102 protein-coding genes (1 of these 102 running past the window's edge) are annotated in these 113,096 nt (G+C 70.5%); 47 read left to right on the forward strand and 55 right to left on the reverse strand.

The genetic code is table 11. The features are described 5' to 3' along the window. The 4 genes in view from KME78_RS22585 to KME78_RS22600 are tightly spaced (at most 57 nt apart) and all read left to right on the forward strand, a layout consistent with a single transcriptional unit that may run on beyond the window. Positions 1 to 1,421 carry the 3' portion of an Nramp family divalent metal transporter gene (locus KME78_RS22585; RefSeq protein ID WP_219531099.1) on the forward strand. The gene continues 10 nt to the left of window position 1, outside the view, so 1,421 of the gene's 1,431 nt are visible here — the last part of the coding sequence; its start codon lies off the left edge, out of view; it ends in the stop codon at positions 1,419 to 1,421. Positions 1,422 to 1,455: 34 nt separating this feature from the next. Next, positions 1,456 to 2,430, forward strand: coding sequence for a zinc-binding dehydrogenase (locus KME78_RS22590; RefSeq protein ID WP_246651576.1), 975 nt, complete (start codon positions 1,456 to 1,458; stop codon positions 2,428 to 2,430). 17 nt (positions 2,431 to 2,447) lie between these two features. Further along, positions 2,448 to 3,410 (forward strand): helix-turn-helix transcriptional regulator, encoded by a 963-nt coding sequence (locus tag KME78_RS22595; RefSeq protein ID WP_219531100.1) that lies wholly within the window; start codon positions 2,448 to 2,450, stop codon positions 3,408 to 3,410. A 57-nt stretch (positions 3,411 to 3,467) separates the two neighbouring features. Next, positions 3,468 to 4,601 (forward strand): C45 family autoproteolytic acyltransferase/hydrolase, encoded by a 1,134-nt coding sequence (locus KME78_RS22600; RefSeq protein WP_219531101.1) that lies wholly within the window; start codon positions 3,468 to 3,470, stop codon positions 4,599 to 4,601. Here the strand turns inward: KME78_RS22600 and KME78_RS22605 are convergent. Genes KME78_RS22605 through KME78_RS22615 form a run of 3 tightly spaced genes read right to left on the reverse strand, consistent with a single transcriptional unit; the run spans position 4,573 to position 8,269 of the window. Further along, on the reverse strand, positions 4,573 to 6,057 hold the full coding sequence (locus KME78_RS22605) for an AMP-binding protein (protein ID WP_219531102.1): 1,485 nt from the start codon (positions 6,055 to 6,057) through the stop codon (positions 4,573 to 4,575). The two genes, KME78_RS22600 and KME78_RS22605, sit on opposite strands and share 29 nt — an antisense overlap. Then, positions 6,057 to 7,106: an acyl-CoA dehydrogenase family protein gene (locus tag KME78_RS67245; protein ID WP_219531103.1), complete on the reverse strand. Its 1,050-nt coding sequence runs from the start codon at positions 7,104 to 7,106 to the stop codon at positions 6,057 to 6,059. Before KME78_RS67245 ends, KME78_RS22605 begins: the two co-directional genes overlap by 1 nt. Next, entirely contained in the window at positions 7,103 to 8,269 is a 1,167-nt protein-coding gene (locus tag KME78_RS22615) for an acyl-CoA dehydrogenase family protein (protein ID WP_219531104.1), read from the reverse strand. Before KME78_RS22615 ends, KME78_RS67245 begins: the two co-directional genes overlap by 4 nt. A 159-nt stretch (positions 8,270 to 8,428) precedes the next feature. Here KME78_RS22615 and KME78_RS22620 point away from each other — a divergent pair, with 159 nt between their 5' ends. From KME78_RS22620 to KME78_RS22635, 4 genes are all read left to right on the forward strand, one after another. Then, on the forward strand, positions 8,429 to 9,652 hold the full coding sequence (locus KME78_RS22620; RefSeq protein WP_308127086.1) for a sensor histidine kinase: 1,224 nt from the start codon (positions 8,429 to 8,431) through the stop codon (positions 9,650 to 9,652). A gap of 3 nt (positions 9,653 to 9,655) precedes the next feature. Beyond that, positions 9,656 to 11,008 carry a sensor histidine kinase gene (locus tag KME78_RS22625; protein ID WP_308127087.1) on the forward strand — a complete coding sequence of 451 codons (1,353 nt, stop codon included), beginning with the start codon at positions 9,656 to 9,658 and terminating at the stop codon, positions 11,006 to 11,008. An 11-nt stretch (positions 11,009 to 11,019) separates the two neighbouring features. Continuing rightward, a complete protein-coding gene (locus tag KME78_RS22630) occupies positions 11,020 to 11,619 on the forward strand; it encodes a TetR/AcrR family transcriptional regulator (protein WP_219531105.1) in 600 nt (199 codons plus the stop codon). A 66-nt stretch (positions 11,620 to 11,685) separates the two neighbouring features. Then, the gene (locus KME78_RS22635) at positions 11,686 to 12,651 is read left to right on the forward strand and encodes an AurF N-oxygenase family protein (protein WP_219531106.1); all 966 of its coding nucleotides are present in this window, start codon (positions 11,686 to 11,688) and stop codon (positions 12,649 to 12,651) included. Between the two features lie 15 nt (positions 12,652 to 12,666). Here KME78_RS22635 and KME78_RS22640 read toward each other — a convergent pair whose 3' ends face one another. Next, positions 12,667 to 13,425 (reverse strand): class I SAM-dependent methyltransferase, encoded by a 759-nt coding sequence (locus KME78_RS22640; protein ID WP_219531107.1) that lies wholly within the window; start codon positions 13,423 to 13,425, stop codon positions 12,667 to 12,669. Positions 13,426 to 13,544: 119 nt separating this feature from the next. Here KME78_RS22640 and KME78_RS22645 point away from each other — a divergent pair, with 119 nt between their 5' ends. Both KME78_RS22645 and KME78_RS67250 read left to right on the forward strand, forming a co-directional pair. After that, positions 13,545 to 14,195: a copper resistance CopC family protein gene (locus KME78_RS22645; protein WP_219531108.1), complete on the forward strand. Its 651-nt coding sequence runs from the start codon at positions 13,545 to 13,547 to the stop codon at positions 14,193 to 14,195. Further along, complete coding sequence (locus KME78_RS67250) at positions 14,192 to 15,217, forward strand: CopD family protein (protein ID WP_219531109.1); 1,026 nt, start codon at positions 14,192 to 14,194, stop codon at positions 15,215 to 15,217. Before KME78_RS22645 ends, KME78_RS67250 begins: the two co-directional genes overlap by 4 nt. Here the strand turns inward: KME78_RS67250 and KME78_RS22655 are convergent. From KME78_RS22655 to KME78_RS22665, 3 genes are all read right to left on the reverse strand, one after another. Next, positions 15,175 to 16,362 (reverse strand): hypothetical protein, encoded by a 1,188-nt coding sequence (locus KME78_RS22655; RefSeq protein WP_308127088.1) that lies wholly within the window; start codon positions 16,360 to 16,362, stop codon positions 15,175 to 15,177. The two genes, KME78_RS67250 and KME78_RS22655, sit on opposite strands and share 43 nt — an antisense overlap. A gap of 88 nt (positions 16,363 to 16,450) precedes the next feature. Continuing rightward, a complete protein-coding gene (locus tag KME78_RS22660) occupies positions 16,451 to 17,254 on the reverse strand; it encodes a class I SAM-dependent methyltransferase (RefSeq protein WP_219531110.1) in 804 nt (267 codons plus the stop codon). 10 nt (positions 17,255 to 17,264) lie between these two features. Further along, positions 17,265 to 18,527: a cytochrome P450 gene (locus tag KME78_RS22665; RefSeq protein WP_308127089.1), complete on the reverse strand. Its 1,263-nt coding sequence runs from the start codon at positions 18,525 to 18,527 to the stop codon at positions 17,265 to 17,267. Between the two features lie 103 nt (positions 18,528 to 18,630). Here KME78_RS22665 and KME78_RS67255 point away from each other — a divergent pair, with 103 nt between their 5' ends. The 3 genes from KME78_RS67255 to KME78_RS22680 all read left to right on the forward strand — a co-directional run bounded on the left by KME78_RS67255 (position 18,631) and on the right by KME78_RS22680 (position 22,835). Then, positions 18,631 to 19,038, forward strand: coding sequence for a PaaI family thioesterase (locus tag KME78_RS67255; protein ID WP_219531112.1), 408 nt, complete (start codon positions 18,631 to 18,633; stop codon positions 19,036 to 19,038). 46 nt (positions 19,039 to 19,084) lie between these two features. Further along, positions 19,085 to 21,793 carry a CocE/NonD family hydrolase gene (locus KME78_RS22675; RefSeq protein ID WP_246651577.1) on the forward strand — a complete coding sequence of 903 codons (2,709 nt, stop codon included), beginning with the start codon at positions 19,085 to 19,087 and terminating at the stop codon, positions 21,791 to 21,793. 193 nt (positions 21,794 to 21,986) lie between these two features. Then, positions 21,987 to 22,835, forward strand: coding sequence for an ABC transporter permease (locus KME78_RS22680; RefSeq protein ID WP_219531113.1), 849 nt, complete (start codon positions 21,987 to 21,989; stop codon positions 22,833 to 22,835). Positions 22,836 to 22,887: 52 nt separating this feature from the next. On the opposite strand, the gene KME78_RS22685 is transcribed toward KME78_RS22680, so the two are convergent. Both KME78_RS22685 and KME78_RS22690 read right to left on the reverse strand, forming a co-directional pair. Then, positions 22,888 to 23,793: an NmrA/HSCARG family protein gene (locus KME78_RS22685; RefSeq protein ID WP_219531114.1), complete on the reverse strand. Its 906-nt coding sequence runs from the start codon at positions 23,791 to 23,793 to the stop codon at positions 22,888 to 22,890. A gap of 23 nt (positions 23,794 to 23,816) precedes the next feature. Next, complete coding sequence (locus tag KME78_RS22690; protein ID WP_246651578.1) at positions 23,817 to 24,569, reverse strand: enoyl-CoA hydratase/isomerase family protein; 753 nt, start codon at positions 24,567 to 24,569, stop codon at positions 23,817 to 23,819. Between the two features lie 94 nt (positions 24,570 to 24,663). Between KME78_RS22690 and KME78_RS22695 the strand changes: the two genes are divergently transcribed. Next, positions 24,664 to 25,233, forward strand: a complete 570-nt coding sequence (locus KME78_RS22695; RefSeq protein ID WP_308127090.1) for a TetR/AcrR family transcriptional regulator — start codon at positions 24,664 to 24,666, stop codon at positions 25,231 to 25,233. Between the two features lie 42 nt (positions 25,234 to 25,275). Here KME78_RS22695 and KME78_RS66265 read toward each other — a convergent pair whose 3' ends face one another. Beyond that, the gene (locus tag KME78_RS66265; protein ID WP_281428821.1) at positions 25,276 to 25,401 is read right to left on the reverse strand and encodes a hypothetical protein; all 126 of its coding nucleotides are present in this window, start codon (positions 25,399 to 25,401) and stop codon (positions 25,276 to 25,278) included. 121 nt (positions 25,402 to 25,522) lie between these two features. On the opposite strand from KME78_RS66265, the gene KME78_RS22700 reads away from it, so the two are divergent. After that, positions 25,523 to 27,634: an ATP-binding protein gene (locus KME78_RS22700; protein WP_219531117.1), complete on the forward strand. Its 2,112-nt coding sequence runs from the start codon at positions 25,523 to 25,525 to the stop codon at positions 27,632 to 27,634. On the opposite strand, the gene KME78_RS22705 is transcribed toward KME78_RS22700, so the two are convergent. Further along, entirely contained in the window at positions 27,631 to 28,581 is a 951-nt protein-coding gene (locus tag KME78_RS22705) for a terpene synthase family protein (RefSeq protein WP_219531118.1), read from the reverse strand. The genes KME78_RS22700 and KME78_RS22705 overlap by 4 nt on opposite strands. A 124-nt stretch (positions 28,582 to 28,705) precedes the next feature. Continuing rightward, positions 28,706 to 29,098: an ankyrin repeat domain-containing protein gene (locus tag KME78_RS22710; protein ID WP_219531119.1), complete on the reverse strand. Its 393-nt coding sequence runs from the start codon at positions 29,096 to 29,098 to the stop codon at positions 28,706 to 28,708. A 94-nt stretch (positions 29,099 to 29,192) separates the two neighbouring features. Here KME78_RS22710 and KME78_RS22715 point away from each other — a divergent pair, with 94 nt between their 5' ends. Together KME78_RS22715 and KME78_RS22720 are read left to right on the forward strand one after the other, a co-directional pair. Next, a complete protein-coding gene (locus tag KME78_RS22715) occupies positions 29,193 to 30,092 on the forward strand; it encodes a proteasome assembly chaperone family protein (RefSeq protein ID WP_219531120.1) in 900 nt (299 codons plus the stop codon). A 120-nt stretch (positions 30,093 to 30,212) separates the two neighbouring features. After that, positions 30,213 to 31,262 (forward strand): Gfo/Idh/MocA family oxidoreductase, encoded by a 1,050-nt coding sequence (locus KME78_RS22720; RefSeq protein WP_219531121.1) that lies wholly within the window; start codon positions 30,213 to 30,215, stop codon positions 31,260 to 31,262. A gap of 25 nt (positions 31,263 to 31,287) precedes the next feature. On the opposite strand, the gene KME78_RS22725 is transcribed toward KME78_RS22720, so the two are convergent. Beyond that, a complete protein-coding gene (locus KME78_RS22725; RefSeq protein WP_219531122.1) occupies positions 31,288 to 32,079 on the reverse strand; it encodes a tyrosine-protein phosphatase in 792 nt (263 codons plus the stop codon). Between the two features lie 65 nt (positions 32,080 to 32,144). Between KME78_RS22725 and KME78_RS22730 the strand changes: the two genes are divergently transcribed. After that, on the forward strand, positions 32,145 to 33,017 hold the full coding sequence (locus KME78_RS22730; protein WP_219531123.1) for a hypothetical protein: 873 nt from the start codon (positions 32,145 to 32,147) through the stop codon (positions 33,015 to 33,017). Here KME78_RS22730 and KME78_RS22735 read toward each other — a convergent pair. Next, positions 32,998 to 35,475, reverse strand: coding sequence for an ATP-binding protein (locus KME78_RS22735; RefSeq protein WP_219531124.1), 2,478 nt, complete (start codon positions 35,473 to 35,475; stop codon positions 32,998 to 33,000). The two genes, KME78_RS22730 and KME78_RS22735, sit on opposite strands and share 20 nt — an antisense overlap. A 114-nt stretch (positions 35,476 to 35,589) precedes the next feature. Further along, positions 35,590 to 37,698, reverse strand: coding sequence for a M6 family metalloprotease domain-containing protein (locus KME78_RS22740; protein ID WP_308127091.1), 2,109 nt, complete (start codon positions 37,696 to 37,698; stop codon positions 35,590 to 35,592). Between the two features lie 100 nt (positions 37,699 to 37,798). On the opposite strand from KME78_RS22740, the gene KME78_RS22745 reads away from it, so the two are divergent. Both KME78_RS22745 and KME78_RS22750 read left to right on the forward strand, forming a co-directional pair. After that, entirely contained in the window at positions 37,799 to 38,956 is a 1,158-nt protein-coding gene (locus tag KME78_RS22745) for a PucR family transcriptional regulator (protein WP_219531125.1), read from the forward strand. Positions 38,957 to 39,037: 81 nt separating this feature from the next. Continuing rightward, on the forward strand, positions 39,038 to 40,126 hold the full coding sequence (locus tag KME78_RS22750) for an amidohydrolase family protein (protein ID WP_219531126.1): 1,089 nt from the start codon (positions 39,038 to 39,040) through the stop codon (positions 40,124 to 40,126). A 55-nt stretch (positions 40,127 to 40,181) separates the two neighbouring features. Here KME78_RS22750 and KME78_RS22755 read toward each other — a convergent pair whose 3' ends face one another. Next, positions 40,182 to 40,601: a MarR family winged helix-turn-helix transcriptional regulator gene (locus KME78_RS22755; RefSeq protein WP_219531127.1), complete on the reverse strand. Its 420-nt coding sequence runs from the start codon at positions 40,599 to 40,601 to the stop codon at positions 40,182 to 40,184. Positions 40,602 to 40,670: 69 nt separating this feature from the next. On the opposite strand from KME78_RS22755, the gene KME78_RS22760 reads away from it, so the two are divergent. Both KME78_RS22760 and KME78_RS22765 read left to right on the forward strand, forming a co-directional pair. Next, a complete protein-coding gene (locus KME78_RS22760) occupies positions 40,671 to 42,404 on the forward strand; it encodes an ABC transporter ATP-binding protein (protein WP_281428822.1) in 1,734 nt (577 codons plus the stop codon). Positions 42,405 to 42,450: 46 nt separating this feature from the next. After that, positions 42,451 to 42,774 carry a DUF5709 domain-containing protein gene (locus tag KME78_RS22765; protein WP_219531128.1) on the forward strand — a complete coding sequence of 108 codons (324 nt, stop codon included), beginning with the start codon at positions 42,451 to 42,453 and terminating at the stop codon, positions 42,772 to 42,774. On the opposite strand, the gene KME78_RS22770 is transcribed toward KME78_RS22765, so the two are convergent. Continuing rightward, positions 42,767 to 43,420: an HAD family hydrolase gene (locus KME78_RS22770; protein ID WP_219531129.1), complete on the reverse strand. Its 654-nt coding sequence runs from the start codon at positions 43,418 to 43,420 to the stop codon at positions 42,767 to 42,769. The genes KME78_RS22765 and KME78_RS22770 overlap by 8 nt on opposite strands. A 142-nt stretch (positions 43,421 to 43,562) precedes the next feature. Between KME78_RS22770 and KME78_RS22775 the strand changes: the two genes are divergently transcribed. Then, on the forward strand, positions 43,563 to 44,165 hold the full coding sequence (locus KME78_RS22775) for a Uma2 family endonuclease (RefSeq protein ID WP_219531130.1): 603 nt from the start codon (positions 43,563 to 43,565) through the stop codon (positions 44,163 to 44,165). 105 nt (positions 44,166 to 44,270) lie between these two features. Next, a complete protein-coding gene (locus KME78_RS22780) occupies positions 44,271 to 44,798 on the forward strand; it encodes a Uma2 family endonuclease (protein WP_246651579.1) in 528 nt (175 codons plus the stop codon). Here KME78_RS22780 and hrpA read toward each other — a convergent pair. Together hrpA and ppgK are read right to left on the reverse strand one after the other, a co-directional pair. Further along, positions 44,788 to 48,657: an ATP-dependent RNA helicase HrpA gene (hrpA, locus tag KME78_RS22785; RefSeq protein ID WP_219531132.1), complete on the reverse strand. Its 3,870-nt coding sequence runs from the start codon at positions 48,655 to 48,657 to the stop codon at positions 44,788 to 44,790. The genes KME78_RS22780 and hrpA overlap by 11 nt on opposite strands. A 248-nt stretch (positions 48,658 to 48,905) precedes the next feature. Next, entirely contained in the window at positions 48,906 to 49,619 is a 714-nt protein-coding gene (gene ppgK, locus KME78_RS22790) for a polyphosphate--glucose phosphotransferase (RefSeq protein ID WP_219531133.1), read from the reverse strand. Between the two features lie 220 nt (positions 49,620 to 49,839). Here ppgK and KME78_RS22795 point away from each other — a divergent pair, with 220 nt between their 5' ends. Further along, complete coding sequence (locus tag KME78_RS22795) at positions 49,840 to 50,871, forward strand: TIGR03118 family protein (protein ID WP_219531134.1); 1,032 nt, start codon at positions 49,840 to 49,842, stop codon at positions 50,869 to 50,871. Between the two features lie 211 nt (positions 50,872 to 51,082). Next, the gene (locus KME78_RS22800) at positions 51,083 to 51,898 is read left to right on the forward strand and encodes a MerR family transcriptional regulator (RefSeq protein WP_219531135.1); all 816 of its coding nucleotides are present in this window, start codon (positions 51,083 to 51,085) and stop codon (positions 51,896 to 51,898) included. On the opposite strand, the gene KME78_RS22805 is transcribed toward KME78_RS22800, so the two are convergent. Genes KME78_RS22805 through KME78_RS22815 form a run of 3 tightly spaced genes read right to left on the reverse strand, consistent with a single transcriptional unit; the run spans position 51,895 to position 54,612 of the window. Next, positions 51,895 to 52,473 carry an HAD family hydrolase gene (locus tag KME78_RS22805; protein WP_308127092.1) on the reverse strand — a complete coding sequence of 193 codons (579 nt, stop codon included), beginning with the start codon at positions 52,471 to 52,473 and terminating at the stop codon, positions 51,895 to 51,897. The genes KME78_RS22800 and KME78_RS22805 overlap by 4 nt on opposite strands. Beyond that, on the reverse strand, positions 52,470 to 53,075 hold the full coding sequence (locus KME78_RS22810; RefSeq protein WP_219531137.1) for a response regulator transcription factor: 606 nt from the start codon (positions 53,073 to 53,075) through the stop codon (positions 52,470 to 52,472). The genes KME78_RS22805 and KME78_RS22810 overlap by 4 nt, the downstream gene beginning before the upstream one ends. A 16-nt stretch (positions 53,076 to 53,091) precedes the next feature. Beyond that, a complete protein-coding gene (locus tag KME78_RS22815; RefSeq protein WP_219531138.1) occupies positions 53,092 to 54,612 on the reverse strand; it encodes a carboxylesterase/lipase family protein in 1,521 nt (506 codons plus the stop codon). A 131-nt stretch (positions 54,613 to 54,743) separates the two neighbouring features. Between KME78_RS22815 and KME78_RS22820 the strand changes: the two genes are divergently transcribed. Beyond that, positions 54,744 to 55,562 (forward strand): DUF4253 domain-containing protein, encoded by an 819-nt coding sequence (locus tag KME78_RS22820; protein WP_219531139.1) that lies wholly within the window; start codon positions 54,744 to 54,746, stop codon positions 55,560 to 55,562. An 82-nt stretch (positions 55,563 to 55,644) separates the two neighbouring features. Here KME78_RS22820 and KME78_RS22825 read toward each other — a convergent pair whose 3' ends face one another. Both KME78_RS22825 and KME78_RS22830 read right to left on the reverse strand, forming a co-directional pair. Beyond that, complete coding sequence (locus KME78_RS22825) at positions 55,645 to 56,478, reverse strand: SAM-dependent methyltransferase (RefSeq protein ID WP_219531140.1); 834 nt, start codon at positions 56,476 to 56,478, stop codon at positions 55,645 to 55,647. A 166-nt stretch (positions 56,479 to 56,644) separates the two neighbouring features. Beyond that, the gene (locus KME78_RS22830) at positions 56,645 to 57,895 is read right to left on the reverse strand and encodes a helix-turn-helix domain-containing protein (RefSeq protein WP_219531141.1); all 1,251 of its coding nucleotides are present in this window, start codon (positions 57,893 to 57,895) and stop codon (positions 56,645 to 56,647) included. A gap of 335 nt (positions 57,896 to 58,230) precedes the next feature. On the opposite strand from KME78_RS22830, the gene KME78_RS22835 reads away from it, so the two are divergent. The 10 genes from KME78_RS22835 (at position 58,231) to KME78_RS22880 (ending at position 68,197) form a co-directional block, all read left to right on the forward strand. Then, positions 58,231 to 58,890 carry a hypothetical protein gene (locus KME78_RS22835; protein WP_219531142.1) on the forward strand — a complete coding sequence of 220 codons (660 nt, stop codon included), beginning with the start codon at positions 58,231 to 58,233 and terminating at the stop codon, positions 58,888 to 58,890. Further along, complete coding sequence (locus KME78_RS22840) at positions 58,887 to 60,482, forward strand: MFS transporter (protein WP_219531143.1); 1,596 nt, start codon at positions 58,887 to 58,889, stop codon at positions 60,480 to 60,482. Before KME78_RS22835 ends, KME78_RS22840 begins: the two co-directional genes overlap by 4 nt. Before the next feature lie 11 nt (positions 60,483 to 60,493). Beyond that, positions 60,494 to 60,808, forward strand: a complete 315-nt coding sequence (locus KME78_RS22845) for a hypothetical protein (RefSeq protein WP_219531144.1) — start codon at positions 60,494 to 60,496, stop codon at positions 60,806 to 60,808. A 51-nt stretch (positions 60,809 to 60,859) separates the two neighbouring features. Then, positions 60,860 to 61,057: a tautomerase family protein gene (locus tag KME78_RS22850; RefSeq protein WP_214635801.1), complete on the forward strand. Its 198-nt coding sequence runs from the start codon at positions 60,860 to 60,862 to the stop codon at positions 61,055 to 61,057. A 98-nt stretch (positions 61,058 to 61,155) separates the two neighbouring features. After that, positions 61,156 to 61,452 (forward strand): glutamyl-tRNA reductase, encoded by a 297-nt coding sequence (locus tag KME78_RS22855; protein ID WP_219531145.1) that lies wholly within the window; start codon positions 61,156 to 61,158, stop codon positions 61,450 to 61,452. Further along, positions 61,452 to 62,177, forward strand: a complete 726-nt coding sequence (locus KME78_RS22860; protein ID WP_219531146.1) for a maleate cis-trans isomerase family protein — start codon at positions 61,452 to 61,454, stop codon at positions 62,175 to 62,177. Before KME78_RS22855 ends, KME78_RS22860 begins: the two co-directional genes overlap by 1 nt. Then, on the forward strand, positions 62,174 to 63,370 hold the full coding sequence (locus KME78_RS22865) for an FAD-dependent oxidoreductase (protein WP_219531147.1): 1,197 nt from the start codon (positions 62,174 to 62,176) through the stop codon (positions 63,368 to 63,370). Before KME78_RS22860 ends, KME78_RS22865 begins: the two co-directional genes overlap by 4 nt. Then, positions 63,363 to 64,172, forward strand: a complete 810-nt coding sequence (locus KME78_RS22870) for an aspartate/glutamate racemase family protein (RefSeq protein WP_219531148.1) — start codon at positions 63,363 to 63,365, stop codon at positions 64,170 to 64,172. The genes KME78_RS22865 and KME78_RS22870 overlap by 8 nt, the downstream gene beginning before the upstream one ends. Before the next feature lie 5 nt (positions 64,173 to 64,177). Continuing rightward, positions 64,178 to 65,155 carry a porphobilinogen synthase gene (hemB, locus tag KME78_RS22875; protein ID WP_219531149.1) on the forward strand — a complete coding sequence of 326 codons (978 nt, stop codon included), beginning with the start codon at positions 64,178 to 64,180 and terminating at the stop codon, positions 65,153 to 65,155. Between the two features lie 45 nt (positions 65,156 to 65,200). Further along, complete coding sequence (locus tag KME78_RS22880) at positions 65,201 to 68,197, forward strand: hypothetical protein (RefSeq protein WP_219531150.1); 2,997 nt, start codon at positions 65,201 to 65,203, stop codon at positions 68,195 to 68,197. Positions 68,198 to 68,249: 52 nt separating this feature from the next. On the opposite strand, the gene KME78_RS22885 is transcribed toward KME78_RS22880, so the two are convergent. From KME78_RS22885 to KME78_RS22895, 3 genes are all read right to left on the reverse strand, one after another. After that, complete coding sequence (locus KME78_RS22885; protein WP_219531151.1) at positions 68,250 to 70,166, reverse strand: Xaa-Pro dipeptidyl-peptidase; 1,917 nt, start codon at positions 70,164 to 70,166, stop codon at positions 68,250 to 68,252. A gap of 127 nt (positions 70,167 to 70,293) precedes the next feature. After that, the gene (locus KME78_RS22890) at positions 70,294 to 70,893 is read right to left on the reverse strand and encodes an alpha-ketoglutarate-dependent dioxygenase AlkB (RefSeq protein ID WP_219531152.1); all 600 of its coding nucleotides are present in this window, start codon (positions 70,891 to 70,893) and stop codon (positions 70,294 to 70,296) included. 44 nt (positions 70,894 to 70,937) lie between these two features. After that, positions 70,938 to 71,426 carry a hypothetical protein gene (locus tag KME78_RS22895; protein ID WP_219531153.1) on the reverse strand — a complete coding sequence of 163 codons (489 nt, stop codon included), beginning with the start codon at positions 71,424 to 71,426 and terminating at the stop codon, positions 70,938 to 70,940. A gap of 133 nt (positions 71,427 to 71,559) precedes the next feature. Between KME78_RS22895 and KME78_RS22900 the strand changes: the two genes are divergently transcribed. After that, positions 71,560 to 72,219, forward strand: coding sequence for a FadR/GntR family transcriptional regulator (locus KME78_RS22900; RefSeq protein WP_219531154.1), 660 nt, complete (start codon positions 71,560 to 71,562; stop codon positions 72,217 to 72,219). Between the two features lie 10 nt (positions 72,220 to 72,229). On the opposite strand, the gene KME78_RS22905 is transcribed toward KME78_RS22900, so the two are convergent. The 10 genes from KME78_RS22905 to KME78_RS22950 all read right to left on the reverse strand — a co-directional run bounded on the left by KME78_RS22905 (position 72,230) and on the right by KME78_RS22950 (position 82,732). Beyond that, on the reverse strand, positions 72,230 to 73,561 hold the full coding sequence (locus tag KME78_RS22905; RefSeq protein ID WP_219531155.1) for an NADH-quinone oxidoreductase subunit N: 1,332 nt from the start codon (positions 73,559 to 73,561) through the stop codon (positions 72,230 to 72,232). Continuing rightward, a complete protein-coding gene (locus KME78_RS22910) occupies positions 73,558 to 75,006 on the reverse strand; it encodes a complex I subunit 4 family protein (protein WP_308127093.1) in 1,449 nt (482 codons plus the stop codon). The genes KME78_RS22905 and KME78_RS22910 overlap by 4 nt, the downstream gene beginning before the upstream one ends. Next, positions 75,003 to 76,925: an NADH-quinone oxidoreductase subunit 5 family protein gene (locus KME78_RS22915; RefSeq protein ID WP_219531156.1), complete on the reverse strand. Its 1,923-nt coding sequence runs from the start codon at positions 76,923 to 76,925 to the stop codon at positions 75,003 to 75,005. The genes KME78_RS22910 and KME78_RS22915 overlap by 4 nt, the downstream gene beginning before the upstream one ends. Further along, positions 76,922 to 77,227: an NADH-quinone oxidoreductase subunit NuoK gene (gene nuoK / locus KME78_RS22920; protein WP_219531157.1), complete on the reverse strand. Its 306-nt coding sequence runs from the start codon at positions 77,225 to 77,227 to the stop codon at positions 76,922 to 76,924. Before nuoK ends, KME78_RS22915 begins: the two co-directional genes overlap by 4 nt. Further along, positions 77,224 to 77,721, reverse strand: a complete 498-nt coding sequence (locus tag KME78_RS22925; protein WP_219531158.1) for an NADH-quinone oxidoreductase subunit J — start codon at positions 77,719 to 77,721, stop codon at positions 77,224 to 77,226. Before KME78_RS22925 ends, nuoK begins: the two co-directional genes overlap by 4 nt. Continuing rightward, positions 77,718 to 78,638, reverse strand: a complete 921-nt coding sequence (locus KME78_RS22930; protein WP_219531159.1) for a complex I subunit 1 family protein — start codon at positions 78,636 to 78,638, stop codon at positions 77,718 to 77,720. The genes KME78_RS22925 and KME78_RS22930 overlap by 4 nt, the downstream gene beginning before the upstream one ends. Further along, a complete protein-coding gene (locus KME78_RS22935) occupies positions 78,631 to 79,869 on the reverse strand; it encodes a hypothetical protein (protein ID WP_246651702.1) in 1,239 nt (412 codons plus the stop codon). Before KME78_RS22935 ends, KME78_RS22930 begins: the two co-directional genes overlap by 8 nt. An 11-nt stretch (positions 79,870 to 79,880) precedes the next feature. Next, positions 79,881 to 80,216, reverse strand: a complete 336-nt coding sequence (locus KME78_RS22940) for an NADH-quinone oxidoreductase subunit A (protein ID WP_219531161.1) — start codon at positions 80,214 to 80,216, stop codon at positions 79,881 to 79,883. Positions 80,217 to 80,358: 142 nt separating this feature from the next. Further along, positions 80,359 to 80,997: a class I SAM-dependent methyltransferase gene (locus KME78_RS22945; protein WP_219531162.1), complete on the reverse strand. Its 639-nt coding sequence runs from the start codon at positions 80,995 to 80,997 to the stop codon at positions 80,359 to 80,361. A 421-nt stretch (positions 80,998 to 81,418) separates the two neighbouring features. Continuing rightward, positions 81,419 to 82,732: an RNA-guided endonuclease InsQ/TnpB family protein gene (locus KME78_RS22950; protein ID WP_308127094.1), complete on the reverse strand. Its 1,314-nt coding sequence runs from the start codon at positions 82,730 to 82,732 to the stop codon at positions 81,419 to 81,421. Between the two features lie 23 nt (positions 82,733 to 82,755). Between KME78_RS22950 and tnpA the strand changes: the two genes are divergently transcribed. Both tnpA and KME78_RS22960 read left to right on the forward strand, forming a co-directional pair. Beyond that, on the forward strand, positions 82,756 to 83,184 hold the full coding sequence (gene tnpA, locus KME78_RS22955; protein WP_219531163.1) for an IS200/IS605 family transposase: 429 nt from the start codon (positions 82,756 to 82,758) through the stop codon (positions 83,182 to 83,184). Further along, positions 83,181 to 83,609, forward strand: a complete 429-nt coding sequence (locus KME78_RS22960; RefSeq protein ID WP_219531164.1) for a hypothetical protein — start codon at positions 83,181 to 83,183, stop codon at positions 83,607 to 83,609. Before tnpA ends, KME78_RS22960 begins: the two co-directional genes overlap by 4 nt. A gap of 46 nt (positions 83,610 to 83,655) precedes the next feature. Here the strand turns inward: KME78_RS22960 and KME78_RS22965 are convergent, their stop codons facing one another. The 9 genes from KME78_RS22965 to KME78_RS23005 form a co-directional block, all read right to left on the reverse strand. Further along, a complete protein-coding gene (locus tag KME78_RS22965; protein WP_219531165.1) occupies positions 83,656 to 83,889 on the reverse strand; it encodes an ATP-binding protein in 234 nt (77 codons plus the stop codon). 151 nt (positions 83,890 to 84,040) lie between these two features. Then, complete coding sequence (locus KME78_RS22970; protein WP_219531166.1) at positions 84,041 to 84,469, reverse strand: YybH family protein; 429 nt, start codon at positions 84,467 to 84,469, stop codon at positions 84,041 to 84,043. 555 nt (positions 84,470 to 85,024) lie between these two features. After that, on the reverse strand, positions 85,025 to 85,348 hold the full coding sequence (nirD, locus tag KME78_RS22975; protein ID WP_219531167.1) for a nitrite reductase small subunit NirD: 324 nt from the start codon (positions 85,346 to 85,348) through the stop codon (positions 85,025 to 85,027). Then, positions 85,345 to 87,777 carry a nitrite reductase large subunit NirB gene (gene nirB, locus KME78_RS22980; protein ID WP_219531168.1) on the reverse strand — a complete coding sequence of 811 codons (2,433 nt, stop codon included), beginning with the start codon at positions 87,775 to 87,777 and terminating at the stop codon, positions 85,345 to 85,347. Before nirB ends, nirD begins: the two co-directional genes overlap by 4 nt. Then, positions 87,774 to 89,168 (reverse strand): FAD-dependent oxidoreductase, encoded by a 1,395-nt coding sequence (locus tag KME78_RS22985; protein ID WP_219531169.1) that lies wholly within the window; start codon positions 89,166 to 89,168, stop codon positions 87,774 to 87,776. Before KME78_RS22985 ends, nirB begins: the two co-directional genes overlap by 4 nt. Further along, complete coding sequence (locus KME78_RS22990; protein WP_219531170.1) at positions 89,165 to 91,186, reverse strand: molybdopterin oxidoreductase family protein; 2,022 nt, start codon at positions 91,184 to 91,186, stop codon at positions 89,165 to 89,167. The genes KME78_RS22985 and KME78_RS22990 overlap by 4 nt, the downstream gene beginning before the upstream one ends. A 10-nt stretch (positions 91,187 to 91,196) precedes the next feature. Continuing rightward, positions 91,197 to 92,507, reverse strand: coding sequence for an MFS transporter (locus KME78_RS22995; RefSeq protein WP_219531171.1), 1,311 nt, complete (start codon positions 92,505 to 92,507; stop codon positions 91,197 to 91,199). Positions 92,508 to 92,648: 141 nt separating this feature from the next. Beyond that, entirely contained in the window at positions 92,649 to 93,536 is an 888-nt protein-coding gene (locus tag KME78_RS23000; protein ID WP_219531172.1) for an intradiol ring-cleavage dioxygenase, read from the reverse strand. A gap of 35 nt (positions 93,537 to 93,571) precedes the next feature. Further along, a complete protein-coding gene (locus KME78_RS23005; protein ID WP_219531173.1) occupies positions 93,572 to 94,768 on the reverse strand; it encodes an FAD-dependent monooxygenase in 1,197 nt (398 codons plus the stop codon). Positions 94,769 to 94,867: 99 nt separating this feature from the next. On the opposite strand from KME78_RS23005, the gene ligA reads away from it, so the two are divergent. Next, positions 94,868 to 96,943, forward strand: coding sequence for an NAD-dependent DNA ligase LigA (gene ligA / locus KME78_RS23010; RefSeq protein WP_219531174.1), 2,076 nt, complete (start codon positions 94,868 to 94,870; stop codon positions 96,941 to 96,943). A gap of 41 nt (positions 96,944 to 96,984) precedes the next feature. Here ligA and KME78_RS23015 read toward each other — a convergent pair whose 3' ends face one another. Both KME78_RS23015 and KME78_RS23020 read right to left on the reverse strand, forming a co-directional pair. Then, a complete protein-coding gene (locus KME78_RS23015) occupies positions 96,985 to 98,268 on the reverse strand; it encodes an MFS transporter (protein ID WP_219531175.1) in 1,284 nt (427 codons plus the stop codon). Next, the gene (locus KME78_RS23020) at positions 98,265 to 98,825 is read right to left on the reverse strand and encodes a winged helix-turn-helix domain-containing protein (RefSeq protein WP_219531176.1); all 561 of its coding nucleotides are present in this window, start codon (positions 98,823 to 98,825) and stop codon (positions 98,265 to 98,267) included. Before KME78_RS23020 ends, KME78_RS23015 begins: the two co-directional genes overlap by 4 nt. Before the next feature lie 210 nt (positions 98,826 to 99,035). Here KME78_RS23020 and KME78_RS23025 point away from each other — a divergent pair, with 210 nt between their 5' ends. Both KME78_RS23025 and KME78_RS23030 read left to right on the forward strand, forming a co-directional pair. After that, positions 99,036 to 99,374 (forward strand): YciI family protein, encoded by a 339-nt coding sequence (locus KME78_RS23025; RefSeq protein WP_219531177.1) that lies wholly within the window; start codon positions 99,036 to 99,038, stop codon positions 99,372 to 99,374. Then, positions 99,371 to 100,657, forward strand: coding sequence for an RNA polymerase sigma factor (locus KME78_RS23030; protein ID WP_246651583.1), 1,287 nt, complete (start codon positions 99,371 to 99,373; stop codon positions 100,655 to 100,657). The genes KME78_RS23025 and KME78_RS23030 overlap by 4 nt, the downstream gene beginning before the upstream one ends. 343 nt (positions 100,658 to 101,000) lie before the next feature. Here KME78_RS23030 and KME78_RS23035 read toward each other — a convergent pair whose 3' ends face one another. Next, positions 101,001 to 101,210 (reverse strand): hypothetical protein, encoded by a 210-nt coding sequence (locus KME78_RS23035; RefSeq protein WP_219531178.1) that lies wholly within the window; start codon positions 101,208 to 101,210, stop codon positions 101,001 to 101,003. A gap of 137 nt (positions 101,211 to 101,347) precedes the next feature. Between KME78_RS23035 and KME78_RS23040 the strand changes: the two genes are divergently transcribed. After that, positions 101,348 to 101,644, forward strand: a complete 297-nt coding sequence (locus KME78_RS23040; RefSeq protein ID WP_246651584.1) for a hypothetical protein — start codon at positions 101,348 to 101,350, stop codon at positions 101,642 to 101,644. Between the two features lie 183 nt (positions 101,645 to 101,827). Here KME78_RS23040 and KME78_RS23045 read toward each other — a convergent pair whose 3' ends face one another. Further along, positions 101,828 to 102,313, reverse strand: a complete 486-nt coding sequence (locus KME78_RS23045) for a GNAT family N-acetyltransferase (protein ID WP_219531179.1) — start codon at positions 102,311 to 102,313, stop codon at positions 101,828 to 101,830. Between the two features lie 192 nt (positions 102,314 to 102,505). Here KME78_RS23045 and KME78_RS23050 point away from each other — a divergent pair, with 192 nt between their 5' ends. After that, positions 102,506 to 104,800 carry a glycosyl hydrolase family 28 protein gene (locus tag KME78_RS23050; RefSeq protein ID WP_219531180.1) on the forward strand — a complete coding sequence of 765 codons (2,295 nt, stop codon included), beginning with the start codon at positions 102,506 to 102,508 and terminating at the stop codon, positions 104,798 to 104,800. A gap of 225 nt (positions 104,801 to 105,025) precedes the next feature. Next, positions 105,026 to 108,832, forward strand: coding sequence for a S8 family serine peptidase (locus tag KME78_RS23055; protein WP_219531181.1), 3,807 nt, complete (start codon positions 105,026 to 105,028; stop codon positions 108,830 to 108,832). Positions 108,833 to 108,882: 50 nt separating this feature from the next. Here the strand turns inward: KME78_RS23055 and KME78_RS23060 are convergent, their stop codons facing one another. From KME78_RS23060 to KME78_RS23080, 5 genes are all read right to left on the reverse strand, one after another. Then, complete coding sequence (locus KME78_RS23060) at positions 108,883 to 109,971, reverse strand: WD40 repeat domain-containing protein (RefSeq protein ID WP_219531182.1); 1,089 nt, start codon at positions 109,969 to 109,971, stop codon at positions 108,883 to 108,885. After that, positions 109,968 to 110,453, reverse strand: coding sequence for a SigE family RNA polymerase sigma factor (locus tag KME78_RS23065; RefSeq protein ID WP_219531183.1), 486 nt, complete (start codon positions 110,451 to 110,453; stop codon positions 109,968 to 109,970). The genes KME78_RS23060 and KME78_RS23065 overlap by 4 nt, the downstream gene beginning before the upstream one ends. Positions 110,454 to 110,533: 80 nt before the next feature. Next, positions 110,534 to 110,947 carry a winged helix-turn-helix domain-containing protein gene (locus KME78_RS23070; protein ID WP_219531184.1) on the reverse strand — a complete coding sequence of 138 codons (414 nt, stop codon included), beginning with the start codon at positions 110,945 to 110,947 and terminating at the stop codon, positions 110,534 to 110,536. Further along, positions 110,944 to 111,813, reverse strand: coding sequence for a sugar nucleotide-binding protein (locus KME78_RS23075; protein WP_219531185.1), 870 nt, complete (start codon positions 111,811 to 111,813; stop codon positions 110,944 to 110,946). Before KME78_RS23075 ends, KME78_RS23070 begins: the two co-directional genes overlap by 4 nt. 40 nt (positions 111,814 to 111,853) lie before the next feature. After that, complete coding sequence (locus tag KME78_RS23080; protein WP_219531186.1) at positions 111,854 to 112,219, reverse strand: DUF5997 family protein; 366 nt, start codon at positions 112,217 to 112,219, stop codon at positions 111,854 to 111,856. A 54-nt stretch (positions 112,220 to 112,273) separates the two neighbouring features. Between KME78_RS23080 and KME78_RS23085 the strand changes: the two genes are divergently transcribed. Next, positions 112,274 to 113,017, forward strand: a complete 744-nt coding sequence (locus KME78_RS23085; protein ID WP_308127095.1) for a LysR family substrate-binding domain-containing protein — start codon at positions 112,274 to 112,276, stop codon at positions 113,015 to 113,017. The last annotated feature ends 79 nt before the right edge of the window (positions 113,018 to 113,096 follow it).

Below are 113,096 nucleotides of genomic sequence, written 5' to 3' on the forward strand. Positions count from 1 at the left end.
TCACACCGACCGTTCCCGCACGAGTCCTCCCGTCCGTCACCGTCCGCGATCTGCCGGACCCTCCCCGATCGACCTGGCGCATCATCGGCCCCGGCCTCGTCGGCGCGGGGGTCGGGCTGGCGTCCGGCGAGTTCATCCTCTGGCCGTACATCGCCTCCCAGGTTGGCCTGGTGTTCGTCTGGGGCGCCGCGATCGGCATCATCACCCAGTGGTTCCTCAACATGGAGATCGAGCGCTACACGCTGGCCACCGGCGAGACCGCGCTGACCGGTTTCAGCAGGATGTGGAAGCACTGGGGCCTCGTCTTCGTCCTGCTGACGCTCTGCTCGAACCTGTGGCCCGGCTGGGTGACCACGTCGGCCACGATGATGACCTACCTGACCGGCACGGGCGAGGACAGCGTGCGCTGGATCGCGATCGGCATGCTGCTGCTGATCGCGATCGGGCTGACGATGGCGCCCGTCATCTACATCCTGCTGGAACGGGTGATCTTCGTGAAGATCGCCCTGGTCACGACGCTCGCGGTGGTCGCGATCCTGTTCGCCATCAACGCCGACAGCTGGATCGCGCTGGGCAAGGGCCTGACCGTGGACGCGCGGTTCCCGGTGCCGCCGCTGGAGTTCGCGCTGCTGATGGGCGCGATCGCCTACGCGGGCGCGGGTGGCGGCCAGAACCTGTGCCAGAGCAACTGGATCCGCGACAAGGGCTTCGGCATGGGCCAGTACGTGCCGCGCCTGGTCAGCCCGGTCACCGGCCACGAGGAGGCGGCCGCGTCGACGGGCTTCCAGTTCGCGCCGACCAAGGAGAACCTGGCCCGCTGGCGGCAGTGGTGGCGCTTCGCGAACGTCGAGCAGGCGTCGACGTTCGCGCTGGTGTCGTTCCTGACGATCGCGCTGATGTCGATGCTCGCCTACTCCACGGTGTTCGGTAAGCCGGGGCTGGCCAACAGCATCGGGTTCCTGAAGGTCGAGGGGGAGGCGCTGAACGCGACGGTCGGACCGTGGTTCGGTGTGCTGTTCTGGGTGATCGGGGCGCTGTCGCTGTTCGCCTCGGCCATGGGCATCGTCGACTACACCTCCCGGCTCGCCTCCGACACGATCAAGACCGTCTACCTGCGCGACCGGGCCGTGTCCGTGAACCGCGTGTACTTCATCATGGTGTGGGCGATGGTCCTGATCGGCATCACGGTGCTGCTGCTCGGGTTCGACCAGCCGCTGATCCTGCTGGTGTTCTCGGCCAGTTTCGCGGCGGTGATGATGTTCGTCTACTCGATCCTGCTGATCGTGCTGAACCGCGGGTCGCTGCCGGCGGCCATCAAGATCAGGTCGTACCGGCTGGGCGCGCTCGTCTGGTCCATCGCCTTCTTCGGCACGCTCACCGTGCTGACGGTGATCCAGCAGGCGCAGAAGCTGTTCGGTTGACCTCAACCGAAGTTGAGGTAGCAGACTCGGCGCCATGAACGTTGTCGAGGTGACAGGTTTCGGCGGTCCCGAGGTGCTGGTGGTCAAGCGGGCCCCGGATCCGGTGGCGGGTCCGGGGCAGGTGGTGATCGGCGTCTCGGTCGTGGATGTGATGTCCATCGACGCGCAGTTGCGGGCGGGATGGGGCCAGGAGTGGTTCCCGCTTCAGCCGCCGTTCGTGCCCGGCACGGGGGTGGCCGGGCGGGTGCTGTCCGTCGGCGAGGGGGTCGATCCGGCGTGGACGGGGAGGCGGGTGGCCGCGCTCCTCCCGGCCGGCGGGTACGCCGAGCGGGCGGTGGCCGAGCTGGACACGCTGGTCGCGGTGCCCGACGGGGTGGGCTGGCGCGCGGCGGGCGCGCTGATCCAGGTGGGTCCGGCGGCGCTCAGCCTGATCGACGCCGCCGAGCTCAAGCCGGGGGCCCGCGTGCTGGTCACCGGCGCGGGCGGGGCGCTGGGCCTGCCTCTGGTGCGCCTCGCCGCCGCGGCGGGCGCCGAGGTCACGGCCGCGGCCCACGACCCGGCCAAGCGAGCGGCCGCGGTACGGTTCGGCGCGACCACGGCGATCGGTTATGACGAGCTCACCGGCGGCTTCGACGTCGTGTTCGACGGTGTCGGCGGCCAGGTCGGGAGCGCGGCCTTCCACCTGGTCGAGCGCGGCGGGACGTTCTTCGCGTACGGCGTGCCGAGCGGTTCCCCCGCCCAGGTGGACCCGGGCGAGGCCGAGGCGCGGGGCGTCCGCCTGGTCGGCATGGAGCAGGTCCAGTTCACGCCCGAGCGGTTCAGACGGCTGGCCGAGCGGACCATGACAGAGACGGCGGCGGGCCGGCTCGCCACGGTGATCGGCCTCGCCGTGCCGCTGGAGCGGGCGGCCGAGGCGCACGCCGCCCTCGCGTCCAGGGAGCTGGTCGGCAAGGCGGTGCTGCTGGTCACCGCCGAGGCGGTCAATGCGGAAGCGGACTTTCCGCGATAGCGGGCAGACTGGTCGGCATGCTGGACACCTCGGCCCGTCTGCTCAAACTGCTCTCCCTGCTCCAGGCGCACAAGGAGTGGTCAGGGCCCGAGCTGTCCGCGCGGCTCGGGGTCTCGACCAGGACGATCCGCAACGACGTCGAGCGGCTGCGCAGCCTCGGCTATCCGGTCAACGCCACGCCGGGCGTCGCGGGCGGCTACCGGCTCGGCGCCGGGGCCGCGCTGCCGCCGCTGCTGCTCGACGACGAGGAGGCCGTGGCGGTGGCCGTCGGGCTCGGCCGGGCGGCGGGCGGCGGCGTCCAGGGCATCGAGGAGACCTCCGTGCGCGCCCTGGCCAAGCTGGAGCAGGTGCTGCCGTCGCGGCTGCGCCGCCGGGTCAACGCCCTGAACACGTACACGGTCCAGATCCCCGGCGGCGGCCCGTCGGTGGCGCCCGAGGTGCTGACCACGATCGCCAACGCGGCCCGCGACCACGAACGGCTCCGCTTCGACTACACCGGCCACGACGGCTCCTCGACCCCGCGCGACGTCGAACCGCACCGGCTCGTGCACCGGCGCGGCCGCTGGTATCTGGTCGGCTACGACATCGAGCGGCGGGACTGGCGGACGTTCCGGGTGGACCGCGTCGTCCTGCGCGTACCGGCCACGGGGCCCCGGTTCACGCCCCGCGAGTTGCCGGGCGACGGGGACGTGGCCGCGTACGTGGAGAAGGGCGTGAACACCGCGATGTGGCGCTACAGCGCGACGGTGCTGCTGCACAGCCCGGCCGAGGCGGTGCGCCGGCTGCCGCTGGAGCTCGATGTCGAGCCGGTCGACGAGGCCACCTGCCTGGCCCGGCTGGGCGGCGACGACCTGCACGGAATGGCCGTGTGGATCGGGTTCATCGGCGTGGACTTCGAGGTGCTCGACCCGCCGGAGCTGGCCGAGCACGTCCTTCGGCTGTCGGAGCGCTACCGGCGCGCCGTACGCGACCCTCGCTGACGGAGACCGTCAGCGGACGGTAGGAGGACGGTCAGCGGCCGGCGGCAGCCTGGCGGCATGAAGAACATGAAGCAGATCGCCGGCGGCCGGGACGACTTCCAGCTCGTCCGGCACCTGACCCTCCACGGCAGCCAGGCCGAGATCGGCCGGGCGCTCACCGAGGAGGCCCGCCGGCTCGGCTGGGCGCCGAGGCCGCTCGACCCCGCCGTCAACCGGGCCCGCCGGACCTGGTTCGAGCGGCACTGGCCGCAGCACCACGCCCGCATGGACGGTGCCGCCGAGGCGCTCGGCCTCGACCCGGACCAGGACGACCTGGCCCTCGACGGGCTGAGCTACGCGCCCGCCGGCTCGGGCTGCTCGGCGCTGTGGTGCCCGCCGTCCGCGAGCACCGACGGCCACGGCAGGGTGGGCCGCAACTACGACTTCTTCACCGCGACGATCAGCGAGATCATGGGCCAGGCACCGCGGCCGGGCGAGCTGCCGATGGCGTCCAGGCCGTACGTGATCACCACGGTGCCCGACTCCGGCCTGGCCTCGACCGTCATCACGATGAACGAACTCGACGGCTGCATGGACGGCGTCAACGAGGCCGGCCTGGTCGTCATGCTGCTCATCGCCGACATCGTCACCGCCGCGCCACCGCAGGACCCCGCGCCGCAGGTCGGGCTGAACAGCGTGCAACTGCCCAGGTTCCTCGTCGACACCTGCGAGAACGTGGAGCAGGCCAAGCAGGCGCTGCTCGGCGCGAAGCAGTACGACCACGGCGCGCCGCTGCACTACCTCGTCGCCGACGCGCACGGCGGGGCGTTCGTGTGGGAGCGGGGCAGGGACGGCAAGGAGCACATCATCGAGTTCGGCGACGCGCCGCTCTGCGTCACCAACCACCTGCTGCACCTCAACCCCGACCCGATGAACCTGCCCCCGGACACCGAGGCCAGCCTCCGCACGTTCGGGCGGCTGCGTTCGCTGTACGAGCGGAGCAAGGGCGCCACCATGTCACCGGACGACCTGCGCAAGAGCCTGCTCGAGGTGGGGCCGGACATGGACATGCCGTTCCGCACGCTCTGGAGCACGGTGTTCGACACGGCCGACCGGACGCTGTCGACCCGCTTCTTCCTGGGCGACGGCCCGGACGGGGCGCGTTACACCGACGAGCTGGTCTTCAGCGCGCGTCCAGGAACTCCTGCCTGACCTTGGACCGGGACAGCTTCCCCGTCGGCGTGCGGGGCAGCGCGTCCCGGTACTCGATCACCTTCGGGTGCTTGAACCGGGCGATGCGCGGCTCGCAGTGCCGCAGCAGCGCGGCGGTGAGCTCGGCGTCGCCCGTGACGCCCGCGACGGGCTGGACGAGGGCGACGACGCTGTGCCCCCACTCCTCGTCGGGCACCCCGATGACGGCCACGTCCGCCACGGAGGGGTGCTCCAGCAGCGCGGCCTCGATCTCGGCCGGGTAGATGTTGACTCCGCCGGACACGATCAGGTCGGTGCGCCGGTCGCACAGGAACAGGAAGCCGTCCTTGTCCAGGAAGCCGATGTCGCCGGGGGCGTACCAGTCGCCGCGCATGCTGGCGGCCGTCTTCGCCGGGTCCTTGCGGTACTCGAACGTGCCCATGCTGGACTTGACGTAGATCATGCCCGGCTCGCCCGGCGGCAGCTCCGTCCCGGCCTCGTCGAGGATCCTGGCCTCGAACGTGGGCGCCGGCCGGCCCACCGTGCCGGGCCGGTCCAGCCAGTCCCGCGGCTTGACCGAGAAGGCGATCGTCGACTCGGTCGAGCCGTAGTACTCGTAGAGCACCGGCCCCCACCAGTCCATGATCCCCTGCTTGACCGCCACCGGACAGGCGGCGCCGGTGTGGACGACCTGGCGCAGGCTCGACATGTCGTAGCGCGCTCTGACCTCGGCGGGCAGCTGCAGCATCCGGTGGAACATGGTCGGCACCATCATCGCGTTGGTCACCCGGTGGCGCTCGACCAGCTCCAGGATGCTCTCCGGCTCGAAGCGCGGCGTGATCACCACGGTATGGCCGAGGTGCAGCGCGAACTGCGTGTGGGCGCACGGCGCCGAGTGGTACATCGGCGAGGTGACCAGGTGCACGGCCTCGCCGGGCACCAGGTCCACGATCTCGCCGAGGAACCAAATGTAGAGCGGGACGAGCGCCTCGGGCTCGGCCCCGGACAGCCGCCGCTGCACGCCCTTGGGGAAGCCGGTGGTGCCGGAGGTGTACCACATGACGGCCCCGGCCATCCGCCCGCCGGGCGCGTCCGCGGGCTGCCCCTGGGCCAGCCCGGCCGTGCCGGTCTCGCTCCCAGGTACGTGGCCGTCGGCGGTGACCACGATCTTGGCGTCGCAGTCGTCCAGGATGTAGCTCACCTCCGCCTCGGTGAGGTGCCAGTTGATCGGCACGTAGTAGAGGCCGATCTGCCCGGTCGCCATCAGCATGATCACCGCGTCAAGGCCGTTCGGCAGCACGCCGGCCACCACGTCGCCGTCGACGAGCCCGCGGGCGCGCAGGCCGTGTGACACCTGGTTGACCCGGGCGAGCAGCTCGCCGTACGTGGTCCGGGACCCGTCCACGTCGATGACCGCGAGCCGGTCGGGGTCGGCGGAGGCGATCGCGTAGAAGCCGGGCAGGCCGTTGACGTCCATCACAGCTCCAGCAGGTCGGCCAGGCGGGCCCGGTGGATTCGCGGCGGGCCGAGCAGCACTTCGTCGGCTTTGGCCCGTTTGTAGAACAGGTGCGCGTCGTGCTCCCAGGTGTAGCCGATGCCGCCGTACAGCAGCAGGTGGTCGCGGGCCACCTCGAAGCAGGCCCGCCCCACGTACGCCTGGGCCAGCGCGGCGGCGGCGGGCAGCTCGTCCGGCGACTCGTCGGCGGCCCAGGCGGCGAAGCGGACGATCGACTCGGCCTGCTCCAGCTTGCAGTGCATGTCGGCGAGCTTGTGCTTGACCCCCTGGTAGGAGCCGATGTACCGGCCGAAGGCGACCCTGATCTTGGCGTAGGCGACGATGGCGTCCAGCGCGGCCCGCAGCACGCCGAGCTGCTCGGCCGCCAGCGCCACGGCGAGCCGGTCGCCGACGCCCGGCGCCGCCGGGCCGATGACCCGGCCCGGCGCGCCGTCCAGGGTCACCTGGGCCTGGCCGCGGGTCAGGTCGAGCGTCTCCAGGGCGGTCCTGGTGACGCCGGGCGCGGTCAGGTCGACGGCCGTCATGACCACGCCGTCACCGGTCAGCGCGGGCACCACGAGGACGTCGGCCTCCATGCCGCCCAGCACCTGGGCCAGCGTGCCGCGCACGGTCACGCCTGACTCTCCCGAGTTGGCTGCGACGGTCACGTCGGAGTCGGCCGGCGGCTGGGCGAGGGTGGCCACGACGCGGCCTTCGGCGATGCCGGTCAGCAGCTCCTTGTCCGGCACCCGGGTCAGCGCGATCGTGGCGAACACCGTGGCCAGGAAGGGTCCGGGCAGCAGCGCGGCGCCCGTCTCCTCCAGCGCGACGGCCAGCTCCGCGAAGCCCGCGCCCGCGCCGCCGTACTCCTCCGGGACGATCAGCCCGGACAGGCCGAGCTCGCCGTTGAGCCGCGCGTACACCTCCCGGTCGTAGCCGTCGCGGACCTTGGGCAGCGGCGAGGCCGCGGCGAGGAACGAACGGACGGCGGCGCGCAGCTCCTGCTGCTCCTGGCTGAGTACGAGCTTCACCCCTGCGTCCCCACCTTCAGGTCCTTGAACGGCACGGTCTTGTCCACCCGGGGCTCGGGCGGCAGGTTGAGCACCCGGTCGCCGATGATGTTGCGCATGATCTCGTTGGTGCCGCCGCCCAGCGACATGCCCGGGGCCTGGGAGATCGCGTGGGCCAGCGGGTGGCCGCCGACGACCGACTCGGGCCCGACGAGCCGGGTCGCGAGATCGGCCTGGAACAGGTACAGCTCGGCCAGCAGCAGCTTGGCGGCGCTGCCGCGGGCACCGGGGAAGATGCCCGCCTTGGTCTCCTGGGAGAGGCGCTGGTTGAACAGCGCGAGCGCGCGCGTGCGGATGTGCAGCTCGACGAGCTCGTCCCTGACCAGCGGGTCGGTGGTGTCGACCACCTGGCGCAGCGCCGCCAGTGAGGTGGGGTCGTCCCTGCCCGCGCCCATGCCGACGCCCGCCGAGATCGACAGCCGCTCGTGCAGCAGGGTCGTGACCGCGACGCTCCAGCCGTCGTTGACCTCGCCGACGCGGTGCTCGTCGGGGATGGGGACGTCGTCGAAGAAGATCTCGTTGAAATTGGCCCGGCCGGTCATGTCCTTGAGCGGCCTGACCGTCACGCCCGGATGGCGCATGTCGACCACGAACATGGTCAGACCTTTGTGCTTGGGCACCTCGACGTCGGTGCGGGCCAGCAGCAGCCCCCAGTCGGCGTGGTGGGCGACCGAGGTCCAGACCTTCTGGCCGTTGACGATCCAGTTGTCGCCGTCGCGTACGGCCCTGGTCTGCAGGCTGGCCACGTCGCTGCCCGCGCCCGGCTCCGAGAAGAGCTGGCACCAGATCTCCTCGCCGCGCAGCAGCGGCCGGACGAAGCGTTCGCGCTGCTCGTCGGTGCCCCGGTCGACCAGGGTCGGGCCGGTCATGCCGAGGCCGATCGAGAAGACGTAGGTGGGCAACGTGAAGTCGCGGGCCGCGGCGGCGAACGCGCGCTCCTCCGCCTGCGTCAGCCCCTGGCCGCCCCAGCGCGCCGGCCAGGTGATGCCGGAGTATCCGGCGTCGTAGAGCCTGGCCATGAAGTCCTTGGCCCTGGCGACCGGGTCGCCCTCGGGGGGCTCGCCGGACGGGGCGTTGTCGAGGAGCCAGGCACTGGCGGTACGCCGATACTCATCAAGGTTCACATCGTCTCCTTGGCATCAGTGCTCACTTACTCTAACCAGCCGGATGCGGCACGCATAGAGCACCGTTCTGTTGGCGTTTTATGGTGATTTGTCGCCGAATCTCCGTTAATTAGGATGGTGATGACTTAGTGTGATCGGCTGATCGCCGGGGGGAAAGGTGTGGTCACACGGTTCGGGCGGTCCGTGCGCGCGCGGCTGACGCTGTTCGCGAGCCTCGCCATGGCGCTGCTGTGCGTCGTGGTGAGCGCGTTCGTGCTGTACGCGGTGCGTACCACGGCGGTCGGATACCGCACGAACGAGGCGCTCACCGCCGCCCTGCGCGTCGTGCACCTGGTCAAACGGGACGAGCTGCCCGCGCGGATCAGCAGCGAGGTGGACGGGATCCAGGTCGTCGACGCGGCCGGGCGCGTGGTGTCCACGACGGCGAACCTGACCGGCCGCCCACCCATGAGCCGGCTGACGCCCGCCCGCGACAACGCCGGCCGCACCCAGGTCGTGTGCGACCTGCCCGTCTTCCCCGGCCGGTGCGAGATCCTGGTCGTCCTGCGCGTCTACGAGCGGGACGGCGACTGGCTGGTCTACGCGGCCAGGGCCATGGTGCCGCGCTACGTCCACCCGGCCGTGCTGGGGTTCCTGGGCGGCGACTCGCTCGCGCTGGTGGCGTTGACCTGGTTCGGGGTGTCGCGGGCGATGGCCAGGACCCGCACGCCGATCACCCGGCTGGAGCAGGCGGTGGAGCGGCAGCGCAGGTTCGTCGCCGACGCCTCGCACGACCTGCGCAGCCCGATCACCGCCATGCGCGTCCAGATCGAGGAGGCCCTGCTGTACCCGGCCGACGCCGACTGGCGGCGGACCGGGGCGGCGCTGCTGAGCGGCCTGGACCGCCTCGAGGCCATCGTCGGCGACCTGCTGACGCTGGCCAGGCTCGACGCGGGCGCCCTCGCCGACCGCGAGCCCGTGGACCTGGCCGAGCTGGTCGGCGCCGAGACGGCCCGGCCACGGTCGAAGCCGGTGATCACCACGCTGCGGCCGGGTGTGACCGTCATGGGCGACCGGCTCCAGCTGGCCCGCCTGCTCACCAACCTGCTGGACAACGCCGAGCGCCATGCCGAGTCCCAGGTCGTGGTGGCCGTACGGCGCCACCTCGGGCTGGCCGTACTCGAAGTCCTCGACGACGGCGCGGGGATCGCGCCCGACCAGCGGGAGGTCGTGTTCCAGCGCTTCACGCGGCTGGCCGCCGCGCGCGACCGCGACGGCGGCGGTACCGGGCTCGGCCTGGCCATCGCCCGCGAGATCGCGCTGGCCCACGCGGGCACCCTGACCCTGGAGGACTCCGACCGCGGCGCCCGATTCGTGATGCGGCTCCCGATCACGGAGGGCTGAGGGGTGTTCGCCAAGTGGTCGGTGCGGCGCAGGCTGACGGCGGCCGCCCTGCTGGTCACGCTGGCCGGCTACCTCCTCATCGCGGCGCTCATCGTCACGCCACTCGCGCACGCGCTGGTCACCGGTCACGAGACCGAGCACGCGGCCAAGGCGGCGCACCGGGTCGCGCTCGCCATCCAGCGGACCGCGCCGGAGCAGGTCAGGCCGATAGTGATCACCGAGGATGTCGACCTCATCCAGGTGGTCGACGACCAGGGCATCGTGCGCCAGGCCAGTCCGAAGATGCTCGGCCAGCCACCGCTCACCACGGACACGTCCACGGGCAACGACAACCGGGTGGACGCCGTCGTCTGCACCAGCCGGGTGCCGGGCGGGGATTGCCTGATCACCGTGGGGTACCGGACGCCGGTCGGCGCGACGACCTGGATGGTCTACGCCTACACCCCCGTCGTCCCCTGGTACATCAGCCCGCTCTACGTGCTCGGCGTGCTGTTCGCCGTGCTGCTGCTCTCCGCGACCACCGCCTACGTGACCTGGCTGGCGGTGAGCAGGGCACTGCGGTCCGTCACGGCCATCAAGACCGAACTGGCCGAGATCACCGCCACGGACCTGGGCCGCCGGGTGCCGCCCCTGCCGCACCGGGACGAGCTCGACGACCTCGCGTGGACCGTGAACCAGACCCTGGACCGGCTGGAGCACGCGGTCGAGCAGGAGCGCAGGTTCGCCGCCGACGCCTCGCACGACCTGCGCAGCCCGATCACCGCCATGCGCACCCAGATCGAGGAGGCCCTGCTCCACCCGGACGAGGCCGACTGGCCGCGGACCGCCGTGGCCATGCTGTCGAGCCTGGATCGGCTGCAGGCCATCGTCACCGACCTGCTGACGCTGGCCAAGCTCGACGCGGGCGCGCCCGGCGTCGGCGCCGACGTGGACCTGGCGGAGCTGGTCGAGGAGGAGCTGGTACGCAGGGCGCCCGGCAAGCGGGTGGAGCGGCACCTGCGGCCGGGGGTGGTGGTGATCGGAGACCGGCTGCGCCTGACCCGGCTGCTCGCGAACCTGCTCGACAACGCCGAGCGGCACGCCGAGTCCACGATCACCGTGACCGTCGACGAGCGGGGCGGCGAGGCCGTACTGGAGGTCCAGGACGACGGCGCGGGGATCGCGCCGGACCAGCGCGACATCGTGTTCCGCCGGTTCACCCGGCTGGACACCTCGCGCAACCGCGAGGACGGGGGCACGGGGCTCGGGCTGTCCATCGCCCTCGAAATCGCCACGGCGCACGGTGGTACTCTCACCGTGGAAGATTCCGATACCGGTGCCCGGTTTGTCCTACAAATCCCCCGGGCTAGTAGTTAAAGTGGCCCGCTGTGACACGGGGTTTCAGCCGATTACGGCAAGAGGATTTACTGAAGACGGCCTGCGAGGTCATCGCCGAGCAGGGGTTCGGGCATACCAGGACGGTCGACATCGCCAGGGCCGCCGGCGTGAGCCAGGCACTGCTCTTCTACCACTTCGAGACCAAAGATCAGCTGTTCGCGCAGGCGTTCGCCTACGCCGCCCGCATCCATCTCGACCTCCTGGACGACATCGAGCGCTCGCCGAGCCCGCCGCGCGAGAAACTGCGCGCCCTGCTGCGCCGCTCCTCCCCCGCGGGCTCGGCGGAGGGCTGGCGGCTGTGGATCGACGCGTGGTCGGAGTCCATGCGCAACAAAGAACTCGAGCAGACCTCGCGGCGGCTCGACGCCCGGGGCAGGGTGGTGCTGCGCGGGATCATCGAGGCCGGGGTGGCGTCGGGCGACTTCGTCTGCCCCGATCCCGAGGAGTCCACCTGGCGGATCTTCGCGCTGCACGACGGGCTGGCCATCCAGATCCACGTACATCCCAGGGTTGTGACCCGCCGCTGGGCCACCCAGCTCGTCCGTAGAACGGCCGCCGCCGAGGTGGGCATAAGCCCGGACGATCTGTGATCCGCCTCACCCTTCCTCTCTTATTAGATGGTTCGTACAATTACCAGGCGAGGAGAGGAGCAGGCGATGACACGCGCACCGAGCTCTACCGCCGCCAGGGAGAACGACGAGCGGATCGCCGACCGGAGCAGCTACGAGGCGGTCATCGCCCGCCTGTCGAAGGCGTCGGTCGACAAGCACTGGGAGCCGTACAAGGACATCCCCTGGGACGATCCGGAGTTCCTCGTCGACCAGACCGATCCCCGCTGGGAGCTGCCCGGGGTCGACAGGCTCGGCGGCCATCCGTGGTACCAGGCCCGCTCCCCCGAGACGCGCGCCAGGATCGGGCTGTGGCGGGTGGCCACGGCGATGAAGATCGGGCTGCAGTTCGAGAACCTGCTCAAACGGGGCCTGCTCAACTACGCCTACCGGCTGCCGAACGGGTCCCCCGAATTCCGCTACGTCTACCACGAGACCATCGAAGAGGGACATCACGGGATGATGTTCCAGGAGTTCGTCAACCGCACGAAGCTTCCGGTGCGCGGCATGCCGGGGCCGCTCAGCCTGCTCGCGCAGGTCGCCCCCTGGATCCCGCCGATCTCGACCGAGCTGTTCTTCGTGTTCGTGCTCGGCGGCGAGGACCCGATCGACCACGTCCAGCGCAAGGTACTCAAGGACGACCGGGCACACCACCCGCTCGAGGAGACGATCATGCGCATCCACATCGCGGAGGAGGCCAGGCACATCTCGTTCGCCCGGCACTACCTGCGCGACCGGGTGCCGACGATGCCGCGTTACCGGCGTCTCATGCTGGGTGTCGCCTCGCCGATCATCCTGGGCATCATGGCCAGGATCATGCTGGCGCCGCCCGGGTCGATGATCAAGCGGTTCGCCATCCCGCGTGACGTGGTGGTCCAGGTGTACCTGCGCGACCCGGCGGCCAAGCGGGAGATCCGCGACTCGGTGGGCAGGACCCGCGAGCTGTGCTCCGAGATCGGCCTGGTGAACGCTCTCACCAGGCGGATCTGGCAGGTCATGGGCATCTGGGCCTGACCTCCCGCGCCCAGTTCAGGAGCGGCGGGCGATCAGCACCTCGGTGACCGTCCGCTCCTGCCACACGCCCGACGGGTTGTCGGCGAGGAGCACCTCCCTGACCGCGTCGACGAACTCCGCCACCCGGTCGCCGAGCCTGGTGGGAGTGGTGTAGGAGTACGACAGCTGCAACCCGAGCACGGCATCGAGGTCCCAGCTCAGCCGCTGTTCGAACAGGCTCGACTCCACCCGGTCGAAGGGCGAGTCCACGAGCACGTCGTGGTGGTGCTCCCCGCTGGACTGGAAGGAGCCGACCGCTTTCGGCTCGTCCGACGCGTACGCGGCGCGCACCAGCCGGACGACCGGCTCCCACGGATGCTCGCCCGGGTCGCGGGACGGCCCGACGAGGGCCACCGCGCCCTCCGGCGGGAGCAGCCGGTCCAGCTCGGCCAGTACGGCCCTGCGGTCCATCCAGTGGAACGACCTGCCCATGACGACGTCGTCGAAGGGCGGCAGTCCGGCCAGCGTCGTGGAGTCTCCGGACAGCCAGCGGATGTTCGGGCTACCGGCGGCGACGCGCCCGCCCTCGGCCAGCATGCCGGCGTCCGGGTCCACGGCGATCACCTCGTGCACGGCGGGCGCCAGCGGGATCGCCACCGTACCGGGGCCGCAGCCGAGGTCGAGCACCCGGCTGCCGGGGCCGAACGCCCGCGCCAGGCAGCCGATGGCGGCCTCTCCGTGTCCGGGCCGGTACTTGGCGTAGTAGGGGGCGGCGCCGTCGAAGGGGTTCGTCATGGTGAGACGATATGCGGGTTCTGGAACGATCGTTGGGTGCGTTCCGACGGCGACGAGTTGGGGGTCATGTTGTGGGGCACGGTTCACCGGCCCGCCCGGCGGCGAAACTGGAGGTGTTCGTGAGGCGGCTATTCGTGATCGTGCTGCTCGCGGTCGCCGGGGTGGGCGTCGCCCTCCCGGCGCAGGCGCACAACGTGCTGGTCGGCAGCGATCCCAAGGACGGGGCGACGCTGACCGCCGCGCCCGCGCGGATCACGCTCGTCTTCGACCAGGCGGTACGCCAGGGATACGCCCAGGTGGGCGTGACCGGGGCCGACGGGACGACGTGGGCCGACGGATCGGCCGAGGTCGCCGCCGAGAAGGTGTCGGTCAAGGTCAAGCCGCTGCGGGCGGGCGGGGCCTATGTGGTGGGCTACCGGATCCTGTCGGCCGACGGGCATCCGGTCACGGGCAAGATCAGCTTCAACCTCGCGGCGGACGCCACGGCCGTGACGCGGGCCCCGGCCCAGGCCGACACCGGAGCCGGCGCGTCCGGAGCCGATGCCGCCGAAGCCGCGGCGAACGGCGGGGCGGGGATGGCCGTCGTCTGGATCGTGGGAGCGCTGCTGGTGCTGGCCGCCGGCACGGCCGTGGCCCTGCGCCGCGCCCGCACCCCGGAGCCCGACAGCGAGACGCGCGATGGTGACACACGGGTCTGCGGGACCGCAAGCCGCGCCGCGACCGGCGACCGCGAGGGTGACACGCGCGGCGGCGAGAGGGCGGACGCGTGACGATCACCGCTCCCCCGAGGCCGCGGGTCGGCGGGCGCTGGGTGGTCGGGGCGTTCGCGGTGTGCGCGATCGTCGCGGCCGTGGCGGCCAGCACGTTCACCGCGCAGGAGGCGGTGCCGGGCATTCCCATGCCGGGGCCGATCGTGGCGTACGGGCTGCCGGTCGTGCGGGTGCTGCTCGACCTGGCCGCCGTGGCCGTCGTGGGGCTGAGCCTGGTGCCCAAGCTGCTCGGCTTCGACGCGCCTGAGCTGACCGAGCCGGTCCTGCGCAGGACCCGGCCGCTCACCGTCACCGCCGCGTGGGCGTGGGCGGTCTGCGCGCTGCTGACGATCGTGTTCCAGACGGCCGAGCTGAACCCGGGCGGCCTGCCCACGGTCGGCATGATCGCCGCCTACGTCGACGGCGTCGGCACCGGCCAGGGGCTGCTGTTCAGTGCCGCGTGCGCGCTGATGGCAGCGGGCATCGGGCTGATGGCGGTGCGGTTCGGCGAGAAGGTGCCCGCCGAGCTGCGGATCATCGTGGCGCTGTTCGGCCTGCTGCCCATTCCGGTGACCGGTCACGCGGTCAACTCCGTCTGGCACGACCCCATCATGATCGCGATGGAGACGCACGTGATGGGCGCGGCGGCGTGGGCGGGCGGGCTGGTGGCGACGGCGGTGTTCGTCGCGCCGCGCCCGTCGCTGCTGGCCGCCGCGCTGCCGCGCTTCTCCAGGATGGCGACCGTCTGCCTGCTGCTGGTCGGCCTGTCGGGGCTGATCACCGGGCTCGGCACGATGGCGCTGACGCCCGGCGTGGAGCTGCCGGGCGCCATCGTGACCAGCCACTACGGGGTGCTGGTGGTGGTCAAGCTGATGCTCACCGCGCTGGTGGTGCCGCTGGCCGCGCACGTACGGTTCCGGCTGATGCCGCTCATCCGCCGGGCCGAGCCCACCGCCGTGATCGGCTGGGTGGCGGCCGAGGTCGCCCTGATGGGGCTGGCCTACGGCGTGGCGGTGGCGATCACCCGGGCCTCGATCGGCTGACGCCGCGTCGCGAACCACTCGCAGGCCAGCCAGGCGGCCATCAGCCCCACCCCGGCCCAGACGGCCGACGACATGACCAGGGGCGGCGCGCCGAGCAGGCCGGTCTGCCCCTTCAGCGCGCCGTACACCTGACCCATGATCGAGCTCTGCGCGACCAGCGCACCGTAGACGGCGGCCGTCGCCACGGCCGCCCCGAGCACCGCGCGCACCGGCGCCAGACCACGTGAGGGAAGCCGTACGGCGAACGCGAGGTCCACGCAGAGGCCGCCGATCACCAGGAAGAACGGCACCGCGGACGGCGGGAAGCCGGTGAACGTCAGCAGCGGCCAGACCAGCGTCCTGAACCCCACGTAGGAGGCGGCCACCAGCGTCGCCGCGCCGAACCTGCCGATCATCATCCGGGCCACGACCAGCACGGTCACCCCGACGACCACCGCGTACACCGGATAAAGATAATCCGGCACAGGAAGGGAGAAGTTAGTCATCATCACCCGGTCGACCGGGCGGCCCATCTGGTCGGCGGCGAACCGCATCAGGATGGGCTCGGCGTAGACGGCGTGGTTGTCCCAGGCACCGATCGACAGGATGCCGTATTCCTGGTGCTGTTCGGGGAAGTGCACGTTCTCCAGGAAGAACGCGAAGAACGCGCCCAGCATGACCGTGCGCTCCCTGCCGGGCGGCGCGCCCATGAACCAGCCGCGGATCACTCCGGCGATCATGAAGAACGTGCCCGTGTAGAGCATGAGGTGGGACGGGCTCCACGAGGTGATGTCCAGGCCGTTGACCCGGTGGTTGATCAGGTCGAGCGGCACGGCGACGAGGAACACGCCGGTGCCCCACTGGATCAGCCGCAGCGCCGCCTTGTCCACGCCGTAGCCGGTGTAGCCGTGGATCACGGTCAGTGCGAGGGCCAGGGCCGTACCGGCGGAGTTGAGCAGGTGAGGGGGAGCCAGGTCGTCGCGCAGCCACTTGAAGTGCCACGAGACGTCCCAGGCCGAGCCGAGCAGCTTGAACGTGAACGCCATCAGCCAGCCGTAGTAGAGGACCCTGAACAGGTCGGGCGGCGTCTCGCGCCCCGCCTGCCCCCGGGTCCAGTACGGCAAGGCCCAGTCGGCGGCGGTCTTGATGATTGCGGGAGCCTTCACGGCGGAAATCTTACGATGCCTTGCCTCAGGAACAATGCGCCCAGGTCCTCCGTGATCTGCCTGGTATGAGCGGTTCTGGGGCAGGCCGTCACCGGATGCTGGCCGCGGCTCGCAGCGAGTACATGAGCGGGACCGCCGGACTGCCCTCGGGCAGCCGGAACCGCGGGCCGTCGGGCCGCAGCGTGCCGAAGCGGCGGAAGAGCGTGTGGTCGTGCTCGCGCAGGAACTCCACCCGCAGCCCGGCGGCGGCCACCGCGCTGACCACCTCGCCGATGCCGTGCTGGAACTGGACCGTCGTGTCGTTCTCCAGCACCTCGGACCCGGTGTAGGTGTGCGGGAACTTCCACACATGGGGGCCTTGGTCGAAGTAGTCGTAGGTCACCGTCGTCCCCGTCTCGTCGTCCAGCATGGCGGCGAAGGGGTGGAACTCGGCCAGATACAGGAACCCGCCCGGGCGCAGCAGCGACGCCACCGTGCGTGCCCACCGGGTGAGGTCGGGCAGCCAGACCAGGGCACCGATGCCGGTGTAGACGATGTCGTAGGTCTCCCCCAGCGCCTCGGCCGCGTCGTACACGTCGGCCGCGACGAACCTCGCCCCGATCCCCGCGCCTTCGGCCAGCTCTCTGGCCTTGGTCACGGCGGTCTCGGAGAAGTCGAGCCCGGTCACCCGGGCCCCTTTCCGCGCCCAGGACAGCGTGTCGAGGCCGAAGTGGCACTGCAGGTGGACGAGGTCGCGGCCGGTCACGTCGCCTACCTCGGCCAGCTCGAACTCCCTGATCGTGTCGGTTCCTCCCTGGAACGCGGCGACGTCGTAGAAGTCGCTGGCCACGTGGATGGGGACGCGTTCGTCCCAGCTGGCGCGGTTGACGGCCAGATAGTCGATCTCCTCCATGTGGCCGAGCCTATGAGCCGGGGTCAACCGGTTTTCCCAGCCGTACTGGGAGGTGTTTGAGGCCGTTCTGGAAGTTGGAGGTGAGGCGGACGGGCGCGCCCGCGAGCTCGACGTCCCAGGAGAGCAGCTCGGTGAAGACCGCGCGGAACTGGACCCGCGCCAGGTGGGCGCCGAGGCAGAAGTGCGGGCCGAAGCCGAAGCTGACGTGGTCGTTCGGGGTGCGGGCGACGTCGAACCGGTCGGGGTCGGGGAAGACGGCCGGGTCCCGGTTGGCGGAGGCGTGGTAGACGACCACCTTCTCGCCCGCCCGGATACGCCGGCCGCCGAGCGTGAGGTCGCGGGTGGCCGTACGGCGGAAGTCCATGACGGGCGGCCAGAACCGCAGCATCTCCTCCACCGCCGAGCCGAGCAGGGACGGGTCGGCGCGCAGGCGGGCCAGCTCGGCGGGGTGTTCGAGGAGGGTGAGCAGGCCGCCGGGGATGCCGTTGCGCAGCGTCTCGTTCCCGGCGACGGCGAACAGGAAGAACATGTTCTCGAACTCCGCCTCGGTCAGACCGCCGTCCATCATCGCCGACATGACCGACTCGCCGTGCGTGGCCTCCGCCAGGGCGTGCGCGTACGCGAACATGTCCGTCAACGCCGCCCTGGAGCGCGGGTTCATGCCCGGTTCGAGCCGGGGCCGGGCGGCGGTGGCGAGACGGCCGATCGGGCTGAGCGACGCGGCGTCGGCCGTGGACAGGCCCGCGTAGTCGGCGTCCTGGTAGCCGATCACCCGCGACGCCCAGTCGTACAACAGCCGCCTGTCCTCGTCCGGTACGCCCATGACGTGCGCGAGCGTCCAGACGGGCAGGTCGGCGGCGATCTCCACGAAGTCGCACGTGCCCGCGGCGAACAGCGACGCGGCCCGCTCGGCGATCGTCCGCTCCAGCGCCCGCACGGCGCGCGGCGTGAACGCGGCCGCCACGATCCTGCGCAGCCGGGAGTGGTCCGGCGGGTCCGTGTTCAGCATCATCGCCTGTACGAAGGCCAGGTCGGCGGGGGTGTCGGGGTCGCGGATCTGCGTGGCGCCCAGGTGGGAGGAGAAGTCGCCGGCCGCGCGCAGCACGTGCTTGACGTCGGCGTGCCGGAACACGCCCCAGTAGCCGGGCCCCTCGCGCCAGGGTCCCACCGCCGGTTCCGGAATCCGGCAGACGGGGGCTTCCCGCCGCAGCCGGTCATACAGCTCGTACGGTACGGCCTGCGCGTACGTGGACGGCAAGAAGACATCACCCACCGGCGTAGGAGGGTTGTCCACAGGCGGCGTCGGTGGCGGAAAGTTGTCCACAGGCTCTGGCCGCGTCTCCTCGCTCATGGTTCCCAGCGTGCATGATGGGCCGGTGACTCCAGAAGACGGTGAGGCCATTCTGCGCGACTACTTCGCGCCCTGGATCCAGCAGCTCGGGCTGCGCGTGCGGGAGTTGGGCGAGCGCCACGCGGTGGTGTGCCTGCCCTGGTCCGACGCGCTGGCCAGAGAGGGCGGCGGGCTGTGCGGCCAGGCCATGATGGCCGCCGCAGACACCGCCACGGTCATCGCGATCTCCTCGGCGCGGGGCGGGTTCGTGCCGATGACCACGGTGCAGCAGTCGACGACGTTCCAGCGGCCGGTCACGGGCCGGGATCTGCTCATCGACGTGCGCATCTCCAAGCTCGGCCGCACGCTGGCCTTCTCGGAGGTCACGCTGACGGCCGACGGAGCCGCCGAGCCGGCCGCGCGGGCGTCCACCGTTTACGCGATCTTGGGCTGACCCGTCGTCTCAGGGGTTTCTCAGGTGCGGAAAGTAGGCTCACCACATGAAACGTGTGGCCGCGCTGGTCGCGGTGCTCGCCCTCGCCGGGGTGGTGACGTGGCTGGTGTGGCCGTCCGCGCCCGAAGCGCGGGGCCTCGACCAGCGCATCTCCGTCGTGGACGGGCCGGCCGACGACCAGCGGGTCGAGCTCGACGCGACGTTCTTCCCGGCCGCGGGTGGCGGGAAGGCGCCTGCCGTGCTGCTCGCGCACGGGTTCGGCGGCAGCAAGCAGAGCGTCCGCCAGCAGGCGGTGCGGCTGGCGCAGGACGGCTACGCGGTGCTGACCTGGTCGGCGCGCGGCTTCGGCCGCTCGACCGGCGAGATCGCGCTCAACTCCGCCGACTACGAGGTCAAGGACGTCAAGCAGCTCATCGACTGGCTGGCCAAGCGGCCCGAGGTCCGGCTCGACGCGGCCGGCGACCCGCGCGTGGGCATCGCGGGCGGCTCCTACGGCGGCGCCATCACGCTGATGACGGCCGCCTACGACACCCGCGTGGACGCGATCGTGCCGCAGATCACCTGGGCCGACCTGGCCGACGCGCTGTTCCCCGACGGAGGCGGCCAAGGCCCGGCCAACGGCGTGTTCAAGCGCATGTGGGCGGGCTACTTCTTCGGCCGCGGCGCCCCGGTCCAGGGCGGCGGCGCCGCTCAGGGGCTCGGCGCGCTCACCCAGCAGAGCGTGCCGCTGACGGCCGAGCAGGCCAGGTGCGGCAGGTTCCTGCCCGCGGTCTGCGAGATGTACCAGCAGGTGGCCAAGACCGGCAGGGCCACGCCCGAGGCGATCGAGCTGCTGCGCAAGTCCAGCCCGGTCGCGGTGGCGAGCCGCATCAAGGCGCCCACGCTGCTCATCCAGGGGCAGCGCGACTCGCTGTTCCCGCTCGGCCAGGCCGACGCCAACGCCAAGGCGATCGCCTCGGCCGGCACGCCGGTGAGCCTGGCCTGGTTCGACGGAGGCCACGACGGCGGCAACGGCGAGGTCGACTGGCTCTACGATCAGACGGCCGGCTGGTTCGGCCACTACCTCAAGGGTGACGGCTCACCGCTCCCGCAGAAGTTCACCGTCACCCGTGACGGCGGCCGTGACCCGGGCACCCGCCAGCGCATCAGGCTCCACCCCGAGTCCGGCTCCTACCCCGGCCTCGGCGGCACCACCACCACCGCGATCACCCTCACCGGCCCCGAGCAGAACATCGCCAACCCGCCCGGCGGCTCCCCCGCCTCCATCTCCACGGTGCCCGGCGTCGCCGGCCTGCTCGGCGGGGGCGGCACCACCAACCTCAGCGTCGGGCTCGACATGCCCGGCCAGGTGGCCACCTTCGAGTCGGCGCCGCTCACCGCGCCGCTCCAGCTCACCGGCAGCCCCTCGGTCAAGCTGAAGGTCTACGGCAAGGGTCAGGTGACGCTGTTCGCCAAGCTCTATGACGTGGCCGACAACGCCCAGCCGCCCAACCTGCCCGCCGGGCTGGTCTCGCCGCTGCGCGTGACGATTCCGGACGGCGCCGAGAGCGTGGAGACCACGGTCACGCTGCCCGCCGTCGACTTCCGCTTCGCGGTGGGGCACCGGCTCCGGCTGGCGGTGACCACGACCGACATGGGCTACGCGACCCCCGCCGAACCCGCCTCCTACCGGATCGGCCTGGCCGCGCCCACCCTGGCCGTACCGACGGTGGCCGCGCTGGCCGCACCCGCGACCGGGGTGGCGTGGTGGGTGTGGGCGATGCCGCTCGCCGCCATCGCTCTGGCCGCCCTCATCCTGGCCACCGGCCGCACCCCGTCACGCCGCCGCCCCACCTTCCTTCGGAAGGCCACCGGCCAGGACACCAGCCGACTCGCCACCGTCGAACTGGACGACAGCCGCGCCGACACCCTCGTCTCGGACAACGGCCAGAGCGCCAGCGTCCAGAAGGACCGCAACAACTCCGGCACGTCCGTGACGGACGGCGATCCGCTCGCCGCTGACCCGTCGCCGGGCGAGGCGGTGCCGTTGGAGATCAGCGGGCTCACCAAGGCCTATCGCAACGGCGAGCTGGCCGTGGACGACCTGTCGTTCCGGGTCGAACGCGGCCAGGTGCTGGGCCTGCTGGGTCCCAACGGCGCGGGCAAGACGACCACGATGCGCATGATGATGGGGCTCATCCAGCCCGACGCCGGTGAGGTCCGCATCTTCGGCGACCGGGTGACGCCCGGCGCGCCCGTGCTGTCCAGACTCGGCTCGTTCGTCGAGGGACCCGGATTCCTGCCGCACCTGTCCGGCCGCGACAACATCGAGCTCTACTGGGCCGCCACCGGCCGCCCCGCCGCCGACGCCCGGTTCGACGACGCGCTGGAGATCGCGGATCTGGGCAAGGCGCTGGATCGGGCCGTACGCACCTACTCGCAGGGCATGCGGCAGCGGCTGGCGATCGCCCAGGCCATGCTCGGCCTCCCGGACCTGCTCGTGCTCGACGAGCCCACCAACGGCCTCGACCCACCCCAGATCAGGGAGATGCGCGAGGTGCTCAAGCGCTACGCCCGCGACGGCCGTACGGTGATCGTCTCCAGTCACCTGCTGGCCGAGGTCGAGCAGACGTGCAGCCACGCCGTGGTCATGCATCGGGGCCGCCTGGTCTCGGCGGGCCCGGTGTCGGTGCTGCTCAGCGCCGCCGTCTCCACCAACGGGCACGGACCCCGTCTCGAAGACGTGTTCCTCGACCTCATCGGACAGAAGTCGTGACCGGCCCCTTGGCCGGGGAGCGCGTCGCGACCGGTCCCCTGGCCGGAAAGAGCGTCGCGACCCGCCCCGCAGTCAGAGAGACGGTCGCGACCCGCCACCTGACCTCAGAGAGTGTCGGGATCCGCCACCTCGTCGGAGAGAGCATCGTGATCCGCCACCGAAGAGAAGCCGTGACCGTCGTCGAGGAGGGTTCATGACCGCCGCGACCGGCTACGCGCCCCGGCGCACGCTGCCGCTGAGGGTCGAGATCGTCAGGCAGTTCAAGCGGCGGCGCACGCTTGTCATGTTCGGGCTGCTGCTGGCGCTGCCGTGGATCCTGGTGATCGCCTTCCAGTTCGGCCCGCAGTCCAGCGGGCAGCAGCAGTCGGCGCTGCGCATCTCCGACCTGGCGACGGCCAGCGGCCTCAACTTCGCGGCGTTCGCCCTGTCGGTGTCGGCCAGCTTCCTGCTGGTCGTGGCCGTCGCCCTGTTCTGCGGCGACACCGTGGCCAGCGAGGCGAGCTGGTCGTCGCTGCGCTACCTGCTGGCGGCGCCGGTGCCGCGTGACCGGCTGCTGCGGCAGAAGATCATCGTGGCGCTCGGCTACTCGGCGGCGGCGGTGATCTGCCTGCCGCTGATGGCGTTGCTCGCCGGCACGCTGGCGTTCGGATGGCACGACATCCAGGTGCCCGGCACAGGAGAGACGATCGCGGCGCTCGACGTGCTGCCGCGTTTCGGCATCGTGATCGGCTACGCCCTGGTCAGCCAGCTGGTGGTGGCGGCGCTGGCGTTCCTCATCTCGACGATGACCGACTCGCCGCTCGGCGCGGTCGGCGGGGCCGTGGGCCTGTGGATCGTCAGCACGATCCTGCAGGCGGTCGAGGCGCTTGGGTCGCTGCGGGAGTTCCTGCCGACCTTCTGGAACACGGCCTGGCTCGATGCCCTGGCACCCGAGCTCGACTGGAGTGGCATGGCCAAGGGCGCCTCGGTGTCGGTGACCTACGCGGCCATCCTGATCGCCGTGGCCTTCCGCCGCTTCCGCCGCAAGGACGTGGTGAGCTAGGAGTTTCCGCCGCCCCCGCAGGGGCACAGTATCGCCACTGCCGCTGGAGTCGTCAGCCTGCGGTGTCCGGCAGCTGCCCTGCGGTGAACTTGGCAGTGCCCTCACGGGTCAGCCAGGTGGCGAAGTCCATCAAACCGGGGTGTGCCTTGCGCAGGGCGGGGATGTCGGCGTGCCAGCCGCCCCCGTGGTTGGCGAACTCGTAGCCCGCGAGCGCGTCCGGGTCCTTGTTCAGGAGCGCCTCGCGGGGGATCGCCTGGTAGGCGATGGGCTGCCCAATGGCCTGCTCCATGGCGGCGACGATCTCGGTCATCGTGAGCTGGTCACCGGCCAGTTCGAGCGCCGCACCCATGTACTCGTCCGGATGGCTGAACGCCAGTGCGGCGAAGGCGCCGATGTCGGTGGCGGCGATGAGCTGGACCGGCACATCCGGGTGGATGACATCGGTCAGGACTCCGTTCCGGACGCCGAGCCGCAGGTCGACCTGGTTCTCCATGAAGCGGACCGGCCGCAGGAAGGTGGTCGGCAGGCCGAGCCCTCTGGCGTGGCGTTCCAGTTCGAGCTTGCTCTCCCAGCGGCGAATGCCGTGATCGCGATCGGCGCTGCCGACCGACGTGTAGACGAAGTGCCGGACCCCGGCCGCGGCGGCCGCGTCGGCGACGTTCCTGCCCATCCGGATCTCGTCGCCGATGGTGAAGTCCGGCGGAGTGCCGGGATAGCCCAGGGTCGGCTGGACGCTGAAGACGCCGTACACGCCGTGGGCGGCCGCATCGAGGGAGGCGCGGTCGCCCATGTCGCCACGGACCGGCTCGGCTCCGGCGTCTGCCAGGGCACGGGCGCTGGCGACGGCCGGGTCGCGCACGAGGGCCCGGACCCGCCACCCGGCGGCCAGCAGCTCGCGCGCCGCAGCGCCGCCCTGGGTGCCGGTGGCGCCCGTGACCAGGATGATGTTCTCGTTCATGCTTTCTCCTCCGAATGGCTGGATCACGCGTCGAACAGCTGGTGTGTACGACCGAAGGCCAGGTCGTCGATCAGGCGCCGCCTCCAGGGCCGCTGGAGTACAGCGTGGGTGAGGCGGCGCGTCGTGCGAGGCGCGGACATGATCGTCTCGGCGAGCTCCCAGGCGCGTGGGAGCAGACGGTCGGCGTCTACGACCTCGTTGACCAGGCCCAGCTCCGCCGCCTGCCGGGCGTCGATGCCCGCGCCGGTGTAGAGCGAGAACGCGGCGCGTTTCAGGCCCATGAGTTCCTGGAAGACCAGATGCTGGCCGTCGCCGGGCACCGCGCCCGCGGGGAAGTGCGTGTCGTCGAAGACCGTGCCGGGCGTGCACAGGGTGAGGTCGCAGACCAACGCGAGCTCATGGTGGAACCCGGACCCGTTGATGGCGCCGATGGTCGGCACGTCCACCGAGAAGACCAGGTTCTCCAGCAGCTTGAGGCCGTCGTAGTAGGTCGCGTAGCGGGCCTCGGACGTCCATTCGCGGTACGGCCGTCGCTCGCGCAGCCCCGGCTCCAGCCCGGCGATCCAGGAGTCGCCGGTGCCGGTGATGATCAACAGCTCGGTGTCCGGATCGTTCCCCACCTCCTGGAACGCCTGGCCCCACGCGTTGTGCAGGGCCAGCGACATGACAGCCGGGCCGCCGCCCGTGTGCATCCGCAGGAGGAGCACACCGTCCCGCCGCTCCATCACGAAGTGCTTGCCGTACCTGCCCACGACCCCGCCGGACTCTCCCGACATCTTCGACCTCCGCACAGCTAAACGGGGAGTGTCCCCGATTAACTTCGAGGTACGATACGGGGACAGTCCCCACTTTCGCAACAACAGGAGAGAAGTGACACGACCGACCACCCGGCCGCTGCGGGCGGACGCGCTACGCAACTACGAGCGGCTCATCGCGGCGGCCAGGGCGGCCTTCACCGAGCTGGGAGCGAACGCGCCGCTCGACGACATCGCCCAGCGCGCCGGCGTCGGCAACGCGACGCTCTACCGGCACTTCCCGACCCGCCAAGCACTGCTCGAAGCGGTCTATCGCGACCACATCGAGGCGTTGTGCCACCTGGGAGAAGGATTGCTGACCGCCCCGTCGCCGGGTGAGGGACTGGTGGTGTGGCTCAGGGCGGTCGTCGCCCAAGGGAGCACCGACCGCGGGGTGGCCGCGTCGCTCATGGCGGCGATGGAAGCCACGCAGACCGATGTGTCGTGGTGCCGGGGCGCCGTGTTCGCCACGGCCACGGCGCTGCTGGAGCGGGCGCAGAGCGCCGGTGACATCCGGGCGGATGTGACCGTGCGGCAGTTGCTGAAGTTCGTGAACGCCATCGCGCTGGCCACCGAGGGCGAACCCGGGAAGTGCGAGCAGGCCGACCAGTTGCTCAGCCTGCTGCTCGACGGCCTCCGCGCCTAGAAAAGTCTGGAAAGTCTGGAAAGTCTGGAAAAGCGCGAACGATCATCCCCAATGGGGTGGCTTGTCGTCCAGGTAGAAGGCGTCCGGGTCGGTGTCCTGGGAGTCGCGCCAATCGCCCCAGCCGAGGTCCGTGTCGTCGCCCGTCTGCTCCGGGAGGAATTCACTCACGGCATACATGCTACTCAGAGGGACAAACCCATTCCCGGCCCGCACAACGAACCCCGGACCGCCAAGGGCCGCGAGGGTACGATGCGAGGGCAGGTGTCGTCTATCCCCCGTGAGGTCGCCCATGGCCACCCCGACCGGCTGGCGGCGAGAAGGCAATCTGCCGTCGGAGCTGACCAGCTTCGTGGGTCGGACTCGCCTGCTCGCCAATCTCAAGCGACATCTCGCCGAGTCCCGGCTGGTGACGGTCACCGGCATCGGGGGTGTGGGCAAGTCCCGCACGGTGCTCCGGCTGGCGCATCAGATCCGCTCCCAGTACGAGGATGGCGTCTGGTTCGCCGACCTGGCCCGGTTGCAGGACGCGGGGATGGTCAAGCACACCATCGCGTCGGCGCTGGGCATCGCCGACCAGTCGTCGCGGACCGAGTCGGAGTCGCTGTCGGAGTGGGTCGGCGACCGCGACATGCTGCTCATCATCGACACCTGCGAGCATCTCGTGCAGGGCTGCGCCGAGCTGGTCGAGGAGCTGCTGGAGCGCGCCCCCAATCTGAAGGTGCTGGCCACCAGCCGTCAGTCGCTGCACCTGCCGTACGAGCACGTGATACCCGTCCCGCCGCTGCAGGTGCCGGGCGACGATCCGACCGAGAGCCTGTTCACCAACGAGTCCGTGCAGCTGTTCGGCCTGCGGGCCGGCGCGGTGATGCCCGACTTCGTGCTCGACGAGCAGAACATCGGGGCGGTGGCCGAGCTGTGCCGCCGGCTCGACGGCATTCCGCTGGCGATCGAGCTGGCCGCCGTACGCCTGCGGGCGCTGTCGGTCGACCAGATCCTCGGGTTGCTGACCGACCGGTTCAGCCTGCTCGCGGGCGCGAGCCGTACCGCGCTGCCGCGCCATCAGACCCTGCGCGCGGCCATCGGATGGAGTCACGAGTTGTGTGAGCCGGCGGAGCGGCTGCTCTGGGCGCGGCTGTCGGTGTTCGCCGGCGACTTCGAGCTCGACGCGGCCAGATTCGTGTGCTCGGACGAGCGGCTGCCGTCCGAGGACATCACCGACCTGGTCACCGGGCTGGTGGAGAAGTCGATCCTGCTGATCAGGAGCAACCACGCCGGAGTCCGGTACAAGCTCATCGACACGCTGGCGGAGTACGGCGAGGAGTGGCTCGACAAACTCGGGCAGACCGATCAGATGCGCCGCAAGCATCTGGAGTACTACCTGAGCCTGGCGCAGCGCAGCGAGGACGCCTGGTCGGGGCCGAGGCAGATCTACTGGTTCATCCGCATGCGCCAGGAGCACGACAACGTGCGGGTGGCGCTCGAACACGCGCTGCGCACGCCCGGCGAGTCCGTGCTGGCGCTGACGCTGCTGTCGTCGCTGTGGTTCATGTGGATCTGCTGCGGGTTCGTCCGCGAAGGCAGGCTCTATCTGGAACGTGCCCTGCAGGCCAATCCGGGCGTGAGCAAGGAGCGGTGCAAGGCTCTCTGGGTCCTGTCGTACGTCCGCAGCGCCCAGGGCGACAGCGCCGGCGCCCTGGGGGCGGCCGAGCAGTGCAGCACCGAGGCGGTCAGGGTCGGCGACTCCAGGGCGGTCATCCTGGCCTCCAAGATGCAGGGGACGGCGGCCCTGCTCCAGGGCGACCTGCAGAAGGCCAGCGCGCTGCTGGGTGTGGCGATCGAGTTCAACACCGACAACAAGGAGCTCAACCCGGGCCTGCTGCCGGCCATCGTCGAGCTGTCGCTGGTGCTGTCGGCGCAAGGGGAGCTCTACGAGGCCGAGTCCCTGCTGCAGGACTGCTTGCAGGTGTGCAGAGAACGCGGCGAGCTGTGGCTGAGCTCCTACGCGCAGTGGGCACTGTGCCTGCCCAGGCTGGCGACAGGCAGGGCCGGCGACGCGTTGCAGAGCGCGCGCGAGGGGCTGCGGATCAAGCGTCACTTCCACGACACGCTCGGCACGCTGCTGGTGCTGGAGACGACGGCCCGGATCTTCGCCGCCATGGATCAGGCGCCGCTCGCGGCGCGGCTGCTCGGTGCGCTCCATCAGAACTGGAAGACGGCCGGCCTGCCGATGCTCGGCGCGCCGTTCATGACCAGCGACCACGAGCAGTGCGTCAAGGAGTGCCAGAAGGCGATGGGCGAGGACGTCTACCGCGACGCCTTCAACGAGGGCACGCGGCTCGATCTCGATGAGGCGTCCGCGCTCGCGCTCGGCGAGCTGGACGCCCCAGGAGATCTCGGCTAGACGGCCTGTGGCCAGCGAGTGTCGGTCGGCCAGGCGTGGACGTATCGGGCGCTGCCGAGCGAGAACTCGATGTGTCCCCGCACCCAGTGTTCGAGGCCGCGCACGTAGTTGCGCACCGGGCGCGAGGCCCAGTGGTCGAGCGCCGCGCGCCGGTCGAGGAAGGCCGCGATGGCGTCGTTGTGCATCTTCGCCACTTCTTGCAGCGCCTCTTGCAGTGTGAGCGTCTTGTGCGTGGCCAGCACCGTGACGAGGTTGTGCCGGGCCTTGTCGTTGCCGCGTTCTTTGGCGTACGAGAGCAGGTCGTTGTCCCAGCCGATGAGATCGCAGGCGAGGTCGGAGAGCACGCGCACGTCCGGATGATGCCATTCCTCCGCTTCCAGCCGGTAGCCGCCACCCACGTCGATGAGCGCGAGGCAGGTGTAGGTAGCCCCGGTGATGCGGCGCATGAGCACGTAGTCCTCGGGCGTGGGGATCAGGTCGACCTCGCGGTTGGCGGCCTCCCAGATCTGGGCGAAGAGATACTCCTTTACCGTGATGCGCCACCGGTCCACTTGAGCAGGCGTGGCTGTGTCCGAAATGCGGTGCAGCAGCTCGCTCAGCGCGAGCCCGAAGGGATCGGTGGAATCCGGTTCCTTACGGCCGTCGAGGATCTCAAGGAGCGGCGGAAGGGCGCGGGCCAATGCGGCGGCGCGGTGTCCCATCAGCTCGCCCTCGCAGAACGCGTCGTCGAACGCGAAGAGCCAGTTGTACCAATCGTTGATCAGCCTGAGACTGTCCCGCGGCACGGTGGGGTTGGTACGTGCGGCGAGCAGGCCGATCTTTGAGCGCCGGAAGTGCTCGATCGTGTCGGCTCCGGCGAGCATGTGCGAGGCGGCCAGCCATGCGTGGCTTTCCGAGTCGATCTCCGTGGCGTGCACGTTGATCTCGTTCGGGAACGGGCATGGCAAGGGAGGGATGCGAAGCGGCCGCCTACTGAAGGAGTGCGCAGATGTAACCACACTTACAGCATGGCGATGCACTGTTCGAAAGGCCACACTCGATAACTTCCCGGACATTTCGCCATATTTCGCACTATCGCCCTATTTGCCGGAACCATTCAAGGAACTGGTCGTTCGCGAACATTCGTGCCGTGTCCACCGCGGACGGGTTTCCGGCCGCCGGATCCGCACCCGCGTCGAGCAACGCTCTGACCACGGCAGACTCCTTCTTGAACACGGCACCCGCCAGAGGTGTCTGGCCACGGTCGTTCGCCCTCCCCGGATCAGCACCCTGCTCGGCGAGCATCTGGACGGTGGCGGCGTGACCGTGATAAGCCGCAAGCATCAGCAAAGTGTCACCTTTGCTATTGGTGAGATTTGCCGGAACACCCGCGTCCACATAGGCGCGCAGCGTCTCCGTGTCGCCCGCCCTGGCCAGGTCGAACATCCTGCCGGCGAACTCCTCGAGGTCCGGGTCCCGGTCCATGCCCCCATTCTGCCCTCGATAGGGTGCCCTGCACGGAATCGTTGCGGCTCGTCGTAGGTTCTGGAGAGAGTACCTAGGGAAAGGCTGTCCAACCGTGTTCGACCCGACGGATCTCTACAAGCTCGCAGACGATGCGCCTGAGCTGGCCGATCCCGTGCTCTTGTACCACTTCGACGGCTTCGTCGACGCGGGTGGTGCCGGGCGCCTCGCGCTGGGCCACCTGCTGGCGGAGCTGGAGCACCGGACAGTGGCGACGTTCGACGTGGATCGCCTCCTCGACTACCGCTCGCGGCGGCCCATCATGACCTTCGACACCGACCGATGGGTCGAGTGTGAGAGCCCTGAGCTGGCCGTTTACGCCGCGAAGGACGCCACCGGCACCCCGTTCCTGGTGATGAGCGGCCCCGAGCCGGACCGTGAGTGGGAGTTGTTCACCCGGGCGGTCGGTGCCCTCGCCGACCAGTTGAAGGTGAGCAAAATGGTGACGATGCACGGCATCCCGATGGCGGTTCCGCACACCCGCCCGCTCGGCATCACCATGCACGCCAGCCGTCCCGAGCTCATCAACGCCCAGACCAGCTCGTTCGGCCGGGTCCAGGTGCCGGGCAGCATCGCCGCCCTGATCGAGTTCCGCCTGGGCGCCAAGGGGTACGACGCGCTGGGCTACGCGGTGCACGTGCCGCATTACCTGTCGCAGGCCGAATATCCGCACGCCGCGGTCGCCGCCCTGGAGGCGGTCACGCGGGGCACCGGCCTGCTCTTCCCGATGGACGCGCTGCGCGAGGCGGCCCAGCGCACCACGACCGAGATCGAGGAGCAGATCCAGGCGTCGAGCGAGCTGTCCACGGCCATCACCGGCCTGGAGCAGCAGTACGACGCGTTCGCGGGCGGCGCCGATCGCGAGAACCTGATCGCCGAGGCCACCGCGATGCCCACCGGCGACGAACTCGCCGCCCAGTTCGAACGCTTCCTCGCCGAACGCGACGACGAGTAGCCCCGACGCCGCCGCCCGAAGACGGCGAACGACCCCGGCCGCACGCCGGACGGTGGCGGCCAACGACCCCGGCCGCACGCCGAACGGTGGCGGCGGGAGCCCCGGCGCTACGCTGGGCCGATGAGCGAGATCAAGGTCGGCCTGGTCGGGTATGGCACGGCGGGCGCGTTCTTCCACGCGCCCCTGATCCACGCCACACCCGGCCTGCGGCTGTCCGCCGTCGTCACCGGCAACCCCGTGCGGGCCGACGACGTGGCCGCCCGCTACGGGGCGGTCGCCGTGCCCGGCCTGGACGGGCTGTGGGACCGCTGCGACCTCGTGGTCGTCGCCTCACCGAACAAGACCCACGTGCCGGTGGCCACCGAAGCGCTCACCCGCGGCAAGCCGGTCGTGATCGACAAGCCCCTGGCCCGTACCGCCAAAGAGGCCCGCCAACTCGTACGCCTGGCCGCCGAGCGGAACCTGATGCTGACCGTGTTCCAGAACCGGCGCTGGGACGGCGACTTCCGCACCCTGAGCAGGCTCACCGCGGAAGGCCGCCTCGGCGATGTGCTGCGCCTGGAGTCCCGCTTCGATCGCTGGCGGCCGGTGCCCAAGGGCGGCTGGCGGGAGAGCGGTGGCGCCGAGGAGGTCGCCGGCCTGCTCTACGACCTGGGCAGCCACCTGGTCGACCAGGCGCTGCAGCTCCTCGGCCCGGTGAGCGACGTCTACGCGGAGAGCGACGTCCGGCGCGAGGGGGTGGGCGCCGACGACGACACGTTCATCGCGCTGATGCACGTCAGTGGTGCCCGGTCACACCTGTGGGCCGGCGCGATGGCCGCACAGCTCGGGCCGCGGTTCCGGGTGCTCGGCTCGCGGGCGGCGTACGTCAAGCACGGGATGGACGTGCAGGAGGAACGCCTGCGCGCCGGGACCTCGCCCGACTCGCCGGGGTTCGGCGCGGAAAACGAGGAGATGTGGGGACTTCTGGGGACGGACGACGCCAAAGCCGCGGTCCCCACCGAAGCCGGGGCATACCTCGACTTCTACCGCGGCGTCGAGTCCTGCCTGCGCGCGGGCGCCCCGCCGCCGGTGAGCCCCGAAAGTGTGGTCGACGCGCTCGCCGTCCTCGAGGCGGCCCGCCTGTCGGCGGCCGAGCGCGTCGTCGTCCAGCCAGGCAAGGACACCTGACAGAGCCAAAGGACGCCTGACAGAGCTATTCGCGCAGCCGGGCGCGCATGGCCTCCGTGTCCGCCGCCGTCCACCCGTGCGACTCCAGCCAGGCGATCGGCCCGCCGAACCGCTCCTCCAGCACCGACAGGAACTGCTCCATGTACCGCGCCCGGGGCATGTGGTCGTCGGCGGGCCGCGAGTCGAGGTCGTCGCGGTAGGTGGCGCTCCCCCGCAGCCGCCGCAGCACCAGCTCCAGCCGCTGCCCGGTGGCCTCGTAGTCGGCGATGATCCCCTCCCGGGTGACCCCCGCGACCTCCAGGGCGAGCGCCGACAGCACCCCGGTGCGGTCCTTGCCGGCCGCGCAGTGCACCACGGCCGCGCCGTCGTTCAGCGCCATGGTCCGCAGCGCGGCCACCACCGCGTCGGGCCGGTCGCGCAGGTAACCGTAGTAGAACCCGTTCATCCGCAGGTCCTCGTCGAGTTGACGCTCCTGCCAGGGCAGCACCCGGTCGCCGTCGATGGTGTCGGCCTCGACGTCGGTGTGCCTGCCTCCCTCGGCGAACAGCGACAAATGGTGATGCGTCACCTCGGGCATCCGGGTCAGCGGCCCGGGGCCCTCCAGCGCGACCTCGGCGTTGGAGCGGAGGTCCACGACGTGCCGCAACTTGAGCTCGCCCACCAGCCGGGACACGTCCTTGTCGGTGAGCCCTTGAAGATTGTCCGCTCGAAAAATCCGTCCGTAGCGGGTGACGCCGCCGTCATGGGTGGTGAGTCCACCCAGGTCACGCACGTTGACGGCGCCTTCCAGATCGATCCATCGCGTCATCTCGTTCATCGTTTAGACCCTATATGTCTCTCAAATATGAGCGGATTCGAGGTTCATAACGCAGCATGAACTGTATGGATCCGCGCGCCTTGCCCCCGCAGCTGGTGGTAGATCCAGCCCTGCCTCCGGACATCTCCTTCCAGCTGCGCACCAGCCCGCATTTCCTCCGCATGGCCAGAGCGGGCCGCCTGATGGACCCCCCGTACAATCTCGCCCTCCTTCTGGTCCTTCCCGGGCTGCTGCTGATGATCTTGGCGATCACCAATCGGGGCGTCGCGGTCGTGGCCGCGCTCGGGATGGGCATGATCGGGTTGATGCGGTGGCTGGCTGTGGAGCCGACGCGCCGGGCGACCAAACGACGGCTGCGGCTGGCCTACGAGTACGCCGCCCACTACGTCCTGCCCGAAGAGCTCGACTATCCCTGCCAGATGCTGCTGCGCCGCGCCCAGAACGCGGTGGACGTCATCCTGAACTCCCAGGTGAACCGGGCAGGGCTGATCGACACCATCGACAACCGGGTGACGCTGCCGGAGGAGGTGTGGCAGATCGCCCAGCGGCTGGCCAAGCTGTCGTCCATGCACGCCGAGCACCGCCGGCTCATCCCGCGCGACCTGCCCTCCGGCATGGAGGACGCGTTCAAGCCGTACACCACCGCGCTCGACGCGGCCTGGACCTCGCTGTCGCGGCGGGTGCGGCACCTGGAGAAGTACGCCAAGCAGGTGGTCAAGGCCGACAAGGTCTTCCACGCCCACCATCGGCTGGAGGCGCTGGCCGCGCGGACGCCGGACTACCAGCAGCTCCTCGCCGAGACGGTCCATGACGACCTGGCCCGTACGCACGTCAGGGAGCTGGCCGACCAGGCCGCGCACGTGCGCAAGCTGTTCGAGGAGAGCATCTACCAGGCCCGGCAGTCCGCCGGGGAACTGCTCAGGACTCCACTTTCCTGAGCAGCTCCAGCGTCCTGCGCATGCCGGCCTCGTTGCCGAGACTGCGGTAGATGTCCCTGGCCTGCTTCAGCGGCTCGACGGCCGCGTGCGGCCCGCCCGAGTCGAGATGCGCCTCGCCGAGGTAGCGCAGGCTGAGCGCCATCCACCACCGGTCGTCGAGATCCTCGAACGCGTGTACGGCCCGGCGCAGCTCGCGTTCCGACTCCTCGATCCGGCCCAGCCTGGCCAGGGCCCGGCCGGCCGACAGCGCGGTGCGCGCTATGCCCCACGAGTCGCCGAGGGCCGTCAGGATCTCCTCCGCCCGCCGGACGAAGTCGAGCTCACGCAGCCCGTTGGACGGGTCGCCGACCTCGCCGGCCGCGCGCAGGCAGCGGGCCTCCTCCCACAGCTCGCCGCGCTGCCGGAACATCTCGGCGGCGCGGTCGAGGCTGAAGCCCGCCTTGGTGAAACCTTCGAGCGCGGCCCGGTGCTCGCCTTCGCGGCGCCTGCCGCGGGCCTGCGCGGCGAGCACCTCGCCGTAGGCCCGCAGCGTCTGGGCCTCGGAGTAGCGGTTGCCCGCCTGCTTGAACACCTCCAGGGCGTCTTCGAGCAGGTCCCTGGCCTCCTCGGGCCGCCGCTCGGCGAGCCGCATCTCGGCGAGGTTGCGCTGGGTGCGGGCCATCCACCAGTAGTCCTCTTCGCCCTTGAACGCGGTGATGGCACCGATCAGGAAGTCCTGCGCGCGGTCGAGGTGACCGTCGTTGAACAGCCCCATGCCGATCGTCCGCATCGCCCTGGCCGCCCACCACGACTCGCCGAGCTCGGTGAAGATCTCCAGCGCCTGCTCGGCGCCCACCCGGCCCAGCTCGTGGCCGCCGAGACCGCCCTGCACGGCCGCCCGGTCGAGCAGCGCGATGGCCAGGGCGCGCCGGTCGCCGGTGTGCCGGGCGGCCTCGCAGCCGGCCTCGGCCGCGGCGTGCCAGTCGGCCCAGTAGGCGCGCAGGGAGTGACACAGCGAGCAGAACGCCCTGGCCAGCCCCGAGGTCAGCTCCCACAGCTCCAGCTGCCTGGCCAGGTTGATCATGGCGATCAGCGAGAGCCGCTCGGCGTTGAGCCAGTCGCCCGCGTGCATCTGCCCCTCGACGCCGGAGGTGCGCCCGCCGCGGCTCCAGTCCTGCGGCCAGCGGTCCTGGGCCGCCTCCTCGGCGCGGCGGCGGTAGCCGAACAGCACCCGCTCGATGGCGGCCCGGCGCCGGGCCTGGTCGTCCCCCTCGGCCAGCTCGACGGCGAACAGCCGGACGAGGTCGTGCAGGCGGTAGCGCATGGCGCCGGTCGGGTCGACGCCCGAGCTCTCGGCGAGCTGCGCGTCGATCAGCGCCTCCAGCTGGTCGGCGCCGTCGAGCCCGGAGATGTCGAGCAGCTCGCCCGCCACCCAGCCGGGCACGTCGGGCGAGGTGAGCGCGGACATCAGGCGCAGCAGGCGGCGCTGCATGCCGGTGCAGTCGTCGTAGCTGAGCTGCACGGAGGCACGCACGCTCTTGTCGACGGTCTGCGCGAGTTCGAGCTGGTCGAGGCGGCGGCGCTCGTCGGCGAGCCGGTCGGCCAGCTGCCGCAGCGTCCAGTGTTCGCGGGTGGCCAGCCGGCCGCCGCAGATGTTGATCGCCAGCGGCAGGTAGTCGCAGATCCGGACGATCTCCTTGGCCGCGTCGAGGTCGTCGACCACTCGGGCGCCGCCGGCCAGCCTGGCCAGCAGCTCCACCCCGTGGGCCTCGCTGAACACGCCGAGCTGGGTGTCGTGGGTGCCGTTCAGGAACAGCGGCTGGCGTGAGGTGACCAGCACGGCGCAGCCCGGCTCGGCCGGGATCAGCGGTTTGACCTGGTCGGCGCCGTGCGCATTGTCCAGCCCGATGAGGATCCTGCGGTCCTTGGTCCAGGTCAGCCAGAGCTTGCGCAGCTCGTCGAGGCCACCGGGGTCGGTGGTCAGCCGGACGCCGAGCGCGCGCAGGAACCCGATCAGCACCTCCTCCGGGCGCACCGGGGCGTCGACGCCGCCCCGCAGGTCCGCGTACAGGCGCCCGTCGGGGAACGCGCCGGCGATCTCCTGCCCGAACCTGGCCACCAGCGCCGACTTGCCGACGCCGCCCCTGCCGTACACGGAGACCACCAGCGGGGGCGAGACGCCGCCGGACTTGCGCCGCCCGCCGAAGACCGTCCGCAGCTCCGCGAGCGGCTCGACGCGCCCGGTGAAGTGCTCGGGGCCGGGCGGCCACTGGTCGGGCGCACGTGAGGACGGCTCGGCCGCCGCCTCGCGTTTGCCCCGCCCCTCGGTCGTGGCCCAGGTGGTGAGCCCGACGAGGAGCGCCGCCGCCATGGTCACGCTCACCTTGGCGACGGGCGGGATCTCCCAGTCGACGGAGGCGGCCAGGATGCTGGCCGCCGCGGCCGCGAGGCCCGCCGAGACGGGCGCGGCCAGTGGCACCTTCCTACGCCGCGACCGCGGCTTGTCTGGTAGCTGCCCTGTCAACGAACACCCCCTCCGGGGGTGATTCAAGCGGATGGGGTACGGCTGCGCCAGCCGTACCCCATCCTTCAGCTAAAGGCCGATCACCGGACAGGTGGCCGTCACCGTCTTGGTGGGGTCGCTCTCCGAGGTCGCGGTGAGCGTGACCTTGGCGAGCCGGTCACCGCCCGAGGCGCGCACGGCGTTGACCGCGACCACCTCCTGCTTGCCGAAGTCGACGGCGGCCAGGGCGTTGGGCAGCTGGGCGGTCCAGCCCTTGCCCTGCACCTCGGCCTTGAGCCGGTAGACGTCGGAGTTGAGGTAGGCGCTGACGTCCTCGGGGTGCGTCCCCTGCGCGGGGGCCGCCTTGCCGGTGTTGAACAGCGGGAACTTGCAGGTCGAGTAGCCCTTTCCGGACGGGATCCCGGCGGCGGGGAACACCTTGACGCCGCGCTTCTGCGGGCCCGCGCCGTCGAGCGAGCGGATCGCGACCGTGTACGACAGGGTGCCGTCGCGGCCACGCTTCAGGTCGGTCACGTAGAAGTGCAGGCGGTTGGCCTGGTCGACGTACTCGTACTGGCTGCCGGAGCCGGTGCCCGCGTGAAAGAGGGCGTCGGACAGCTGGCGGTAGTCGCCGATCGTGATCGGCACCTTGGTCCCGTCGGGCATGACGTAGTCGGTCATCCCGATGTCCTGCGGGTTGGCGTCGATCACCCACTCGAACGGCGACCGGTCCTGGTTCTTGGTCTTGGCCACGAGCACGCCGGAGTCGGGGGTGAAGGAGTCGGTGCCGACCCGGTCGACGACCTCGACCGTGTAGTTCTCGTAGCCGCCGCCGTCACAGAGCGGGTTGGTCTGCGTGCTGCAGGCCGGGCTCTTGTCACCGGTGTCGAAGGCGATGTTGACGCCCGACAGCTCGTTCTTGCCCGGCTGCGACTCGCGGGCGATGACCCTGGCCTTCACCAGGCCCGACTCGTCGAGGGCCTCGCGCGACAGGCGCAGCACGTTCTGCTCGTCGACCATCTGCAGCTTGATCTTGTTGCGCAGCATGTGCTGGGCGCCCATGGACGCGCCGGCGGTCGGCGGGATCAGCCAGCGGGAGTGCGGGCCGCCGGGGCCGTTGAAGCTGCCCCGGCTGAGCATCTCCCAGATGCCGGTGTAGGCGCGGCGGGCCGGGATGCCGTACGGGTTGTTGTAGTTGTCCAGTACGCCCAGGATGTGGCTGAACTCGTGGGCGTAGACGGCCATGCCGGAGCTCTCGGCCTGGACCGAGTCGACGCCGATGTTGGCGTTGGGCCAGAAGTTGGAGCCGGCCTGCCAGGAGGTCCAGTCGACGTACCGGGTCTGGGCCCAGTTCGGCAGGTTGGGGTCGGGCGGACCCCACTCGTCCGTCACGTCCTCCTTGGTGGGGAACTTCATCATCCCGAACTCCTGCCAGGTCGACGACTCGTCCTGGCCGGCGCTCACGTAGAAGATGAAGTCGAACTGCTTGGCGGCCTCCTCGCCGATCGCGCCGATGAACGCGGCGTGCCCGTCGGTGCGCAGGTTCCGGTCGCACGTGTCGCCCGCCGGGCAGGCGGTGCCGCCCTGGAACTCCATGGCGTACTCGTGGTCCTTGCCCGGCATCGTGTACGGGCCGAACCCGGTCAGCTCGACTCCGTAGCGGCCGCCGGAGTCCTCCATCCAGTACTCGTGGATGGTGTGACCCTTGTTGAGGGCGTTCGGGGTGTTGAGGAAGTCCTGGTAGAACTTGGCCACCTGGTCGCGGGGCACGTCATGGGCCTCGGCGCTCGGGTTGGCGTAGATCGTCGAGCCCTTGGGCTGGGTGACCACGAACTGCTGGTTCGGGTAGTCCAGGAGCACTAACGCGCCCTTGAAGGTGCGCTTGGAGCCCTTGACCGCCGGGTCGTTCCAGTTGGTGCCCGGCACCTTCTTGTAGTCCGCCCACGTCATGTGGTCGGGGTTCTCCCAGTTCTGCGGGTCGATCGGCTCGATGCCGCCCGTCGGACGGCTGCGGAGTGCCTGGGCGTCGGACGACGCGTCCTGTTGCCAGGGCTGGGTCTGCGGCCAGTGGTTCTGCCGCCAGGGGTACTCGGGATCGTCTGTGGGGGGTGCTGCGGAAGCCGGGGTCGCCACAAGGCTCATCGGGATCAGCACGAGGGCCGCCAGCAGACCTTTCAGCAGCTTCTTGGGGGCAATCACGGATAGACGTTATAGACGAAGTTGACGGAGATCATCGATCAGTTGTAGGGAAGACCTGTAGTGGTCATTCCGACAAACGATGAAATGTCCAGGTGACGTGGTGGCGGATCTCCAGCGGACCGTGGACGAGCTGGCGGCTCGCCTTGACAGACCGCTGTTGCTGGAGGACCGCGTGCAACGCGTCGTCGCCTACAGCGAGCAGTACGGCACGATGGACGACATCCGCCGCGACTCGATCCTGCGCCGGCACTCCACGCCCGAGGTGCGGCAGTGGGTGCGTTCCGCCGGGATCCACGACGCGCCCGGGCCGTTACGCGTCCCGGCCGCGCCGCACCTGAGCCTGCTCCCCCGGGTCTGCGTTCCGGTACGCCACGACGCCGGGCTGCTGGGCTACCTGTGGTTCATCGACTCCGGCCCGGCCATGTCCGATGAGCAGATCGCCGAGGCCGCCGCGGCGGCGCCCGCCCTCGCCCTGGCGCTCTTCCATGAGAGCCTGGCCACCGGGCTGGCCTCGCACCGGGAGCTGGAGGCGGTCACCGGCCTGCTGCTCGGCGAGCCGGACTCGGCCAGGCAGCTGATCGAGGCCGGCGCCTTCCCGCAGGCCCAGCCGGTGACCGTACTGGTGGCCAGGCCGCTGTCGGACGAGCCGGACGAGGCGCTCCGGCTCGCGCTGGAGCAGGGCCTGCTCACGCTGCGGCGGCGGCTGAGCGGGCACCACCCGCTGCACCTGGTCCGCTTCGACCACGCCGTGCTGCTCACCGCGGGCGGCCCGGTGGCGGCCGACGAACTGCACGCGGCGATGTCGATCCCGGTGGTGGTCGGGATCGGGCGGGCCAGGCCCGCGCTGGCCGAGGCCGCCGGGTCGTACACGGAGGCGCGGCACGCGGCCGAGGTGGCCGCCCGGGTGCCCGAGCTCGGCCGGTCGGTGGAGTGGGCCCGGCTCGGCGTCTACCGGATGCTCACCCATCTCCCCCACCACGAGCTGCATCCGGGGCTGGCCGAGCTGCTGGCCGACGATCAGCACCTGCCGCTGCTGGAGACGCTGGAGACGTACCTGGATCTGGCGGGCAGCGCGGTGGCCACGTCACGGGCGCTGCGCCTGCACCGCACCTCCCTGTACTACCGGCTGCAGCGGCTGGAGGAGCTGGCCCGCACCGATCTGAAGGACGGCGGCGAGCGGCTGGCCCTGCATCTCAGCCTCAAGCTCGCCCGGCTTTCCGGCAGGTACCGGCCCAGGGACGCCCGGCCCGGCCCGTGATCGCCGGCCGGACTCGTGATTGCACGGCTGGCCGGGCTCACGTTTAATGCCGAGAGGGTGATTTCCAGAAGGGAGTCCGATTTGCCATCCGCGAAGCGTGCCCCATCTGGCCGAAGGTCGAAGCTCGGCAGGCGCACGCCCGCGCCCATCGTCCTCCACTCGGCGCCGCTGGTGCTGTCGATCGACGCCGAACCGCTGCGCGGCGCCGCGCTCGCCGTACGGGGCGACCGCGTCCTTCAGGTGGGGCTCCGGGACGAGCTGCTCGCCTACTTCCCCGTCACCCGGGAGCAGCGCTGGCCGGGCATGATCGTGGCGGGGCTGGTGGACGCCTGCGCCCCAGCGGCTCCGCCGCCGCCCGGGGTGACCGCGCGGGCCGGGCTGGTCACCGATCCGGCCGAGTCGGCCCGGTTGCCCGGGGTCTCCTATGTCGAGGTGTCGTACGAGTCCGAACAGGTCTGGGAGGACACCGGGCGCGACGCGGTCATCACCGCGATCCGCGAGGTCGACCGGCCGCGTACGGTGGGCATCGCCGCGTACACGCCCGACCCGCAGGTGCTGGAGGACGTGGCGGTGCTGGCCAGGACGTTCGGCCTGCGACTGCTGGCCGACCTGGACCGCCACTCGCCCGCGACGCTCGACGAGGCGGGCATCCTCGGGCCGCACTGCCACGTGGCCTGCGGCCGGCCGCTCGATCCCGGTGAGCGCAAGCTGCTGCGGCTGCGCGGGAGCGTGGCCGCCCTCTGCCCGTCGCCGCCCGACGACCTGCTCGCGCTCCTGGACGAGGGCAACCGCGTCGCCTTCGGCACCCGCGCCCCCGCCTCGACCGGCCGGGTGACCGACCTGCTCGGCCTGGCCAGATCCATCAGGCAGCAGGCCAAGGGGCGCGGGCCGCGGCCCCGGGGGCTCGACCGCAAGCTGGTCGAAGCCGCCACGCTGGGCGGGGCCCAAGCGCTCGGCATGGCGAGCAGGTCGGGCCGGATCGGCGCGCTCGGGCCGGGCAGCCGGGCCGACTTCGCGGTCTTCGACGCCCGTGGCCGCTACCCGTACGCCGCCCTGCTCAGCGGGCCGCCCTGCCTCGCCACGGTGGTCGGCGGCACGGTGGTCGCCGGCGCCGTGGTCAGCGGCACGGTCATCGAGCACGGACCACCCCGCGGCACCCAGCCGAGCTGACCATCGCTCGCCCTGCGGCACCCAGCCGAACTGGCTGTCGCTCGCCCCTCGACACTCAGCCGAACTGGGCGTCGATCGCTCCGAGCAGGTCCTTGAGCTGGTCGCGCTGGTCGTCGGACAGGACCGCGAACAGGTCCTGACCCGCCTGCCTGCGCGCCTCCCGCGACCGCTCGTGCATCTCGCGGCCCGCCTGCGTGAGCACCACCAGCGTGGAGCGCCGGTTGGCCGGATCGATCTCCCTGCGCACCAGGCCCGCCTGCTCCAGCGCGTCGATGACGGGCGTGACCGAGCGTGGCACGATCCTCAGCTGGTCGGCGAGCTGCACCATCCTGAGCGGCCGGTCGGCGTCGGCGAGCGCGCGCAGCGCCCGCGCCTGCCCCGGGTTGACGCCGAGGGGGACGAGCCGATGAACGTAGCCGTGCCGCAGGCGGCGGCTGACCCGGTGCAAGAGCTCCGACAGCTCGGCGTCCTCCATGTCGGACAGCTTACCGGAATAATTATGAGCTAACCTCTGTTTGAGGGAGCATCTGAAAAGGAGTCCTACTTGGCTGAGGAACCCCGCGCGCCGTTGCGGCGCATCATCAAACTCTTCCGCGCCTATCGAGGCCGGCTGGCCGTCGTCGGCGCACTCATCCTCCTGTCGTCCCTGGTCTCGCTGGCCTCGCCGTTCCTGCTGCGCGAGGTGCTGGACGTGGCGATCCCGTCCCGCGACGCCATGCTGCTCGCGCTCCTCGCCCTGGGCATGATCCTGGTCGCGGTGATCACCAGCGTGTTCGACGTCCTGCAGACGCTGGTCTCCACCACGGTCGGTCAGCGGGTCATGCACGACCTGCGTACCTCCGTCTACGGCCACCTGCAGCGCATGTCGCTGGCCTTCTTCACCCGCACCAAGACCGGCGAGGTCCAGTCGCGCATCGCCAACGACATCGGCGGCATGCAGTCGGTGGTCACCTCCACCGCCACCTCGCTCATCTCGAACCTGACCACCGTGATCGCCACGATCGTGGCCATGCTGGCGCTCGACTGGCGGCTGACCGTGATCTCGCTCCTGCTGCTGCCGGTGTTCGTGGGGATCAGCCGCAAGGTCGGCAGCGAACGCCGCCGCATCACCTCCGAGCGGCAGCGGAAACTGGCGGTGATCTCGTCGATGGTGCAGGAGTCGCTGTCGATCAGCGGCATCCTGCTCGGCCGGACGATGGGCCGCTCGCCCGAGCTGACCGAACGCTTCGCCGACGCCTCCGACGAGCTGGCCGAACTGGGCGTGCAGTCGAGCATGGCGGGCCGCTGGCGCCAGTCGTCGATCCAGATCGTCATGGCCGCGATGCCCGCCCTGGTCTACTGGGCGGTCGGCTACACCGGCGTGATCTCCGTCGGCACGCTGGTGGCGTTCACGACGTTGCAGGTCAGCCTGTTCAGGCCGGCGGTGTCGCTGCTGCGGCTGGGCGTCGAGGTGCAGAGCTCGCTCGCGCTGTTCGGCCGCATCTTCGAGTACCTGGACCTGTCGGTCGACATCCACCCGGGCACCCGCACACTGAGCGACGTCCGCGGCGAGGTCCGCTACGAGCGGGTCGACTTCTCGTACGGCGAGGAGCCCACGCTCGCCGACGTGGACATCACCGTGCCGCCGGGCACCAGCCTGGCCGTCGTCGGCGAGACCGGCTCGGGCAAGACGACACTCAGCTACCTGCTGCCCCGGCTCTACGACGTGACCGGCGGCCGGGTGACGATCGACGGCGTGGACGTGCGCGACCTCACCTTCGACACACTGTCCGAGACGGTCGGCGTGGTCTCCCAGGAGACGTACCTGTTCCACGCCACGATCGCCGACAACCTGCGCTTCGCCCGGCCGTCGGCCACGGACGAGGAGCTGGAGAAGGCCGCCAGGGCGGCGCGCATCCACGACCACATCGCCTCGCTGCCCGACGGCTACGACACGCTGGTGGGCGAGCGCGGCTACCGGTTCTCCGGGGGCGAGAAGCAGCGCCTGGCCATCGCCCGCACCCTGCTGCGCAACCCGCCGGTGCTCGTGCTCGACGAGGCGACCAGCGCCCTCGACACCCAGACGGAACGGGCCGTACAGGAGGCGTTGGACACCCTGGCCGAGGGCCGCACCACGATCATGATCGCGCACCGCCTCTCGACGGTCCGCGACGCGGACCAGATCGTCGTCCTGGACCACGGCCGGGTCGTCGAACGCGGCACCCACGACACGCTGATGTCACTGGAGGGCCACTACGCCGCCCTGGTGGACCGGGACCGCCCACTCGAACCGGTTTGACCCGCTGACGGGGGTTCGGGACCTAGTGGGGGGTAGGAGAGCGCGTATGACCGAACTACCTCCGGACAGGCACGGCTACAGCGACGAACAGGGCATCGAGGTCGAAGAGTGGACCGACGACCTCGGTATCAGCCATGACATAGAAGAGGACGACCCCGCGCACGAGGACACGCTCGACGAGCGGCTGCGGCGCGAGGCCCCGGATCGGGAGCGAACCCCCCGCGCGTCGCACCGGCTCACCCAGCCCGACGAGGGGCTGGCGCCGGACACGGAGAGCGAGGAGTGGGGCCAGGATTGGGGGGAGGACGACGGTGATCTGTCCGCCGAGGAGCGCGCGGTCCGCGTCGACCCCGACGACGGACTCAGGTGAGCCGCTCCAGCGCCGGCAGCAGAGCGGGCAGATCGTCGACGATCAGGTCGGCGGCCCGCGCCTGCGACCGCTCGGCGTGCAGGTATCCCCAGGGGCCCCGGCGCAGTAGCGCCGTGCGCATGCCCGCCCGCCCGGCCGGGAGCACGTCGTTGTCCAGCCGGTCGCCCACGTAGAGGATCTCGGCGGGCTCCCGCCCGGCGATGGCGGCCACCTTGGCGAAGAACTCGGGGGCGGGCTTGGACACACCCCAGCCCTCGGACGTGTGCACCGAGTCGACGGGCAGGTCCATGGCGACCAGCGCGTCGAAGGCCCTGGCCGGCTGGTTGCCCGCGACGATCACCTGGTAGCCGGCCGCACGCAGTGCCTTGAGGCTCTCGCGGACGTCGGGGTAGAGGTCGTCGGCGTCGAAGTGGTTACGCAGGCTGTGGGGTTCGTCCCGTTCCCAGGCCGCGATCTCGGCCCCGACGTCGATGCCGGGGCGTACGAGCTGGAACGCCTCGCTGTGGGAGCGGTCGAGCGCGGCCATCCCGCCGAGCGCACCCATCAGCACGAACCTGCTCACGCCGAGCCGGTCGGCCCAGCGGGACCAGATGCGGGTCTCGTCGATGAGCGTCTCGCCCACGTCGAACACCACTGCCTTGATCATCAAACCTCCTGGATCGTCCCCCCAACTGTACGGATCCATCGTCGATCTTCGGTACGGGGCCGTTCGGGGTGTGTTCCGCCGCGCCAGGTGGAATACTTAGCGTGCCCGTTCGAATACGAAGGGACAGATTTCAATGGTCACCATGGCGATCCGGGACGACGAAGACACCGAGCCGGAGCAGACCAGCGACAGCCGGATGCCGCGTACCGCTCGAGGGCTGTTCGATGCCCTCCCCCATCTGCCCGGCCTCCGGCAAGAAGTCATAAAAGGGAGCTTGATCGTGAGCCCGATGGGCACCCCCGAGCACGCTTGGATCGCTTCCGACCTGAGCGAGGCCCTGCTGCCAATCAGGAGGGAACGCGGCTGGCGTGCTGCCGTGGGCACCGTGAGCGTCTGCATCGAGGGCTCGCGGGAGTCACTCTCACCGGATTACCTGCTATCGCCGCCCAACTGCCGACGCTGGGGCGATTACGAACTACTGTCCTCTCATGTCCTCCTGGTAGCCGAGGTGGTATCACCGACCAGCGCCCATCGCGATCACCACGAGAAGCAGGAGATCTACGCCCAAGGCGGAGTGCCGGTCTACCTGTTGATCGATCCGATCGCCAGCCAACCGGCGGCCATCGTGTTCAGCGAGATAAAGGACGGCGCCTACCAGAAGACGACCAGGGTGGTCATGGGCACGCCGCTCTATCTACCCAAGCCGATCGACTTCGAGCTCGACACCTCGATCTTCAAGGCATAAGCCGCTCCATACGAAGGGACGGATTCAATGGTCGCCACCTCTCGCAAGCCACATGCGAAATGCGCGTGGACCAGTGATCAGCGCATGCCCGTTACCGCACGGGAGATGTTCGATGCCCTGCCACCCCTCTCCGGCTTCCGGGCCGAAGTCATCGAAGGGAACCTGATCTTGGCACCTGTTGGGAATCCCGAGCACGCCGGCTGCGCGATGAAGCTGTACCGCGCGCTCATTCCCGTCCTGGACGAGCATCGATGGGAAGGATGGGCCGGCAATGTCGATGTGTGCATCGAGGGTTCACGAGACCCCGTCGAGCCCGACTTCGTCCTGGCTCCGGCCGACTGTCCTCGCTGGGGCAATCGGGAGTTGCTGTCCTCGGGTCTGATCATGGTCGCCGAGGTCGTCTCGACAAGCAGCGTCCGAAGAGACCGCGAAGACAAGCCACCTCTCTACGCGGCAGGCGGCGTGCCGATCTACCTGCTGATCGACACGGTCGCTGAACCACCGTCCGTCACCGTCTACAGCGACATCAGAGACGGTGTCTACCGGACGACGGCCACCGTGCCTGTCGGGACCCCGCTCCGGTTGCCAGCCCCGATCGACTTCGAACTCAACACCTCTATCTTCAAGGCGTGAGCTTGTCCATCGCCTTGGCGATGCGCTTCTCCGACACCGGCGTCGGCGTACCCAATGTCTGGGCGAAGAAGCTGACCCGGAGTTCCTCGATCATCCATCGGATCTCCACCACGTCCGGGTCCGAGCGTCGCGCCGGGTGCAGCCGGGTCAGCAGGTCCTCGTACGAGTCCTCCATCTTGTGCACCCGGCCCATCCACTCCTCGTCCCGCCATGGCTCCTCGGGCAGCTTGGTCAGGCGGCGGTCGATGGCTCGCATGTAGCGGAGCACGTCAGGCAGGCGCCGGTGGCCTGTCGCGGTGACGAAGCCCGGGTAGACGAGCTTGGCGAGCTGGTCGCGGACGTCCGAGGTGGACGCGCTCTGGCGGAGGGCGTCGAGGCGGCCGCCGACCGCGTGCCACACGGTGAGGATCTGCTCCGTCCGGGCCAGGACGTCGGCCGACATCTCGTACAGATGAGCCCGTACGTGCTGGTAGAGGCGGTCGAACGAGACCGGGTCCCAGGCGGGGCCGCCCAGGTCGAGCATGAGCTTGTCGATCGCCGCGTTCACCACGTCGTCGAACAGCGCCACGGCGCCGCCGTGCGGGCTGCGGGACAGGGCCAGCTTGGCCTGGTTGGACAGGCCGCCCAGCAGTGACTTGGCCGGGTTGGTGACGTTGAGGAGCAGCAGGCGGCGGGTGCCGGGCCAGTGGGAGCGGCGTTGTTCGGCCTCCGTCTCGAAGATCTTGATCGACACGGAGTCGCCGTCGTCCACCAGCGCCGGGTAGCCCTTCATGCGGCCCTGCTCGAAGACCTTGGGCAGGGTGCCGAAGCTCCAGGTGTGCAGGCCGGACTGCTCCAGGTCGTCGGCGGCGGCCGAGAGCGTCTTGCGCAGGCGCGGCGCCAGGCGCCGCTTGAGCGCGTCGAGGTCCTTGTCCTCGGCGATCGTGCGTTTGCGCTCGTCGATCACCCGGTAGGTGATGCGCAGGTGGTCGGGGACCTGGTCGAGCTGCCAGGCGTCGTGCGGCACGCGGACGCCGGTCAGCCGGAGCAGCTCCCGCTCCACGGCCTCCAGCAGTGGTTCGCCGCCCTGCCGGACGCCTTCGAGCACCTGCTTGGCGTAGTTGGGGGCGGGCACGAAGTTGCGGCGCAGGTGCTTGGGCAGCGACCTGATCAGGGCGGTGATCAGCTCGTCGCGCAGGCCGGGGATCTGCCAGTCGAACCCGTCGGCGTTGACCTGGTTGAGCACCGCCAGCGGCACGTGCACCGTGACGCCGTCGGCGTCGGCGCCGGGCTCGAACTGGTAGGTCAGCTTCATCCGCTGGCCGAGCTGCCGCCAGGTGTCGGGGTAGTCGCGGGTGCTGACGTCGGCGCCCTCGTTGACCAGCATCTCGGGCGAGTAGGTCAGCAGGTCGGGCTCGGTGGTCCTGGCCTTCTTCCACCAGGAGTCGAAGTGGCGCGCGGAGACGACGTCGGCGGGCACGCGCTGGTCGTAGAAGTCGAACAGGGCCTCGTCGTCGACCATGATGTCGCGGCGGCGGGCGCGGTTCTCGAGCTCCTCGACCTCTTCGAGCAGCCTTCTGTTGTCCTGGAGGAAGCGGTGGTGGCTGTCCCAGTCGCCTTCGACGAGGGCGTGCCTGATGAACAGCTCGCGTGACAGGTCGGCGTCGATGCGGCCGTAGTTGACCTTCCGCCCGGTCACCAGGGGTACGCCGTACAGGGTGACCTTCTCCAGCGCGATCACCGCGCCCTGGTTCTTCTCCCAGTGCGGCTCGGAGTAGGTGCGTTTGACCAGGTGCTGGGCGAGCGGCTCGACCCAGTCGGGCTCGATCTTGGCGTTGACCCTGGCCCACAGCCGGGAGGTCTCGACCAGCTCGGCCGACATCACCCACTGCGGCTGCTTCCTGGCCAGCGCGGAGCCGGGGAAGATGGCGAAGCGGGCGTTGCGGGCGCCGATGTACTCCTGCATCGGGCGGCGCCCGTCGGGGGCCCGCTTCTCCATGACGTCCTTGACGCCGATGTGCGACAGCAGGCCGACGAGCAGCGACGCGTGCACCTGCTGCGGATCGGCCTGCGCGCTGTTGGGCTGAGCGCCGAGCGACTGGCGGATCTGGCTGTAGATGTCCTGCCATTCGCGTACGCGCAGGTAGTTGAGGAACTCCGACTTGCACAGGCGGCGGAAGGCGCTGGAGGACAGCTCCCGCTGCTTCTCCCGCAGGTGGTTCCACAGGTTGAGGTAGGACAGGAAGTCGGACTCGGGGTCGGCGAAGCGGCGGTGCTTCTCGTCGGCCTGCTGCTGCTTGTCGACGGGGCGCTCGCGCGGGTCCTGGATCGACAGCGCGGCGGCGATCACCATGACCTCGCGCAGGCAGCCGTTCTTCTCCGCCTCCAGGACCATCCGGCCCAGGCGCGGGTCGACCGGCAGCCCGGCCAGCTTGCGGCCGACGCCGGTGATGCCGCCTTGGCCGTCGAACGCGCCCAGCTCGTGCAGCAGGTTGACGCCGTCGCGTACCTGGCGGCGGTCCGGCGGCTCGACGAACGGGAACGCCTCGATGTCGCCCAGCCCGATCGAGGTCATCTGCAGGATGACCGAGGCGAGGTTGGTGCGCAGGATCTCCGGGTCGGTGAACTCCGGCCGGTTGAGGAAGTCCTCCTCCTCGTAAAGCCGGACGCAGATGCCGTCGGAGGTCCGGCCCGAGCGGCCCTTGCGCTGGTTGGCGCTCGCCTGCGAGATGGCCTCGATCGGCAGGCGCTGCACCTTGGTGCGGTGGCTGTAGCGGGAGATGCGGGCGAACCCCGGGTCGACCACGTATTTGATGCCCGGAACGGTCAGCGACGTCTCGGCCACGTTGGTGGCCAGCACGATGCGCCGGCCCGGGTGGCGCTGGAACACGCGGTGCTGCTCGGCGGCGCTGAGCCGGGCGTACAGCGGCAGCACCTCGGTGTTGCGGAAGTCGGCCTTGTCGAGCGCGTCGGCGGCGTCGCGGATCTCCCGCTCCCCCGACAGGAACACCAGGATGTCGCCGGGCCCCTCGGAGACCAGCTCGCGGCAGGCGTCGACGATGCCCTGCGTCTGGTCGTCGTCCTCGTCGAGCGGCCGGTAGCGCACCTCGACCGGGTAGGTGCGGCCGGAGACCTCGACGATCGGGGCGTCGTCGAAGTGGCGGGAGAACCGCTCCGGGTCGATCGTGGCGCTGGTGATGATCAGCTTGAGGTCGGGGCGCTTGGGCAGAAGCTGCTTCAGGTAGCCGAGGATGAAGTCGATGTTGAGGCTGCGTTCGTGCGCCTCGTCGATGATCAGCGTGTCGTACTGCTCCAGCAGCCGGTCGTTCTGCAGCTCGGCCAGCAGGATGCCGTCGGTCATCAGCTTGACCAGGGTGCGGTCGCTCGCCTGGTCGGTGAAGCGCACTTTGTAGCCGACCGTCTGGCCCAGCTCGGTGCCCAGCTCTTCGGCGATGCGCTCGGCCACCGTGCGGGCGGCGATGCGGCGCGGCTGGGTGTGGCCGACCAGGCCCCTGACGCCGCGCCCCAGCTCCAGGCAGATCTTCGGGATCTGGGTGGTCTTGCCGGATCCGGTCTCCCCGGCGATGATCACGACCTGGTGGTCGCGGATGGCCGCGAGGATGTCGTCCTTGCGCTGGGATACGGGCAGGGCTTCCGGATAGCTCACTGCTGGTACGGCTTCGCGGCGCCGGGCGAGGCGTCGCTCGGCACGCTCCACGTCGGCGAGGATCTCCGCGGTGATCTTTTCCCGGGCCTCGCGGGAGCGCACCCGGCGTATGCCGTCGAGCCTGCGCCGCAGTCGCCGCTGGTCGCGCGGCATCAGCTCGGGCAGGCGTGACTGGAGCTCGGTGAGTGGAGAGGACAACGCAGAGGTTCCCATACTGCTATCAGGATATTTGAGCCCCGCGTCGCCGGAGCCAACCTCCCCATGCTGCCTGACGCCGGCGGCTGTCCGCATCTCAATATCCAGCGCCCGTCGTTGACCGTGATCGCCCAAGACGGGCCCACTCTCCCCAGAGTTGTCGTCGTGGACGACCACGGTCACTAATGAGACTCCTCAAAAGCCCATCAGGTTGCGCTCCGGACCCACCTTTCTTGATCACCCAGGTAGGAGCGTCGCGAAGATGATCATTTGACCGCGAGGGCGGCTCCGATGATCCCCGCTTCGTTGCGGAGGCGGGCCGGGACGATCGGGGTGTCCACGTGCACGTACGGCAGGAACTTGTCCGCCTTCTTGCTCACGCCCCCGCCGATGACGAACAGCGACGGCCAGAACAGCATCTCCACGTGCCGCAGGTACTCCTCCACCCGCCCGCCCCACTTCTCCCACGTCAGGCCGTGCTCCTCGCGGGCGCGGTCGGAGGCGCGGAGCTCGGCGTCCTTGCCGTGGATCTGCAGGTGCCCGAACTCGGTGTTCGGCACCAGGACGCCGTCGGCGAACACCGCGCTGCCGATGCCCGTCCCGAACGTCAGCATGATCACGGTCCCCTCGCGGCCCTGACCCTCGCCGAACCTCATCTCCGCGATCCCGGCCGCGTCGGCGTCGTTGAGTACGGTCGCGCCGTCGAAGAGCTTCGTCGCGTTGACGCCGATCCAGGAGTGGTGCACGTTCGCGGCCGTCATGATCACGCCGTTCAGCACCACGCCGGGGAACGTGACGCCGACCGGGCCCGTCCAGCCGAAGTGCTTGACGATCTCCACCACGACCTCGGACACGCCCTGCGGCTTGGCCGGTTGCGGCGTGGGGATGCGCAGGCGCTCCTGCGTCAACTGCCCCGACGCGGTGTCCACGGGGGCGCCCTTGATCCCGGATCCACCGATGTCAATGCCCAAAACTTCCATGTCCCTCCACTCCCCCGAAAACGGCCTCATTGACGCGCTGGGCCAATATTTCTGGCCCTTACTGAACCGCCCTTGCGTCTCCCGCGTATCTCCGGCCACAAGCGCTAACAAGGAGGCACGGATGCGGCTCCGCATCATCACACTCTGCGCTGGTGCGGTCGTCTTGAGCACGACCCTCACCGCCCCCGCACAGGCAGCGACGAATACCAAGTTTGACGTCGTGAATGTCGTTTCCGACATCAAGGGAAAGGCAGCAGTCACCGATCCTAAACTGGTCAACCCTTGGGGGCTGGCCATGGGCAAGACCCTGTGGGTCTCCAACACCGGCACCGGCTCCGCCACCGTCTACTCGGGCGCGGGACAGAAGGAAGCGACCGAGGTGGCCATCCCCGGTGGCGCTCCGACCGGCCAGGTGTTCAACAGCTCGGGCGAGGGCTTCACCGTCAAGGGCAAGCCCGCCTCGTTCATCTTCTCCAGCCCGAGTGGCGCGATCAGCGGCTGGAACGCCGAGGTGGACCCGAAGAACGCGATCATCGCGGCCTTCACCCGGGGCGCCGACTACAAGGGCCTCGCGATGGTGAACACCGATGACGGCGACTTCCTGCTGGCCGCCGACTTCGCCAACGGGCGCCTCGCCGCGTGGAACTCCGAGTTCGAGAAGATCAACCTGTCTCACCGGGCGTTCAGGGACTCGTCGGTTCCCTCCAACTACAAGCCGTACAACGTGACCTTCAGCGGCGGCAGCGTCTGGGTCGCCTATGCCCTGCGCGACTCGGCGACCGGAAAGTCCATCCCGGGCGCCGGCAAGGGCTTCGTCAGCCGCTACAGCGTGAGCGGACGCCTGCTCGGACGCATCGCACGCACCGGGCTCAACGCCCCGTGGGCCGTCGTCGCCGCCCCGAAGCAGTTCGGCGTGTACACCGGATCGGTGCTGGTCGGCAACTTCGGTGACGGGACGATCCACGCTTACCGCGGCAACCGCCACCTGGGCGCGCTGCGCGACGGCAACGGCAAGACGATCCTGCTGCCGGGCCTGTGGGACCTCGAGCAGGGCACCGCGGCCACCGGCGGCGAGAACGCCCTGTGGTTCTCGGCCGGCATCGAGAAGACCCAGCACGGCCTGGTGGGCCTGATCCGGCCCGCGGGCTCGGGATCGCAGGTGAGCACCCCGTCGACGAGCCCTACGCCGACGAACCACTCGTCGCACAAGCCGTCGACGACGTCCAGTCAGTCCCCGTACGGGAGTTACTGACAGGACCCGCTGAGCGTTTCCGGCACGGCAGGCGCGAGCCGTGCCGGAAACAAGCGCTAGGTTTTTATCTGAATTCCGTACGACTTTCATGCGGCTCAGCCCGGGGATGACTCACATCCTGTGCGAGCCGCTTTCTCAGTTGGGCCGCCGCTTGACCTTGTCCCTGGGGTAACCCTCAGCGTGGAGGGTGACAGGGACGAAGGAGGCGGCGATGGGCCTGCTGACGATCGGGGCGTTCGCCAAGGAGTCCAGGCTCTCGCCGAAGGCGCTGCGGCTCTACGACGAGCTCGGACTGCTCATACCGGCCAGGATCGACCCGGTCAACGGCTACCGGCTCTACGAACCGGACCAGCTCGAACGGGCCAGGCTCGTCGCCTGGCTGCGCCGGGCGGGCATGCCGCTGGCCAGGATCAGGACCGTCTGCGACCTTGAGCCCGCCGCGGCGGCCGAGGAACTGCGCGCCTACTGGGCGCGGGTCGAGGCCGAGCACGCGAGCCGGAAAGACGTCGTCGCCTTCCTCGTCGAGCGGCTCACGGGAGAGGGCGGTTCGATGTTCGAGGTAGAGGTACGCGAGGTACCGGAGCGGATGCTGCTGATCGCCAAGCGCAGCGTCACGATCGACCAGCTCGCCGGGTTCACCACGGAGCAGGTGGCGCGGTTCGGGAACGGCACACTGCCCGTGCTGCCGGGGATCGGCGGGGCGCCGTTCCTGGTGTTCCACGGGGAGGTCGACGCCGACAGCGACGGGCCGGTCGAGTGGTGCCGGCCCATCCCTGCCGAGCAGGCCGACGAGATCGGCCGCCGGTTCCCCGACCTGCAGGTGCGGGCCGATCCCGCGCATCGGGAGGCGTACGTGCGGCTGACCGCGGCGCAGGTCGACGAGGCCGGCTCGATGCGGGCGATCCAGGCGCTGCGGGACTGGGCAGGCGAGCGGGAGTTCAGCGGGCCGCCCCGGCAGGTGTTCTTCGCCGACCTGACCACGGCGGCCGAGGACGCCCCGGTGAGCGACCTGGTGGGTCCGTTCTAACCGAGAACGGCCGCCAGGTCGGCGATGCCGCGGTAGTGCACGCCGGTCATCCCCAGGGCCTGGGCGCCCGCCACGTTCTCCGGCCGGTCGTCGACGAACAGGCAGCGCTCGGGCGCGGCGCCGGCCAGTTCGGCCGCCAGCTCGTAGATCCGCCGGTCGGGCTTGGCCAGCCCCACCCGGGCGCTGCTGACCACCGCGTCGGCGAAGTACGTGAGCCCGAGCCACTCCAGGTGCTCCTCCAGCGTGTCCATGGCGTTGGTGACCAGCACCACCGGCACCTGCTCCTGGGCCCGCGCCAGCAGCGCCCTGACCTCCTCGTCCACCCAGAACGGCACCGCCGCGAACTCGGCGGCGGCCTGGCGGGCCCGCTCGTCGCCGCCCAGCGCGACGGCGATCGACTCGATCCACTGGGCCTCGGTGATGTGGCCGAGCGTGGCGGGGCCGATCAGATCGGGGTCGAAGGCGGTCTTCCGCAGGGGCAGGCCGTAACGGGCCTCGATGTCGGCCTGGACCGCGTGGTCGAACTGGCGGAGCACTCCATCTAGATCACAGAGGACCGCGTCAAAGGGGATCACAACCACCCATTGTGCCGCGCCAGCTGGGCGGCCTCGATCCTGTTCCGGGTGCTCGTCTTGCCGATGGCGGACGACAGGTGGTTGCGTACCGTGCTCTCGGAAAGGTGCAGCCGCGCCGCCACGTCCGCGATCGTGGAGCCGTCGAGCGCGGCGGCCAGCACCTCCCGCTCGCGGTCCGTGAGCGGGCTGGGCCCGGCGTTCAGCGCGGCGGCGGCCAGGGCGGGATCGATGATCCGCTCCCCCGCCACCGCCCGGCGGATCGCCGCGGCCAGCTCCTCCACCGGCCCGTCCTTGACCAGGAACCCCGCCGCCCCCGCCTCCATCGCCCGCCTGAGGTAGCCCGGTCTGGCGAACGTGGTCAGGACCAGCACCGCGCACTCCGGCAGCGCGGCGCGCAGCACGGGCAGCACGTCGAGACCGCTGCGGCCGGGCAGCTCGATGTCGAGCAGCGCCACGTCGGGCCGGTGCTCCGTGGCCGCCGGTACGATCTCGTGGCCGGCGGACACCTGGGCGACGATCTCCAGGTCGTCCTCCAGCCCGAGCAGCAGCGCCAGGGCGTCGCGCATCATCCCCTGGTCCTCGGCGATCATGACTCTGATCACGACGCCCCCTTCGCGCCTACTTCCAGAAGGCCAGCTTGTGCTCGGCAGCGTAGTCGACCGGCCGGATCGCCCCCGGAGCCAAGGACAGAGTGGACGGAGTGCCGGCGGAGACGCGCGGCCAGGCGGGCAGGCCGCGGCCGTTCGGGTCGCCGGTGCGGGCGAAGTTCGTCCAGTAGCTCATCATCTGCCCGGACAGCCGCTCCTGGGCGGGCGACAGCTCGGCCTTGGCCTCCGGGAAGATGTACGGCAGGTCGCTCGCGTGGTAGGCGCCCCAGTCGAAGTCCGCCTCCAGCGGCAGGAACATCGGCGCCTTCCGGTCGGCGAACTCGTAGCCGTAGACCGGCGCCTTCTTGGCCAGCAGCGCGTTCTGCTCATGGGTGGACCGGGCCCACATGCGATCGGTCAACACGGTCGCCCAAGCGATACTCGGCGACTTATAGCGACTTACCGGATATTTCCGGGCAATTTGCTCAGCGTTCGCTCCGAACGCATCTTTTAGCAATTGCCGGTAAACCGGAGAGGTGCCTTGGACGTCGTAATTCATTCCGACAAAGATCCGGTGTTCGTCCCGCGTCGTCCCCGCCAGCACCGGCATCGGGCTGGTGTGCCCCTTCCGCATCGCGTCGGCCGGCGATTCGGGCAGGACGTCGTTCCCGTACGCGTACGACTGGAAGGCGTTCATGATCTGCGGAACCTCAAGGATCTTCTTGACCGGCAACGCGCGCAGACAGGCCAGGTCAGAGCAGCCGAGCTGCTTGGCGTACGCCTCCCCCACGGCGCTCACCTGGGCGGCGGGCCGCCACGCGAACGACGGCAGGGCGGGCACGCCCGGCACCATGCTGTTGGCGGGCATGTCCATCAGGGTCTCGCCGCTCTGCATGATCGCCCGCTGGAACAGGCCCCTGGCCCCCGGCGAGGAGAGCTGGCCGCCGATCGACAGCGCGCCGTAGGAGATGCCGAAGGCGGTCACGTTGCCCGGGTCGCCGCCGAACGCCGCCGCGTTGCGCCTGACCCAGCGGAGCGCCTCCTGCTGGTCCTGCAGGCCGTACGTGCCGGAGTTACGCAGCCCCGGGTAGCCGAACCCGCTGAACACGCCGAGCCGATAGTTGATCGTCACGACCACCACGCCCTTGGCGGCCAGCTTCCGGGCGTCGGAGAAGTGGCCCGCGCCGACCGCGCCGTCGCCGTGGATCCACACCATGACCGGCCGTCCGTGTCCGGGAACGGCGGGCGTGGTGACGTTCAGGAACAGGCAGTCCTCGTTGTCGCTGCTGGTCGGCGCGTACGGAGTGCCGACCTGCGGGCACAGGGCGCCGGGCTCGGTGGCCTCCCGCACCCCCTGCCACGCGGGCACCGGCTTCGGCGCGTCCCAGCGCGCCGCCGTGGCGTATTTGATGCCCTGGAAGAGGCGATTCGCCGAGGTCACCGTGCCGCGCACGGCTCCCGACGCGGTCTCGACGACCGCCGGATCCGGCTTGCTGACTGCTGGTTCGGCACACCCAGTGAGGAGTACGGCCAGCGCTAGCAGAATCTTCATGCCTCCACCGTCTCGAAGACGGGGCGGCCGGCAGAAGATTCGCCTGTACGGGATCGCCCAGGACAAAAGTCCTGGAGCAACCGTCGGTACTACCATCTCGGAGACAGGATTCGGTAGTGAAACGGTAGGGCATGAACGATCATCAGCTGCCACGTGAGGTGTGCCAGCTGTTCGCCGACCGCGGCAGAGGGCGGCTCCTGCCGCTCAGCCTGCCCGAGGGCGACGTCGTCTGGCCCGATCCCGGCTACACGCACCAGGGCGAGGCGGCCAGGCCCGCGTTCTGGATGAGCGACGAGGCCGTGGCGGGCACTGACTGGGCGCGGTTCCGGACCGCCCACCCCCGTAGCGGCCTGTGGCCCGTCCTGCTGGACGAGTCCGCGCAGCCCTGGTCGATCGGCCAGGTCGTGCCGGACGAGGTGCTGATGATCGACCACTTCACGGCCGAGGGGTTCATGGCCGAGGTGTGGCAGGAGTGGGTCGGCAAGATGCCGCCGGACGCCCTGGAGGAGCTGGAGCCGTTCGGCGCGCTCTGTCCGGGCCCGGCGCCGCCGGGGGTGCTGAGGGCCGACCCGGGCGCCGTCGCCGACTGGTACGCCGGTGAGCTGTCGGCCAGGGGCCTGCCGCTCGGCCTGGTCGCCGCGCACCGGGGCGCCGACGCGCTGGCCGTGATGGGCTGGCAGGGGGCGCTGCACCACAACGAGTGGATGGTGCCGCTGGCGGCGGTGGTGCGCAGCTGGGAGGACCGGTTCGGGGTCCGGGTGGTCGGCGTCGGCTTCAACACGCTGGAGCTGAGCGTCGCCGCGCCGCCGGTCGAGCCCGAGCACGCGCTGCACGTGGCGGCCGAGCACTGGACCTTCTGCCCGGACAACGTCGTCCAGGGGCCGGGCGATCTGCACAGTTACGCCGAGCAGATCATCGGCCGGCATTACTGGTCGTTCTGGTGGGACTAGCTCTGGACCCTGAGGGTCCGGCCGGTGCGTCGGGCCGGACCCTCGGTCGCGGGCACCCGCGAAGGCGCCATGGCCGGGCGGATCAGGGAAGGCGGGCCACGGCGCCGTAATTGCCCGACGAGCTCGGCTGGTCCGCGCACGCGCAGTCCAAGCCGTCGGGCCGCCAGAGCGGGACCCACACCAGTCCCGGGTCCAGCAGTTCGAGCCCGTCCATCAAGGCCGCCACCTCGGCACGTGAGCGGATCACGTGTCCTGGCAGCGTCATCGCGAGCAGGTCGTTGATGGCGGGCAGCAGTTCGGTGGGGATCCCGTCGAAGGTGGTCTGAAGGAGCGCCAGGTAGCTGCCGTCCACGACGGCGTGGCGCAGGCGCTTGATCACGAAGGACGCCAGCTCGTCGTCGCTGAGGCTGTGCGTGGACAGGAGCAACACCCCAACAGGCCGTTCCCAGTCGAGGAAGCGGGCCACGACCTCGTCGGTCAGCATCTCCTCGATCTGCCGTACGTCACCTTCCACGACCCGGACCAGGTCGTGGACGCGCTCGATGGTGACGTGGGCATTGGCCAGGACCATGGGGTCGTTCTCGACATAGACCACGCGGACGTCAGAGGCGGCCGAGGCGTCGCGGGCGACGTCATGTAACTGATGTCCGGGCGGCAGCGCGCTGGGCACGCCACTGCCGATGATCAGGAACTGGTCGATACCGGCGCCGGCCAGGTGACTCACCACCCGTGTCAGGTAGCGCAGGACGGCTCGTGCGGCGGAACCGGTGACCGGAACCGCCTCGTCGTAACGGCGCACCGCATCACTGTCAACCTCGAAATGGTTCTTCCCCCCCGCGGCGGCGTCGAGTATTCGGGTGACACTCGCGCGGGTGGTGTCAAGGTTGGTCAGATTTCGGATGGCACGCTGACGCATTGAGTGTTGCCCCTTTCCCCTCGCCAGGAAGAAAGTTCGGTCCCACCGACCCCACTCATTTGGTCCAACAATACCAATGATCCATCAACGCCCGCATCTGACAATAGAAAGAGCAATATTTGTTGGGAAATATCCATTTCCCGTTGTGGCGCGGGGAAGTGTCAGATCATCTATGGGTCAGGCGGTCACGGTGCGCATACAGCAACTCGTGAGTTTCGTCGCCCATGGTGGTGGTGACCGACAACTTGGTGAAGGCCTGGTGGTAGGCCTCGACCGCGGCCGCGTCGGTGATCACTTCATCGGAGTCGATGGCGTGGGCGCAGGCCACGTCGGGCTCGAAGGCCTCCGGGAAGCGCCACATGGTGAACGATCCGCTACGGGGCAGATAGATCGGATCGTCGATCGGCACGATGTGCAGCGAGATGTTGGGCCGCTTGGCGTACTCGATCAGCCGGTCGAGCTGAGCCGCCTGCGTCCGGGGGTCGGCGATCGAGCGCAGCAGGACGCTCTCGTCGATCACCGCCCACAGCACGGGGCCGTCGGCGTGGTTCAGCAGCGCCTGGCGGGAGCGGATCAGGCCCACGGCCGCGTCGGCCGACGTCTGGCCGAGCCCGGCGTTGCCGGCCACCTCGATGGCGGCCCGCGCGTACGCCTCGGTCTGCAGCAGCGGCGGGACGAGCTGGGTCTGGTAGGTGCGGATCAGTGAGGCCCGCTGCTCCAGCGCGTACGTCGCGGCCATCCAGACGGGCACGGAGCCGGCGTCGTACCAGGAGGGCGGGCGTTCGCCGCGAGCCAGCGACAGGACGTACTCGCGGGTGGGCGGGGCGGTCACACCGTAGAGGGTGAGCAGCCGCTCGACCGTGACGGGCGCGGGCGTGACGCGGCCCTCCTCGATCGCACCGATGGCGGCGGCGCCCCGGCCCAGGGAGGTCTCGACCTCTTCCGGCGACATACGCGCGATCAGCCGGAGGTTGCGCAGGCGGTCGCCGAGCGCCTCGCGTTGCGGCTCGGTCAGCGGGGCCGCGGCTTCGGGGATCTCGGGGGCGGTGGCCTCCGGCTGTTCGGGCAGCCCTTCGGCCGCGCGCGCGAGCGCTATCACGCCGCGCAGGACGCTCAGCGACCCGTCGGAGAGCCCGGAGGCGGACACGCCGATCGCGGCGGCCCGCAACTGGAGCTCCTCGACCGCGCCGGAGTCCACGGTGTCCTCGCCCAGCAGCCAGCCCACGCTCACCTGAAGGCAGGCGGCGAGGGCGCGGAGCACCTGGAGGGTCGGGTTGGTCTGCTTGCCCGTGCGCAACTGGCTGACGTAGGCGCGGGTGATCGGGATGCCGGCCTCGGTGAGGGCCGCGGCAAGTTGAGCCCCCGAAAAGCCGCGCTTGCTCAGAGCGAGATCGAGTCGCTCGGCGAAGTTCGCCACTCGTACCTCCCAGCCGCCACAAGCCTCCAGCGTAAAGGAAGCCTGGCTCGCCGTCCCCTGCCCCGCGGGAAGCGAAACTCCGCAGCGGGAGGTCAATGTATACGAAAACTGTCAGTTGACACAACGAGCGGGGGACGCCCACTATCGTACTGATCGTGGTAACTGAGACTTGACAGCCGGAGGGTTCTGGAGAGTCTCCGGCGAGGAGGTGGCCGGACGTGACCGTCGATTCCATCGATTCCAAGGTCCGTTCCTGGTTCTCGAAGAATCCAGCTCCGCCCGCGCAGGCGAACGTGATCAGACGCGTCTGCGCTCGGGCGGCCCCAGAGAGAGATGTGATCCATGTAACCGAGCTGCCACTTGGCGGCGTACAGGTCTGGGTGGACGACACCCCCGACCGGTGGAGTGTGCAACACCGCATGGCCCGCGAGCTGCGGCTCGCCGGGTGGCACACGGAGGCGGGCGCCGATCGCCTGCTGGTGCTCGGTTGGAGCGCCGACTGCCTGCACCACCGCGCCCGCATGCTGGCCGCGGCGCTGAGGGGCCGGCTGGCCGACTTCGACCAGACCGCGGTCATGGCCGTCATGATCGCCAACCCGCTGAAGGACCGGGACCTGTCCATCGACGAGATCACCCTCGAGGTGGAGACGCAGCTCAGCCGGTCGCTGCGCTGGCCCGACAGGCTCGCCGATCTCGACGGGCTCCAACGCACCGCGACCGTGGAGCAGCTGCGGCTCAGGCTGGCCCAGATCGCCGGTCTGGAGGCCAAGGTGGCCCGCCGCTGTGCCGAGCACCTGGCCCTGGCCGCGCAGGTCGCCCTGACGCTGGCCGGCGGCGACGTGCCGTCCAGGGTCCGCGAGAGCAGCCGCGACCTCGGCCTGACCGAGCGGGTCGTCGCCGCGAGCGTGCCGAACAACAGCCCGGTGCCGGTTCCCGCCGAACCCGTTCCGGCCCCGGTCGAGCCCGAACTCAGCTACGCGGAGTCGGCCCGATGACCTTGACGCCCATCCGCGAGGGCGTCACCGGTCCCACGGTGATGCCCGCGATGCCGTCGGCTCGCCGGATCCGGGGGCGGTTCGCCGTACTGCGGCTGGTCGCCTCCGGAGTGGTGGTCGCGATCATGGCGGACAGCACCGCGACGACCTTGGCGATCCCCGTGCTCAGCCGAGACCCGCTGGCGGCGGCCCTGCCGCTGTCCGAGGTCACCTGGGTGAGCACGGTCAACTTCGCCGCCGTCGCCGCGCTGCTGGCCATCGCCGGGCGCTTCGCCGACCTCCTGGGCAGGCGCAGCATCCTCGCGCTCGGGCTGGCCCTGTACGGGCTGGGCGCGACGACGGTCATCGCCGCCCCGTCCTGGACCCTGCTCCTCGCCGGGCGGGTGGCACAGGGCGTGGGCGCGGCGCTGATGTTCCCCGCCTCGCTGGCGCTGCTGCTCGGCGAGCTGCCCGCCAACCGCCGCGCCGGAGCCATCGCGCTGTGGAGCGCGTCGTCCGGCATCGGGGCCCTGGCCCTGCAAGGGGGCGGGGGCTGGCTGCTGACCGAGTACGGCTGGCGCGGCCTGTTCCTGCCCGGCGCGGGACTCGCGGCGGCGCTGCTGATGCTCACCCCGGCGCTGCCCCGCAACCGCGGCACCAGGCAGGGCGTACCTGACCTGTTCGGCGCGGTGCTGCTGATCGGCGCGGTCGCGGGAGCGGTGCTGGCCATCTCCCAGGGCAGCCTGTGGGGCTGGACCTCCGTGCGCACGCTGGCGTGCGCGGGAGGCGGCGGGCTGCTGTTGGCCGGGGCCATCGCGATCTCGTGGCGGCATCGCGCCGGAGCGATCGACATGAGCCTGTGGCGGCGTCCCGGCTTTCTGTGGGCCGGCGCCACCTCCTCCATGTACGGAGCCGCATCCTTCGTCGTGCTGGCCATGGGGCCGCTCTACCTGCGCAACGCCGAGTTCGACACCAGCACCATCGGCCTCTGGCTCACCCCGATCTCCATCGCCATGATCGTTTCGAGCCCGATGGCCGCACCGATCAGCCGGCGCATCGGCATCAACGGCGTCATCTACGGCGGTGCCCTCACGCTCGGCACGGGCTGTGCGCTGATGCTGGCCCAGCCGTACCCGAACCTGTGGTGCCTGCTGGGCGCGGTCATGCTGGGCACCGGGTTCGGCTTCCTGTCCACCGGAACGTTCATGGTCGGCTCGATGGCCGCCGACCCCAGCCAGTACGCCTCGGCGGTCGGCGCGATCAACACCGCGCGCATGCTCGGCGGAGCCATCGGCGTGGCCGGCGCCTCGGTGCTGGTCGACCATCCCATGCTGGCCGGACCGATGCCGGGCTTCTCGACGGTGCTGGTGGCCTGCCTGGCGGTGGCGGTCCTGCTCGGCGTCGCGGCACTGATCCGCGTAGCCGTCGCGGCCACCAGCAACCGGCCACGCCGTCCCTCCCTGCGAGAGGCGGAAGCGGAGCTGGTGCTGCTGCGCAGCCTGCTCGCCGAGCTCCGCGACAGCTTCGTCCAGGTCCGCAGCGAGGCCGAGCACGAGCTGGCCCGCTTCGGTGTCCAAGACCCGTCCGCATTCCGGGCCCTTGACCAGCGCTGACAGGAGTGATCATGCTCGCGAACGAGACCCGCAGGCCGTATCCGCACCCCTACGAAGTGCGCTCGCCCAGCGTCCGGCACGTGCTGCCGCCGAGCGCCAGGCCCGATATCGACGACACACAGCCCGCGAGCATTCCGCTACAGACCATCCCTCTTCAGAGCAATCCCCTTCAGAGCATCCCCACCCAGGTGGCCGCCGACGGCGGCGTGCCGCCGCAGACCCCACCCGAGCTGACGGCGCGCACCGTCCACCGGCTTCGCCACATCCGGCAGGTGTCGGACCAGGCGATCAGCGTGATCGACCAGGCGCTCCACCAGGTTCCCTGACTCCCTCAGGCCGTTCCTTGAACCCCCCAGGCTCCCTCGCAGGAGGAACTCATGCTCACCATCCAGGTCGAATCCCCGGCAGGACTGGCAGTAGACAGACAACGGGAGTTCGCCGATACCGTGATCGGGGCAGCGGTGGATCTCCTAGGAGTGGAGCGCGGCGAGATCCGGCTTGTCCTCACTGACTGGGACGAGGCGCGGGCGCGTCGGGAGGCGGCGTTCTGGGCCGCGGCTTGGTCGGGTTGCTGATGCCCGCCACCCTCGCCCGCCGGGCGACCGCCGGCGAAGGCGGGAACGCTCTGGGGGCTTCGTACCGCTGCCCTAATGGCTCCAGAAGCGTCCCAACGGTGCCGGTGCCGCATACCGTCCCCGTCGTACAAGCACTGAAACGGAAGGCGGCCGCCGTCGCGGACGCCGAGCTCGGACGGCTTGCCTCCCGCGCGCCCAGCCTGGACGCCGCGGCCCGCGCCGAGATCAAGGACGCCGTCCAGCGGGTGGTCGACGCCTTCCTGCGCGAGCCGATCAGCCGGGTGACCAGCCACGCCGACTCGCCCCTGGGAGAGAGCTACGCGGACGCCTTGTGCGAGCTGTTCTCCCTCGAACTGCCTGCCTTCTCACTCGACCATCCAGCCAGGAGCGCCTGATGAGCCGCGGCCGGGTCGGCGTACTGGTACCGCCGGCGAACCCATCGGTGGAGCCCGAAATGGCGCGGCTGTTCGGGTCCCGGGCCGACATGTACGTGAGCCGTTTCCCGGTACGGCCCGGCCTGACACTGGCCGAGCGGCTGGAGACCTACAACGAGGTCCTGCCCGCGATGATCTGCTCGTTCGGCGACCTGCCGCTCGACGCACTGGTCATGGCGTGCAGCGGCTCGCGATATCTGTTCGCACCCGAGGAAGATCGTGAGAGGTGCGACAAGCTGAGCGGTGAGGCGGGCATCCCCTTCGCCTCGGCGACACTGGCGACGCGGGAGGCGCTGGAGCACATCGGGGCACAGGAGTTCGTGCTCGTCTCGCCGTATCAGCCCTGGCTCACCGAGCTCGCCGAACGGTTCTGGGCGGCGGCGGGCCTGCGCGTCACCCGAGTGATCCCGGTACGGGCGCAGGGCGGCTTCTCTCCGTACACCGTCACGCCGAACGAACTGGTCGAGCAGGTGGAACAGGCCGGTCTGCCGAGCGACGCGGTGGTGCTGTTCAGCGGCACCGGGATGTCCACCCTGCCCGCGCTGGGGCCCCTGGGCGCCGGCAACGACCGGATCCTGCTCACCTCGAACCTGTGCAGCGCCTGGTGGGCGCTGGCGCACGCGACCGGTCAGCCGGTCACGCTCAGCCGGGTGCCGCACCGCCCGGTCGCGCAGGGGCGGTCATGAACGGCGTCACCGTGGTCGGCGCGGGCCCGGTCGGGCTGACCGCGGCGCTCACGCTGGCGCGGGCCGGCGTGCCGGTGACGGTCCTGGAACGCGAGCCGGGCCTCGGCCGGCAATCGCGGGCCTCGACCTTCCACCCGGCCACGCTCGACCTGCTGGAGGAGCTCGGGATCGCCACCGCGCTGATCGCCCGTGGCCGGGTGGTGGAGCGGGTGCAGTGGCGTGACCGGGCGGGCCGGGTGCTGGCCGAGATGCTGATGGGCAGCCTCGACGGCCTGACCGAGCACCCGTTCCGGTTGCACGCCGAGCAGTCCACGCTCACCGCGCTGCTGCTGGAGGCGCTGTCGGCCTACCCGGAGGCGGAGGTGCGCTTCGGCACCCCGGTCGACGGGATCGCCGAGGGCGGCACGGGCGTCCGGCTGCGCATCGGCCGTACGTGGGCGCGTGCCCGCTACGTGGTCGCGGCCGACGGCGCGCACAGCACCGTGCGCAGCTCGCTCGGCCTGCCGTTCCCGCGCTCGGAGTATCCGACGCAGGCGCTGCGGGTCTTCACCGACTCACCGCTCGACGCGCTGCTGCCCGGCCTGGCACCGCTGACCTACATCCGCGACTCCCGCCAGTCGTGCAGCCTGCTGGCGCTGCCCGATCACTGGCGGATCATCATCAGGATCCCGGGCGACGCCCGCGACCCGCTCAATCCCCAGAACATCGCCAAACTGGTGCACCGCGCCCTGCCCACCGAGAAGACGCCGATCCGGGTGATCGGGGCCGACCGGTACAGCCTGGCCCGCGGTGTGCTGGGCTCCTACCGGTGCGGGCGGGTGCTGTTCGCAGGCGACGCCGCCCACCTGACCTCCACGGCCGGCGGCCTGAACATGAACGCCGGCATCCACGACGCCGTCGAGATCGGCCAGGTGCTCGCGGCCGTGCTCGGCGGGTTCACCGCACCCGCCGCGCTGGACGCGTGGGCGTGGCGGCGGCGCACCGTACTGGTCAACCGGGTGATCCCGCGCAGTGAAGCACGGGTGGCCGGTGTGCAGGACCGAGACACCACAAAGCTGGCGGCGGCCATGGCGGGGCTGCGCGCCATCGCCGGCGATCCGGAGTCCACCCGCGCCTACCTGGCGCAAGCCTCGATGCTCGACACGATGCCCAATCGCTTAACGCCCCATCAATCTCACGTGAGGCATGGCTGACATGCGCATCTGGTTCCAGAAACACACCGTCGAGGGCCGGTCGGCGCTGCTGGACAAACTGTACGCCGAGCACCTATCCAAGATCACCGAACCCGGCACCGAGGTGGAGATCCACACGTTGCCGGCCGACACATATGGCACCGACCTGCCCGAGCACCTGGTTGGCTACGGGCAGCTGGGACTGCTGTTCGGCAACTACTTCGCCCAGACGGCCGTGGCGGCCGAACGCGACGGGTGCGCGGCCTGGATCAGCGGCGCGGGGCAGGACCCCGGGCTGGCCGCCGCCCGCACACGCGTGTCGATCCCCGTGGTCGGCTACGGCGACGCGGTCTGGCAGGCGGCGCGCATGGAGCGCCACCGGCTCGGCGTGCTGGGCTTCATCCCCTACCTGGCCGAACCGATCACCGAGAACATCCGGGCGGCGGGCGCCGACCTGGCCTCATATCAGGTGGTGGAGGACGGCACCACCCTCGTCCAGCGAGCCCTGGCCCAGGACTTCGGCCCGCTGCTCGAGGCGTACACCAAGGCCGCGAAACGGGCGGCGGACGCGGGCGCGCAGTGGCTGGTGCCCGCCGAAGGCATCCCGAACGAGATCCTCGTCCACCTCGGCGTGCACGAACTGCACGGCCTGCCGGTGATCGACCCGGACGGGCTGGCGGTCAAGACGGCCGAACACCTGTGCCACCTGCGCCGGCTCAACATCACCGCGCGCAGCACCACCGGCTACTGGTACCGGCTCCCGCCCGCGGATGCTGTCAGGCACGCGGAACGTGTTTTCCTCGGCAAGGTAATCGGAGGCTAGGACCCATGAGCTTCCCCGCTGACCGTCCCCGCCGCCTGCGGCGGACCTCCGCCCTGCGCGGCCTGGTCGCCGAAACGCGGCTGCACCCGGCCGACCTGGTGCAGCCCCTGTTCGTACGCGAAGGACTCGACGAACCCCGTGACATCCCCAGCATGCCCGGCCAGGTCCAGCACACCCGCGACAGCCTGCGCAAGGCGGCCTCGGCCGCGGCCACCGCGGGCGTCGGCGGCCTGCTGATCTTCGGCATCCCGGCCGAGAAGGACCCCGAGGGCTACGGCGCCTGGGACCCGTGCGGCATCGCGCAGCTGGCCATCGCCGACGTCGCCAAGGAAGTGGGCGACGCCACCGTGGTGATCAGCGACATCAACCTGGACGAGTACACCGAGCACGGCCAGGTCGGCGTCCTGGACGCGACCGGCGACGTCGACAACGACGCCACCCTGCGGGCCTACGCCGAGGTGGCGATCGCCCAGGCCAACGCGGGCGCGCACGTGGTGGCGCCGAGCGGCATGATGGACGGCCAGGTCGCCGCCGTCAGGCAGGCACTCGACCGGGCCGGCCACCATCGGGTGGCGATCCTGGCCTATGCCGCCAAGTACGACTCCGCCTTCTACGGCCCGTTCCGCGACGCCGTCGAATCGCGGCTGACCGGCACCCGCTCGACCGCCCAGCAGGATCCCGCCAACAGCCGCGAGGCGCTGCGCGAGGTGCTGCTGGACATCGAGGAGGGGGCCGACATGGTGATGGTCAAACCGGCGGGCCTCTATCTGGACGTCGTACGCATGGTGGCCGACGCGGTCCACGTGCCGGTCTCCGCCTACCAGACCTCCGGCGAGTACGCCGCGATCGAGGCCGCCGCCGCCCAGGGGTGGCTCAACCGCGACCGCGCCATCCGGGAGAGCCTGACGGCGATCCGGCGGGCGGGCGCCGGGAGCGTGATCACCTACTGGGCGACGGAGATCGCGGAGCAGTTACCTGGCTGAGGCTTCTCCGGTTTTTGGGTGACTCTTCGGTAGCTCTGGAAGGAGGTGGCACAGGTGATGTGGCGGACGTTGACCGAGGACGTACGAGAAGAGATCCGCGACCTGTGCGACGAGTACGGGTCCCACCTCTACGACTATTGCCGGACGGAGCTCGCCCAGAGCGAGGCCGAACTGGCGGTCGCCGGGGCGCTGCTGTCAGCGCACGGCCACACGCACCGGGTCGTCGACTCCTCCCTGGTGCGGCCGTGGCTCTACGGGCTGGCCCGGGCGCATCGCGCGGCCGTGGCCGGCCCGGCGAGCACCGGTTCGTGGTCGCGTTCCGGCCGGATGCCGGACCTGCTGCCCGAGGCCCTGCGCGCGCTGGACACCCTGCAGCGGGAGTTGCTCGACCTGTCCGTACGGCACGGGCTCACGCATCAGGAGATCGCGGTGATCTTCGATGTGACGCCTCCGGACGTGACGTCCATCGTGAGCGAGGCGGCCCGCGGGGTCGAGCGGTGGTTCTCCGCCGTCATCGCCGCCCGGGCCGCCAACGGCTGCGCCCAGCTCGCCGCCAAGGTGACGGCCTGGGCGACGACGCCCACACGGCGCAACCGAGCCCGCATCAGCCGCCACATCCCCATCTGCCCCACGTGCCGGGCGGCGCCCCGGGCCGTGGTGGCGGCCACACTACTGCGTGAGCTGCCCATCGCCACCGCTCCACCCACCCTGCGCGACCGCCTGACGTGGGCACAGCCGCTGCCGGACGCGGGCGAGCTGTGGCGCGTGGACGGGTTCCCCGTGCAGGTTCGGGGGCTGGTCGAGGCCGCTCCCATGCTGATCTCCCCGATCGCCGACCCCACGGCGGCGACCAGGGGAAGCACCTGGCCGGCGGCGGGCGCGGCTGCCGCCGGCCAGGAGCGCAAACCCCACAGGAGCCATCGCGCCCCCACCACCGTCCCGACCCGGCACAACCCACTGCCCACCACCCCGGCCCGAACCGACGCGCCACCTGCCACTCCGTCTCGTCACGACGCCCCGTCCGCCGCCCCGTCTCGTCACGACGCCCCGTCCGCCATCCCGCTTCAGCGGTCCGACCCGGACGCGAGTCCGGCGCATCGCGATCACGAGACCACCATTCCGCTCGCCCGGAAACCCGCTGCCGGCGTCCTCCCGGGGCGCGTCGCGGCTACCGGCGCGTCGGCTCCCGGCATCCTGGCCGCCCCCACGTACGAGGCTCCGGCGGCTCCTCCGCAGAGCGCCCCCAACAGCCGTCAGCAGGACCAGGATGGCCCGGCTGACTCACCGCTCCCCGAGGCGGCCTCGGCACCGTCCGAGCCGGTCTTGCGGCTGCCTGGGCTGGTCATCGGCGGGCCTCCGGTGCCTGAGGTGCCCGCGCAAAGCCGCCACGAGCTCGGCACACCACCGGCCGACCCGCACGCGGCGACCGCGCCCACCGGCAACCGACCGCCTCTGGCCGCCCCCGTCGGAGAGCCGCCCACGCCGGCCGCCCCCACCCGCAAGCGACCGCCTCTAAGCGCCCCCATCGGTGAGCCGCCCGTGCCGGATGCGTCCGCCGGCCAGGCGCCGACGGATGCGGCCGATCGGGGCCCGGCGGCCGGTGCGGGGCCGCGTGGTCGGCACCCCTTCGGCGATCGTCACCGGGACGTCCTGGTGGCCACCGCCCGCGACAGGCAGGGCGTATTCGTGGCGGCCAGCGGCACCCGCCGCGACACCCCCGCCGCCAGGAGCCGCCCGGCCCCCTCGGCCCCGAGCAGCCGCCGGGACGCCACGACCACGAGCCCCCACCGGGACGCGGCCACCCCGGGTACCCGCCGGGACACCCCCACCCCAGACACCCACCGAGACGCCACGAGCACCCGCGGAGACAGACCGCTCACGCCCCCCGGCACTCGCAGAGACGGGCCACTCACCACTCCCGGCACCCGCGGAGGCGGACCGCTCGCCACAACCGGCACGCGCCCGAACGCTCTGATCGCGACCACCGGCGCCCACCAGGACGCCCTCGCCACCCGCCGGAACGGACCGTCCAGCACGGCAGGCAGCCACGAGGACGCCCTGCTCACCACCCACCGAAACGAACCATTCACCACAAACCGCCCGGACGCCCTGTTCACCACCGCCGGCGCCCACCGCGACGCCCTGATCCTCGCCGGGGGCGAGCACCGAGACCTCCTGGTCGCGACCCCCAGCATCGACATCGGCCCAGGAGGCGCTGGACCGGACGCGGATATCTGGGGCGACCGCCCGGAGGACCCGGACACGGAGTTCTGGCGTAACCGTCCCGACGACTTCGGGCCCGACGGCCGGTTCACCATCCGGTCCGTGGCCACGGTGGGGCTGCTCGTCGGCGCCGGGATGCTGGTGGCGAGTCTCGCCTGGTCCGGCCTGCAGAGCCGCCAGCGCCCCGCCACGTCCGAGACGCACACCAACCGGCTGTCGAACACCGAAACCCTCCCGGCCGCACCACCGGCGAACGGCCCCAACGTCATGCTCAACCCCACGGTTGTCCCGCCACCGGCCGGCGTGACGGCGACCGGCCCCGCGCCCACCCCGTCGGCCAAGGGCGGCCCGAGTGCCACGGCAGCGCCGTCCAACCCGGAATCCAAGCTGAGCGACACCCCCACCGGCGAGGTCCGGCCGCAGAAGATAGCCCTGCCCGGCCCCCATCCCCCGGTCGCGAGCCTGTCGCCGTCGTCGATCAACCTGGGCACCCGCCGTACCGGATCATTCAGGTTGGTTTGTCCGGGTGACTGTAAGGTCACCGCGGTGTCCGGATCGAAGGGGATCGCGGTCTCCGCGCACGCGTTCCGGGTCCGCGTGCCCGCCTCACGGCCCGGCTGTCCGGGGCCGCCCGCCACCGAGTTCGGGCGGATCACCGTACGGTGGACCGGTACGTCCAGCGGCGACGGCGAGAACACCACGGGCGTCGCCCGCAGCAGCGGCACCCTCAACCTGCGCCTGTCCTGGACCGTGGCCAACGCCAAGGGAGCGTTCGTGGCCGACGGAAAGGGCGGCGGCTACTGGACGAACTGCGGATAGCTCAAGGGAACCCCAGGTGGTGGCGGACCGGTCCGCCACCACCTGACGGCTTTTAGAAGAAGGTGTTCTCCGGCTCCGGCAGGTCGATCCGCGCCGGTCCGCGGAACTGGCTCGTGTCCTTCGGCACGTCCACCATCGGCGCCCCCTGCGTGAACGGCACGATCACACTGCTCCTGGCCAGGTCGAGCGTGACGTTCGCGCCCGTACCCGCCTCGGAGGTGTACGTCGTGTCGGTGCCCGCGACGATCAGGGCGATCCGGTGCCCCTTCCGGAAGGTGTAGTCGTGCGGCAGCGTCTGCCACTTGACCTTGCCCCATGTTCCGACCGGCAGGGGCGACGGAGTGCTCAGCGAGTCGCGGTTGCGCACGTCGATCCAGCCGCGGGCGACGATCTCGGCGGGGCGCGTCACCGTGTTCGTGGTCACCTTGCGGTAGCAGCCGTCGTCGGCGGCGGTGCTGTCGCCGTGGCAGTCCTCCTCGGTGAGCGTGGTGATGCCCTGGCCGCGCCGCCAGTCGACGCGGGTGGCGTCGCCGAAGTCGACGAGCAGGGCGGTCAGGTTGGCGTCCGGTTTGTCGAGCTTGACGCGAAGGTCGGCTGTGGGCGTACCGGACAGGCGCAGGTCGAGCGGGAGCGCGCCGCTGGTGAACGCCACCCGGCCCGGCTTGGCCGTACCGACGTCGGCGATCATCTCCTCCTCCTCGAGCGCCACGTCGGTGAAGGAGGCGCTGGCATCGCGCCTGGCCGGGAGGAGGCCGAGCGAGCCGTCGGCGGCCGGCCGCAGCGCGACGTTCGCCGCCAGTGGCGCCGGCCAGTCGCGCTGGGTGATCCACTGCGTCGGACCGGTCTGCACGTCGGCGCGCGGGGCGTTCATGACCTCGTTGCGTACGCCCTGCAGCCAGTGGTCGAACCAGCCGTGCAGGGTGTCCACCCACAGGTCCCTGCGGCCCTCGAAGTCGAACGGGTCCACGTGCTGGTACTGGCCCACCCAGATCTTGCGCGGTACGTTCCGCTTGGCCAGGGCCTGCCACCAGGTGGAGAAGTTGTCCGGCTTGACGTTCAGGTCGTTGGCGGTGTGCACCACGAAGACGCTGGCCCTGACCTTGGAGACGTCGCCGAGCAGGCCGTTGATGTAGTTTCGCTCGGCCCAGAACGCGTTGTAGTCGCCCGTGTCGTCGCCGTCCTCGGCGTCCATGCGATCCCGGACGGCCTGGCACTTGGCCTCGGGGTCGGTGTCGACGTAGTTGGCCAGCCAGGAGGCGTATTCGTAGTTGTAGACCACGCCGTTCGAGCGCTGGTACTTGTACCAGGAGCTGATCGCCGAGATCGGCACGATCGTCTCCAGGCCGCGCACGCCGGTGGCGGCCACGGCGTTGGCCAGCGTGCCGTCATAGGACTTGCCGATCATCCCGGCCTTGCCGGTGGTCCAGTCGGCCACGGCCTGGGTGCCGTCCGCGCGGTAGGCCTTGGCCCGGCCGTTCAGCCAGTCCACAACGGCCTTGCCGCCCAGGACGTCCGCCTTGCCGCCGATGTCGGGGCAGCCGTCGGACCTGGTGGTGCCGAGCATGTCGACGTTCAGGACGGCGTAGCCGCGCGGCACGAAGTAGTTGTCATAGAAGAGCGGAAATTTCGTGACGTTCCCGGCGGCGTCGTAGACCTTCCGCTCCGCCTCGTTGCCGCGTCCAGAATTGTCGTAGTACGGGCTCTCGTCGATGATCACCGGCACCTTGAGCCCCGGACCGGACTCCTTGGGCCTGATGATGTCGACGCGCACCCGGTCCAACCGGCCGTCGGAGTCGCTGTCGACGCTCGACTCGACGTACACGTATTCGCGGACGGCGTCCGCGTAGGAGAAGACCGGCTGCGTGCGGCCGTTCTCAACGGTGATCCTGGGGCCGGCGGCCGCTTGCGCGGGACTCGCGATCGCCATGGTGAGGGCGACGGCGACGAGGGCCGGGCGTAAGTGTGGCACGCGTGTCCTCCGAGACGGGTGGGCGCCAAAGTAACCGCAATCTCTCACCCGGCAGGGGGCCTGACAAGATCCGGTGCGTTTGCGTACAGGGGCGTGTTGGACCGATATAGCCCCATCCGATGCCCGTCTATCTAGAGCGCGACGCGCCGATGATCGTACGGAAGGTCACCGACACTCGCCGCCCCCGTGGGACCCGGCCCGCCGCGCCCGGGTCGCTCTTACGGGCGGCGATGCCGTGCCGCCACGCGTATCGGGCGGGTCCGGTCATGACGCACAAGCTGCCTGGGGCGAGTCGCACCGGCGACCGCTCCCCCGCCTCGGGATGAGTGAAATCCATGTCGCAGCCGGAGCCCAGGGAGATCGCCGCGACAACCGGCCCGAAACAGGGCACGCAGTCGATATGCGGGCTGATGCCCTGCCCCGGCTGATACTCGTTGATGATCGCCTGATCCGGTTCCTGGTCCATGATCCCTTCCCTTACCAGGCGTATGGCCTGCTCACGGGCCCATGCGGGGAGCGGGAGGGCGTCCCGCGGATCAGCGGCGACGCTGCGGCGAGCGTAGTCGTAGCGTTGGCCGTAGTGCTGTACGCGCCGCCGCAGCTCTGTCGACCACTCGGCGGCGTCGATGAACGCCAGTAAGGACGCGCACGCTTCTGGAGCGAGCCAGTCGGCGACATACCTCAGCCCCGGCACCGGGCCGCCGCCGTCAAGGGAAGACTCGGGCATCCCAGAACAGTAGCCAGCCCCGCCGACAGGAATCGCCCCGCCGGTCAGCAGGCCGAGAGCCATCTGACGGAGACGGCCCTGGACGGGATGCCGTTGGGCACCACCGCGACGTGATCCCACTCGTACACGATGCTCGGCCCCTCGTCGCCCTCGGCGGGCACCATCTGGGGCGAGTCCAGAACGCTCTCGCCCGTGCTGCCCACGCTGGCCACCACGCGCTGCTGGGCGTCCATGAAGACGAGCCGGCTGTGCCAGACGTCGGCGTGCTTGGTGAAGTCGGTGTCGCTCACCGCGTGCACGTGCACGCGGGTGGTGCCGCTCTCGATGTAGACGTAGCTGGGGAACTCCAGGTGGCAGTCCCCGACCTTCCACGGGCTGCCGAACGCCCCTCGTGCGAAGAGCGAGCTCGACGTGAGTGAGAGAAGCCTGGAGTCGGTCGCGGCGTCAGCGGAGGCCGGGCTCTGGATGCCGAGCGTGGCGATGAGCGAGACGATCGCGGCGACGGCGAAGGCTCCCCGTCTGAAGATGCGCATGGATCCTCCTGAGAGATGGGTTTGCCCTTCAGGCGTTCCATGCCGTTCCTGCGTGCTGTGGGGGGTGATCCGTTGGCCGCCGCTTGCGATACGGTGCCGTACTAAGTAACCACTGAGAATCGGCGATCGGCTCATGCGAAACGTGGCGCGGACCTCCCTGGTGGATGCCGCGATCGAGGAGCTCCGCAAGGAGATCACCAGCGGCGCCTGGCCGGTGGGGACGAAGATCCCGTCTGAGCTGCGGCTGGCGGAGAGTCTCGGCATGAGCCGGCTCTCGGTCCGTGAGGCCGTACGCGTGCTCGCCCACTCCGGGCTGCTGACCACCCGCCAGGGGGACGGCACATACGTCACGGCGGTCGACGAGTCGCAGGTCGCGCTGGGCAGGCGGATCGCCAAGGCGGCCGCGATGGACATCATCGACGTACGGCGCGGGCTCGATCTGGTGGCCGCGCGGCTGGCCGCCGGGAAGCGGACCGACGAGGACCTCGCCGGCATGCGCGAGGCGCTGGTACGCCGGGACGGGGCCGGGCGGGCGGGGGACGTGGACGCGTTCGCCGACGCGGATGTCGATTTCCACCTCCTGGTGGCCGACGCGGCGCACAACCCGCTGCTCAGCGACCTCTACCGGACCATGAGCGACGCCCTGCGCGACAGCGTCCGCCACATGGAGCAGGCGGCGCTGGTGCTCGACGGCTCGCACGAGGAGTTGCTGCGGGCGCTCGAGGACCGCGATCCCGGCGCCGCCGTGGCGATCTCCGTCGCCATCCTCGACCAGCAGGAACGCGACCTCTGATCAGCTACCGCTAGGGCAACACCAGCAGGACGATCCCGCCCGCCACCCCGAACGCCAAGGACGCCACGGCGATGACCGGTGCGAGCCACCCCCGAGCCGATCCCCCTTCGCCCTCCCTGGCGAAGACCGGCCGGATCCAGCGCAGGTAGTAGAAGACACTGGCCACCGTGTTCACCGCCACCACCACGGCCAGCCAGGCATGACCGCCGTCCCAGGCCGCCGCGAAGACGAGCAGCTTCCCCACGAACACCCCGGTCGGCGGCGTGCCGACCAGCCCCAGCAGGCACACCACCAGCGCGAACGCCGCCCACGGCGACCTCCGGGCCAGCCCCGCGTAGTCCCCGAGCCGGTCGGAGCCCAAGGACACGACCACGGCGAACGCGCCCAGGTTCGTGATCGCGTACGCGGCCACGTAGTACAGCAGCGCCCACGAGGCGAGCCCGGTACGGCCCGCCATGGCGACCGGCACCAGCAGGTAGCCGGCCTGGCTGATCGTGGAGTAGGCGAGCAGGCGGCGCACGTTGTCCTGGTGGAAGGCGGCCAGGTTGCCCAGCGTCATGGTGGCCACGGCGAGCACCGCGATCAGCGCGGGCTCGTCGAACACCTCGCCGGCCAGCCGGAACAGCGCCACCAGCGCGCCGATCTTCGGCACCGTGGTGACGAACGCGGCCACCGGCCGGGAGGCGCCCTCGGTGACGTCGGGCACCCAGAAGTGCGCGGGCACGCCCCCTGCCTTGAACAGCAGCCCGGCCAGCAGCAGGATCACGCCCACGACCGGCGCGTCGAGGCCGGGGTAGGCCGTGGCGCCCGCCGTGCCGTACACGAGGGTGACGCCCGCCAGCATGAGCACGCCGAGGAACGCGCCCATCAGGTAGTACTTCAGCGCGGCCTCGGTGCCGGGCGCGTCCTTGCCGAAGCCCGCCAGCGCGTACGCGGGGATGCCGGCCAGCAGGTACGCGGCGACGAGCACGAGCAGGTCGTCGGCGCCGGCCATGAGGACGGCGCCGAGCGCGGCCAGCAGGAGCAGCGTGTAGACCTCGGTCTCGCGGGGGTGCCCACGGGCCCAGCGGGTGGACAGGATGATCACGAGCAGGGTGGCGAGCGCGACCGTGGCCCGGGTGACGTTCGTGAGCGGGTCCACGGCGTAAGCGGCGAACGCCATCTTGTCCGGATTTTTCATGATGACGGCGGTGGCGACCATCGCGCCGGTCAGGGCCAGGCCGCAGATCCAGGCGGCGATCCACTGCCGGTGCCTGGGCAAGAAGAGGCCGGTCAGCAGGCCCGCCACGGCGCCCAGCAGGATCAGCAGCTCGGGGAGCAGGTCGAGCGGGTTCTCGGTCATCGGCTGACCAGGTTCACGATGGCGGCGGAGGCGGGTTCGATCAGGTCGAGGAGCCAGCGGGGGGCGATGCCGATGATCAGCGACAGGATCAGCAGCGGGGCGATGGCGGCCAGTTCGCGCGGGCATACGTCGGTGACCTGCGAGGTGAGCTCGCCGGGGCGGCCCAGGAAGGCGCGCTGCAGGACGCGCAGGAACAGCGCGGCCGTGATGAGGATGCCCACGATGCCCAGCGCACCGGAGATCACCGCACCCGCACCGATAACGCCAGTGAAGATCTGAAATTCCGCGACAAATCCGGAAAGGCCGGGGATGCCGAGCGAGCCGAACGCGGCCACCGCCATCAGCCCGGTCAGCACCGGCGGCATGCCGCCATATTTGCTGATCTCGTAGCTCTGGGCCCGGTCCCACAGGATGCCGGTGATCAGGAACAGCGCCCCGGTGAGCAGGCCGTGGCTGACCATCTGGGTGACCGCGCCGCTGACCGCCAGCTCCCTGGCCTGCGTGGGAGCGCTCAGCCCGGCCGCGCCCAACGCCAGGACGATGTAGCCCATGTGGTTGACGGAGGTGTACGCGATCAACCGCTTCAGGTTCTCCTGGGCCAGGGCGACCAGCGCGCCGTACAGGACTCCGGCGACGCCGATCACGATGATCACCCAGGCGTACTCGCGCCACGCCTGCGGCAGCATCGGCATCGCGATCCGGGCGAACCCGTACGTACCCATCTTGAGCAGCACCCCGGCGAGGATGGCCGAGCCGGCGGCGGGCGCGTCGGTGTGGGCGGGCGGCAGCCAGGTGTGCACGGGGACGGTCGGCGTCTTGATCGCCAGTCCCACGCCGATCGCGAGCAGGACCAGGGGTCCGGCTTTGGCGGGGTTCGTGGTGAGGTCGACCAGGTCGAAGGTGTGCGGCTCGGCGCCGAGGTACAGGCCGATGAAGCCGAGGAGCAGGGCCAGGGAGCCGAGGAAGGTGTACAGGAAGAACTTGAGCGCCGAGCGGGCCCGGTCGCCGTGCCCCCAGCCGACGATCACGAAGTACATGCCGACGATCGACAGGTCGAAGAAGACGAAGAACAGCAGCAGGTCGAGCGCCGCGAACAGCCCGATGGAGACCGTCTGCAGGAACAGGAACAACGCCGCGTACGCCCTGCTCGTCTCCCCCAGCGAGTAGACGGCGCAGACCAGGAACAGCAGCGCGGTCATCGCGATCAGCGGCAGCGACAGCCCGTCGACGCCGACGTGATAGCCCGCGCCCACGGACGGCATCCAGCGCAGCCTGGTCTCGTAGCCGATGCCGCCCTCGTAGCCCGTCCACATGGCGACCACCAGGGCCAGCTCCAGCGAGCAGACGCCGACCCACACCCATCCGGCGGCCTTCCCGCGCGGGAGCACCGCCAGCAGCGCCGCCGCCACCAGGGGGAGGAAGATCACGATATCGAGCACGCTCACCTCGCCAGCGCGAACACGACGGCCAGCACGATCAGCGCGACGGCGGCCTGGGCGAAATAGGTGTGTACCTGGCCGGTCTGCGGACGCCGGGCCAGCGTGCCGAGCCGTCCGGCCGCGCCGGCCACCGCCCGGACGAAGCCCTCGATGCCCGACTCGAACGGCCTGCGCGCCAGGCGCGCGGCGGCCATCCCCAGCCGGGGTACGGCGTTGACGGCGCCGTCGACGACCCGATCGTCGAACCACGCGGCCCCGCCGGCCAGCGCCGTCAACGGCCGCCACACCAGGCCGACCGCGGCCTTCTCCAACCACAGCCAACCGGCGAGCAACCCCTGCGGGCCCGGCGTCGCGACCGCCCGATGCCGTGTCGCGACCACCGGAAGTACGGCCCCACCCGGCCGGTTCCAGGTCGCGTCCGCCGGAGCTACGCCCTCGCCCGGCACAGCGTCCGGCACAGCGTCCGGCCGGTTCCGGGTCGCGAAGGCGACGGCGAGCACCACGGCCGCCGCCAGCGTCCCCGAGAGGGCCAGTTCGCCGACGGCCGGATGCGGTCCGGCGCCCGCCAGGACGGGCAGCCCCAGCACGACCGCGCCCAGCGCGAGCACCGGCAGCGGCAGCCGTTCCAGCAGCCCCACCCTTCGGGTGCCCGGCTGTTCGGTGTCGTCACGGGTGCCCGCGTCGACGGGCCGCCAGACGGCCACCAGCGCCTTGGCGGCGTAGGCGGCGCCCAGCAGCGCGCCCGCGAACGCCACCCCGTACAGCGCCGGCTCACGCACCGCCCCGAGCACCGCGTCCTTGGTCAGCCACAACGACAGCGGCGGCACCCCGGCCAGCGCCAGCGCCCCGATCCCGAACGTGACGCCGACCAGCGGATAGCGCCGCGCGGCCCCGTGCAGCCCGGTCAGCTCCTTGGTGCCGAGCGCCGCCAGCCACGCCCCGGCCCCGAGGAACAGCAGGCTCTTGACCGCCGCGTGCGCCACCAGCTGCGCCGCACCGCCCGGCACCTCCCCCACGCCCGCGCCCAGCACCATGAACCCGATCTGGGCGCAGGTGGAGGCGGCGAGCAGCTGCTTGAGGTCCCGCTGCGCGACGGCGACGGCCCCGAGCAGCAGCGCGGTCCCCGCCCCGGCCCACGCCACCACCGCCGCCGCCCACCCGGTCGCGGCCAGCAGCGGCTGGAGACGCAGCAGCAGGTACGCCCCGGCGGCCACCATCGTCGCCGAGTGCAGCAGCGCGGACACCGGACTGGGCCCGGCCATCGCCCGCGACAGCCAGAACGAGAACGGCACCTGCGCCGACTTGCCCAGCGCCGCCAGCACGATCCCGGCCGCGATCAGATCCCGCCACGGGGCCGGATCGCCGGGCAGTACGGCCAGCGCGAACGCCCCGTCCCCGTTGCCGGTGGCGGCCAGCACGCCCGCGAAGGCGGCGCCGGCGGCGAAGTACAGGCCGAGGTCGCCCGCCCGGGTGGTGACGAACGCGACCGTCGCCGAACGCACCCGCTCGCGGTCGTGCCACCAGTAGCCGATGAGCGCGTACGACATCGCGCCCATGACCTCCCACCCCATGAGCAGCAGCACCAGGTCGGTGGCCGTCACGGTCAGCAGCATGGCGCCGACGAAGATCAGCATGAGCCCGAAGAACCGCGCCTCGCGCAGCTCCCCGGCGGCGAACACCAGGACGGCCAGCGCCACCCCCGCCACGGTCACGACCATCACCGCCGACAGCCCGTCCACGGCCAGCCCGGAGTCGAAGAACAGCCGCGCGCCGACCCGGGGCCGCGCCAGCGCCGCGTGGCCGGCCAGGCCCAGCGTGGCGACGGCCGTGGTGAGGGCCACCGCCCTGGCGGCCCGCCGTACCAGAAGGAGGACGGCGCCCACGGCGATGGGCAGGGCGGGCAGCAGCCAGAGGAGGGCGTTCATTCCTTGAGGTCTCCGGCGTCGTCCGTCGTGTCCACGTCGCGCGCCCGGAAGATCGCGGTCACCACGGCGAACCCCATCGCCATCTCCAGCGCCATCACGGTCACGGCGACGAGGACCAGCACCTGACCGTCGGCGTTCTGGGGGGCGACGTAGTACCAGAAGGCCCCGCCGGCCACGATCAGACCGTTGATCATGAGTTCGAGGCCCATCATGAGCATGACGATCGACTGCTGGGACAGCGCGCCGTACAGGCCCACCGCGAAGAGCGCGGCGGCCAGCAGCAGGAAGCCCTGGAGTGTCATCGGTCGTAGCGCCCCCTGTGCGTGGCGAGCACCACGGTGGAGATCATCGTGGCCAGGATCGCCACGCCGATGACCATCATCACGAGCATCTTCGGCCCCATGATCGACAGGCCGAGCGCGTGGGTGGGATCGCCGCCCGGACGTTCCTTCGCGGCCGGCCAGGGGGTGAGCAGCGCCCCCGCCGCCAGCAGCACGAACGCGGCCCCGGCGATGATCGCGGCGGCCCGGTTGTTGTGCACCATCTTCATCGGCATCAGCCCCGCCGGGTTCATCATGTACATGATCATGAAGATCGCCATGATCATCATTTCCATGACCATCATCAGCACGATCAGCACGCCGAGGTAGCGCAGGTCGATCAGCAGGAACGTACCGCCGACGGCCAGCAGCGACGCGAGCAGCGCGAACGTCGCCCGCGCCATCGAGTCCACCACGAACACCATGACCCCGGCCGCCACCGCCACCACGGCGAGAACCCAGAAGGCGACGCTCATGGCAGCACCACGATCCCGACCACGAGCAACTGGGCCAGCATGAGCGGGATCAGCACCATCCAGGAGAAGTCCATGAACCGATCCATCCGCACGGCCGGCAGCCGATGCTTGGCCACGACCAGCGGGACCAGCACCGCGACGGTCTTGACCAGCGTCCACGCCCAGGCCGGCAGCAGCGGCCCCGCGCCGCCCCCGAGGAACAGGGGCACAGCCGCGGCGGCGGCCACCACGAGCACCGCGTACCGTCCGGCCAGGAACAGCAGCCGATCGGCACCGGCCAGCTCGGCGGGCACTCCCCCGGCGAGGTCACGGCCGAGCGGCTGCCCCATCGGCCCCCAGAACGCCATGGCCAGCGCCGAGACCAGGTAGACGAGGAAGGCGACGGGCATCCAGACGGCGTACCAGAGGTCGTGCTGCGCCTGGACGATGCCGGTCATCCGCAGCGACCCCGCGCCCAGGGCGACGGTGATCAGGGCGAACATGTGCGGCAGCTCGTACGCCAGCCCTTGGACGACGTAGCGGTAGCCGCCGATCAGCGGATACACGGAGTTGGCGCCCCAGCCGATCAGCCAGAGGGCCGGCCAGACGCACACCTCCATGGCGTTGAACCACACGACCCCGACGTCCAGGTCCACCACCGGCGCCCCGCCGAGGGGCAGCACGGCGGCGGCCAGCACGGGGGCCAGGAGCAGCGTCAGGAGGCCGATGCGGGTGAGCAGGGCGTCGGGCAACAGCGTCAGGCGCCGCTGCTGCACCAGCAACCGGGCCACCTCCCGCAACGGCCCGGGCTGTTGTGGCGGCGGTCCCGGATGCCGCGACCGCGGGGGTGAGCCCAGGCGGGCGTCGAATGCCGCAGCACCCCATATGAGCGCCGCCAGTGCGGCGGCCAGCCCGAGGACCGCACCGGGCTCAGCCATGGAACGCCTCCCGGGGGAGCTGGTCGAGATCGGGGTCGAGACCGGCCACGATCAGGCGGGCGGCGGCCAGCTCGGCTCCGTCCAGCAGCCGGGGAAGCACGTCCAACGCCGCCACCGACGACCGCTCTCCCACGGGGCCTCTGGGTCCGTCGTCCCCGACGAGCGGCGTCGGGTCGTCCAGCGCGTCCAGGGCGGCTCCGGTGCGGTCCAGCCACCAACGCAGCCGACCCAGCACGTCTCCCTCCGGCGAGACGACGGCTCCCGCGTCGGGGCCCGCGCGAGGTCGCACAGCGTCTTCCGCGTCAGGCTCCTCGCCGAGTCCCATGCTGAGTCCCACGTCGCGGAGCATCCAGGCGAGGATCCTCGACCGCCGCACCCGCCGGGCGAACCGGGCGTGATCACGGCTCAGGTCGGCTCGGGAGTCCTGCGCCAACGTACGGTCCCGCAGCCATCTGGCGTGCAGGGCAGCCGAGGGCCACCCGGCCACGGCCAGTAGCCGCCCCAGGCTGTCGAGGTGCGACGCGGCCCTGCGCCGCTCCGCCTCGCCCCGCGTCACCGCCGCCCGCCCCTCCGACGCGGCCACCCAGGGCTCATCCCAGAAACTCACCCCACCCGCGACTCCGCCCACCACCCGTACGGTCGCCCGCTGGATCACGTCACCCTGGAGCACCGTCTCCACGACCAGCCCGCTGGGCCAGTCGACGAGCACGGGCCCCAGCGGGACGTGCAGCCGGTCGAGCTTGAGCCCGTCCCGATCCGGCCCCCGCTCAGCCATGGCCACCCCACCTGGACTCCCCATGTGATGCTCATGCCCACCGGCCCCCATGTCCCCATGCATCCCGCCGTGGTCCATCCCGCTGTGGTCCATCCCGCCGCGATCCGTCGGCTCCTGCGGCCAGGACCGCGACTGCCGCCCGGCCGCGTCGCGACGCTGGCCGGGCTCATCCCCCAGCGCCACCACCGCACCGTCCAACGCCCCCGCGACCACCTCGGGCGTGGCCTCCGACGGCAGCTCCACGAACGCCCGAGGACTCACGACACCCTCCCAGACGACCCGTATCGCCTCCGCCAGCTCCTCCCCCGGCACGCCGCACACCACCACCAGGCTCGCCTCCCCCGGCGACAGGGCGACGGCCCACCCCCGGCGCGCCACCTCCGCTTCCACCAGCAGCCGCGTACGCGTCCCGTACACCCCGGCGACAACCAGCGGCCGCACGGACGCCCGCCGCATCAGCCACCCGCTCAAACCCACCGGAACGCCCCCTCCCGCCACGCGTAGACGACCCCGACCATCAGCAACCCGAGGAACGCGAACATCTCCACCAGCGCCACACCGCCCACCTCGGCCACCACCAGCGCCCACGGGTACATGAAGATCATTTCCATGTCGAAGGCGAGGAAGACGAGCGTCACCGCGTACCAGCGAACATGAAACCGGGACAGCGCGTGCTCCCGAGGCAGCCCACCCGACAGGTACGGCCCCACCCGCAACGTCCCCCGGGGCGCGACGACCAGCGAAACGGCGTACACCCCGGCCACACCCACGACGACAAGGGCCACCAGAAGGAACGTTTGCATCGATCACACCCCAGCCATCTACCAAGCGCGGTAGTGAGCACTCCAGAGGCGATACCCAGCCATGGAGAAACTACCGTAAATAGTAGATAGCCCCTCAGTACTCGTCGATCAGGGCCGCATCACCACACGCCTGCCGGCGTCCCTAAGGTCTGCGGGCGAGACCCAGGATGTGGGCCATGGCCGGCGACTTCGGCGTCGCCTTGTGGACGAACCGGTCGATGTCCTCGATCACGAACCCCGCGCCCCGGATCGCCGCCGCGGTGTCCCGGTTGGGGCGGCAGTCTCCGGCCATCAGCCGCCACAGCGGGGTGATGAGATCCTGCAGCACGCCCCGGACCGGGTTCGCCGAGCGTACGTGCTCGAAGAAGCGCAGCTCACCGCCCGGTTTGAGTACTCTGCGTACCTCCGCCAGCACCACGGCCTGGTCGGGGACGGAGCACAGCACCAGCGACACCACGGCCGCGTCGAACGACCCGGCGTCGTACGGCAGCGCGCCGGCATGCCCCCGGACCACCGTCACGGGCACCGGGGCCGGAGCCGCGGCCCGCTCGGCCAGCGCACGCAGGTGGTCCTCGGGCTCGACGGCGACGACCTCGCGCACCTGCGGGGGATAGTGCGGGAAGTTCATCCCGTTGCCGGCGCCGACCTCCACCACCCGGCCGCTCAACCCGGACAGCAGCCGACGCCGCAGCCCGGCCATGCCGTTCCGCTCGGCCTCGGCGCTGAGCCGCTCGTACATGCGGGCGAAGCGCGGATGCTGGAACTCCGAAAGGTCCTGCATGCCCCCACGCTAGACCGCGCATCGTCCCACCGCGCACCCCAAAGCATCTCATCAGCCACAAGACGGGCGATGGTCCTTGGCCCGACTGACCACTGAAGATGACGCGGGCCGGAGACGGGAACCCTGCCTCCGGCCCCTTACCGCATGGCGGCTCGGTTCAGGGACTGGGCGTGCCGGTGTCGTCCCATCGCCATTGCGTCCCATCCCAGTGGTTGCGGAGGAAGGTGTCATTCTCACCCCTCGCCAGCACGTGGACGCGCTGCTTACCGCCCTCGGAGTAGGTGCCCGCACCCATCAGGGGCCCCAACTCTTCGCCGGTGCTCGGTGTGCCCTGGTCGGCCCATCGCCACTGGGTTCCCGTCCCAGTAGTTCACTTGACGTGCTCCTCCACATGAATGAATGTGGAGGATTCCTGTGCTGCTTACGCAGCAGTTCGCAGCGCGGATGCGGGCGAGACTGTGGGACAGGATGCTTGACGCTTCACAGGCCCCGCTATCGCGGAGTCTCCACGTCCTGTGACCGCCCATCCGGCGGCAGAGTTGTAGCGATGAAGCTGGTTTCGGGCGGCGTTGGTGTCGGCGTTGCCGATCCATCCGCACGCCGGGTTCTTGCACGCGAACCGCGCCTGCGTCTCGCGTGATCCCGCAGTCGTGGTGTGACAGCGGTGGCACTCTTGGCTGGTGCCGTGCGGGCGGACCTTGGCGACCAGGCCGCCGCGGTCGGCGCTCTTGTAGGTCAGGAACTCCACCGTTCGGCCCCACGCCTGGCCGGCGATCGAGCGGTTCAGGCCTCGTTTCTGGGCGACGTTTATCCCCGGCTCCCGCACGGTCCCAGAGGCCGAGGCCAGCATGTTGGTGATGTTCAGGTCTTCGACCACGATGGCGCTGAATCGCCGTGCGAGGTCGGTCGTGTTCTGATGCTGCCAGTCGACGGCTCGGCGCTTGGCTGTCGCGCGGAGCCGGGCGATCTGGTCGTAGGTGCGGCGTTCCCGGTTGGAGACCGGGTCGCCTTTCTTGCGGGTGGCACGCTGACGGGCGCTTTTGCGCTCCAGACGCAACAGCCGCTCGCGCTGCCCGCTGCTCAGCCACGGGCCGTGCCGAAGGTGTTCCCCGGTGGACAGGGCCAGGGGGACCGTGATGCCTCGGTCCATGCCGGCCTTCGGCCCGGTGTGCGGGACAGGTGCGGGTATGAGCAGCTCGGTGCGGAAGACGATGTTCCACCCGTGGGCGTCTTTCACCAGGCGAGCCCCAGTGATCCTCCCGCGGGGTCCGCCCTTGGTGAGGCCGGGCAGGTCTTTTGTCCACCGGAACTTCACCCGCCCGACCTTGGGCAGGTTCACCGCGCCCCACCTGCGGTTGATCCGGGTGATCTGCAGGTCGCGGGCCTGGGGGACGTCCACGGCCATCCGGGACCGGAACCGGCCCTTGAACGTCGGGCGCTCGGCCGGGTGGTCGGGGTTGAAGAAGTTCGCCCACGCCTGCCGGTAGGTCTTCAGTACGGCTTGCGCGGCCTGAGCGGGCAGCTGCCCCATCCACTCGATCTCGTGGCGGGCCTGGCGAATCGCCGCGTCGCACTCCTTCAATGACGCCAACCGGCCCTGACGGAAGGTCGTGAACTCATGGAGCAGGTTCCACACGGCACGCGCGGCGTGTGCCTGAGCGTCCAAGACGGCTGATTGCCGCTTGTCCAACGCCAGGCGCGCGACGTGCGCACGAGTTCGCTTCACCTTCTCCACGCATTGATCATATCGTTTGGTCTATGTCACCGCGATGGAATCCGAATCCCGATGTCAGAACGGGACGATATGTCGTCTACACCCTCCACGCCCATTTGGTGTTCGTGACCAAGTACAGGCGTGGGGTGTTCACCGACGAGATGCTGATCCGCTGCGAGGAACTCATGCGCGAGGTATGCGCCGACTTCGAGGTCGAACTGCGCGAATTCAACGGCGAGCACGACCACGTCCACCTGCTGGTCCACTACCCGCCCAAGGTCGCCCTGTCCAAACTCGTCAACTCGCTGAAGGGGGTATCGCCTCGGATGCTTCGTAAGGAATACAGCGCACACGTCCGCACATACCTCTGGGGCGGACATTTCTGGTCTGGTTCCTACTTCGCCGGGTCGGTCGGCGGGGCACCGCTCACCGTGCTCAAGCAGTACATCGAGCAGCAGAAACGACCTGGGTGAGTAAAGCCGCCGACAAATCTGAAAGGTCAGGGCACGCTCGCGCCCTAGCGGGCACTCCCACGTGGGCCTTCACCCCCGGCGTAAACGCCGGAGCGCTGGCCCACATTCTGGTAGAGCTCGCCGTCCGAGCCGCGTACGAAGACGTAGATCCGCTGCTTGTTCGCCTCGCGATCGCCCGCAGCGTCCGCTGCTGCGGCAACGCTCCGCGCGACCCACCCGTCGCCAGGTCGAACGACGTCTCCAGGCGGGCGGCGATCTCCTCGATCGCCAGCATCCTCGCCCGTGCGGCCGTGAGCTCGATGGCCGGCGGAATGCCGTCCAGCCGGTGGCACACCAGCGCGACCGGCATCGCGTTCTCGGCGGTGAGCGGGAAGCCGGGTTCCACGGCCGCCACCCGATCCACGAGCAGACGGACCGCGTCGTAGCGAAGCAGGCTCCGTATGGGAGGCAGGTTCCGCGGATCCGGCACCGTCAGCGGCTGCACCGGCCAGTTGCGCTCGCCGTTGACCCGGCCGACACCTCGCCCGCGACCGCGACGGCCAGCCGGGTCTTGCCGCAGCCACCCGGCCCGGACAGCGTGACCAGCCGGCCATCGGCCAGTAATCCGGCCACCTCGGCCAGCTCCCGGTCCCGCCCGACCAGCGGCGTCAGCGGCAGCGGCAGATTGTGCGCCCCACCTGGGGATCGTGCGGCATCTGGCATCACAGACCGCTCCTGGGCGCCTGTCCTCGACCGGCCCGCCAAGGCGCCCCTCGCAGTCTATAAAAAAGCACTGATCCTGGGCATGAAGCAGCCCGCCTGCCGCAGGGCGTCGAGCCGGCTCTGCTGACAGGCAGGCAGGAAGGTCACCGACCGCTCAGGTCGGCTCGTTGTCCATGAAAAGGTCGATCTTCCACTCACCGTCGGACTTCTTCAGCAGGAAGAACTCGCGGTAAGTCTCGTCGCCCTCCTTGCTGGTGGTGCGGACGAAAGCCGCCTCGTTCCCGAACGTCCGCGTCTCGTCGAAGGTGTGCGTACGTTCGGCCTTCTCCTTGAACTCGTCCTCGAACAGTTTGCGCAGCGCCTCGGTGCCGTCAGCGGTCGGCTTGCCCGCTATGGCGGCCATGCCGTCGGAGGCGAACGCGTCGGCGGCCTTCTCCGCGTCACCGGCCTTGGCCGCGTCGAAGTACGCCTGTACGGCCGCGCGCGGCGAGGTCATCTCGGTGCCCGTGGGTTCCAGGCTCATGGTGCCCGACTCGGTCGGCATCTCCGACTCGGTCGGCGTCGGGCCTGATTCTGAGGGCATGGGCGGAGAAGTAGGGCTCGCCACCGCGCCCATCAGTCGCATATTGCTACCGCCCGCGGCACAGCCCGTGACGAGCATAGCCGGGACGACTGCCGCCAGCAGGAGTGCTCTGGCCTGGGATTTTGTGCTCATAGCGGGCTAATTCCCCCCAACACCCGCCCCGAATGCACCATTTATCCACTTCGGACAACCCTTTTACCACCCCCCGCCACAGCCACGGAGATTGCTCACAGTAACCTTCACAGGAGTTGGTGAGACCGTTCAGAGGTTGGATCGTTGCCGGGCCGCGACCAACGCGCCGCCGGGTCCGATAGCGTCCAACGAGTGCCGCACCTGGAGACGAGCCTGAGCACCGAACCCGAGCCTCTGCCGCAACGCGACGATGCGGAGCGCTGCGACAGCATCGACTCCGAACGGCGCTGTGTCCTACCGGTGGGACATCAGACCGCGCATGTGTACCCACCGGCGGAGATGATGGTCGAGCCCTAGAACGCGAAGAGGCGACCCAGTCGCGCTCGATGAGCGTGACCGGCCCGCCTCCCCGAACCAGAGCCGTCAAACGCCGATCTGCACCAGCCCACCGTCCACCCGGATCGGATACACCGGTACAGAGAACCCAGGCTCGTCCAAGCACTCCCCGCTCACCAGCGAGAACACCTGCTTGTGCAGGGGCGACGCCACAGTGGGCTCCCCCCGCCGAGTGCCGACGATGCCCCGCGACAACACCTGCACCCCGCTGAACGGGTCCAGATTGTCGATCGCGTGCACCGTACCGTCGAACGTACGGAAGACGGCCACCTGCCGTCCGTCCACCAGAGCGCACACCCCGCGCTCCGGCAGCAACGCCTGATACCCGCAGACGGGAATCCAGTTGCTCATCGGGCCAACACCTCCACCGGCTTGATCTGGTCGCGTTCGGTCTCGAAGACGATCGACGGGTCGGGAACCCCCGGCGCGTTGACGAAGCTGACGAACCGGCCGAGCTTCTCCGGATCGTCGATGGTCGTCTGCCATTCGTCCACGTACGTGGAGACGTGGTGCTGCATCTGGGCATCCAGCTCGGCGCAGATCCCCAGGGAGTCGTCGATGATCACCTGCCGCAGGTAGTCGAGCCCGCCGTCGAGCGACTCCAGCCAGGCGGCGGTGCGTTGCAGCCGATCGGCGGTGCGGATGTAGAACATGACGAACCGGTCGATCGTCCTGATCAGTTCCTCGGTGCTCAGGTCACCCGCGAGCAGGTCGGCGTGGCGCGGCTTGAACCCGCCGTTGCCGCCGACGTACAGGTTCCAGCCCTGCTCGGTGGCGATGATCCCGAAGTCCTTCGACCGGGCCTCCGCGCATTCGCGGGCGCACCCGGACACGGCCGACTTGAGCTTGTGCGGCGCGCGCAGGCCGCGGTAGCGCAGCTCCAGGTCGATGGCCAGGCCGACGGAGTCCTGGACGCCGTAGCGGCACCAGGTGGATCCCACGCACGACTTCACCGTCCGCAGCGCCTTGCCGTAGGCGTGGCCGGACTCGAACCCGGCGTCGACGAGCCGCCGCCAGATCTGCGGCAGCTGTTCGACGCGGGCGCCGAACAGGTCGATCCGCTGCCCTCCGGTGATCTTGGTGTAGAGGCCGAAGTCGCGGGCCACCTCACCGATCACGATGAGCTTGTCCGGCGTGATCTCGCCGCCGGGGATGCGCGGGACGACCGAGTAGGTGCCGTTCTTCTGGATGTTGGCGAGGAAGGCGTCGTTGGTGTCCTGCAGGGCCGCCCGCTCGCCGTCGAGGACATGCCCGTTGTGCAGCGAGGCGAGGATCGAGGCCACGGCCGGCTTGCAGATGTCGCAGCCCCGGCCCTGCCCATGCTCGGAGATCAGCTCCGAGAACGTGGCGATGCCACGCACCCTGACGATGTCGTACAGCTCGGCCCTGGAGTAGGTGAAGTGCTCGCACAGCGCCTTGCTCACCTCGACCCCGGACTTCTCCAGGAGCTGCTTGAGCATCGGCACGCAGCTCCCGCAGGTGGTGCCCGCCCGCGTGCACGCCTTGATCCCGGGAACGTCGGTGAGCGACTTGTCGGCGATGGCGGTGCGGACCGTCCCCGCGCAGACGTTGTTGCACGAGCACACCTGCGCGTCGTCGGGCAGGTCCAGCTCAGCCCCCGACCCGGTGAACAGCAGGTCGGACGGCGCCGCGGGCAGCGGCTTGCCGACGAAGGGACGCAGCGACGAGTAGGGTGAGGCGTCGCCGACGCAGATGCCGCCGAGCAGCGTCTTGGCGTCGTCGCTGATGAACAGCCTCTTGTAGACGCCGCCCACCGGGTCCATGTAGGTGACGTCGAGCGCGCCGTCCATCGCACCGAACTGCGCCACCTCGACGCCGAGCAGCTTCAGCTTGGTCGACAGGTCGGCCCCGTCGAAGGTGGCGGCCCCGCCCAGGATGCGGTCCGCGGCCACCTCCGCCATGGTGAAGCACGGCCCGACCAGCCCGTACACCATGCCGCCCGCCAGCGCGCACTCGCCGATCGCGTAGATCGCCGGGTCCGACGTACGCATCCCGGCGTCCACCGTGATGCCGCCTCGCTCGCCCACGTCCAGCCCGCTGGTCCGGGCGAGCTCGTCGCGCGGCCTGATCCCGGCGGAGAAGACGACGATCTGGGCGTCCAGCAGGGTGCCGTCGGGCTTGCGCAGCCCGGTGACACCACGCTCGTCCGCGACGATCTCCTGGACGCCCGCGCCCGCGTGCACGCTGAGCCCGAGCGCCTCGATGTGGCCCTTGAGCACCGAGCCGCCGCCCTCGTCGACCTGGCGGGGCATCAGCCAGGGGCTCATCTCCACGATGTGCGTCTTGAGCCCCAGCCCGCGCAGCGCGTCGGCGGCCTCCAGGCCGAGCAGCCCGCCGCCGACCACCACGCCCTCGGTCGCGTCCTTGGCGGCCATCCTGATCGCGTCGAGGTCGTCGATGGTCCGGTAGACGTGGGCGTGCTCCGCGCCCGGCACCGGCGGCACGAACGGCGCCGACCCGGTCGCCAGCACGAGCACGTCGTACGGCTCGGCCGACCCGTCGGCCAGCGTGACCGTGCGGGCCTCGCGGTCGATCCCGGTGACGCGCCCGCCGAGCCTGGTCACCGTGCCCGGCGGCACCGGGTAGGTGAGGTCCTCGACGCTGATCCCCGACAGGTAGGAGGTCAGCGCGACCCGGTCGTAGGCGGGGCGGGGCTCCTCGCCTATCACCGTGACCCGGCCGTCGAAGCCCCGCTCGTGCAGCGTTTCGACGAGCCGATGGGCGGTGGGTCCGTAACCGACGACGACGATCCTGTTCATGCCGAGATCCCTTCCTGCTCACACAGCCAGCCGACGATGCCTTCCACGGCATCCCGGCAGGTCCCGCACCCGGTAGTGGCCCTGGTCGCGGACGCCACCGCGGCCACGTCCCGCGCGCCGGCCTCCCAGCACGCCCTGATCTGGCCCTTGGTCACGTTGTTGCACTGGCACACCTTCGCCGCGTCGGGCATGAGCACCGGGCTGTCGGCCACGGTGACCGTCGCCAGCCCGGGGAACAGCAGCCCGGCGCGGTCGCCCGGCAGCGGCCCACCGCGGTCGAAGAGCTGGGTGAGCGTGCCGACGGCGTCGGTGTCGCCCAGCAGGATCGCGCCGACCAGCCGGCCGTCGCGGATGACGAGCTTGCGGTAGGTGCCGCGGGCCCGATGGCTGAAGCGCACCACCTCGGCGTGTTCCTCGGTGAGCTGGGTCTCGCCCATCGCGGCCAGCTCGACACTTTTGGCCTTGAGCCTGGTCACCAGCCGCGAACCCCGGTAGAGCGCCTTGCCGCCGGTGATGACCTCGGCGGCGACGGACGCCTGCTCCCATGCGGGGGCGACCAGGCCGTAGACGGTGCCGTCGTGCTCGGCGCACTCGCCGATGGCGAACACCGCCGGGTCCTCGGTACGCATCTCGTCGTCCACGACGATGCCCCGCCGTACGGACAGGCCCGAATCCTTGGCCAGCCCGGTCACCGGACGCACGCCGCAGGCCAGCACGACGAGGTCGCCCTCGACCAGCTCGCCGTCGGCCAGCCGGACACCCTCTTCCAGGATCGCCTCGGCCGACACGCCGGTGCGGATGTCCACGCCGAGCCCGGTGAGCGTCTCGCCGAGCACCAGCCCGGCCTCGGCATCGAGCTGCCGCTCCATCAGGTGGTCGGCCAGGTGCAGCAGCGTCACGGGCAGGCCGCGCCCGGCCAGCCCGCGCGCGGCCTCGATGCCGAGCAGGCCGCCGCCGACCACCACCGCCCGTTCCGCGCGCTCGGCCGCCTCCAGGATGCGGTGGCAGTCGTCGAGCGTGCGGAACGGGATCGCCAGCTCGGCTCCCGGCACCGGCGGGACGACCGCCTGGCTGCCGGTGGCCAGGACCAGCATGTCGTACGGCGTGCTCCGGCCGTCGGCGGTGATCACCGTCTGGGCGCTCCGGTCGACGCGCACCACCTCGCTGCCGAAGACGGCCTCGACGTCGTGGGTGGCGTACCAGCTCGGGTCGAGCAGCCGTACCTGGTCGGGCCCCGAGCTCCCGGCCAGGACGTTCGACAGCAGCACCCGGTTGTAGGGCTGCCAGGTCTCGGCGCCGAACACGGTGACCGACAGGTGCGGATCACGCGCCCGCACCTCGCCGACCAGCCGCGACCCGGCCATCCCGTTGCCTACTACGACGAGCCTCATGCGATCTTCTCCACCCTGACGGCGCAGACTTTGAACTCCGGCATCCGTGATGTCGGATCGAGTGCGGGGTTGGTCAGGCGGTTGGCGCCCTCCCAGTGGAACGGCATGAAGACGGTGTCCCGCCTGATCGATTCGCTGATCCGGGCGAGCCCCGTGCTCTCGCCTCGCCGGCTGAGCACGCGTACGACGTCTCCGGCGGTGATGGCCAGCTGCTCGGCGAGATCCGGGTGGAGCTCGACGAACGGCTCCGGCGCGGCCTTGGACAGGGCGGCGATCCTGCGGGTCTGCGCGCCGCTCTGGTACTGGGCCAGCACGCGGCCCGTGGTCAGGTAGACGGGGTAGTCCTCGTCGGGCTCCTCGGCCGCGGGCCGGTGCTCGACGGGCACGAACCTGGCGCGGCCGTCCGGGGTGGCGAAGGAGTCGAGGAACGGGCGCGGGCGGCCGGGGCCCTCCGGCGACGGGCAGGGCCAGAACACGCCGGTCTCCTCGGTGATCCGCTCGTAGGTGATGCCCGCGTAGTCGGCCGCGCCGCCCGCGCTGGCCCGGCCCAGCTCGTCGAACACCTCCCGCGGCTCGGCCGAGAAGCGGTGGCCGAGCCGTCCGGCCAGCTCCCGGATGACCTCCAGGTCGCTCCTGACCCCCTCGGGAGCGGGCACGGCCTGGCGGCGCAGGAGCACCCGGCCTTCGAGGTTCGTCATGGTGCCGGTCTCCTCGGCCCACTGCGTCACGGGGAACACCACGTCGGCCCGCGCGGCCGTCTCCGACAGCACGATGTCGGAGACCACCAGCAGGTCGAGCGCGTCGAGCCGCTCGGTCACGTGCGCGGACCGGGGCGCGGACACCACGGGGTTGGAGCCGAAGACCAGCAGGGCGCGCGCCCCCTGGGGCGTGCCGAGCGTGTCGAGCAGCTCGTAGGCCGAGCGTCCCGGGCCGGGCAGTTCGTCGGGCCGTACGCCCCAGACCGCGGCGACGTGCTCGCGGGCAGCCGGGTCGTCGATCTTGCGGTAGCCGGGCAGCTGGTCGGCCTTCTGGCCGTGCTCCCTGCCGCCCTGGCCGTTGCCCTGCCCGGTCAGGCAGCCGTACCCGGAACCGGGCCGGCCGGGCAGCCCCAGCGCCAGGGCCAGGTTGATGAACGCGGTGACGGTGTCGACGCCCTTGGCGTGCTGTTCGGCGCCCCGCCCGGTGAGCACGGCGGCCCGTCCGGCCGCGGCCAGCGCCCGTACGGCCTCGCGCATCCTGGCGACCGGCACACCGGTGATGCGCTCGACCCGCTCCGGCCACCACGAGGCGAGCGAGGTGCGGACCTGCTCGAAGCCGGACGTCCTGGCGGCGACGTAGTCCTCGTCGACCAGCCCGTCGGCGATGACCATGTGCAGCATCCCCAGGGCGAGCGCCAGATCGGTGCCCGGCGTGGGCTGCAGGTGCAGCCAGGCCAGCTTGGCCGTCGCGGTGCGGCGGGGGTCGATGACGATGAGCCGCGGCCCGGTCAGGTGCCGGACGAAGGGCGGCATGGTCTCGGCGACGTTCCCCCCGGCCAGCAGGACGACGTCGGTCTCGGCCAGGTCGGTGATCGGGAACGGCAGGCCGCGGTCCATCCCGAACGCCCTGAGCGAGGCGGCCGCGGCCGACGACATGCAGAAGCGGCCGTTGTAGTCGATCTGGCTGGTGCCGAGCGCGACCCTGGCGAACTTGCCGAGCTGGTAGGCCTTCTCGTTGGTCAGCCCGCCGCCGCCGAACACGGCCACGGCGTCGGGGCCGTGCGCGGCGCGGATGGCGACCAGCCGGTCGGCCACGTAGTCGAGAGCGGTCTCCCAGGCCACGGGCCGGCCGTGGAGCAGCGGTGTGGTCAGCCGCTCGCCGTTGGTCAGCAGGTCGGCCGCCGTCCAGCCCTTCTGGCACAGGGCGCCGCCGGAGTTCGCCGGGACGTCGGTGCGCGGCGCGATCGTGATCTCGGATCCCAGGGCGGTGATCGTCATGCCGCACTGGAGAGCGCAGTACGGGCAGTGGGTCGCGGTCACCACGGGATCCTCAGACACGGGCGTCGGCCAGGCTGCCGACGAGCGAGACGCCGACCTTGCGCGTGTAACACCACCAGGTCAGCGTGAAGCAGGCCACGTAGAAGAGGCCGAACCCGACGAACGCGGTGGCCGGGCTGCCCGTCTGGGCGAACGACATGCCGAACGCCCGGTTGATGAAGAACCCGCCGAGCGCCCCGACCGCGGAGATGATCCCGATGGCCGCGGACGCCTGCCGCTTGCCGTACATCAGGGCCTCCTCGCCGGCGCCGCGCTCGGCAACGGCCTTGGCCTGGAAGATCGCCGGGATCATCCGGTAGGTGGAGCCGTTGCCGATGCCCGCGGTGATGAAGAGCACCTGGAAGGACAGGAAGAACAGCCAGAAGTTGCCCGAGGTGCTGGCGAGCCAGATCAGGACCACTCCGACGCCCATGCCGGCGAAGTTCCACAGGGTCACCGGCGCCCCGCCCTTCTTGTCGGCGAGCCAGCCGCCCACCGGCCTGATCAGCGAGCCGAGCAGCGGGCCGACGAACGCCACCGCCGCCCACGGCGAGCCGGGGAACAGGCTCTTGGCCAGCAGCGGGAAGGCCGTCGAGTAGCCGATGAACGAGCCGAAGGTGCCGATGTACAGGAACGACATGATCCACGTCTGCGCCCGCCCGGCCACCGCCAGCTGCTCGCGCGGCTTGGCCTTGGCCACGGCCAGGTTGTCCATGAAGAACCAGGCGCAGACGGCGGCCACGACGACCAGCGGCACCCAGAACCAGCCCGCGGCGGCCAGCCCGAACCCGCCGATCACCAGCGGCATGACCAGTTGCACGGAGCTGACCCCGATGTTGCCGCCGGCCGCGTTCAGCCCGAGCGCCACCCCTTGCCGCGAGCGCGGGTAGAAGTAGGTGATGTTGGCCATGCTGGAGGCGAAGTTGCCGCCGCCGACCCCGGCCAGCGCCGCGATCACCAGGAACATCCAGTAGGGGGTGCCCGGGTCGCTGACCGCCAGCCCGAGCAGCACCGTGGGGATGACCAGCAGCAACGCGCTGACCGTGGTGAACGTGGCGCCGCCGAACCTGGCCGGGCCGAACGTGTAGGGGACGCGCAGCACGGAGCCGACGAGGTTGGGCAGCGCCACCAGCCAGAAGAGCTGGTCGGTGGAGAAGTCGTAGGCGCCCATCTTGGCGGCCACGATGCTGAGCAGCGTCCACACCGTGAACCCGAGGTGCTCGGCCAGGATCGAGAAGACGAGATTGCGCCGGGCGATCCGCTTGCCGGTGCCTTCCCAGAAGGTCTTGTCGTCGGGGTGCCAATCGGCGATCCAGCGCGCCATCGTTCCTCCTACATTCGGTGGCGAGGACTCGAATGTAGGAATCTCGGGTTACGCACTTTGACGATCCGTGGCTGTGCGTTCGTTACATGTAACTCACTGGTGTAACGAGCAATCAACATGTGTCACGGTGGAAACCTGCCGTTAATCCAGGCTTCCTCCCGTGGAGGCGGCGCGCAGCAAGGCGACGTCGAAGTGGACGGTGCGGAACGGGCTGGGCAGTCCGGCCTCGGCCGCGCGCGCCTCGTCGTCGACGAGCGGGAATCGCCGGATCAGGCTCTCCTTGACACCGAAGACGGCATCGGAGTCCAGATAGGGGCTGTCGTCGACGAACAGGTGCGTGGTGACCGGGCGGTATCCCGGAGCGGTGACGATGAAGTGCACGTGCGCCGGCCGGTACGGGTGCCGGCCGGTCGCGGCCAGGAGCTCGCCCACCGGCCCGTCGTCGGGGATCGGGTAATAGCGGGGCACGATCGTCCGGAACCAGAACCTGCCGTCCTCGTCTGAGGTGAACAGCCCGCGCAGGTTCAGCTCGGGCTGCACGCCCGGCTGCTGCACGTCGTAGAAGCCATCGGCGTTGGCCTGCCACACGTCGACCAGCGCGCCGGCCAGCGGTTCGCCGTCGGGGCCTGTGACCTGGCCGGTGACCAGGCACGGCTCCCCCTTGCCGTCCAGCGCGATGTTCTCACCCAGTTCGCGTGGCGGTGACTCGACCATGTGGAACGGACCGAGCACCGTCGACTCCGTCGAGGTGCCTCCGCTGCGATGGTTGATCGTCTCTACCAGCATCGAGACGCCCAGCACGTCGGAGAGCAGCACGAACTCCTGCCGCGCGGCGTCGCACTTCTGCCCGGTCCGGGTGAGGAAGTCGATGCCCGCGCCCCACTCCTCCTCGGTCAGCTCCGTCTCTCTCACGAAGGCATGCAGATGCCGCACCAGTGCGGTCAGCACGTCCCGCAACCGCGGGTCCGCCGTGCCGGCGAAGCTCTCAGCGACCACGTGCGCCGATCGTTCCTCACTGAACAGCTCCATGCGCGCACTCCTCGTCGTCCTGTCCGGTCGCGGCATCAGACCGATGCCGCGCTCACTTCCGCCTCGGCGTCGTAGGCGTAGATCCACCCATTGGCGACCAGCGGATCCGCGTCCGCGAGCGCCGCGTCCCGGGCTTCCTGCTCAGGCCCGTCCGGCAGGTGGTTGACGTGGGCCCGGGCGTGGCTGACCTCCTGCAGCCGCGCGGTGCGTGCGATCCGGAGCGACTCGTAGCGACGCAGCGCGTCTACGGGGGCCTGCGGGTCCTGCGCGATGCAACGGGCCAGGACCGCGGCGTCCTCGATGGACTGCGCGGCGCCCTGGGCGAAGAAAGGGAACATCGGGTGCGCGGCGTCGCCCAGGAGGGTGAGTGGACCGTGACTCCAGCGTTCGAGCGGCCTGCGGTCGAGCAGCGCCCATCGGCCCGGTGTGCCGGCTGCCTGGATCAGCTCCCGCAGGCGCGGGTCCCAGTCCGCGAACTCGGCGAGGAACTCCGCCACGGTCGCGGTGGCGCTCCATGACTCGGCCGTGCCGTCGCCGGCCGGGGCGATCGCCACGAGGTTGACCACGGCTCCGCCGCGGATGGGGTAGTGCACCAGGTGGTGGTCCGGGCCGAGCCACAGCGTCTGGGCCCGGCGGCGGGCGAAGGCGGGCGCGTGCTCGGCCGGCACGAGGGCGCGGAAGGCGCAGATTCCCGAAGAGGTCGCCGGTGTGGGAGTGGTGACCGCGCCCCGCACCGTCGAGTGGACGCCGTCGGCGCCGATCACGACGTCGGCCTCGGCCGAGGTTCCGTCGGCGAAGGCCACTACCGCGCGATCGGCGCGTACCGTGACGGAGGTGCAGCGTCTCCCCAGCCGGACCGCGCCCGAAGGGACCGCGGAGCTGATCGCGTCCAGGAGGTCGGCCCGGTGCACGGTGTAGGTACGTTCCCCGTACAGACGCTCGCATGCGCCGACCAGGTCCTCCGCCGACAAGACCCGCCCGTCCTCCCACCGGCGGAACTCCCACCCCACCTCCAGCGGGACCGCATGCTCCGTCAACCGGTCCATCGCGCCCAGCCGGCGCAGCAGGCGTACCGCGTTGGGCGCCAGGACGAGCCCGGCGCCGACCTCCCTCAGTTCGGGGGCCTGCTCATAGACGACACTCGGGATACCCGCGCGGTGCAGGAAGGCGGCGGCGGCGAGGCCACCGATGCCGCCACCGACGATCGCGACGCGGACAGGCGATGCGCTCATGCGGTGATCATGTGCCAACGGCTCGGAGAGGGCAACCGCGTCATGCTCCAGCCCAGTTGACAGGACGGAAGTGTCGGTGGGACTCGACATGATGGAGCCATGACCGAGACACCTCCCATCACCGCGCTGTCCGACGACACGGCCTACGCCGAAGCCGTGCAGTTGGCCGTCGACGCGGCCGCCGCCTACTACGCCGACGGCACCTCGACGCTCGACGACGACGCCTATGACCGGCTGGTCCGGGGCATTCAGGCGTACGAGCAGGCGCACCCCGAGTCGGTGCTGCCGTCCTCGCCGACCGGCAAGGTGGCCGGCGGGGCGGTGACGGGCGACGTGCCGCACACGGTGCCGATGCTCAGTCTGGACAACGTCTTCGGCCCCGAGCAGCTCGCGGACTGGGCGGCGGGGCTGGAGCGCAGGCTCGGCAGGCCCGTGACGGCGTGGAGTGTGGAGCCGAAGCTCGACGGGCTGGCCATCTCGGCGCGCTACCGCAACGGGCGGCTGGCCCAGCTGGTCACGCGGGGCGACGGCACCGCGGGCGAGGATGTCTCCCACGCCATCGGCACCATCGTCGGCCTGCCCGAGCGGCTGGCCGAGCCGTTCACGGTCGAGCTGCGCGGTGAGGTGATGATGACCGCCTCGCAGTTCGAGGACGCCTGTGCCAAGCGGCAGGCGCACGACGGCACCACGTTCGCCAATCCGCGCAGCGCGGCGGCGGGCACGCTGCGGGCACAGGACCGGCCGTACGTGTGCGAGCTGACGTTCTTCGGCTACGGCGCGCTGCCCCACCCCGACGACGCCTCCGAGCCGGCGGTCCGGCTGCGCGAGCTGCCGCACAGCGAGATCATGCACTGGGTCACCGCGCAGGGCGTGCAGACCACGGCCGCCACGCCGGTCGCCGGCATCGTCGCCGACACCCTCGATCGGGTGCAGGAGCGCGTGAACGAAATCGCGGCCGCCCGCGCCACGTTGCCGTTCGGCATCGACGGCATCGTCATCAAGTGCGACCTGGCCGCCGACCAGGCCCAGGCCGGGTTCAGCTCGCGCGCGCCGCGCTGGGCGACGGCCTACAAGCTGCCCGCCACCGAGAAGATCACCAAGTTGCTGGCCGTGGAGTGGAACACCGGACGCACCGGCATCATCGCCCCGCGGGCCGTGCTGGAGCCGGTCGAGCTCGACGGCAGCACCGTCACCTACGCCACTCTGCACAATCCCGCCGACATCGCGCGGCGTGGCTTGATGCTCGGCGACAGCGTCACCGTCTACAAGGCCGGCGACGTCATCCCGCGGGTCGAGGCGCCGGTGGTGCATCTGCGCACGGGTGCGGAGCAGCCGATCGAGATCCCGGCGGCCTGCCCGTCCTGTGGCGACGCGATCGACAGCTCGCAGGAGCGGTGGCGGTGCGTGCGCGGGCGTCAGTGCCGCGCGATCGCCTCCATCGTCTACGCCGCGGGCCGCGACCAGCTCGACATCGAGGGACTGGCCGAGAACCGCATCAAGCAGATGCTGGACGCGGGCCTCATCGCCGACTTCGCCGACCTGTTCTTCCTGACCCGCGAGCAGCTGCTCGACCTGGAGCGCATGGGCGAGACCAGCACCGACAACCTGCTCGCGGCCTTCGAGCGGGCCAAGGGCCAGCCGCTCAGCCGGGTGTTCTGCGCACTCGGCGTACGCGGCACCGGTCGGTCCATGAGCCGCCGCATCGCCCGGCACTTCGGCAGCATGGACGCCATCCGCCTGGCCGACGCCGAGGCGATCCAGGCGGTCGAGGGCATCGGCCCGGAGAAGGCCCCGGTGGTGGTGGCGGAGCTGGTCGAGCTCGCCGCCCTCATCGACAAGCTGGTCAAGGCCGGCGTCACCATGACGGAGCCGGGCTGGACACCACCCGCCGAGCCCGGTGCCACGGAGGCCGACGGCGGGTCCGAGCTGCCGCTGGCCGGGATGTCCGTCGTGGTCACCGGCGCGATGAGCGGAGCGCTGGAGGCGCTGAGCCGCAACCAGATGAACGAGCTGATCGAGCGGGCGGGCGGCAAGGCGTCCTCCAGCGTCTCGGCCAAGACGTCGCTGCTGGTGGCCGGGGAGAAGGCCGGGTCCAAGCGGGCCAAGGCCGAGAGCCTGGGCGTGCGGGTCGTCACCCCTGAGGAGTTCGCCGGCCTTGTCGGCCCGTTCATCTGATCGAAGTCGGCCTGTTCATCTGATCGAAGCGGCACGCGAGGTCAGACCCGCGCGACCGAGCCGGCCTGCGCGTCCATCCGGCCGGTGGGCAGGTCGCGCAGGCGGCGCAGCGGGCTCGCCAGCAGGATGAGGCCGCTCAGCGCGAAGACGCCCAGCATCACCCACAGGCCGGCGCGCACGGAGAACGCCTCGGCCAGCGTGCCCGCCAGCAGGGCGCCGAGCGGGATGGCGCCGAAGTTGACCACCTGGATGCTGGTGCTCACCCTGCCCATCAGCTCGCCGGGCACGTACGACTGCGTGAACCCGCTGAAGATCACGTTCCCGGCGACGATCCCCCCGATGATCGTGATGCTGGCCGCCACGAACAGCACCAGCCCGACGCCACGATCCGCGCACGCGATCAACAGCCCCAGCGGCGCCAGACCAGCTTTGCCGAGCAGGACGGCCCGCGCGCTGCCCAGCCGGGCCGCCAGCGGCCGGGCCGCGAAGGCCCCGGCGACGCCGCCCGCGCTGGTGGCCGCGAGCAGCACGCCGGTCGTGCCCGCGGACAGGCCGATGTCGCCGACCAGGAAGACCACGAGCAGCGACTGGTAGCCGGTCAGCGCCAGGTTGGCCACACAGCCGTAGAGCATGTTGCCGCGCAGCAGCGGATCGCCCACCACCGTACGCAGCCCGTCCCTGATCTCGCTGCGCAGCCGCCGCCGGGGCCGCGGCTCGACGATCTCGACGTGCCTGACGCGCATCAGGCAGAGCGCCGAGACGGCGAAGCTCACCGCGTCCACCACCAGACCGCCGAGGGCGGAGGCGAACTGGGCGAGGAGCCCGGCGACGCCCGGCCCGGTCAGGTTGGCCACCTGCTCGCTGCCCTGCAGCTTCGCGTTGGCCTCCAGCAGATCGCGACCCTCGACCAGCGACGGCAGGTACGCCCGGTAGGCGGTCGCGAAGAACACCTTCGCCGTCCCCGCGACCAGCGCGACCGCGACGAGCTGGCCGATGGTCAGGACGCCGAGCAGGGCCGCGGCCGGCACGCTGAGGAAGGCCGCCATCGACACCCAGTCGGCGGCGAGCATCACCCTGCGCCGGGAGAGCCGGTCGACCCAGGCCCCCGCGGGCAGGCCGACCAGCAGCCACGGTAACCAGACGGCCGCCGCCAGCACACTGACGGCGAACGCGGAGGCGTGCAGCACGGTCACCGCCACCAGGGGCAGCGCGACACCGGTGACGGCGCTGCCCAGGCTGCTGGCGCTCTCGCCGATCCACAGCAGCCGGAAGTCACGCTCCCGGAGCAGGCCGAACCTGGGCTTGGTGAGCGTCTCGGCCGTCATGGCTGCCCCGGGACGCCGCGGGCGAAGGTGAAGACGGTGGCGCGTTCCTGACCGTCGTCAGGGATGTCACGCTCGGCCCATTTGTCCATGACGGCGATGATCTCGGCGGCGAACTGCGCCAGCTCGTCGTCGGTCGCCTGGATCCAGGTCTCGGTGGAGAACGGGCCGCGCTGCCAGCGTTCCTGCTCGGACTGGGGCTGGTCGGCCCAGCGGCGTACGTGGCCGACCTGCCGTTCGAGGTTGAGCGACTCCAGGGCGCGGGCGATGGCCTCGCCCGCCGCGTCCTCGGCGAAGTCCGCGGAGGACCAGCAGAGCTTCTCCGAAGTGCGCCGCCACCAGCGCTCGCGCCGGTCGCGGGCCAGCTCGGGCGCCTCCTCTATCAGGCCGGCGGCGGCCAGGGCACGCAGGTGGTGGCTGACGTTGCCCACCGCCTCGCCCGTCCGCTGGGCGAGCGCGCTCGCGGTGCCGGCGCCATCGAGCTTCAACAGGTCGAGCAGGCGCCGGCGCACCGGATGCGCCATGGCTGCGAGCACCCTGGAGTCGGTGATCTGGGACATGACGCCACCCTAAATCCACAAGAGTTGTTGTGCAACATCTCTTGTGCTTTAACGTCTGAGGGTTTTTCCAGCTCGCCTGTCGATCCAGGCCATCGCGGTTCGTGTAAGGGGTAGGACGCCGGCACGAGGCCGGCGCCGGACCAGGCAGGAGCTAGCCATGACAATTGTCGTGACCAGCAGCGCGACGACCACCACCGTGAGGCAGGCGTGATGACCGAGTACCTGCTCAGCGTGTACCAGCCGGACGGGCCCCCACCGCCTCCGCCGGTCCTCGACAAGATCATGGGCGACCTGGAAACGCTCAACCAGGAGCTGCGGGCCGCCGGCGCGTGGGTGTTCAGCGTGGGCCTGTATCCGCCGAGCACGGCCACCGTGGTCCGCGCCGGGGATGGCGACGTGCTGATGACCGACGGCCCCTTCACCGAAGGCAAGGAACACGTCGGCGGCTTCACCGTCATCGAGGCCCCGGACCTGGACGCGGCGCTGTCCTGGGCCGGCAGGATGGCCCACGCCACCACCCTGCCCATCGAGGTCCGCCCGATCCGATGACACCCGACCCGACGACGCCCGTCCCGATGACGCCGGATCCGATGACGCCGGATGTCGAGGGCGTGTTCCGCACGGAGTACGGGCGCGCCGTGTCAGTCCTGGTCCGCGTCTTCGGCGACATCGACCTCGCCGAAGAGGCGGTCCAGGACGCCTTCAGCGAGGCGGTCAAGCGGTGGCCGTCCACCGGCCCCCCGCCCAGCCCCGCCGGTTGGATCATCACCACCGCCCGGCACCGGGCCGTCGACCGGCTGCGCCGCGAGGCGACCCGCGACCGCCGTCACGCCGAGGCCGCCCTGCTGCACGCCCGCGACGAACCGGCCGAGGAGGGCCCCGTGCGCGACGACCGGCTCCGTCTGATCTTCACCTGCTGCCACCCCGCGCTGGCCACCGCCGCCCAGGTCGCGCTCACCCTGCGGCTGCTCGGCGGCCTGTCCACCGCGGAGATCGCGCACGCCTTCCTGGTCCCCGAGCCGACCATGGCCCAGCGCCTGGTCCGCGCCAAAGGCAAGATCCGCGACGCCCGCATCCCCTACCGCGTGCCCGCCGACGCCGACCTCCCGGCCCGGCTGCGGTCCGTGCTGGCCGTGGTGTATCTGATCTTCAACGAGGGCTACACCGCGAGCTCCGGCGACCGGCTGACCCGCGAGGACCTCGCCGCCGAGGCGATCCGGCTGGGCCGCCTGCTGGCCGCGCTGATGCCCGACGAACCCGAGGTCCTCGGGCTGCTCGCGCTGATGCTGCTGATCGAGTCGCGGCGGGCCACCCGGACCACCCCGGACGGCGACCTGGTGCTCCTGGCCGACCAGGACCGGTCCCGCTGGGAGCACTCCCTGATCGCGGAAGGCCAGGCCCTCGTCCGGGCTTGCCTGCGGCGCGGCCGGCCCGGCCCGTACCAGATCCAGGCGGCGATCAATGCGGTGCACAGCGACGCGCCGTCAGCCGCCGCCACGGATTGGGGGCAGATCCTCCAGTTGTACGACCAGCTGATGGTGCTGACGCCGAGCCCGGTGGTCGCGTTGAACCGGGCGGTGGCGGTGGCCGAGGTCAACGGCCCGTCGGCGGCACTGGCCTTGGTGGACACACTCGACCTGGACGATTTCTACCTGTATCACGCGATCCGCGCGGACCTGCTCCGCCGCCTGGGCCGTGGCGCGGAGGCGGCACTGGCGTATGAGGCGGCCATCGCGCGCAGCGGCAACGCGGCCGAACGCGCTTTCCTGCGCCGCGCGGCTCTGGTGGTGGCTCCCCCGCCGGACCGACCTGCGGGACCGCCTCCGCCCTAGCGGTGGCTCCCGCACCGGACCAACCTGCGGGACCGCCTCCGCCCTAGCAGTGGCTCCCGCACCGGACCAACCTGCGGGACCGCCTCCGCCCAAGCGGGGATTTTCCGGGAGGCCACGCCCGGCGATGCGCCGTAACGGCGCCGAGCCCCGTGCGGGTCAGCGGCCGTCCCCCTGGAGGCCATCGGCCACGTACGGCGGATGGCGCCGACCAGGCGGTGCCGTACAAGAAAGATCAAAGGTACGGAGTACGGAGATCAGGTCGCGATGCGGACGAAGTGACCACGGCGGGTGGGGAGTGCGGAGAGCACATGGCCTCGCAGCGGAAGTGATCACGGTATGGAGATCACGTCGCCACGTGGACGAAGTGACCACGGCGGGTGGGGAGGACGGTGGCGCACGCTTCGGGCTCGTCGAGCCCGTCGAGCAGGATCGCGGCGAGCTGGCGGCGCTGGGAGCTGGTCAAGGTCATGGGCAGCACGATGGGCATCAGCTCGATGGCGTCGCCGGGCAACTCACGGACATGGCAAGGCAGGAGGAGAGAGGTGTGAAGCACTCCCCCACTATCGCAGCCGCCACCGACAGATCATGGCGACTTGGTCTCACCGAGACCTGAGCGAAGCCGCTCCGACTCCCGCCGGACACGATTACCGCTCCTGACCTCGGGTAACAGCACCAGGACAAGGGGGAATCATGATCAGAATGCTCCACAAAATGGGCATCAAGTCCGGCCATATGTACACGGCCGGCGCCGTGTCGATCGCCGCGTCCATCGCGTCCTGGATGATGTCGAGGAACTACGAGATGGCCGGCGTCGACCGGGCGGACCGTTGGGGGATCTTCGTCGGCCAGTGGGCGCCCACGTTCTTCGCGCTGGGGGTCGCGCTCCGCATAGAGGAGACGCACGCGGACGTCGAGGAGCAGCCGAAGACCGAGATGTTCGACCGCGCGTCCGGCGGCGTCCGCGAACGGGCGCCCGCCGGCACCTGATTACGGGACGCGGACGCGCAGCAAGCCGGACACACGCCGGGACTCAGCGAACAACCGCAGACCGGCCCGCAGTGAACCGACCGCAGGCCGACAAACTGCACGCCCGGCCCGGAGCGAACCGACCGCAGGCCGCCTCTCATAGACGCGGCCTGCGGCCCGCGCCCGAGAGAGGCCGCCAGAGGTCTAACGCGCTTCGGCGGAAGACTCCGCCAGGCGCTTGAGCGGCTCGTCGGTCAGCCTGAACATCGTCCACTCGTCGAGCGGCACGGCGCCGAGCTTGCGGTAGAACCCGATGGCCGGTTCGTTCCAGTCGAGCACCGACCATTCGAGCCGGTGATAGCCGCGTTCGGCGCAGATCCGGGCCAGCTCGGCCAGCAACGCCTTGCCGTAGCCGGAGCCACGCATGCCGGGACGGACGTACAGGTCCTCCAGATAGATCCCGTGCGTCCCCCTCCAGGTGGAGAAGCTGAGGAACCACACCGCGAAGCCGGCCACCTCACCGTCGTGTTCGACGACGTGCGCGAACACGGCGGGCTCGGCGCCGAAGAGCACCTCGCTCAGTTGCTCCTCGGTGGCCCGTACCTCGTGCGCGGCCTTCTCGTACTCGGCCAGCTCGTGCACGAGCTGGAGCATCGCGGGGACATCGTCAATGGTGGCGCGGCGAATCATGGATGTCAGCGTAATGCGGGGTTGCAAATCCCAGAACCGGTTGCAGTCATTCCGGCGCCGATAGACCCGATCTTTTTTGCGCAATAACCCCTCGATCTGGATGTTTCCAAATCCTATCCCTTGTCACATCCGACCTTTGAGCCTAGCTTGAGCGTCAGGTCTGCAACCGACTGTTAGGCAGGAGCACCCCCCATGAGCGAATCCGCCTTAGCAAGAGCAGCCTCCTGGGTTGCCGCCGTCGTTCTGGCGATCTTCTCGATCGTCGTGCCCGCCCAGTCCGCGGGGGCACTGGCGGTGTTCAACGTCAAGGACTACGGAGCGACAGGCAACGGCTCCACGAACGACACCGCGGCCATCAACGCGGCGATCACGGCGGCGAACAGCGCCGGCGGCGGGACCGTGCAGTTCCCGTCGGGCACCTACAAGTCCGCCAATTCCATCCACATGAAGAGCAACGTCACCATCCAGCTCGACAGCGGCTCCACCATCATGGGCGCGTCCAACGACGACTACGACGCCCCGGAGTCGAACCCGAACGACGACTATCAGGACTACGGGCACAGCCACTTCCACAACGCCATGATCTGGGGCGACCGCCTCACCAACATCGGGTTCGTCGGCACGGGCACCATCGACGGCGGCGGCAACCTCATCACCGGCAACCCAGGCTCCGGCGAGGCCGACAAGATCATCTCGCTCACCCGCTGTGACGGGCTGACGGTCAGCGGCATCCGCCTGCGGCGCGGCGGCCACTTCGCGATGCTCACCAACGCCTGCAACAACATCACCTCGGACAACCTGCGGATCGACACGGCCAGCGACCGTGACGGCTGGAACGTCATCAGCGCGCAGAACGTCACGATCCGCAACGCGAACATCGCGGCCAACGACGACGCCCTCGCCTTCAAGAGCGACTGGGCACTGGGCCAGACCTATGCGAACGGGAACGTCACCGTCACCGACGCCAACCTGTCGGCCGAGTGCTGCAACGCGCTGATGTTCGGCTCGGAGACCTGCGGTAACTTCACCGGCTACCACTTCGAGCGCATCTCCATCAACGGCTCGAACAAGTCGGGTCTCGGCATGGTGTCGATGGACGGCACGGTCATCTCCGATGTCCACTACAAGGACATCACGATGACGAACGTACGGGCGGCGATCACCGAGAAGATCGGCACCCGCCGACGCTGCGGCAACAGTCCGGGCGTCGGCCGGATCGAGAACATCACGTACGAGAACGTCACCTCCTCCGGCCAGAGCGGCAACAACTTCACCGCCACCCTGTGGGGCGAGTCGAACACCAGCAACCGGATCCGCAACGTCACGTTCACCAACGTCGACCTGACCGTCCCCGGCGGCAACGGCTGCATGGGCACCGGCGTGCCGAGCAACGACGCGAGCAACTACAACCCCAACAGCATCGGCACCCGGCCCGCGTACGGCTGGTACATCCACAACGCGCACGACATCAAGTTCGTCGACAGCTCGGTCCAGTTCAACTCCAACGACTGCCGCCCCGCGGTGATCGCCAACACGGGCAGCACGGTGACGTTCGACCGGTTCACGGCCGAGCGGGGCAGCAACAGCCCGAACGACATGGTCTTCCAGACGATCACCGGCTACTGCGTCCAGAACAGCCAGAACACCGCGGGTGGCGCCCTGCGCGTCAGTGCCACCGGTTCCACAGACACCTGCACGCCGGGCAACCCCGGCACCGACTTCCTGGAGGCCGAGGACGCCACGATCTCCCAGGGCGTCGTGGAGTCCAACCACGCGGGCTTCAGCGGCACCGGCTTCGTCAACGGCGACAACGTCGTCGGCAGCTACGTGCAGTGGAGCGCGCCGGCGGAGCAGGCGGGCAACGCCACGCTGACCTTCCGCTACGCCAACGGCACCACGACCAACCGGCCGATGGACATCACGGTCAACGGGGTTCTCGTGGCCGACGAGCTCGCCTTCCCGCCGACTGGGGCCTGGACCACCTGGCAGTCCGTGACGGTGACCGCGCCGTTGAACGCGGGCGCCAACACCGTACGGGCCACCTCAACCACGGCCGGCGGCGGCCCGAACCTCGACTACCTCGACACCGCCGCGGCCGGGCCCGCCCCCACGGAGTACCAGGCGGAGAACGCGACGATCTCCCAGGGCGTGGTCGAGTCCAACCACGCGGGCTTCACCGGCACCGGCTTCGTGAACTACGACAACGTGGTCGGCAGCTACGTCGAGTTCGCGGTGACGGCCGCCCAGGCGGGCAACGCCACGGTGGTCCTGCGCTTCGCGAACGGCACCACGGCCAACCGGCCGATGGACATCACGGTCAACGGCGTTCTGGTCTCGGACGAGCTCGCCTTCCCCGCCACCGGCGCGTGGACGACCTGGAGCACCGCCACCGTGACCGTCCCGCTCAACGCGGGCGCCAACGTGATCCGTACGACCTCGACCACGGCCGGCGGCGGCCCCAACCTGGACCGGATCTCCGTCGCCTGAGCCTGCCGCCGTTCTGACCGCCGCCCCGCCCTCTCTGGCGGGGCGGCGGGACATCCGCGCCCCCAACCCGGTGCCCGGCTCCGGCGGCACGATATAAAGATCACCACGGCAAGCGTCGGGGCGTCGTTTGGGAGCGCTCCCGTAACCGATCGGGATGGACCAAACGCTGGCGACCCGAGGGGAGGCCCCGCGACGTGCCCGCCAACGAACGGGAGGACCTCCCCTTTGTTCCACAACCGCATCGCCGCGGTGTTCACCGGTGTGGCACTCGTGCTCTGCACCACAGCCACACCCAGCTCGGCGACTCCCCCCACCCCAACGGACGAACCGCTCAAGCCCGGCACCATCACCCTGATCACCGGTGACGAAGTCGACATCACGCCGGGCGTGAACGGCGGGCCGCCGATATTAGCCACCCGGGCCGCGCCCAGGCCTGGCGGCGAGACGGTGACGTTCGCGACGCTGCCCGACCGCGACGGTGGCACCCTGGTCATCCCGTCCGACGCCGCCGACCTGGTGGCCGCGGGCACCCTCGACGACGAACTGTTCGACGTCGAGACCCTCGTTCGGGAGCACCGCGCCCAGGCGATCCCGCTGATCGTCACGTACGGCGGCGACCCCGGCGAGGCGGCCGTCACGAAGGCCGCCGAGGCCCTGCCCGGCACCGAGCGCACCCGCACGCTCGACGTCATCGACGGCGCGGCCGTGACGGTGAAGACCGCCGAGACCGGCAAGCTGTGGTCGGCCCTCCAGCCCCAGGCCACCGGACTGAAGGCGAACCGGCCGGCCAAGATCTGGCTCGACCGGCGCGTCAAGGCGTCCCTGGACCAGAGCGTCCCGCTCATCGGCGGCCCCACCGCGTGGCAGAAGGGCTTCGACGGCGCCGGCACCAAGGTCGCGGTCCTCGACACCGGCATCGACGCCGGGCACCCCGACTTCACCGGCCGCATCCTCGCCACCGAGAACTTCTCCACCACCCCGGACACCACCGACGTGGTCGGCCACGGCACCCACGTCGCCTCCACCATCGCCGGCTCCGGCGCCGCCTCCGACGGCAAGTACCGGGGAGTCGCGCCCGCCGCGTCGCTGCTCGTCGGCAAGGTGCTCGACAACGACGGCTACGGCGAGTTGTCCTGGCTGATCGCGGGCATGGAGTGGGCCTCGGCCCAGGGCGCCGACGTGGTGAACATGAGCCTCGGCGTGTGCTGCGGCGACGGCACGGACCCGACGAGCCAGGCGGTCAACGAGCTGACCAGGAAGTACGGCACGCTGTTCGTCGCCGCCGCGGGTAACGAGGGCGAGCCCCAGACGGTGAGCGTCCCCGCCGCCGCCGACAAGGCGCTCGCCGTCGGCGCGGTGGACAAGATCACCGGTACGACCCTGGCCCCGTTCTCCAGCATCGGCCCCCGGCTGGACGACGCCGCGGTCAAGCCGAACATCGTGGCCCCCGGCGTCAGCATCGTCGCCGCCCGCTCCGGCGCCTCCGGGCAGCCGTCCATCCCGGGCAACGACCGCTACACCTCCTTCAGCGGCACCTCGATGGCCACGCCGCACGTCGCGGGCGCCGCGGCGGTACTGGCCCAGCAGCATCCCGGCTGGAACGCCGACGAGCTGAGCGCCGCCCTGGTCTCCACCTCGGCCCGCAACGAGAAGCACAACTGGTTCGAGGAGGGCGGCGGCCGGCTGGACCTGGGGCGCGCGGTCACGCAGAGCGTCTTCGCCGACCCGGTCGTCGACTTCCTCCGCCTCGAACGGGGCAAGGGCACCGTCACCAAGAAGGTCACATACCGCAACACCGGCCCCGAACCCATCACGCTCGCCCTGAAAGCCGACACCCGGGCCTGGAGCGGCGGCCCCACCCCGGCGGGGGCGATCCGCCTGGGCGCGGAGACCGTCACCGTCCCCGCGAACGGCACCGCCACGGTCGACCTCACCGTGAACCCGGCCCTGGGCCCCGAGGGCGCCTACGGCGGCTGGGTCACCGCGACAGCGGGCGAGTCCCGCCTGGCCACACCCTTCAGCTACTACACCGGCCCGGACACGCACCTGCTGAAGATCTCGCTGACCAACTCCTACGGGGCCAAGGAGTTCTCCTCCCGTCCCGGTCAGGGCGGGCGGCTCGGGCCGCTGGTCTACATCGTCCCGTTGCGGCGGAGCAACAGCCCGGATGATCCGTTCCATCCGTACGCGTACTACTACGGCCGGCTCGACCTGACCGGGAACGGCGAGCAGTACCTGCCGGACGGCGACTACGAGGTGATCGCCGTCGCGAACGAGACCTACATGAGGACCCGCACCTCCCTGGTCATCGGCAACGTGACCCTGAAGGCCGACCAGACCCTCGAGCTGGACGCCCGCGACACCGTGCCGCTCAAGCCGTCCTCGCGCGAGGCCATGGACGCCGAGGGCAAGGTCCAGTACGTCCGGACCTTCACCGACCGGCCCTCGCCCATCTCGATCACGGCGAGCACCGAGAACGGCCGGCACGTGGACCTGTACGCCACGCCGGTGTCGTCGGTCAAGGCGGGCACGATGCGCCTGTCGCACATGTGGCAGCTGGAGCCGGGCGTGCTGGCCACCGCCACGGCGGGCAGGCTCACCCTTGACCCGTCGTACGAGGTCGACACAGTGCGCTCGATCATCACCAAGCCCACTGCCTATCCCGTCGTCTACGCCGGCCAGGGCAGGCCGCAGGACTTCGCGGGCCTCGACGTCACCGGCAAGCTGGTCCTGGCAGGGGTGCCCCTCGGCACCGGCGCGACGCCGTACAGCGACGCGACCCCGCGGATGGACGAGGCGTCCGCGCTGGCCAGGCAGGGCGGCGCCGCCGGGTTCATCGGGTTCTACGACGCCGACGGGGCCGGGACGCGGCTGCCCGGGTTCGCCGACACCAGGTTCCTGCGGTTCGGGCTGGACGCGGCGCAGGGCCGTGCCCTGCGGGACACAGTCCGGCGGGGTACGAACTCGCTGCGGCTCACCCCGTACACCGGAGAATCCACCTACTACCGGCTGCGCTATGACGAACAGGGGAAGATCCCCCGCAAGCCGGCGAAGCTGGACCGCGACCGGCTGGCCCGCGTCGACACCCGCTACCACGCCGACCAGCCGAACACCCAGGGACACCTGCTGGTGACGACGTCGGCCGGTGCGTCCGCGCTGTCGTTCGGCCAGTGGGTGACGATGCCGTTCGAACGCACCGAGTACTACGGCCCGGCCGGTGACGACGTGCTCTGGTCGCGCTCGGTCGGCAACCAGGGTCTGGAGCTCACGTCGCAGGACACGTTCGCGCGGGCGGGCCGTACGGACGAGGACTGGTTCAAGGCTCCGCTGGTGCCCGGCGCGGCCGCCCTGCCGGCCCGATACCCGGTGACGGTGCCGTGCGCGCTGTGCCGGGACGGCGACCGGTTCGTGCCCGCCGAGCAGTGGCTGGACTCGGACCCGCGCCATTACAGCGCGCTGAGCACGGTCTCCTCCGCCCCTCATCTCACGGCGGGCGGCACCGAGATCCCGGTGAAGGGCTGGGGCCCCCGCTCGTTCACCGTGCCCGCGGGCCCGTCGGCGTACCGGCTGGACGCGGTGGACACCAGCTACCGGCCGCTGTCGCCGAAGGTGACCACCGGCTGGCAATTCGCCTCCCCGGGGATCCCTTCAAGCACGCCGCGCGGCTACTCCTGCTCCTTCGGCCCGGCCTGCGCGTTCCAACCCGCTTTGGTGCTCAAGTACGACCTGCCGCTGGACCTGCTCAACCGGGCCCCGTCCGGCCGACCTTTCACCTTCGAACTGACCGCCCGCCCGGCTTCGGCTTCGGCTTCGTCAGCCCGGTCGGCCAGGGTGGAGTACTCCGTCGACGACGGCACCACCTGGCGCCCGGCCGCGAACGTCCGCAAGCTCGGCGAGGGCCGCTTCAAAGTGAGTGTCCTCCACCCGGCACTGGCCGCCACCAGCGGTTTCGTGTCGTTGCGGGTCAATGCTGAGGACAAGAGGGGCGGCATGGTCACCCAGACCGTCGACCGCGCCTACGCGCTGAAGTAACCCTTCGGCCACGGGGCGCTCGCGCGCCCCGTGGCCGCCTCCTCACTGGATCAATGCACCATGCCGGGCACGGCGTACTGTCCTTCCGCGTGGAGCGGGAACAACTTCCGAGCCTGCCCCGACAGCACATTCACCGCGTAGGCCACTGCCGAGGCACCGCTCCCGGGCGACTCCGCGACGGCGATCAGAGTGACCTCATCGGCGGTCAACCAACCGCCCAGCTTGGCCGGCAGCATGTTTCCCGGAAGGCCGGTCACCGGCACCCGCGCCTGCATGCCCCCGGTGATGGCGTCGAAGGTGACGATCGTTCCGTCTCTCTGCACCCTGGGCTCCCCACGGCCCAGCCACTGCCCCACGCGAACGAGCCTGCGGCCATCAGGGTTCAGAGCGCTGAAATCGTAGGTGAAGGTGGGGACCATGACCGGCTTATGGCCACGTACCCAGACCTGGGTGGTCTTGTCGGACGCCTTGGCCAGCACCACCGGACCGTCACCATCTGCCACGCTCACCGGCCACCAGCCACTGTCCAGCTGCTCCACCTCCCCCTTTTCGAGATCCACCAGCATGTTCGGCGCACGCCGACCACCCCAACCGGAGACGATGAACCGCAGCCCGTTGGGCGACATCCGCAGGGTGTACTCAACGGCGAAGTCCTGCTTCGGCTGCTTCAGCGGCGCCTTCCAGATCTGGCCGCTGGCCAGGTCACGCACCATGATCGCGCGGTCCTTCGCGCTGTAGTAGGCGATCCGGCGACCGTCAGCCGTGGCCTCCACCGGCCCCGGCCCCTCGGGCATCTGGAAGGTCTCGCCGCGTCGGGTCACGATGCGCCACCCGCTCTCCTTGCACCCACCCCGGCAGAACGGCCGATAGGCCTGCTCCACCGGCGCGACCCCCTTGCCCGGCAGCGGCAGCGCCTTGGTCTCCGGCGGTGTGAGAACGACCGGCGGCGTCGGCCGTACCTCTTGCTGGAGACGTATGACGGAGCCGCCGGCGATCCCGACGACCACCACGGCGGCGGCCGCCAGCGACAGGCGGACCACGCGGTTACGGCGGCGCGCTCCCCTGATCGCCACATCGGCCAGGTCGACGTAGGGCGCGTGGTCCGCCAGGTCCTGCAGATCCTCGCGGAGCGTGTTCATCGGTCCACCTCCTGTGGGGTGAGCGCACGCAGCTTCGACAGCGCGTAATGCGTCTGGCTCTTGACCGTGCCTAGCGACGTGCCCATGAGCTGGGCGGTCTCGTGTTCGGTGTGATCTTCGTAGTAACGCAGTACGATCACCGTCCGCTGTTTCGGGGTGAGCTGGGCGAGCGCGTGCAGCAAGGCGAGCCGCCGCACGGTCGCCTCGTCGTGCGACTGACCGACCTCCGGCAACTCGGCTCCCGGCAGCTCGACCCGCTTGCGTCTGCGCCACGAGATGTTCTGGTTGACCAGGGCCTTCCGGGCGTACGCCTCGGGATTGCCGCCCTTGGCGAGCTTGGCCCAGTGTGAGGCGACGCGGGTGAGGACCGTCTGCAACAGATCCTCGGCGAGGTGGGTGTCTCCGGTGAGCAGGTACGCCGTCCGCATCAGCGATTGCTGGCGGGCCCGCACGAACTCGTGGAACCCCTCAAAACGGTCCATGTACTAAAGAACTCCGGGGAAGACCCCTGGGTTGGAAACAGGCTCAAGAACGTGACCGCTCGCGAAGAGTCGGCGTCGGCTCAGAGCTCCGGCCCGCGGATCTCGACCTTGTCGGCAGGCAGCACCGCGACCCTGCCACTCGCCTTTTCCAGCACGAACACGGCGGCTTCTGGGTCGAGGCCGAGCCGCTCGCTCTCCTGCTCGCTCGCCACCCGGAAGATGCCGCAGTCCCCCGGCTCGATCATCACGACGGTGATGTCGTCCGATCCGAGACGTACCACGGTGCCCCAGTTCGGCACCGTGGTGACGTAACCACTGTCCCGCAGATGATTGATCGCCTCGAGGATGGTGCTCCGAACCACGCCATACTCGCTCTCAAGCTCCGCGACGCGCGGCAGGCGGTGGCGAGGCAGCCATTCGCCGGACTCGATACGCTCGCGGAGGGACGCCGCGACCTGCAGATATACCGGCTGCTCGCCCTTGGGATCGATCACGATCCCACGTTAGGGCATGACCCGCGCCCGACCGCGTTCGACGGACCGTCACCCAGAAATTGCCGGGCGCCGCGCAACTTGGTCCGAAGCCGCCGCTGAGTCATGGCGCAGTCCAAGCGCACGTCCAGAGGGCCGGGCAACCTGGTGTCCGCCCGCCGGCCTGACCGCAAATGGTCCGCGTCGAGGCCATCGCGGCGGGCGATGAGCAACCCCAGCTCGTACCGGCTCACCGCATCGGCTCCGGCGACGTGGTGGACGCCGCGATAATCGGATGCGGCGAGTTCCAAGAGCGCCGCGGCAAGGTCGGCCACATGCACGGGACACCGCACGTCATCGGTGAACAGCACTCCTCTCGCGCTGCCCGTGGCCAGTGCATGCACGAGGGCCTCGTGCGGGGAGTCACCGTCGCCAATGATCAAGGATGTCCGGGCTGTCACCGCGGCCGGCACGATCGCGTTCACCGCTGTCTCGGCGGCGGCTTTGGCCGCGCCGTACGGGCTGATCGGGTCAGGGACGCACGTCTCGTCATAGCGAATCGCGGCGCCGGAGAAGACCGCGTCGCTGGACACATGGACGAGGCGTCCACCTGTGGTGGAGATGGCGAGGGCCACGTTCGCGGCGCCGATCGCCGTTGTCGCCCAGTCGGTCTGCCGGTAGGCGGCGTTGATGACCACCTCTGGCCGGAACGCGCTGATCAGCGCATCGACGTCCGCTCGTCGGCGCACGTCGAGCGGCAACCACTCGACGCCGGCGGTCTCCCCCGATCGGGTCAGGTACGTGGCAGCGACCTCGTGTCCTGCCAGCGAACACTGTCGAGCGAGCTCGCCGCCGAGCAGGCCGCTACCGCCGACGATGAGGGTTCTCATGGCCGGTCACCATAGTTGATCAGCCGTGTCGCAGGTGGGCCTAGCGCTGCTTGAGGCGGAGTGCTTCCTTGCGGGTCTCGGCCTGGACGGACCGCTCGTGCTCCAGCCACGCCGGGTTCTCCGCCTTCAGCGCGTCGATCTCAGCGGTGGTGAGCGGTTCGGTGACCCCGCCTCTGGTCAGGCCGGAAATGGAGACCCCGAGCTTCGCGGCGACGACCTGCTTGGGGTGCGGGCCGTTGCGGCGCAGGTCAGTGAGCCATTCGGGTGGCGTCGACTGCAGCTCGTTCAACTCGTCCCTGGAGACGACACCCGCCTGGAACTCGGCGGGCGTGGCCGAGAGAAGGACACCCAGCTTCTTGGCCGCGGTCTCAGGCTTCATCGTCTGGATGGTCTTCGGTTTGGACATGGCGCAAAGCGTAGTCAGTCGGAGCGGGTTCACTGACATCGATACCCTGAGGAAGTGACTGATGGGGAGATCGGCGGAGAGTTCCGGCTGGCGTACGTGCCCGGGGTGACACCCGCGAAATGGGTGGGCGTCTGGACCGAGAGGATGCCTGACCTGCCGATCACCCTGGTCGCGGTTCCCGCCGCCGAGGTCGTCGGGCTCCTGCGGGAGGGCGGCGCCGACGCCGGATTCGTCAGGCTGCCGGTCGACCGGGACGGGCTCAGCGTGATCCCTCTCTACGTGGAGACCACGGTGGTCGTGGTGCCCAAGGACCACGCGGTGACCGCCGCCGACGAGGTGACTCTCGCCGACCTGGCCGACGACGAGGTGTTCCATCCGCAGGACGAGACCATCGAGTGGACGGTCCGGCCCGGGGCGCCCGCCTTCACCCGCCCGGCCACGACGGCGAACGCGGTCGAACTGGTGGCGGCCGGCACCGGGCTGCTCCTGGTTCCGCAGTCGCTGGCCCGCCTCCACGACCGCAGGGATCTCACGTACCGGCCGGTGTCCGATGCGCCGCAGTCTCAGGTCGCGCTGGCCTGGCCCACGGACGCGACCACCGACCTGGTGGAAGATTTCATCGGCATCGTACGCGGCCGGACAGCGAACAGCTCGCGAGGCCGTACCCCAGCCGCCTCCCCCGCGGAGCAGCGGACGCAGCGGCAGCCGCAAAAGCCACGAAAAGCCCCGCAGAGTGGCTCCAGCCGCCGGGCCGTGCCGACGACCAGCCGTAAGAAGAAGGGCAACCGCCCTCGGTGACCTGCGGGACTCCAGCAGCAAGGCATGAAAGCGCCGCCACCCGCACCCGCATCCTGGGCGCCAAGCGGATCGTCGGCAG

Source organism: Nonomuraea guangzhouensis (assembly GCF_019396345.1).
GTDB classification, from domain to species: domain Bacteria; phylum Actinomycetota; class Actinomycetes; order Streptosporangiales; family Streptosporangiaceae; genus Nonomuraea; species Nonomuraea guangzhouensis.

Excerpts from the sequence above, each read along its gene's own strand:
- KME78_RS22635 (WP_219531106.1), top strand. The coding sequence starts at position 11,686 with ATGACACGCGCACCGAGCTCTACCGCCGCCAGGGAGAACGACGAGCGG.
- KME78_RS23020 (WP_219531176.1), bottom strand. The coding sequence starts at position 98,825 with ATGTCCCAGATCACCGACTCCAGGGTGCTCGCAGCCATGGCGCATCCG.
- KME78_RS22605 (WP_219531102.1), bottom strand. The coding sequence starts at position 6,057 with ATGGACGTCAACGGCCTGCCCGGCTTCTACGCGATCGCCTCCGCCGAC.
- KME78_RS22940 (WP_219531161.1), bottom strand. The coding sequence starts at position 80,216 with ATGCAAACGTTCCTTCTGGTGGCCCTTGTCGTCGTGGGTGTGGCCGGG.
- hrpA (WP_219531132.1), bottom strand. The coding sequence starts at position 48,657 with ATGGGAACCTCTGCGTTGTCCTCTCCACTCACCGAGCTCCAGTCACGC.
- KME78_RS22590 (WP_246651576.1), top strand. The coding sequence starts at position 1,456 with ATGAACGTTGTCGAGGTGACAGGTTTCGGCGGTCCCGAGGTGCTGGTG.
- KME78_RS22870 (WP_219531148.1), top strand. The coding sequence starts at position 63,363 with ATGGCTGACATGCGCATCTGGTTCCAGAAACACACCGTCGAGGGCCGG.
- KME78_RS22860 (WP_219531146.1), top strand. The coding sequence starts at position 61,452 with ATGAGCCGCGGCCGGGTCGGCGTACTGGTACCGCCGGCGAACCCATCG.
- KME78_RS22840 (WP_219531143.1), top strand. The coding sequence starts at position 58,887 with ATGACCTTGACGCCCATCCGCGAGGGCGTCACCGGTCCCACGGTGATG.
- KME78_RS22865 (WP_219531147.1), top strand. The coding sequence starts at position 62,174 with ATGAACGGCGTCACCGTGGTCGGCGCGGGCCCGGTCGGGCTGACCGCG.
- KME78_RS22675 (WP_246651577.1), top strand. The coding sequence starts at position 19,085 with ATGAAACGTGTGGCCGCGCTGGTCGCGGTGCTCGCCCTCGCCGGGGTG.
- KME78_RS23030 (WP_246651583.1), top strand. The coding sequence starts at position 99,371 with ATGACACCCGACCCGACGACGCCCGTCCCGATGACGCCGGATCCGATG.
- KME78_RS23040 (WP_246651584.1), top strand. The coding sequence starts at position 101,348 with ATGATCAGAATGCTCCACAAAATGGGCATCAAGTCCGGCCATATGTAC.
- KME78_RS22850 (WP_214635801.1), top strand. The coding sequence starts at position 60,860 with ATGCTCACCATCCAGGTCGAATCCCCGGCAGGACTGGCAGTAGACAGA.
- KME78_RS22780 (WP_246651579.1), top strand. The coding sequence starts at position 44,271 with ATGTTCGATGCCCTGCCACCCCTCTCCGGCTTCCGGGCCGAAGTCATC.
- KME78_RS22985 (WP_219531169.1), bottom strand. The coding sequence starts at position 89,168 with ATGAGGCTCGTCGTAGTAGGCAACGGGATGGCCGGGTCGCGGCTGGTC.
- KME78_RS22935 (WP_246651702.1), bottom strand. The coding sequence starts at position 79,869 with ATGCGGCGGGCGTCCGTGCGGCCGCTGGTTGTCGCCGGGGTGTACGGG.
- KME78_RS22730 (WP_219531123.1), top strand. The coding sequence starts at position 32,145 with ATGGATCCGCGCGCCTTGCCCCCGCAGCTGGTGGTAGATCCAGCCCTG.
- KME78_RS23075 (WP_219531185.1), bottom strand. The coding sequence starts at position 111,813 with ATGAGAACCCTCATCGTCGGCGGTAGCGGCCTGCTCGGCGGCGAGCTC.
- KME78_RS23025 (WP_219531177.1), top strand. The coding sequence starts at position 99,036 with ATGACCGAGTACCTGCTCAGCGTGTACCAGCCGGACGGGCCCCCACCG.
- KME78_RS22600 (WP_219531101.1), top strand. The coding sequence starts at position 3,468 with ATGAAGAACATGAAGCAGATCGCCGGCGGCCGGGACGACTTCCAGCTC.
- KME78_RS23015 (WP_219531175.1), bottom strand. The coding sequence starts at position 98,268 with ATGACGGCCGAGACGCTCACCAAGCCCAGGTTCGGCCTGCTCCGGGAG.
- KME78_RS22900 (WP_219531154.1), top strand. The coding sequence starts at position 71,560 with ATGCGAAACGTGGCGCGGACCTCCCTGGTGGATGCCGCGATCGAGGAG.
- tnpA (WP_219531163.1), top strand. The coding sequence starts at position 82,756 with ATGTCACCGCGATGGAATCCGAATCCCGATGTCAGAACGGGACGATAT.
- KME78_RS22770 (WP_219531129.1), bottom strand. The coding sequence starts at position 43,420 with ATGATCAAGGCAGTGGTGTTCGACGTGGGCGAGACGCTCATCGACGAG.
- hemB (WP_219531149.1), top strand. The coding sequence starts at position 64,178 with ATGAGCTTCCCCGCTGACCGTCCCCGCCGCCTGCGGCGGACCTCCGCC.
- KME78_RS22755 (WP_219531127.1), bottom strand. The coding sequence starts at position 40,601 with ATGGAGGACGCCGAGCTGTCGGAGCTCTTGCACCGGGTCAGCCGCCGC.
- KME78_RS22690 (WP_246651578.1), bottom strand. The coding sequence starts at position 24,569 with ATGTCGGGAGAGTCCGGCGGGGTCGTGGGCAGGTACGGCAAGCACTTC.
- KME78_RS22825 (WP_219531140.1), bottom strand. The coding sequence starts at position 56,478 with ATGCGTCAGCGTGCCATCCGAAATCTGACCAACCTTGACACCACCCGC.
- KME78_RS22720 (WP_219531121.1), top strand. The coding sequence starts at position 30,213 with ATGAGCGAGATCAAGGTCGGCCTGGTCGGGTATGGCACGGCGGGCGCG.
- KME78_RS22895 (WP_219531153.1), bottom strand. The coding sequence starts at position 71,426 with ATGCGCATCTTCAGACGGGGAGCCTTCGCCGTCGCCGCGATCGTCTCG.
- KME78_RS22725 (WP_219531122.1), bottom strand. The coding sequence starts at position 32,079 with ATGAACGAGATGACGCGATGGATCGATCTGGAAGGCGCCGTCAACGTG.
- KME78_RS22660 (WP_219531110.1), bottom strand. The coding sequence starts at position 17,254 with ATGGAGGAGATCGACTATCTGGCCGTCAACCGCGCCAGCTGGGACGAA.
- KME78_RS23065 (WP_219531183.1), bottom strand. The coding sequence starts at position 110,453 with ATGGACCGTTTTGAGGGGTTCCACGAGTTCGTGCGGGCCCGCCAGCAA.
- KME78_RS22595 (WP_219531100.1), top strand. The coding sequence starts at position 2,448 with ATGCTGGACACCTCGGCCCGTCTGCTCAAACTGCTCTCCCTGCTCCAG.
- nirD (WP_219531167.1), bottom strand. The coding sequence starts at position 85,348 with ATGAGCAACTGGATTCCCGTCTGCGGGTATCAGGCGTTGCTGCCGGAG.
- KME78_RS22685 (WP_219531114.1), bottom strand. The coding sequence starts at position 23,793 with ATGAACGAGAACATCATCCTGGTCACGGGCGCCACCGGCACCCAGGGC.
- ppgK (WP_219531133.1), bottom strand. The coding sequence starts at position 49,619 with ATGGAAGTTTTGGGCATTGACATCGGTGGATCCGGGATCAAGGGCGCC.
- KME78_RS23005 (WP_219531173.1), bottom strand. The coding sequence starts at position 94,768 with ATGAGCGCATCGCCTGTCCGCGTCGCGATCGTCGGTGGCGGCATCGGT.
- KME78_RS22905 (WP_219531155.1), bottom strand. The coding sequence starts at position 73,561 with ATGACCGAGAACCCGCTCGACCTGCTCCCCGAGCTGCTGATCCTGCTG.
- KME78_RS22970 (WP_219531166.1), bottom strand. The coding sequence starts at position 84,469 with ATGCCCTCAGAATCAGGCCCGACGCCGACCGAGTCGGAGATGCCGACC.
- KME78_RS22930 (WP_219531159.1), bottom strand. The coding sequence starts at position 78,638 with ATGGCTGAGCCCGGTGCGGTCCTCGGGCTGGCCGCCGCACTGGCGGCG.
- KME78_RS23000 (WP_219531172.1), bottom strand. The coding sequence starts at position 93,536 with ATGGAGCTGTTCAGTGAGGAACGATCGGCGCACGTGGTCGCTGAGAGC.
- ligA (WP_219531174.1), top strand. The coding sequence starts at position 94,868 with ATGACCGAGACACCTCCCATCACCGCGCTGTCCGACGACACGGCCTAC.
- KME78_RS22890 (WP_219531152.1), bottom strand. The coding sequence starts at position 70,893 with ATGCCCGAGTCTTCCCTTGACGGCGGCGGCCCGGTGCCGGGGCTGAGG.
- KME78_RS22995 (WP_219531171.1), bottom strand. The coding sequence starts at position 92,507 with ATGGCGCGCTGGATCGCCGATTGGCACCCCGACGACAAGACCTTCTGG.
- KME78_RS22765 (WP_219531128.1), top strand. The coding sequence starts at position 42,451 with ATGACCGAACTACCTCCGGACAGGCACGGCTACAGCGACGAACAGGGC.
- nirB (WP_219531168.1), bottom strand. The coding sequence starts at position 87,777 with ATGAACAGGATCGTCGTCGTCGGTTACGGACCCACCGCCCATCGGCTC.
- KME78_RS23045 (WP_219531179.1), bottom strand. The coding sequence starts at position 102,313 with ATGATTCGCCGCGCCACCATTGACGATGTCCCCGCGATGCTCCAGCTC.
- KME78_RS22815 (WP_219531138.1), bottom strand. The coding sequence starts at position 54,612 with ATGAAGATTCTGCTAGCGCTGGCCGTACTCCTCACTGGGTGTGCCGAA.
- KME78_RS22680 (WP_219531113.1), top strand. The coding sequence starts at position 21,987 with ATGACCGCCGCGACCGGCTACGCGCCCCGGCGCACGCTGCCGCTGAGG.
- KME78_RS22775 (WP_219531130.1), top strand. The coding sequence starts at position 43,563 with ATGGCGATCCGGGACGACGAAGACACCGAGCCGGAGCAGACCAGCGAC.
- KME78_RS22945 (WP_219531162.1), bottom strand. The coding sequence starts at position 80,997 with ATGCAGGACCTTTCGGAGTTCCAGCATCCGCGCTTCGCCCGCATGTAC.
- KME78_RS22820 (WP_219531139.1), top strand. The coding sequence starts at position 54,744 with ATGAACGATCATCAGCTGCCACGTGAGGTGTGCCAGCTGTTCGCCGAC.
- KME78_RS23050 (WP_219531180.1), top strand. The coding sequence starts at position 102,506 with ATGAGCGAATCCGCCTTAGCAAGAGCAGCCTCCTGGGTTGCCGCCGTC.
- KME78_RS22915 (WP_219531156.1), bottom strand. The coding sequence starts at position 76,925 with ATGAACGCCCTCCTCTGGCTGCTGCCCGCCCTGCCCATCGCCGTGGGC.
- KME78_RS22640 (WP_219531107.1), bottom strand. The coding sequence starts at position 13,425 with ATGACGAACCCCTTCGACGGCGCCGCCCCCTACTACGCCAAGTACCGG.
- KME78_RS22700 (WP_219531117.1), top strand. The coding sequence starts at position 25,523 with ATGGCCACCCCGACCGGCTGGCGGCGAGAAGGCAATCTGCCGTCGGAG.
- KME78_RS22710 (WP_219531119.1), bottom strand. The coding sequence starts at position 29,098 with ATGGACCGGGACCCGGACCTCGAGGAGTTCGCCGGCAGGATGTTCGAC.
- KME78_RS22925 (WP_219531158.1), bottom strand. The coding sequence starts at position 77,721 with ATGAGCGTCGCCTTCTGGGTTCTCGCCGTGGTGGCGGTGGCGGCCGGG.
- KME78_RS22845 (WP_219531144.1), top strand. The coding sequence starts at position 60,494 with ATGCTCGCGAACGAGACCCGCAGGCCGTATCCGCACCCCTACGAAGTG.
- KME78_RS23080 (WP_219531186.1), bottom strand. The coding sequence starts at position 112,219 with ATGTCCAAACCGAAGACCATCCAGACGATGAAGCCTGAGACCGCGGCC.
- KME78_RS22800 (WP_219531135.1), top strand. The coding sequence starts at position 51,083 with ATGGGCCTGCTGACGATCGGGGCGTTCGCCAAGGAGTCCAGGCTCTCG.
- KME78_RS23060 (WP_219531182.1), bottom strand. The coding sequence starts at position 109,971 with ATGAACACGCTCCGCGAGGATCTGCAGGACCTGGCGGACCACGCGCCC.
- nuoK (WP_219531157.1), bottom strand. The coding sequence starts at position 77,227 with ATGACACTCCAGGGCTTCCTGCTGCTGGCCGCCGCGCTCTTCGCGGTG.